Source organism: Pseudomonas sp. KH_040, from assembly GCF_057839305.1.
The window spans coordinates 400,034-515,376 of the sequence record NZ_CM174487.1 but is presented as its reverse complement, the minus strand read 5'-3'; the positions used below and the strand labels follow the sequence as shown (position 1 = coordinate 515,376).

98 protein-coding genes and 3 pseudogenes (2 of these 101 running past the window's edge) are annotated in these 115,343 nt (G+C 60.3%); 55 read left to right on the top strand and 46 right to left on the bottom strand.

What is annotated here, in order from left to right:
- Positions 1-948, bottom strand: the 5' portion of a protein-coding gene (putP, locus tag AC3IUF_RS02290) for a sodium/proline symporter PutP (protein ID WP_007909537.1). Its footprint begins 537 nt before the window's first position; the window shows 948 of its 1,485 coding nt (coding positions 1-948); the start codon lies at positions 946-948; its stop codon lies beyond the left edge, outside the window.
- A 458-nt stretch (positions 949-1,406) separates the two neighbouring features.
- Between putP and putA the strand changes: the two genes are divergently transcribed.
- On the top strand, positions 1,407-5,360 hold the full coding sequence (gene putA / locus AC3IUF_RS02285; protein WP_489280249.1) for a trifunctional transcriptional regulator/proline dehydrogenase/L-glutamate gamma-semialdehyde dehydrogenase: 3,954 nt from the start codon (positions 1,407-1,409) through the stop codon (positions 5,358-5,360).
- Positions 5,361-5,659: 299 nt separating this feature from the next.
- A complete protein-coding gene (locus AC3IUF_RS02280) occupies positions 5,660-7,462 on the top strand; it encodes an acyl-CoA dehydrogenase (RefSeq protein WP_489280248.1) in 1,803 nt (600 codons plus the stop codon).
- 216 nt (positions 7,463-7,678) lie between these two features.
- Here the strand turns inward: AC3IUF_RS02280 and AC3IUF_RS02275 are convergent, their stop codons facing one another.
- The 3 genes from AC3IUF_RS02275 to AC3IUF_RS02265 form a co-directional block, all read right to left on the bottom strand.
- Complete coding sequence (locus AC3IUF_RS02275) at positions 7,679-9,616, bottom strand: methyl-accepting chemotaxis protein (protein WP_489280246.1); 1,938 nt, start codon at positions 9,614-9,616, stop codon at positions 7,679-7,681.
- A 99-nt stretch (positions 9,617-9,715) separates the two neighbouring features.
- Positions 9,716-10,018, bottom strand: coding sequence for a cell division protein ZapA (locus AC3IUF_RS02270; protein WP_007909527.1), 303 nt, complete (start codon positions 10,016-10,018; stop codon positions 9,716-9,718).
- Complete coding sequence (locus tag AC3IUF_RS02265) at positions 10,015-10,245, bottom strand: hypothetical protein (RefSeq protein ID WP_007909525.1); 231 nt, start codon at positions 10,243-10,245, stop codon at positions 10,015-10,017. Before AC3IUF_RS02265 ends, AC3IUF_RS02270 begins: the two co-directional genes overlap by 4 nt.
- 210 nt (positions 10,246-10,455) lie before the next feature.
- Here AC3IUF_RS02265 and AC3IUF_RS02260 point away from each other — a divergent pair.
- From AC3IUF_RS02260 to selO, 5 genes and pseudogenes are all read left to right on the top strand, one after another.
- Positions 10,456-11,247, top strand: a pseudogene (locus tag AC3IUF_RS02260) (MCP four helix bundle domain-containing protein); the annotation flags it as partial.
- 30 nt (positions 11,248-11,277) lie between these two features.
- Positions 11,278-12,150 (top strand): methyl-accepting chemotaxis protein, encoded by an 873-nt coding sequence (locus AC3IUF_RS02255; protein ID WP_489281593.1) that lies wholly within the window; start codon positions 11,278-11,280, stop codon positions 12,148-12,150.
- 432 nt (positions 12,151-12,582) lie between these two features.
- A complete protein-coding gene (locus AC3IUF_RS02250; protein WP_007909521.1) occupies positions 12,583-14,325 on the top strand; it encodes a potassium/proton antiporter in 1,743 nt (580 codons plus the stop codon).
- A gap of 34 nt (positions 14,326-14,359) precedes the next feature.
- On the top strand, positions 14,360-17,713 hold the full coding sequence (mscK, locus tag AC3IUF_RS02245) for a mechanosensitive channel MscK (protein WP_489280244.1): 3,354 nt from the start codon (positions 14,360-14,362) through the stop codon (positions 17,711-17,713).
- 48 nt (positions 17,714-17,761) lie between these two features.
- The gene (gene selO, locus AC3IUF_RS02240; RefSeq protein ID WP_489280242.1) at positions 17,762-19,225 is read left to right on the top strand and encodes a protein adenylyltransferase SelO; all 1,464 of its coding nucleotides are present in this window, start codon (positions 17,762-17,764) and stop codon (positions 19,223-19,225) included.
- A 6-nt stretch (positions 19,226-19,231) separates the two neighbouring features.
- Here the strand turns inward: selO and AC3IUF_RS02235 are convergent, their stop codons facing one another.
- Positions 19,232-19,624 carry a helix-turn-helix domain-containing protein gene (locus tag AC3IUF_RS02235; protein WP_489281591.1) on the bottom strand — a complete coding sequence of 131 codons (393 nt, stop codon included), beginning with the start codon at positions 19,622-19,624 and terminating at the stop codon, positions 19,232-19,234.
- Between the two features lie 317 nt (positions 19,625-19,941).
- On the opposite strand from AC3IUF_RS02235, the gene trxC reads away from it, so the two are divergent.
- Positions 19,942-20,376 (top strand): thioredoxin TrxC, encoded by a 435-nt coding sequence (gene trxC, locus AC3IUF_RS02230; RefSeq protein ID WP_123375571.1) that lies wholly within the window; start codon positions 19,942-19,944, stop codon positions 20,374-20,376.
- Positions 20,377-20,495: 119 nt separating this feature from the next.
- Here trxC and AC3IUF_RS02225 read toward each other — a convergent pair whose 3' ends face one another.
- Positions 20,496-21,269, bottom strand: a complete 774-nt coding sequence (locus tag AC3IUF_RS02225; protein WP_007909511.1) for a ParA family protein — start codon at positions 21,267-21,269, stop codon at positions 20,496-20,498.
- A gap of 356 nt (positions 21,270-21,625) precedes the next feature.
- On the opposite strand from AC3IUF_RS02225, the gene AC3IUF_RS02220 reads away from it, so the two are divergent.
- From AC3IUF_RS02220 to AC3IUF_RS02120, 21 genes are all read left to right on the top strand, one after another.
- Positions 21,626-22,351 carry a beta-ketoacyl synthase chain length factor gene (locus tag AC3IUF_RS02220; protein ID WP_007909510.1) on the top strand — a complete coding sequence of 242 codons (726 nt, stop codon included), beginning with the start codon at positions 21,626-21,628 and terminating at the stop codon, positions 22,349-22,351.
- A complete protein-coding gene (locus tag AC3IUF_RS02215) occupies positions 22,327-23,136 on the top strand; it encodes a lysophospholipid acyltransferase family protein (protein WP_489280240.1) in 810 nt (269 codons plus the stop codon). Before AC3IUF_RS02220 ends, AC3IUF_RS02215 begins: the two co-directional genes overlap by 25 nt.
- Entirely contained in the window at positions 23,117-23,377 is a 261-nt protein-coding gene (locus AC3IUF_RS02210; RefSeq protein WP_007909506.1) for a phosphopantetheine-binding protein, read from the top strand. Before AC3IUF_RS02215 ends, AC3IUF_RS02210 begins: the two co-directional genes overlap by 20 nt.
- Positions 23,378-23,386: 9 nt before the next feature.
- Positions 23,387-23,641 carry an acyl carrier protein gene (locus AC3IUF_RS02205; protein ID WP_007909503.1) on the top strand — a complete coding sequence of 85 codons (255 nt, stop codon included), beginning with the start codon at positions 23,387-23,389 and terminating at the stop codon, positions 23,639-23,641.
- Positions 23,638-24,183, top strand: coding sequence for a COG4648 family protein (locus AC3IUF_RS02200; protein WP_095120698.1), 546 nt, complete (start codon positions 23,638-23,640; stop codon positions 24,181-24,183). The genes AC3IUF_RS02205 and AC3IUF_RS02200 overlap by 4 nt, the downstream gene beginning before the upstream one ends.
- Positions 24,180-25,859 carry an ApeI family dehydratase gene (locus AC3IUF_RS02195; RefSeq protein ID WP_489280237.1) on the top strand — a complete coding sequence of 560 codons (1,680 nt, stop codon included), beginning with the start codon at positions 24,180-24,182 and terminating at the stop codon, positions 25,857-25,859. Before AC3IUF_RS02200 ends, AC3IUF_RS02195 begins: the two co-directional genes overlap by 4 nt.
- A 77-nt stretch (positions 25,860-25,936) precedes the next feature.
- Positions 25,937-26,671: a glycosyltransferase family 2 protein gene (locus AC3IUF_RS02190; protein WP_007909487.1), complete on the top strand. Its 735-nt coding sequence runs from the start codon at positions 25,937-25,939 to the stop codon at positions 26,669-26,671.
- On the top strand, positions 26,668-27,615 hold the full coding sequence (locus AC3IUF_RS02185; protein ID WP_007909486.1) for a lysophospholipid acyltransferase family protein: 948 nt from the start codon (positions 26,668-26,670) through the stop codon (positions 27,613-27,615). The genes AC3IUF_RS02190 and AC3IUF_RS02185 overlap by 4 nt, the downstream gene beginning before the upstream one ends.
- The gene (locus AC3IUF_RS02180) at positions 27,596-29,140 is read left to right on the top strand and encodes an HAL/PAL/TAL family ammonia-lyase (protein ID WP_077570462.1); all 1,545 of its coding nucleotides are present in this window, start codon (positions 27,596-27,598) and stop codon (positions 29,138-29,140) included. Before AC3IUF_RS02185 ends, AC3IUF_RS02180 begins: the two co-directional genes overlap by 20 nt.
- Positions 29,133-29,558 carry an acyl-CoA thioesterase gene (locus AC3IUF_RS02175; RefSeq protein ID WP_007909482.1) on the top strand — a complete coding sequence of 142 codons (426 nt, stop codon included), beginning with the start codon at positions 29,133-29,135 and terminating at the stop codon, positions 29,556-29,558. Before AC3IUF_RS02180 ends, AC3IUF_RS02175 begins: the two co-directional genes overlap by 8 nt.
- Positions 29,555-30,157, top strand: coding sequence for an outer membrane lipoprotein carrier protein LolA (locus tag AC3IUF_RS02170; protein WP_489280235.1), 603 nt, complete (start codon positions 29,555-29,557; stop codon positions 30,155-30,157). Before AC3IUF_RS02175 ends, AC3IUF_RS02170 begins: the two co-directional genes overlap by 4 nt.
- Positions 30,141-32,480: an MMPL family transporter gene (locus AC3IUF_RS02165; RefSeq protein WP_489280233.1), complete on the top strand. Its 2,340-nt coding sequence runs from the start codon at positions 30,141-30,143 to the stop codon at positions 32,478-32,480. The genes AC3IUF_RS02170 and AC3IUF_RS02165 overlap by 17 nt, the downstream gene beginning before the upstream one ends.
- Positions 32,477-33,640, top strand: coding sequence for a cation:proton antiporter (locus tag AC3IUF_RS02160; protein WP_489280231.1), 1,164 nt, complete (start codon positions 32,477-32,479; stop codon positions 33,638-33,640). The genes AC3IUF_RS02165 and AC3IUF_RS02160 overlap by 4 nt, the downstream gene beginning before the upstream one ends.
- The gene (locus tag AC3IUF_RS02155; protein WP_489280229.1) at positions 33,627-34,874 is read left to right on the top strand and encodes an NAD(P)/FAD-dependent oxidoreductase; all 1,248 of its coding nucleotides are present in this window, start codon (positions 33,627-33,629) and stop codon (positions 34,872-34,874) included. The genes AC3IUF_RS02160 and AC3IUF_RS02155 overlap by 14 nt, the downstream gene beginning before the upstream one ends.
- The gene (locus AC3IUF_RS02150; RefSeq protein WP_007909457.1) at positions 34,871-35,596 is read left to right on the top strand and encodes a class I SAM-dependent methyltransferase; all 726 of its coding nucleotides are present in this window, start codon (positions 34,871-34,873) and stop codon (positions 35,594-35,596) included. Before AC3IUF_RS02155 ends, AC3IUF_RS02150 begins: the two co-directional genes overlap by 4 nt.
- Before the next feature lie 140 nt (positions 35,597-35,736).
- Positions 35,737-36,204: a hypothetical protein gene (locus tag AC3IUF_RS02145; RefSeq protein ID WP_042704942.1), complete on the top strand. Its 468-nt coding sequence runs from the start codon at positions 35,737-35,739 to the stop codon at positions 36,202-36,204.
- Entirely contained in the window at positions 36,201-37,397 is a 1,197-nt protein-coding gene (locus AC3IUF_RS02140) for a beta-ketoacyl-[acyl-carrier-protein] synthase family protein (protein ID WP_414895032.1), read from the top strand. Before AC3IUF_RS02145 ends, AC3IUF_RS02140 begins: the two co-directional genes overlap by 4 nt.
- Positions 37,394-37,858, top strand: coding sequence for a hotdog family protein (locus AC3IUF_RS02135; protein ID WP_095113442.1), 465 nt, complete (start codon positions 37,394-37,396; stop codon positions 37,856-37,858). Before AC3IUF_RS02140 ends, AC3IUF_RS02135 begins: the two co-directional genes overlap by 4 nt.
- On the top strand, positions 37,851-38,579 hold the full coding sequence (gene fabG, locus AC3IUF_RS02130) for a 3-oxoacyl-ACP reductase FabG (protein ID WP_007909450.1): 729 nt from the start codon (positions 37,851-37,853) through the stop codon (positions 38,577-38,579). The genes AC3IUF_RS02135 and fabG overlap by 8 nt, the downstream gene beginning before the upstream one ends.
- On the top strand, positions 38,579-39,805 hold the full coding sequence (locus AC3IUF_RS02125; protein WP_414916693.1) for a beta-ketoacyl-ACP synthase: 1,227 nt from the start codon (positions 38,579-38,581) through the stop codon (positions 39,803-39,805). Before fabG ends, AC3IUF_RS02125 begins: the two co-directional genes overlap by 1 nt.
- Before the next feature lie 25 nt (positions 39,806-39,830).
- Complete coding sequence (locus AC3IUF_RS02120) at positions 39,831-40,634, top strand: hypothetical protein (protein ID WP_007909448.1); 804 nt, start codon at positions 39,831-39,833, stop codon at positions 40,632-40,634.
- Between the two features lie 213 nt (positions 40,635-40,847).
- Here the strand turns inward: AC3IUF_RS02120 and AC3IUF_RS02115 are convergent, their stop codons facing one another.
- Positions 40,848-41,231, bottom strand: coding sequence for a type II toxin-antitoxin system PemK/MazF family toxin (locus AC3IUF_RS02115; protein WP_042704943.1), 384 nt, complete (start codon positions 41,229-41,231; stop codon positions 40,848-40,850).
- A gap of 216 nt (positions 41,232-41,447) precedes the next feature.
- Between AC3IUF_RS02115 and AC3IUF_RS02110 the strand changes: the two genes are divergently transcribed.
- Positions 41,448-41,885 (top strand): hypothetical protein, encoded by a 438-nt coding sequence (locus AC3IUF_RS02110; RefSeq protein ID WP_007909447.1) that lies wholly within the window; start codon positions 41,448-41,450, stop codon positions 41,883-41,885.
- Positions 41,886-41,988: 103 nt separating this feature from the next.
- Here the strand turns inward: AC3IUF_RS02110 and AC3IUF_RS02105 are convergent, their stop codons facing one another.
- Positions 41,989-42,891, bottom strand: a complete 903-nt coding sequence (locus AC3IUF_RS02105; RefSeq protein ID WP_007909445.1) for a LysR family transcriptional regulator — start codon at positions 42,889-42,891, stop codon at positions 41,989-41,991.
- A 118-nt stretch (positions 42,892-43,009) separates the two neighbouring features.
- Between AC3IUF_RS02105 and AC3IUF_RS02100 the strand changes: the two genes are divergently transcribed.
- Positions 43,010-44,284, top strand: coding sequence for an MFS transporter (locus AC3IUF_RS02100; protein WP_489280224.1), 1,275 nt, complete (start codon positions 43,010-43,012; stop codon positions 44,282-44,284).
- Positions 44,285-44,462: 178 nt separating this feature from the next.
- Here the strand turns inward: AC3IUF_RS02100 and hemE are convergent, their stop codons facing one another.
- From hemE to AC3IUF_RS02045, 11 genes are all read right to left on the bottom strand, one after another.
- Entirely contained in the window at positions 44,463-45,530 is a 1,068-nt protein-coding gene (gene hemE, locus AC3IUF_RS02095) for a uroporphyrinogen decarboxylase (protein WP_008077242.1), read from the bottom strand.
- Between the two features lie 248 nt (positions 45,531-45,778).
- Positions 45,779-47,197, bottom strand: coding sequence for an FAD-dependent oxidoreductase (locus tag AC3IUF_RS02090; protein ID WP_007909438.1), 1,419 nt, complete (start codon positions 47,195-47,197; stop codon positions 45,779-45,781).
- Between the two features lie 33 nt (positions 47,198-47,230).
- Positions 47,231-51,676 (bottom strand): glutamate synthase large subunit, encoded by a 4,446-nt coding sequence (gene gltB, locus AC3IUF_RS02085; RefSeq protein ID WP_007909434.1) that lies wholly within the window; start codon positions 51,674-51,676, stop codon positions 47,231-47,233.
- Positions 51,677-52,026: 350 nt separating this feature from the next.
- Entirely contained in the window at positions 52,027-53,619 is a 1,593-nt protein-coding gene (locus tag AC3IUF_RS02080) for an AAA family ATPase (protein WP_123375582.1), read from the bottom strand.
- Between the two features lie 10 nt (positions 53,620-53,629).
- Complete coding sequence (gene aroB / locus AC3IUF_RS02075; protein ID WP_007909430.1) at positions 53,630-54,730, bottom strand: 3-dehydroquinate synthase; 1,101 nt, start codon at positions 54,728-54,730, stop codon at positions 53,630-53,632.
- Positions 54,731-54,882: 152 nt separating this feature from the next.
- The gene (gene aroK / locus AC3IUF_RS02070; protein WP_025110261.1) at positions 54,883-55,401 is read right to left on the bottom strand and encodes a shikimate kinase AroK; all 519 of its coding nucleotides are present in this window, start codon (positions 55,399-55,401) and stop codon (positions 54,883-54,885) included.
- A gap of 4 nt (positions 55,402-55,405) precedes the next feature.
- Entirely contained in the window at positions 55,406-57,484 is a 2,079-nt protein-coding gene (locus AC3IUF_RS02065) for a type IV pilus secretin PilQ (protein WP_489280221.1), read from the bottom strand.
- Between the two features lie 13 nt (positions 57,485-57,497).
- Positions 57,498-58,025: a pilus assembly protein PilP gene (locus tag AC3IUF_RS02060; protein WP_007909420.1), complete on the bottom strand. Its 528-nt coding sequence runs from the start codon at positions 58,023-58,025 to the stop codon at positions 57,498-57,500.
- The gene (pilO, locus tag AC3IUF_RS02055) at positions 58,022-58,645 is read right to left on the bottom strand and encodes a type 4a pilus biogenesis protein PilO (RefSeq protein WP_007909415.1); all 624 of its coding nucleotides are present in this window, start codon (positions 58,643-58,645) and stop codon (positions 58,022-58,024) included. Before pilO ends, AC3IUF_RS02060 begins: the two co-directional genes overlap by 4 nt.
- The gene (locus AC3IUF_RS02050) at positions 58,642-59,208 is read right to left on the bottom strand and encodes a PilN domain-containing protein (RefSeq protein WP_489280220.1); all 567 of its coding nucleotides are present in this window, start codon (positions 59,206-59,208) and stop codon (positions 58,642-58,644) included. Before AC3IUF_RS02050 ends, pilO begins: the two co-directional genes overlap by 4 nt.
- Entirely contained in the window at positions 59,208-60,272 is a 1,065-nt protein-coding gene (locus AC3IUF_RS02045; protein ID WP_095113433.1) for a pilus assembly protein PilM, read from the bottom strand. Before AC3IUF_RS02045 ends, AC3IUF_RS02050 begins: the two co-directional genes overlap by 1 nt.
- A gap of 219 nt (positions 60,273-60,491) precedes the next feature.
- On the opposite strand from AC3IUF_RS02045, the gene AC3IUF_RS02040 reads away from it, so the two are divergent.
- A complete protein-coding gene (locus AC3IUF_RS02040; RefSeq protein ID WP_371857969.1) occupies positions 60,492-62,936 on the top strand; it encodes a penicillin-binding protein 1A in 2,445 nt (814 codons plus the stop codon).
- A gap of 321 nt (positions 62,937-63,257) precedes the next feature.
- Here the strand turns inward: AC3IUF_RS02040 and AC3IUF_RS02035 are convergent, their stop codons facing one another.
- The 3 genes from AC3IUF_RS02035 to rpmE all read right to left on the bottom strand — a co-directional run bounded on the left by AC3IUF_RS02035 (position 63,258) and on the right by rpmE (position 65,752).
- Positions 63,258-64,526, bottom strand: coding sequence for a malic enzyme-like NAD(P)-binding protein (locus tag AC3IUF_RS02035; protein ID WP_007909407.1), 1,269 nt, complete (start codon positions 64,524-64,526; stop codon positions 63,258-63,260).
- Positions 64,527-64,709: 183 nt separating this feature from the next.
- Positions 64,710-65,510 carry a thermonuclease family protein gene (locus AC3IUF_RS02030; protein ID WP_489280218.1) on the bottom strand — a complete coding sequence of 267 codons (801 nt, stop codon included), beginning with the start codon at positions 65,508-65,510 and terminating at the stop codon, positions 64,710-64,712.
- A 14-nt stretch (positions 65,511-65,524) separates the two neighbouring features.
- Complete coding sequence (gene rpmE / locus AC3IUF_RS02025; RefSeq protein ID WP_007909403.1) at positions 65,525-65,752, bottom strand: 50S ribosomal protein L31; 228 nt, start codon at positions 65,750-65,752, stop codon at positions 65,525-65,527.
- A gap of 288 nt (positions 65,753-66,040) precedes the next feature.
- On the opposite strand from rpmE, the gene AC3IUF_RS02020 reads away from it, so the two are divergent.
- Positions 66,041-68,260 carry a primosomal protein N' gene (locus AC3IUF_RS02020; RefSeq protein ID WP_095113431.1) on the top strand — a complete coding sequence of 740 codons (2,220 nt, stop codon included), beginning with the start codon at positions 66,041-66,043 and terminating at the stop codon, positions 68,258-68,260.
- Between the two features lie 92 nt (positions 68,261-68,352).
- On the opposite strand, the gene AC3IUF_RS02015 is transcribed toward AC3IUF_RS02020, so the two are convergent.
- Positions 68,353-68,475, bottom strand: a complete 123-nt coding sequence (locus AC3IUF_RS02015) for a hypothetical protein (RefSeq protein ID WP_256579857.1) — start codon at positions 68,473-68,475, stop codon at positions 68,353-68,355.
- Here AC3IUF_RS02015 and argS point away from each other — a divergent pair.
- The 9 genes from argS to AC3IUF_RS01970 all read left to right on the top strand — a co-directional run bounded on the left by argS (position 68,474) and on the right by AC3IUF_RS01970 (position 78,938).
- A complete protein-coding gene (gene argS / locus AC3IUF_RS02010; RefSeq protein ID WP_095113430.1) occupies positions 68,474-70,210 on the top strand; it encodes an arginine--tRNA ligase in 1,737 nt (578 codons plus the stop codon). The two genes, AC3IUF_RS02015 and argS, sit on opposite strands and share 2 nt — an antisense overlap.
- Position 70,211: 1 nt before the next feature.
- Entirely contained in the window at positions 70,212-70,928 is a 717-nt protein-coding gene (locus tag AC3IUF_RS02005; protein WP_007909385.1) for an SPOR domain-containing protein, read from the top strand.
- Positions 70,929-71,160: 232 nt separating this feature from the next.
- Positions 71,161-71,691, top strand: coding sequence for an ATP-dependent protease subunit HslV (gene hslV / locus AC3IUF_RS02000; RefSeq protein ID WP_003186641.1), 531 nt, complete (start codon positions 71,161-71,163; stop codon positions 71,689-71,691).
- 54 nt (positions 71,692-71,745) lie between these two features.
- Positions 71,746-73,083 (top strand): ATP-dependent protease ATPase subunit HslU, encoded by a 1,338-nt coding sequence (gene hslU / locus AC3IUF_RS01995; protein WP_007909384.1) that lies wholly within the window; start codon positions 71,746-71,748, stop codon positions 73,081-73,083.
- A gap of 126 nt (positions 73,084-73,209) precedes the next feature.
- Positions 73,210-73,587: a gamma-butyrobetaine hydroxylase family protein gene (locus tag AC3IUF_RS01990; protein ID WP_007909382.1), complete on the top strand. Its 378-nt coding sequence runs from the start codon at positions 73,210-73,212 to the stop codon at positions 73,585-73,587.
- 258 nt (positions 73,588-73,845) lie between these two features.
- The gene (gene phaC, locus AC3IUF_RS01985) at positions 73,846-75,525 is read left to right on the top strand and encodes a class II poly(R)-hydroxyalkanoic acid synthase (protein WP_447783259.1); all 1,680 of its coding nucleotides are present in this window, start codon (positions 73,846-73,848) and stop codon (positions 75,523-75,525) included.
- Between the two features lie 85 nt (positions 75,526-75,610).
- Positions 75,611-76,465 (top strand): poly(3-hydroxyalkanoate) depolymerase, encoded by an 855-nt coding sequence (gene phaZ / locus AC3IUF_RS01980; RefSeq protein ID WP_007909378.1) that lies wholly within the window; start codon positions 75,611-75,613, stop codon positions 76,463-76,465.
- Positions 76,466-76,604: 139 nt separating this feature from the next.
- Positions 76,605-78,287, top strand: coding sequence for a class II poly(R)-hydroxyalkanoic acid synthase (gene phaC / locus AC3IUF_RS01975; protein WP_123375585.1), 1,683 nt, complete (start codon positions 76,605-76,607; stop codon positions 78,285-78,287).
- 30 nt (positions 78,288-78,317) lie between these two features.
- Positions 78,318-78,938, top strand: coding sequence for a TetR/AcrR family transcriptional regulator (locus tag AC3IUF_RS01970; protein ID WP_007909369.1), 621 nt, complete (start codon positions 78,318-78,320; stop codon positions 78,936-78,938).
- A gap of 283 nt (positions 78,939-79,221) precedes the next feature.
- Here the strand turns inward: AC3IUF_RS01970 and AC3IUF_RS01965 are convergent, their stop codons facing one another.
- The 3 genes from AC3IUF_RS01965 to AC3IUF_RS01955 form a co-directional block, all read right to left on the bottom strand.
- The gene (locus AC3IUF_RS01965; protein WP_489280215.1) at positions 79,222-80,106 is read right to left on the bottom strand and encodes a phasin family protein; all 885 of its coding nucleotides are present in this window, start codon (positions 80,104-80,106) and stop codon (positions 79,222-79,224) included.
- A gap of 10 nt (positions 80,107-80,116) precedes the next feature.
- A complete protein-coding gene (locus AC3IUF_RS01960; RefSeq protein ID WP_095113427.1) occupies positions 80,117-80,539 on the bottom strand; it encodes a phasin family protein in 423 nt (140 codons plus the stop codon).
- Positions 80,540-80,744: 205 nt separating this feature from the next.
- Entirely contained in the window at positions 80,745-81,020 is a 276-nt protein-coding gene (locus tag AC3IUF_RS01955; RefSeq protein ID WP_007909364.1) for a polyhydroxyalkanoic acid system family protein, read from the bottom strand.
- Positions 81,021-81,186: 166 nt separating this feature from the next.
- Between AC3IUF_RS01955 and ubiE the strand changes: the two genes are divergently transcribed.
- From ubiE to AC3IUF_RS01900, 11 genes and pseudogenes are all read left to right on the top strand, one after another.
- Positions 81,187-81,957 (top strand): bifunctional demethylmenaquinone methyltransferase/2-methoxy-6-polyprenyl-1,4-benzoquinol methylase UbiE, encoded by a 771-nt coding sequence (gene ubiE, locus AC3IUF_RS01950; protein WP_008080626.1) that lies wholly within the window; start codon positions 81,187-81,189, stop codon positions 81,955-81,957.
- A complete protein-coding gene (locus AC3IUF_RS01945; protein ID WP_007909360.1) occupies positions 81,957-82,580 on the top strand; it encodes a ubiquinone biosynthesis accessory factor UbiJ in 624 nt (207 codons plus the stop codon). Before ubiE ends, AC3IUF_RS01945 begins: the two co-directional genes overlap by 1 nt.
- Complete coding sequence (gene ubiB / locus AC3IUF_RS01940) at positions 82,577-84,181, top strand: ubiquinone biosynthesis regulatory protein kinase UbiB (RefSeq protein ID WP_007909358.1); 1,605 nt, start codon at positions 82,577-82,579, stop codon at positions 84,179-84,181. The genes AC3IUF_RS01945 and ubiB overlap by 4 nt, the downstream gene beginning before the upstream one ends.
- Before the next feature lie 81 nt (positions 84,182-84,262).
- Positions 84,263-84,664, top strand: coding sequence for a phosphoribosyl-AMP cyclohydrolase (hisI, locus tag AC3IUF_RS01935; protein WP_007909357.1), 402 nt, complete (start codon positions 84,263-84,265; stop codon positions 84,662-84,664).
- Positions 84,657-84,989 carry a phosphoribosyl-ATP diphosphatase gene (locus tag AC3IUF_RS01930; RefSeq protein WP_007909355.1) on the top strand — a complete coding sequence of 111 codons (333 nt, stop codon included), beginning with the start codon at positions 84,657-84,659 and terminating at the stop codon, positions 84,987-84,989. Before hisI ends, AC3IUF_RS01930 begins: the two co-directional genes overlap by 8 nt.
- Before the next feature lie 25 nt (positions 84,990-85,014).
- A complete protein-coding gene (locus tag AC3IUF_RS01925; RefSeq protein WP_003220847.1) occupies positions 85,015-85,296 on the top strand; it encodes a twin-arginine translocase TatA/TatE family subunit in 282 nt (93 codons plus the stop codon).
- A 10-nt stretch (positions 85,297-85,306) separates the two neighbouring features.
- Entirely contained in the window at positions 85,307-85,765 is a 459-nt protein-coding gene (gene tatB / locus AC3IUF_RS01920) for a Sec-independent protein translocase protein TatB (protein ID WP_414895019.1), read from the top strand.
- Positions 85,762-86,553: a twin-arginine translocase subunit TatC gene (gene tatC, locus AC3IUF_RS01915; protein WP_007909342.1), complete on the top strand. Its 792-nt coding sequence runs from the start codon at positions 85,762-85,764 to the stop codon at positions 86,551-86,553. Before tatB ends, tatC begins: the two co-directional genes overlap by 4 nt.
- Complete coding sequence (locus AC3IUF_RS01910) at positions 86,550-87,257, top strand: 16S rRNA (uracil(1498)-N(3))-methyltransferase (RefSeq protein ID WP_007909339.1); 708 nt, start codon at positions 86,550-86,552, stop codon at positions 87,255-87,257. Before tatC ends, AC3IUF_RS01910 begins: the two co-directional genes overlap by 4 nt.
- 202 nt (positions 87,258-87,459) lie before the next feature.
- A pseudogene (locus tag AC3IUF_RS01905) lies at positions 87,460-88,521 on the top strand (methyl-accepting chemotaxis protein); the annotation flags it as partial.
- Entirely contained in the window at positions 88,504-89,376 is an 873-nt protein-coding gene (locus tag AC3IUF_RS01900; RefSeq protein ID WP_371857741.1) for a methyl-accepting chemotaxis protein, read from the top strand. The pseudogene AC3IUF_RS01905 and the gene AC3IUF_RS01900, both read left to right, overlap by 18 nt.
- A 155-nt stretch (positions 89,377-89,531) precedes the next feature.
- Here AC3IUF_RS01900 and AC3IUF_RS01895 read toward each other — a convergent pair whose 3' ends face one another.
- From AC3IUF_RS01895 to hutC, 18 genes are all read right to left on the bottom strand, one after another.
- The gene (locus AC3IUF_RS01895) at positions 89,532-90,266 is read right to left on the bottom strand and encodes an amino acid ABC transporter ATP-binding protein (protein WP_007909337.1); all 735 of its coding nucleotides are present in this window, start codon (positions 90,264-90,266) and stop codon (positions 89,532-89,534) included.
- Positions 90,259-91,218: an amino acid ABC transporter permease gene (locus tag AC3IUF_RS01890; protein WP_134178401.1), complete on the bottom strand. Its 960-nt coding sequence runs from the start codon at positions 91,216-91,218 to the stop codon at positions 90,259-90,261. The genes AC3IUF_RS01895 and AC3IUF_RS01890 overlap by 8 nt, the downstream gene beginning before the upstream one ends.
- A gap of 153 nt (positions 91,219-91,371) precedes the next feature.
- Positions 91,372-92,169, bottom strand: a complete 798-nt coding sequence (locus AC3IUF_RS01885; RefSeq protein WP_007909335.1) for a transporter substrate-binding domain-containing protein — start codon at positions 92,167-92,169, stop codon at positions 91,372-91,374.
- Positions 92,170-92,542: 373 nt separating this feature from the next.
- Positions 92,543-95,113, bottom strand: a complete 2,571-nt coding sequence (gene mdoH, locus AC3IUF_RS01880; RefSeq protein WP_095113983.1) for a glucans biosynthesis glucosyltransferase MdoH — start codon at positions 95,111-95,113, stop codon at positions 92,543-92,545.
- Positions 95,106-96,917: a glucan biosynthesis protein G gene (locus AC3IUF_RS01875; RefSeq protein WP_007909332.1), complete on the bottom strand. Its 1,812-nt coding sequence runs from the start codon at positions 96,915-96,917 to the stop codon at positions 95,106-95,108. Before AC3IUF_RS01875 ends, mdoH begins: the two co-directional genes overlap by 8 nt.
- 274 nt (positions 96,918-97,191) lie before the next feature.
- Positions 97,192-97,629: a D-aminoacyl-tRNA deacylase gene (gene dtd, locus AC3IUF_RS01870; RefSeq protein ID WP_007909321.1), complete on the bottom strand. Its 438-nt coding sequence runs from the start codon at positions 97,627-97,629 to the stop codon at positions 97,192-97,194.
- A complete protein-coding gene (gene pip / locus AC3IUF_RS01865; RefSeq protein ID WP_008080611.1) occupies positions 97,626-98,597 on the bottom strand; it encodes a prolyl aminopeptidase in 972 nt (323 codons plus the stop codon). The genes dtd and pip overlap by 4 nt, the downstream gene beginning before the upstream one ends.
- 171 nt (positions 98,598-98,768) lie before the next feature.
- Positions 98,769-99,572: an N-formylglutamate deformylase gene (gene hutG / locus AC3IUF_RS01860; RefSeq protein ID WP_095113981.1), complete on the bottom strand. Its 804-nt coding sequence runs from the start codon at positions 99,570-99,572 to the stop codon at positions 98,769-98,771.
- A 10-nt stretch (positions 99,573-99,582) separates the two neighbouring features.
- Positions 99,583-100,788: an imidazolonepropionase gene (gene hutI, locus AC3IUF_RS01855; protein WP_095113980.1), complete on the bottom strand. Its 1,206-nt coding sequence runs from the start codon at positions 100,786-100,788 to the stop codon at positions 99,583-99,585.
- Between the two features lie 356 nt (positions 100,789-101,144).
- On the bottom strand, positions 101,145-102,677 hold the full coding sequence (gene hutH, locus AC3IUF_RS01850) for a histidine ammonia-lyase (protein ID WP_123375592.1): 1,533 nt from the start codon (positions 102,675-102,677) through the stop codon (positions 101,145-101,147).
- 116 nt (positions 102,678-102,793) lie between these two features.
- Entirely contained in the window at positions 102,794-104,317 is a 1,524-nt protein-coding gene (hutH, locus tag AC3IUF_RS01845) for a histidine ammonia-lyase (protein WP_489280208.1), read from the bottom strand.
- A gap of 188 nt (positions 104,318-104,505) precedes the next feature.
- Positions 104,506-105,336, bottom strand: coding sequence for a quaternary amine ABC transporter ATP-binding protein (locus AC3IUF_RS01840; protein WP_007909304.1), 831 nt, complete (start codon positions 105,334-105,336; stop codon positions 104,506-104,508).
- Positions 105,333-106,184, bottom strand: a complete 852-nt coding sequence (locus tag AC3IUF_RS01835; protein ID WP_007949591.1) for an ABC transporter permease — start codon at positions 106,182-106,184, stop codon at positions 105,333-105,335. The genes AC3IUF_RS01840 and AC3IUF_RS01835 overlap by 4 nt, the downstream gene beginning before the upstream one ends.
- A gap of 83 nt (positions 106,185-106,267) precedes the next feature.
- Positions 106,268-107,236, bottom strand: coding sequence for an ABC transporter substrate-binding protein (locus AC3IUF_RS01830; RefSeq protein WP_414895014.1), 969 nt, complete (start codon positions 107,234-107,236; stop codon positions 106,268-106,270).
- Positions 107,237-107,306: 70 nt separating this feature from the next.
- Entirely contained in the window at positions 107,307-108,779 is a 1,473-nt protein-coding gene (locus AC3IUF_RS01825; RefSeq protein WP_007909289.1) for a purine-cytosine permease family protein, read from the bottom strand.
- Positions 108,780-108,901: 122 nt separating this feature from the next.
- A complete protein-coding gene (gene hutU / locus AC3IUF_RS01820) occupies positions 108,902-110,584 on the bottom strand; it encodes a urocanate hydratase (RefSeq protein WP_123375596.1) in 1,683 nt (560 codons plus the stop codon).
- Between the two features lie 450 nt (positions 110,585-111,034).
- On the bottom strand, positions 111,035-111,604 hold the full coding sequence (locus AC3IUF_RS01815; protein ID WP_414916171.1) for a HutD/Ves family protein: 570 nt from the start codon (positions 111,602-111,604) through the stop codon (positions 111,035-111,037).
- Between the two features lie 9 nt (positions 111,605-111,613).
- On the bottom strand, positions 111,614-112,324 hold the full coding sequence (gene hutC, locus AC3IUF_RS01810; RefSeq protein ID WP_163013658.1) for a histidine utilization transcriptional repressor HutC: 711 nt from the start codon (positions 112,322-112,324) through the stop codon (positions 111,614-111,616).
- Between the two features lie 146 nt (positions 112,325-112,470).
- On the opposite strand from hutC, the gene AC3IUF_RS01805 reads away from it, so the two are divergent.
- Positions 112,471-113,835 carry a formimidoylglutamate deiminase gene (locus AC3IUF_RS01805; protein ID WP_095113973.1) on the top strand — a complete coding sequence of 455 codons (1,365 nt, stop codon included), beginning with the start codon at positions 112,471-112,473 and terminating at the stop codon, positions 113,833-113,835.
- A gap of 120 nt (positions 113,836-113,955) precedes the next feature.
- On the opposite strand, the gene AC3IUF_RS01800 is transcribed toward AC3IUF_RS01805, so the two are convergent.
- Entirely contained in the window at positions 113,956-114,525 is a 570-nt protein-coding gene (locus AC3IUF_RS01800) for a lipocalin family protein (RefSeq protein ID WP_095113972.1), read from the bottom strand.
- Positions 114,526-114,555: 30 nt separating this feature from the next.
- Positions 114,556-114,810 carry a hypothetical protein gene (locus tag AC3IUF_RS01795; RefSeq protein WP_003220802.1) on the bottom strand — a complete coding sequence of 85 codons (255 nt, stop codon included), beginning with the start codon at positions 114,808-114,810 and terminating at the stop codon, positions 114,556-114,558.
- 281 nt (positions 114,811-115,091) lie between these two features.
- Between AC3IUF_RS01795 and AC3IUF_RS01790 the strand changes: the two are divergent.
- Positions 115,092-115,343 (top strand): annotated as a pseudogene (locus AC3IUF_RS01790) (HAMP domain-containing protein); its annotated part runs 783 nt beyond the window's last position; the annotation flags it as partial.

Here is a 115,343-nt window from a genome sequence, read left to right as displayed (position 1 = left end):
TTCGATGAACACGCGTTCGTGGTTCTCGGTCACGGGACCGGCAACTTCCGGGTGCGCCGAGAAGTACGCGATACCGAAGAAGCCCACCGCCACAGTGCCGCCCAGGCACAGGATCATCCAGGTCATGGAAATGCGACGCGCCTTGGCGATCGACTTAACCGAATCCGCCGCCATGAAACGCGCGAGGATGTGCGGCTGACCGAAGTAGCCCAGACCCCAGCCCATCAGCGAGATAATGCCGATGAAGGTGGTGCCTTTGAGCATGTCGAAGTTGCTCGGATCTTGCGCCTCGATCGCCAGGAACGTGGTATCGACGCCACCAGTAGCCAGCAGGACGATGATCGGCGTGAGGATCAGCGCGAAAATCATCAGCGTGGCTTGTACGGTGTCGGTCCAGCTCACCGCGAGGAAACCACCAATAAAGGTGTAAGCAATCGTCGCCGCAGCACCGGCCCACAGCGCCGTCTCGTAGGACATGCCGAAGGTGCTTTCGAACAGACGGGCACCGGCCACGATGCCGGAAGCGCAGTAGATGGTGAAGAACACCAGAATCACGATCGCCGAAATGATCCGCAGCAGACCGCTTTTATCTTCAAAACGGCTGGCGAAGTAATCCGGCAGGGTCAGGGCGTCGCCGTTGTGCTCGGTCTGCACGCGCAGACGACCGGCAACGAACAGCCAGTTCAGGTAGGCACCGATGACCAGACCGATGGCGATCCAGCTTTCGGACAGACCGGACATATAGATGGCGCCCGGCAGGCCCATCAACAACCAGCCACTCATGTCGGACGCACCGGCGGACAGCGCGGTGACGACGCTGCCGAGGCTGCGACCGCCGAGAATATAGTCAGAAAGGTTGTTGGTGGAGCGATAGGCCATCAAGCCGATCAGCACCATTGCTGCGATGTAGATCACGAACGTGATCAGGGTTGGATTGCTTACGCTCATTGAGTTACGCCCTGGCTTTGTTTTTATGTAGCGGCGGTGGTGAACCGCACGCAAACGACGACGTTTGGCAGACGATCCGGGATCCCGCGCATTTAGGACTGATGTTTCCCCAGGAAAGCCATCAGCCGGTACACCGGGCAAATCCCGGTTGCACCTTGGGCGCGAATGCTATGCAACAAATCAAATAAGGTGCAACCAGTTTCGTGAGAATTAGTTGCACCTAGTCGGATTTATCGACGATCACCCCGTTTTTGCTCCCTTTTGTGGCAGTCATGGCCCTTTGCTAGAAGCAAAAGCACCAAGCAGGAGCAGCACTTTCGTACCAGAAAATAATTCCTGACGAGCTGCCTATTATTCCGACAAAAAAAGGGTTGCACCCGGTTGCACCTCTTTCAGCGCACGGCTAATCTTGCGGCCAGCTGATGCCACGCAACTGTGGCAACCATGAGGATAAAAATATGGCTACCACCACCCTTGGGGTCAAACTTGATGACCCGACCCGCGAGCGCCTGAAGGCCGCCGCGACCTCGATTGATCGCACACCGCACTGGCTGATCAAGCAGGCAATTTTCAATTACCTGGAGAAACTCGAGGGTGGTGCAACCCTGACCGAGCTGAACGGTTTGACCGCCAAGGACGCCGATGAGGCGGGCGAAGTCCACACCGATCACGCCCATCAGTGCTTCCTCGAATTCGCCGAAAGCATCCTGCCGCAGTCGGTACTGCGCGCATCGATCACCGCCGCTTACCGCCGCCCTGAGCCGGAAGTGGTGCCGATGCTTATTGAGCAGGCTCGCCTGCCGGTCGCCATGGCTGAAGCCACTAACAAGCTCGCCGCTTCTATCGCGGAAAAACTGCGTAACCAGAAAAGTGCCGGCGGTCGTGCAGGCATTGTTCAGGGTCTGCTGCAGGAATTTTCCCTGTCGTCCCAGGAAGGCGTAGCACTGATGTGCCTGGCCGAAGCGCTGCTGCGTATCCCGGACAAAGGCACCCGCGACGCACTGATCCGCGACAAGATCAGCACCGGCAACTGGCATCCGCACCTGGGCAACAGCCCTTCGCTGTTCGTCAACGCGGCCACTTGGGGCCTGCTGCTGACCGGCAAACTGGTCTCGACGCACAACGAAGCCGGCCTGACGTCGTCGCTGAGCCGCATCATCGGCAAGAGCGGCGAGCCGATGATCCGCAAGGGCGTCGACATGGCCATGCGCCTGATGGGCGAGCAGTTCGTCACCGGCGAAACCATCGCCGAAGCGCTGGCCAACGCGAGCAAGTTCGAAGCCAAGGGCTTCCGCTACTCCTACGACATGCTCGGTGAAGCGGCACTGACCGAGCACGACGCGCAGAAGTACCTGGCGTCGTACGAACAAGCCATTCACTCGATCGGCAAAGCCTCCCACGGCCGTGGGATTTATGAAGGCCCGGGCATTTCCATCAAGCTCTCGGCACTGCACCCGCGTTACAGCCGCGCGCAGTACGAGCGTGTGATGGACGAGCTGTACCCGCGCCTGCTGTCGCTGACCCTGCTGGCCAAGCAATACGACATCGGCCTGAACATCGACGCCGAAGAAGCCGACCGTCTCGAACTGTCGCTGGATCTGCTTGAGCGCCTGTGCTTCGAGCCGCAGCTGACTGGCTGGAACGGCATCGGTTTCGTTATCCAGGCGTACCAGAAGCGTTGCCCGTACGTGATCGACTACGTGATCGACCTGGCTCGCCGCAGCCGTCATCGCCTGATGATCCGCCTGGTGAAAGGCGCGTACTGGGACAGCGAAATCAAGCGCGCCCAGGTCGAAGGCCTGGAAGGCTATCCGGTCTATACCCGCAAGGTGTACACCGACGTTTCCTACATCGCTTGCGCACGCAAACTGCTGTCGGTGCCGGAAGTCATCTACCCGCAGTTCGCCACGCACAACGCCCACACCCTGTCGGCCATCTACCACATCGCTGGTCAGAACTATTACCCGGGCCAGTACGAATTCCAATGCCTGCACGGCATGGGCGAACCGCTCTACGAGCAGGTTGTAGGCAAAGTTTCCGAAGGCAAGCTGAACCGTCCGTGCCGCGTGTATGCACCGGTCGGCACTCACGAAACCCTGTTGGCGTATCTGGTACGTCGACTGCTGGAAAACGGCGCGAACACTTCGTTCGTCAACCGCATCGCCGACCAGTCGATTTCGATTCAGGAATTGGTGGCCGATCCGGTGGCGCAGATCGAGCAGATGGCAACCGTGGAAGGTGGTTTCGGCCTGCCGCACCCGCGCATTCCGCTGCCGCGTGATCTGTATGGTTCCGAACGCGCCAACTCCAGCGGCATCGACATGGCCAACGAACATCGTCTGGCTTCGCTGTCCTGCGCCTTGCTCGCCACCGCACACAACGACTGGAAAGCCGCGCCGATGCTCGGTTGCGCCTCCAGCAACGAAACGCCGGCAGCCGTTCTGAACCCGGCCGATCACCGTGATGTGGTCGGTCATGTTCAAGAAGCCACCGTCGAAGACGTCGACAACGCCATTCAATGCGCACTGAACGCCGCACCGATCTGGCAGGCCACCCCGCCGGCCGAACGCGCGGCGATTCTGGAACGTGCCGCTGACTTGATGGAAGGCGAGATTCAGCCGCTGATGGGCCTGCTGGCTCGCGAAGCCGGCAAGACCTTCGCCAACGCCATCGCCGAAGTCCGCGAAGCCGTCGACTTCCTGCGTTATTACGCAGTGCAGGCGCGCAACGATTTCAGCAATGACGCCCATCGCCCACTGGGTCCGGTGGTGTGCATCAGCCCGTGGAACTTCCCGCTGGCGATTTTCAGCGGTCAGGTTGCTGCGGCACTGGCTGCCGGTAACCCGGTACTGGCCAAGCCTGCCGAACAAACTCCGCTGGTCGCGGCTCAAGCCGTACGCTTGCTGCTCGAAGCCGGGATCCCGGAAGGCGTGCTGCAACTGCTGCCGGGGCGCGGTGAAACCGTCGGCGCCGGTCTGGTTGGCGATGAACGCGTCAAAGGCGTGATGTTCACCGGTTCCACCGAAGTCGCGCGCCTGCTGCAACGCAACATTGCTGGCCGTCTCGACAGCCAGGGCCGTCCGATTCCGCTGATCGCCGAAACCGGCGGCCAGAACGCAATGATCGTCGACTCTTCGGCACTGACCGAGCAAGTTGTGATCGACGTGGTGTCGTCGGCGTTCGACAGCGCCGGTCAACGTTGCTCGGCACTGCGGGTCCTGTGCCTGCAGGAAGATTCCGCCGATCGCGTCATCGAAATGCTCAAAGGGGCCATGGCGGAAAGCCGTCTCGGCAACCCGGAGCGCCTGTCCGTGGACATCGGCCCGGTGATCGACGCCGAAGCCAAGGCTGGCATCGACAAGCACATCCAGGGCATGCGCGACAAAGGTCGCAATGTGTACCAGGTGGCGATTGCCGATACCGAAGAAGTCAAACGCGGCACCTTCGTCATGCCGACGCTGATCGAGCTGGAAAGCTTCGACGAGCTGCAACGCGAGATCTTCGGCCCGGTGCTGCATGTGGTGCGCTACAAGCGCAAAGAAATCGATCAACTGATCGGCCAGATCAACGCTTCCGGTTATGGTCTGACGCTGGGCGTGCACACGCGCATCGACGAGACCATCGCCAAGGTGATCGACAACGTCAACGCCGGTAACGTCTACGTAAACCGTAACATCGTCGGTGCCGTGGTCGGCGTGCAGCCATTCGGCGGCGAAGGCCTGTCGGGTACCGGTCCGAAAGCCGGTGGCCCGCTGTACCTGTACCGTTTGCTGGCGACGCGTCCTACGGATGCCATCGAACAATCCTTCGCTCGCGGTGATGCCGTTATCGCCCCGGACGTTCGACTGCGCGACGCCATGAGCAAACCGCTGAACGCCCTGAAAGCCTGGGCCGACAGCAACAAGTTCGCTGATCTGAGCACCCTGTGCGTGCAATACGCTGCGCAATCGCAAAGCGGCATCACCCGTGTGCTGGCCGGCCCGACTGGCGAGAAGAACAGCTACGCGATCCTGCCGCGTGAGCACGTGTTGTGCCTGGCGGAGGTTGAAGGTGATCTGCTGACGCAACTGGCGGCGGTGCTGGCGGTAGGCGGTTCGGCGGTATGGCCGGAGTCCGACATCAGCAAGGCCTTGTTCGCACGCCTGCCGAAGGAGATTCAGGCGCGGATCAAGCTGGTTGCCGACTGGAACAAAGACGAGGTGGTGTTCGATGCGGTTCTGCATCACGGCCATTCCGACCAGTTGCGCGGCGTTTGCCAGCAGATCGCCAAGCGTGCCGGCGCGATTGTTGGGGTTCAGGGCCTGTCCCAGGGCGAGACCAACATTGCCCTGGAGCGCCTGGTGATTGAGCGGGCGTTGAGTGTTAACACTGCGGCGGCGGGTGGTAATGCCAGCCTGATGACGATCGGCTAAAGTGCTGTAACTCCAGGCGACCGCAACGGTCGCCTGGAATGACATCCCCTGTAGGAGTGAGCCTGCTCGCGATAGCGATCTATCAGACACATTTGTTTGACTGACAGACCGCTATCGCGAGCAGGCTCACTCCTACAAAAGATCAAAAGATCGCAGCCTTCGGCAGCTCCTACAGGAATTGGTGTAGGAGCTGCCGCAGGCTGCGATCTTTTGCTTCTGTATCACGCCCATCAATCATCCTGTTCAGCCTTTATCAGCACGCCTAGACTCGGCCCAACCCCAATTTCAGGTAGGCTGCCATGTCCGAGACGCTGCTCAGTTCCCGCAATCTGGCTTTCGAGCTTTATGAAGTCCTTGATGCCGAGGGCCTGACCCGGCGTGAGCGCTTTGCCGAGCACAACCGCGAGACCTTCGACGCCGCCATCGGCACCGCACGCAGCATCGCCGAGAAGTACTTCGCCCCGCACAACCGCAAGGGCGACGAGAACGAACCGCGCTACGAGGACGGTCAGGCGATTCTGATTCCTGAAGTGAAACCGGCGGTGGATGCCTTCCTCGAGGCCGGATTCCTCAACGCCGCGCGAAGTTTCGAAGCGGGCGGCATGCAGCTTCCTACACTGCTGTCGCAAGCCTGCTTCGCGCATTTCCAGTCAGCCAACGCGGCTTCAACGTCCTACCCGTTCCTGACCATGGGCGCGGCGAACCTGATTGAGAGCTTTGGCACGGACGAACAGAAACAACGCTTTCTGCAACCGATGATCGATGGCCGCTTCTTCGGCACCATGGCCCTGACCGAGCCCCACGCAGGATCATCGCTGTCGGATATTCGTACGCGCGCCGAGCCGGCGTCCGACGGCACCTATCGCCTCAAGGGCAACAAGATCTTCATTTCCGGCGGCGATCACCCGCTGTCGGAAAACATCGTGCACATGGTCCTGGCCAAGCTGCCCGACGCACCTGCGGGCGTTAAAGGTATCTCGCTGTTCATCGTGCCGAAGTTTCTGGTCAACGATGACGGCAGCCTCGGCCAGCGTAACGATGTGCTGCTGGCCGGGCTGTTTCACAAGATGGGCTGGCGCGGCACCACCTCCACAGCGCTGAACTTCGGCGATAACGGTGAGTGTGTTGGTTATTTGGTGGGAAAACCGCACCACGGCTTGAGCTACATGTTCCAGATGATGAACGAGGCACGGATCGGCGTCGGCATGGGCGCGGTGATGCTCGGTTATGCCGGTTACCTGTACTCGCTGGAGTACGCCCGCGAGCGGCCACAGGGTCGCGTGCCGGACAGTAAGGATCCGACCACAGCACCGGTGGCGATCATTCAGCACGCCGATGTCAGACGTATGCTGTTGACGCAAAAGTCCTACGTCGAAGGGGCATTTGACCTCGGCCTCTATGCAGCGCGGCTATTCGATGACACCACGACGCTTGAATCCGAAGCCGAGCGCAAGCAGGCGCATGAGTTGCTGGATCTGCTGACACCGATCGTCAAATCCTGGCCGTCGGAGTTCTGCCTCAAGGCCAACGAACTGGCGATCCAGATTCTTGGCGGTCACGGTTACACCCGCGAATATCCGGTGGAGCAGTATTACCGCGATAACCGCTTGAACCCGATTCATGAAGGCACCCATGGCATTCAATCGCTGGACTTGCTCGGGCGTAAATTGGCGCAGAACGGTGGCGCGGGACTGAAGCAATTGATTCGTCTGATCGCCACCACGGCAGAGCGCGCAACTGCTTACGAATCGCTGACCGCGTTGCGTGAGCCGTTAGAGAAACTGGTCGCGCGCCTGCAAACGGTGACCATCGGTTTGTTGACCGATCTGGCACAGGGCAAGGTCAATAGCAGCCTGGCGAATTCGGCGTTGTACCTGAAGGTCTTCGGCCACACGGTTATTGGCTGGCGCTGGCTGGAGCAGGCGATTCGTGCCGAGGAAGGGTTGGCCAAGGGTAATGCGGCGGATGCTGACTTCTATAAGGGCAAGCTGCAGGCGGCGCGGTATTTTCTGACGTGGGAAGTGCCGGGATGCCACCATGAACTGACGTTGCTGGAGGCGCGGGATGATACGTGTCTGGCGATGCAGGATGCGTGGTTCTAAAAGCCAACCCTCACCCCAGCCCTCTCCCAAAGGGAGAGGGGGCCGACCGAGGTGTCTGACGCTATACATCGACCTGAAAAACCGCATCGACTATGGATTCAGTACAGTACTTTCAGGTCGGCGTACCTCCTGAATTTTCCACGGTCAGTCCCCTCTCCCTCTGGGCGGTCCGACGTTTCGGGAGGGCTAGGGTGAGGGGCTTTTCTGGCTCAACACTCAACTCAACTTGAACCCACCCATCTGCCGCGCCAGATCATCCGCCAGCCTCTGCAACATCTGACAATCCTCACGACAGGCCCGAACCTCGCCCGCCGTCGCCCGCGCCAGATCGGAAATCCCCTGCACATTGCGGTTTATCTCCTCAGTCACCGCCGACTGCTCTTCCGTCGCCGTCGCGACCTGATGGTTCATGTCACTGATGCGCTCGACCTGCCCGGTAATCGCTGTCAGCGATGCCCCGGTGCGCTGGCTCGATTCAACCCCGGTGCCAGTTGCCGCCTGCCCCATGCGCATCGACGACACGGCGTTTTCCGCGCCTTGCTTGAGGCTGCCGATCATCTGCTGGATTTCGTCGGTGGAGGCCTGCGTCCTGCGCGCCAAAGTGCGCACTTCGTCAGCAACAACCGCGAAGCCGCGCCCCATATCACCGGCGCGCGCCGCTTCGATGGCGGCATTGAGCGCCAACAGATTGGTCTGCTCGGACACCCCGCGAATTACCGCCAATACAGAATCGATCGACGCCACTTGGTGCGCCAATTCACCCACCGCGCCAGCCGCGACGCCAATCTCATCGGACATGCTTTCAATATGCCGAATCGAGCCGCCGACCACTTCCCGCGCCTGCATCGCTTCATCCCGTGCGGTTTGCGAGGCCAACGCAGCATTACCAGCGTTCTGCGCAATCTCCTGCACGGTCAGGCCCATCTCGTGAACGGCGGTCGCGACCATGTCGGTCATTTCCTGCTGGCGGCCCGAGCGCTCGGCGGTATTTTCCACCACTTTCGCCACTTGCCCCACAGCAGTGCGCAAACGCTCGCTGGTGGTCAGTACCTCAGCGATCATCCCGCGCTGGCTGTCGAGGAAACGATTGAAGCCTCGGGCGAGATCGCCCAGCTCGTCGGCGCGACTGGAATCTAACCGGTGGGTCAAATCTCCACCGCCGCTACCGATTGCTACCAGCGCCGCTGTTACCTGACGAATCGGCCGCACCAGCCCTTGCGCCAGCCACACCACCAAAGCAAGGCACACCAGCGCTACGGCCAGACCGATACCGCCGCTCATCCACATCGCTTTTCGGGCTTCGGCATAGATCTGCGAATGCGGCACTTCGGCCACGAGAGTCCAGCCCAAATCGCGCAAGGGCAGGCTGAAGGCGAGGAAGTCTTCGCCATCCCTCTGGAAGCTGCTGCTGATCGCCGTTTTCTGGCCCATGACGGCCTGCGCCGCATTGGCGCCGATCTGCTCGCTCAAGGTGCGTTTGCCGCTGAACTGCGCTTCGGGATGCACCTGGATCAAACCGTCGGAGCGCACGAGATAGACCTTGCCGCGCTCACCAAAGCTGAAGTTGTGAATCAGCTCCGACAGCTCTTTCATACTCAAGCCTAGCCCGGCAACGCCGACCACTTTGCCGGCCTGCTCGACCTTCAGATCGATGAACAGCGCCAATTCCCCGGTGGCGCCGTCGTTGTCGATATTGAGGGTGCGCGGCTGATTGCTGTCGAGGAAGGAATAGAACCACGCGTCAGCCGGTTTGGAGCGACTGAGGGTGCGATCCAGGCCTTTTTCGGTGATGTAATGACTGGATTCGGTGCCGATGATCAAAGCGGTGAAAGCTTTATGTTCGGCGCGGATGCCTTCCAGATACTGCGCGAAGCCAGCCGTTTTGCTGCTGTCTTCGCCTGAGGCGAGCCAGTCACGGACCATCGTATTACTAGCAATATCCTTGGCCGCTGTCAGCGGTTGCACAAGGATCCGTTCGATATCGTTGCGCGTCGCTTCGATGCTCGACGGCAGAGCTTGTTCGACCAGATAACTCTGGGCGAGGCGGTTGACCACCAGGGTATAAATGCCAACCACGATCAGGATACTGACCAGCAGGGCGGTGCCCATGCTGAGAATCAGCTGCCATTGAATACTGCGTCGCCACAACTGCATGGAGCACCCCCAAAGAATAAGTGGCCGAGACAATGCAACAGCCGTGCCGATTGTATACAACCCAGTCGACAATCTATTCTTTGGTTGTGCGCAGCTCCATCAACCCTGGTTGATGGTCTTGGCAATAGTGTCGACCGTGGCGCTGACTTGCTCTTGGTAACGGTCGAGTTCTTCCTGGTGTTGCTTCTTCATTTCGATCTGCTGCGAGCACAGATTCATCGCCGCCAGCACCAGCAAGCGGTCACCGATCAGCGTCGGGTATTTGCGTTTGGTGTCGGCCAAAGCGGCCTTGAGCATCAGTGCCGCGTCCAGCAGGGTCTGTTCTTCCCCGGCCGGTGCCTTGATCGAATAGTCCTCCCCGAGAATGGAGACGACTTTTACCCCTGCTGTGTGGTGGTTCATGCGCTGACCGGACCTGCGTTGACGCGATCAACCAGGGCTTGAATGCGGGCGGCGGTGGCGCCGTGCTTTTCTTCCTGCTCCATCAGGTTCAGTTGCAGGCTTTCGTTTTCATCCTTGGCCTGGGCCAGTTCCGTGGACAGGGTCTGGTTGGTTTGCGCGAGGGTCTGGTTCTGTTGCACCAGGTCGCTGACGAGCTGTTCCAATTGGCTGAGGGATGCTTCCAACATTTTGATCTTCCAAGCGTTTTTCAAAGGGCGCGTACGATAAAGAAAAGTCATCACGGATGCCAGGGTTAAACCGGCGCAAAGCCTTGATTTTCCTGGCGGCCGACCGTTCTCGCGAGTTTTAAAGACTGTGATCTGCCGATCTGGTTCCTGCACTTCGTCGCCCAAGCCCTTCTGCGACAAATACGCACAGCACCTCAAGACTTTAGTCGCATGACCGATAAGTCATCCATACAGCAGTCTCAGCCCGCATGGACGCGGCCCTCTCTTGGTATCCGCCCCATGTCCCTTCGCAATATGAATATCGCCCCACGGGCGTTTACCGGCTTCGCCCTGATCGGCGGCCTGATGCTGGTTCTCGGCGTGTTTGCGCTTAATCAGATGAGCAAAATCCGCGCAGCAGGCGAAGACATCGCCACGGCCAGTGTGCCTTCGATCAAGGCCCTCGACGAGTTCACCCAACTGACCCTGCGCCTGCGTGTTTTGTCGTATCGGTTGCTGATCAACCGTGAACCGGACGTTCAACAAAAGACTGTCGAACTGTTCGAGTTGCGCAACAAGCAGATCGCCGACGCCCAGCGCGCCTACGAGCCGTTGATCGACGGCCCGCAAGAACGCGCGGCTTATGATCAATACATACAGTTGCTCGCGCAGTACCGCCAGCTCGAAGACCGGATGAAAACCCTGTCGCGCAACAATCAGATCGATGAACTGCGGCAGATGCTCAACTCGGACTTGCTGAGCAACTCGGAAGCGGTGAACACCGCCCTCGCGCGTTTGCTGGAGATCAACACTCAGCAAATCGCCGAGACGGATAAAGGCGCGAGCGATCAGTTTTCGATGTCTTTCAACCTTGTGGTCACGCTGTTGGTGATCGCCACTGGCCTGACATTTCTCTTCGCCTGGCTGCTGACCGTCAGCATCACCAAGCCGATCTCCAAAGCATTGGAAGCTGCGGAAACCATCGCCGAAGGCAACCTGACCCAGCCGATCCACGTCGACGGTGAAGACGAAGCTGGCCGCCTGCTGGCAGCCATGGCGAAGATGCAATCGAAGCTACGTGACACCCTGCAGCGTATTTCCGGCTCGGCGACTCAGTTGGCTTCGGCAGCGGAAGAACTGAACAGCGTCACCGACGAAAGCGCGCGTGGCCTGACTCAGCAGAACAACGAAATCGAACAGGCGGCCACTGCTGTCAATGAAATGACCAGCGCTGTGGAAGAAGTCGCGCGCAACGCAGTGAGCACTTCGGAAGCCTCGAAGAATGCCACCACCTCGGCCGGTGATGGTCGTGATCTGGTCCAGGAAACGGTCAGCGCCATCGAACGCATGAGCGCCGATGTGCAAAGCACTGCGTCGTTGATCGGCGATCTGGCCAATGAGTCCCGCGACATCGGCAAAGTGCTGGATGTGATTCGTGGTCTGGCCGATCAGACCAACCTGCTGGCACTGAACGCAGCGATTGAAGCGGCACGCGCCGGTGAAGCCGGCCGTGGTTTTGCGGTGGTGGCGGATGAAGTACGTGCCTTGGCGCATCGCACTCAGCAGTCGACCAGCGAAATCGAGCGGATGATCAGCAGCATTCAGAGCGGCACCGAACACGCCGTGGATTCGATGCGCAACAGCACCGAGCGTGCCGAGTCGACCCTGAACATCGCCCGTGGTGCCGGCATGTCGCTGGACACCATCAACACCGCCATCGTCGAGATCAACGAGCGCAACCTGGTGATCGCCAGCGCCGCTGAAGAGCAGGCACAAGTGGCGCGGGAAGTGGATCGCAATCTGGTGAATATTCGTGATTTGTCGGTGCAATCGGCGACTGGCGCGAATCAGACCAGTGCGGCGAGCAATGAGCTGTCGCGGTTGGCGCTGGATTTGAACAACATGGTTGGGCGGTTCAGCCTGTAAATTTTGAGATTAAGGTCAAAAGCCCCTCACCCCAGCCCTCTCCCAGAGGGAGAGGGGGAAAGGGAGCAGATCTTCATACATTTCAAAGTCTGAGTTCGACTCGAAATTTCAGGTCGATGTAGCTCGCACAAACACCTCGATCAGTTCCCTCTCCCAGGGGGAGAGGGGGAAAGGGAGCAGATCTTCATGCTTTTCAAAGTCTGAGTTCGACTCGGAAGTTCAGGTCGGCGTACCTCGCAAAAACACCTCGATCAGTTCCCTCTCCCTCCGGGAGAGGGTTAGGGTGAGGGCAGCAATCGCCCGCCGAACACAAAACCTGATGCCACACTGAAAAACCTTTTTGACAGCATCACATTTCAACAGGTTAGAATCGCTGGCACGCAGACTGCATGGTCAGTTTGTGCCCGTCTTTACGCTTCTGGAGTACTGCCTTTGAATGCGACGACCATCAACAGCCTGTTCTTGATCGGCGCGTTGCTGGTAGGCGCAAGCATTCTCGTCAGCTCCCTCTCCTCCCGTCTCGGCATCCCGATTCTGGTCATTATTCTTGCAGTCGGCATGGCTGCCGGGGTCGATGGCGGCGGGATCATTTTCGATAACTACCCGACGGCCTATCTGGTCGGCAACCTCGCACTGGCGGTGATCCTCCTCGACGGCGGTTTGCGCACGAGGGTGTCGAGTTTCCGCGTGGCGCTATGGCCGGCGTTATCGCTGGCCACGGTCGGGGTGTTGATTACCACTGGCCTGACCGGCATGGCAGCGGCATGGCTGTTCGACCTCAATCTGATTCAAGGCCTGCTGATCGGCGCCATCGTTGGCTCAACCGACGCCGCAGCGGTGTTCTCGTTGCTTGGTGGCAAAGGCCTGAACGAACGGGTGACGGCCAGCCTGGAAATCGAATCCGGCAGCAACGACCCGATGGCGGTGTTTCTCACCGTGACCTTGATCGACATGCTCGCCAGCGGCCAGACCGGCCTGCACTGGAGCCTGTTGACCCATCTGATCCGCGAGTTCGGCATCGGCGGCGTGATCGGTCTCGGTGGCGGCTGGCTGATGCTGCAACTGGTCAACCGGATCAATCTGGCCGCCGGCCTGTATCCGATTCTGGTGATCGCTGGCGGTCTGGTGGTGTTCGCCCTGACCAACGCCCTGCACGGCAGCGGCTTCCTCGCCGTTTATCTGTGCGGTCTGGTCATCGGCAACCGCCCGGTGCGCAGCCGCCACGGCATTCTGCATATGCTCGACGGCATGGCCTGGCTGGCGCAAATCGGCATGTTCCTGGTGCTCGGCCTGCTGGTGACGCCGCACGATTTGCTGCCGATCGCCCTGCCCGCTCTCGGTCTGGCGCTGTGGATGATTCTGTTTGCGCGGCCGCTGTCGGTGATGGTCGGCCTGCTACCGTTCAAGGCCTTCCACGGTCGCGAAAAAGCCTTTATTTCCTGGGTTGGCCTGCGCGGCGCGGTACCGATCATTCTCGCGGTGTTCCCGCTGATGGCCGGGCTGCCGAATGCGCAGCTGTACTTCAACCTCGCGTTCTTTATCGTGCTGGTGTCGCTGCTGGTGCAGGGCACGAGCCTGCCGTGGGTCGCCAAGCTGCTGAAAGTCACGGTACCGCCGGAGCCTGCGCCGATTTCCCGGGCGGCGCTGGAAGTCCACGTCACCAGCGAATGGGAGCTGTTCGTTTACAAGCTCGGTGCGGAGAAATGGTGCATCGGTTCGCCCCTGCGCGAACTGAAAATGCCCGAAGGCACACGTATCGCCGCCCTGTTTCGTGGCCAGCAACTGCTCCATCCGTCGGGTAGTACGGTGTTGGAAGTCGATGATTTACTGTGTGTTATCGGCCATGAACACAACCTCGGCGCGCTCGGAAAACTGTTCAGCCAAGCGCCGCAGCGCGGTCTCGATCTGCGCTTCTTCGGTGATTTCGTGCTTGAAGGAGACGCCCAGCTTAAAGCGGTTGCCGCACTCTATGGCCTGCCGGCCGAGGGTATTGATCCGGACATGACCCTGGGCGCCTTCATCGCCCACAAAGTCGGTGGCGCACCCATCGTCGGCGACCAGGTGGAGTGGAACAACACCCACTGGACGGTTGCGGTCATGGACGGGAACAAGATCGGCAAAGTGGGCGTCAGATTCCCCGAAGGAAGTCGCCCGGGCCCCGGGCTCTTCCTCTAAACTGCGTCCACTCTCACTTGCTTGACCGGTCTCTATGCCTACCCTGCGCTCCTTTTTCGCCGCGGCCCTGCTGGGCCTGAGTCTCTCTGTCGGCCCGCTGTACGCCGCCGAACCACCGTCCAGCGACGCCGTGCAGGCCAGTCTCGACAAGCTGGCCGACAGCAAACTGCCAGATGCCGATAAAAAGGCCCTGCAAACCACCTTGCAGAGCACGCTGACTCAACTGAACAATCAGCGTGATTACGCACAAAAGCTGATCGACCTCAAACAGCAGCTAGCCACGGCGCCGAAGCAGACGATCGAAAACACTCGCGAACTGACGCGCCTAAAGGCCACGGCGGTCGTGCCGGTGGCACAGCGTTTTCCCAAGGAGTCGATCCAACAGCTGGAGCAGATCCTGACGGATCGCTCGACCCAGCAAAGCGATCTGCAAAAAGCGCTGGCCGACGCCAACAGTCTGATCATCACTGCCCAGACCCGTCCCGAGCGCGCCCAGGCGGAAATTTCCGCCAGCCAGACGCGCATCCAGCAGATCAACAACATCCTCAAGTCCGGCAAGGACGCCGGCAAGACCGTCAGCAGCGAGCAACGTGATCAGTTGAACGCGGAACTCGCAGCGCTGAACGCGCTGATCCCTTTACGCCGCCAGGAGCTGGCCGGCAACAGCCAGTTGCAGGATCTGGGCAACGCCCAGCATGACCTGCTCTCGGAGAAATCCGACCGCCTCGACCGCGAGATCCAGGAACTGCAGACGCTGATCAATCAGAAACGTCTGGCGCAGTCGCAGGAAACCGTGACCCAGCAGTCGATCGAAGCGCAAAAGGCCGGCAGCAGCAGCTTGCTCGCCACTGAGAGCTCAGCCAACCTCAAGCTCTCCGACTATCTGCTCAAAAGCACCGACCGCCTCAACGAAGTCACCCAGCAGAACCTGCAGACCAAGCAGCAACTCGACTCCCTGACCCAGAGCGATGCGGCCCTCGATGAGCAGATCAACGTGCTCAAGGGCAGCCTGTTGCTGTCGAAGATTCTCTACAAACAGAAACAAGCCCTGCCACGACTCAAGGTCGATCGTGATCTGGCGGATCAGATCGCCGACATTCGCCTGTATCAGTTCGACGTCAGCCAGCAGCGTGAACTGTTGAGCAATCCGGCGTCCTATGTCGACAGCCTGCTGGCCACTCAGCCGCCGGAACAAGTCACCCCGCAGTTGCGTAAAAGCCTGCTGGATCTGGCCAACACCCGCGTCGATCTGCTGGAGCGCCTGAACCGCGAACTGAGCTCGATGCTCAACGAATCGATCACCCTGCAACTCAACCAGAAACAACTGCTGAGCACCGCGCAGAGCCTGCGTGCGACCCTCGATGAGCAAATGTTCTGGATTCCCAGCAACAAGCCGCTGGATCTGGAGTGGATGCGGGGTGTACCGGAGCGGTTGAAACGTCAGGTTGACACACTGCCGTGGGCCTCCAGCCTGAGCGAGCTGACCGACGGCCTGACCCAGCGACCACTGCTGTTTCTGCCTCTGGCATTACTGATCGGCGCACTGCTGTGGCGCCGCAAAAGTCTCTACGGTCGCCTGAACAAGGTTCACCAGGACATCGGCCATTTCAAACGCGACAGCCAGTGGCACACACCGCAGGCCATTCTGATCAATATTCTGCTGGCGATGCCGGTGGCGCTGGGCCTCGCCTTGTGCGGACTGGCCTTGCAGATCGACGCGCGCGGCCAGAACGCCAACATGGGCGCAGCGCTCCTGCAGATGGGTCAGGCGTGGCTGGTGTTCTACACCGCCTATCGAATCCTTGCGCCCGGCGGTGTGGCCGAATTGCACTTTCGCTGGGAAAAACCCCAGGTCGAATTCCTTCAGGGCTGGGTACGCCGGCTCGGGCTGGTGGTCATGGCGCTGGTGGCCGTGGTGGCGGTCGCCGAATTGCAACCGGCGGCGCTCGCCGACGATGTACTCGGCATGCCAGTGGTGCTGACCTGCTACGCGTTGATGGCATGGCTGCTCAGTCGCTTGCTGATCAGCAGCCCGGCCCACGAAAACGCCTCGCTGTTCCGCAAAGCCGTCGGCGTGATGTTCACCCTGCTGCCGATCGCGCTTTTTGTCGCTGTATGTTTCGGCTACTACTACACCGCCCTGAAACTCAGTGACCGACTGATCAACACCCTGTACCTGCTGATGTTCTGGCTGGTGATCGAAGCCACCTTCGTCCGTGGCCTGAGCGTTGCAGCGCGGCGCCTGGCCTACCAGCGCGCCCTGGCTAAACGTCAGGCGGCGAAAGAAGCCGGCGATGGCGAAGCGGTGATCGAAGAGCCAACGCTGGATATCGAAAAGGTCAACGAACAGTCCTTGCGCCTGATCCGCCTGGCCCTGCTCGGCGGCTTCATCGCCGCACTGTACTGGGTCTGGTCGGACCTGATCTCGGTGTTCTCGTACCTCGACAACATCACCCTCTACGAATACACCAGCGGCACCGGCGCCAACATGAGCATGGTGCCGATCAGCATCGGCGACATGCTTGGTGCGCTGATCATCATCGGCATCACCTTTGCTCTGGCGCGCAACTTGCCGGGCCTGCTCGAAGTGTTCGTGCTGTCCAAGCTCAATCTCGCGCAGGGCAGTGCCTATGCGACCACGACGCTGCTGTCGTATGTGATTGCCGGCGTTGGCTTCGTCTCGACCCTGTCGACGCTGGGCGTGAGTTGGGACAAGTTGCAATGGCTGGTGGCGGCGCTGTCGGTCGGCCTCGGTTTCGGCATGCAGGAGATTTTTGCAAACTTCATCTCCGGCATCATGATCCTCTTCGAACGCCCGGTGCGGATCGGTGACACCATCACCATCGGCAACCTCTCAGGCACGGTGAGCAAGATCCGCATCCGCGCCACGACCATCACCGACTTCGACCGCAAGGACATCATTGTCCCGAACAAGACGTTCATCACCGGGCAATTGATCAACTGGTCGCTGACCGACACCATCACCCGCGTCACGCTGAAACTCGGCGTCGACTACGGCTCCGATCTCGATCTGGTCAAGGAACTGCTGCTCAAGGCTGCCCGCGAGAACCCGCGCGTGCTCAAGGAACCCGAGCCGCATGTGTACTTCCTCAACTTCGGTGAAAGCACCCTCGACCACGAGTTGCGCATGCACGTGCGCGACCTCGGTGACCGCAACCCGGTGCTCGATGAGGTCAACCGCTTTATCAACCGCGAGTTCAAGAAGCAGCACATCAACATCTCGTTCCGCCAGATGGAGGTTTATCTGAAGAACCTGCACGGACAGGAATACAAGATGGTGCCGATCGAGCCGGAAACGAAAACCATCGTGCCGATTGCCGACGATCAGAAACCGTTGCAAGAGCCGCCGCCGGCCAAACTCGACTAACCGGTCTAATCCCAGCAGAATGCTCGGACATTCTGCTGGAGCCGGCCCTTGAAAGCCCTCGACGAACTGACCTTCGACAATCGCTTCGCCCGCCTGGGCGATGCGTTCTCCGCCCACGTGCTGCCCGAGCCGATCGACAATCCGCGTCTGGTCGTGGCGAGCCCGGCGGCCCTGGCATTGCTCGATCTCGATCCGACGACCGCCGAAACCAACGAATTTGCCGAACTGTTTGGCGGCCACAAGCTATGGGCCGATGCCGAGCCGCGGGCGATGATCTATTCCGGGCATCAGTTCGGCGGTTACACGCCACAACTCGGCGATGGTCGCGGGCTGCTGCTCGGGGAGGTCTACAACACTGCCGGCGAGCATTGGGATTTGCACCTGAAGGGTGCCGGGCAGACGCCGTTTTCGCGCATGGGCGATGGCCGTGCGGTGCTGCGTTCGTCGATCCGCGAGTTCCTTGCCTCCGAAGCCTTGTTCGCGTTGAACATTCCTTCGTTGCGCGCGGCTTGTGTGATCGGCTCCGACACCCCGGTCTGGCGCGAAAAGCAGGAACGCGCAGCGATGGTCCTGCGTCTGGCGCCGAGCCACATCCGCTTCGGCCACTTCGAATACTTCTATTACACCAAGCGCCCCGAGCAGCAGAAGCAGCTCGGCGAACACGTGTTGGCGATGCACTTCCCCGAATGCCGGGAACAACCTGAACCGTATCTGGCGATGTTCCGCGAAATCGTCGAACGCAACGCCGAACTGATTGCCAAATGGCAGGCCTACGGTTTCTGCCACGGCGTGATGAACACCGACAACATGTCGATCCTCGGCATCACTTTCGACTTCGGGCCGTTCGCCTTCCTCGACGATTTCGACGCCAACTTCATCTGCAACCATTCCGATGATCAGGGCCGCTACTCGTTCAGCAATCAGGTGCCGGTCGGCCAGTGGAACCTAAGTGCATTGGCTCAAGCGTTGACGCCGTTCATCAGCATCGAAGCCCTGCGTGAAACCCTCGGCTTGTATTTGCCACTGTTCCAGGCGCACTACCTCGACCTGATGCGCCGCCGCTTCGGATTCACCACCGCCGAGGAAGACGACCAGAAGTTGCTGGAAGACCTGCTGCAACTGATGCAGAACAGCGGCGTCGACTACACGCTGTTCTTCCGCCGACTCGGTGAAGAATCCGCCGAACAGGCCGTTTCCCGCCTACGTGATGACTTCGTCGACATCAAGGGTTTCGACGCCTGGGGCGAGCGCTACGTCGCCCGGGTTGCCCGCGATGGCAATGCTGATCAGGAACAGCGCCGCGCGCGGATGCATGCAGTCAATCCGCTGTACATTCTGCGCAATTACCTGGCGCAAAAGGCTATCGATGCGGCAGAGCAAGGGGATTACTCGGAGGTACGCCGACTGCATACGGTGTTGAGCAAACCGTTTGAGCAGCAGCCGGGGATGGAGGCTTATGCAGAGCGACCGCCGGAGTGGGGCAAGCATTTGGAGATCAGTTGTTCTTCCTGAGCAAGGTCAGGTGAACACGTCGATCGGCACATTGAAACGTTCGGCCAACCAGCGAATTTGGCGCAAGTTGAGCTTGCGCTTACCGCTCAAAATCTCCGAGACCACCGATTGAGTACCAACGCCCGGTAAATCGCCCTGGGTCAGGCCGTGCTCACGCATCATGTAACCGAGAACCTCTTCGCCACTTGCCTGGGCCATGGGGTGATGGATGGGATCCCATTCTTCGATCCAGTCACCGATGATGTCGACCAGCCTCATCAACGGGTGCGACTCATCATCGCCGGTAATTTCCAGCAGTTCGTCGACTGCCAATACCAAGGCATCGTAGTCGTCTTCGTTTTCTGGCCGATGCAGCGAGCGAGGAAAGAGACCCGAATTTTGGTCCGCGCCGGAATCAATCCAAACATTCTCAAATCCAACAGAGCCCCCGGCGAGAGAAAAAACCGTTTGGGCATTTAAGAATTTTAGATATTCAGAGCCCTTCAAAAGCTCCGAGAGTGGAAGGCGTTTAACTGTCTTGGCGGTCATAGGAATGGTATTTCGCTCAGGTCTGCACAAGATGACCGATTAGATAAAATACAGATAGTCAGCCTCCGCGCAGACGTGCGTAGTCCCTTTCCTCAACTGAGGAAGGTAATGACCTACAGATCAATTCCTTGATAATCGCGACTTTGCCTCCAGATCAGTCTCATAGACTTCCTGCCTGAGAGCCCATCATGTCCGAACCACTCCTCATCCCCTGCCCCTCCTGCAACGGCCTCAACCGCATCCCCGCCGAGCGCCTCGCGGATCAGCCAAAATGCGGCCGCTGCAAATCCGCCGTATTGCTGAGCAAGCCGTTCGAACTCAAGCAAGGCGATTACGCCAGCCAGATCAAGGGGGATCTGCCGCTGTTGGTGGATGTCTGGGCGCAGTGGTGTGGGCCGTGCAAGTCGTTTGCGCCGGTGTTCGAGCAGGCGGCGGCGCAGTTGGCGGGCAAGTGCCGCTTGGCCAAGCTTGATAGCGAGGCGAATCAGCAGTTGTCGGCGCAGTTGGGGATTCGTTCGATTCCGAGTTTGATTCTGTTCAAGAACGGGAAAGAGGTGGCGCGGCAGAGTGGCGCATTTCCGTTGCCGCAGTTGATCGCGTGGCTGCGTAGTCAGGGTATCTGACACACCGTCAAACAATGTAGGAGTGAGCCTGCTCGCGATAGCGTCCTGTCAGCCAACACTTGAGTGACTGAAAGGAAGCTATCGCGAGCAGGCTCACTCCTACAGGGGATCTGCGTAGCTCAAGAGTGATCTTCGAGCAAATTGTGCAGTTCGACGAATTGCTGGGTCAGCTTGTGCCGGGGATCGAGGTGGATCAGCGGCATGCTGGCCTGGTGTGATTCGCGCATGCGCACCGAACTGGTCAGATACACCGGCAGTACCGGCAAACCTTCGGCAATCAGCTCATCGAGAATCTGCTGCGGCAGGCTGGCCCGGGCCTGAAACTGGTTGACCACGATGCCTTCGACTTCCAGACCTTCGTTGTGGTCGTCCTTCAACTCTTCGATTTCCGCGATCAGGCCGTACAGGGCCTGACGGGAGAAGCTGTCGCAATCAAAAGGAATCAACACGCGATCAGCGGCAATCAGCGCCGATACCGCGTAGAAATTCAGCGCTGGCGGCGTATCGAGGTAAATCCGGTCGTAATCCTCGGACAACTCGTCGAGCAACTTACGCAGCTTGTTGATCTTGTGCTTGGCCTCAAGCTTGGGCTGCAGGTCGGCCAATTCGGCAGTCGCGGTGATGATGTGCAGGTTGTCGAACGGGGTTTCGTAGATGTCCGCCTGATTCTTTTTCGAGAACGGGCCGGAAGACAGGGTCTGTTTGAAGAAGTCGGCAATACCCATCGGGATGTCGTCGCCGGTGAGCCCGGTCAGATACTGAGTGGAGTTGGCCTGGGCATCGAGATCGACCAACAGCGTGCGATAACCCTCGCTGGCGCTGACCGCCGCCAGATTGCAGGCAATGCTCGACTTGCCTACGCCACCTTTCTGATTGAACACCACGCGCCGCATGACCAAACCTCCGTGTATCAAAGAATGACCGAGTGTAGATGTGCGCGACGTTGCTTCGCTACCTTCATGGACGCGGACTACAGAGTCAGGAGCAAAAATCCACGGACAGCTAGGGTAAAAACCGCCATTGATCGCCGAGATACCCGACAGACAAGCCGCCGACAACCTGGATAATGGCCAAGTGACAGTTTTCTTGCGAACCATTCGGTACATTTCATTGCGCAAAATGTAACCAGCATTTGCTACACACTCCTCTCACCGGGATAATGCGCGCCACTCGGCGCCCTGCGCCACGTCAAGCCTGCCGCGGCTTGGGCGACTCAATGCGTCAACAAAAGCCCGCAGGGGCGGGATGAATGTCCGTGATCAACTTCAACATCGCCCAATGGCGCGCGTGGGCCCCAGGCCTCGACGGCGTGGACGCCTGGCAGGCCTGGAGCCGACAACCGGTCGTGCTCCAGCGCAGTGATGCCGCGCCCGATGTGTCGTTTTTGCCGGCCATGCAGCGCCGTCGCCTCAGCCGACTGGCACGCATGGCGTTCAGCGTTGGCTGGCCCCTCGCCGACGGACGGGAGAATCTGCCGCTGGTGTTTGTTTCGCGTCACGGCGAAACCCCGCGTACCTACGAGATCCTCAGCGATCTGGCCAACGAACAGCCGCTGTCACCGACGCAGTTCAGCCTGTCGGTGCACAACGCGATCATCGGCCTGTGGTCGATCATGCGCGGTGAAACCAGCGAAATGACCGCCCTCGCTGCTGCTGGCGACGGCCTTGAGCACGGCATGCTGGAAGCCGCTGCCCTGCTCAACGAAGGCGCTCCGGCAGTGCTGCTGGTGATCACCGAAGAACAACCGCCCGAAGCCTATTCGGCGTGGATCGATGATGTGCCGTTTCCCTACGCACTCGGTCTTTTGCTCACCCCCGGTACCGACTGGCGGCTGACCCTGAACAGCGCCACAGAAACACGGTCAAAAGCGCACTGGCCTCACGCGCTTAATCTGTTGCGCACCCTGCTCGGCCAGCAACCCCTTTGCCAACATGCCTGGAAAAATCGTGTATGGACCTGGCAACGCAACCCGTGACCGAAAAAAACCGCGATGCCTATTACTGGCGCCTGCTGGCCACCGCCGCAAGCTTTGCCCTGTTCGGGCTAGGCGGGCTGTGCCTGCGTGTGCTGGTGTTTCCGTTGTTGGGTTGCCTGCCCGGTGACGCCGTCTCGCATCGCCAACGCGCGAGGGAGACCGTCAGTCGGCTGTTCTGGTTCTTCGTGCGGTTCATGGCCCGCACCGGCGTGCTGACCTATGACATTCAGGGCGCCGAACGTCTCGGCCGAACCGGGCAGATGATCATTGCCAACCATCCTTCGCTGATCGACGTGGTGTTCCTGATCGGTCTGGTACGCCAGGCCAATTGCGTGGTGAAGAAAAGCCTGTGGGAAAACCCTTTCACCCGTGGCCCGTTGCGCAGCACTGAATACATCAGCAACGACGGCAGCATGGACATGCTCGATGCGGCCGCCCAATCCTTGCAAAACGGCCAGACCCTGATCATTTTCCCGGAAGGCACGCGCACCCAGCCGGGGCAGGCGCCAGCCTTCCATCGGGGCGCTGCGGCAATTGCCCTGCGCGGTGCGAAAATCCTCACGCCGGTGGTCATCAAGGTCAGCCCGACCACACTGACCAAAGCCGAACCCTGGTATCGGATCCCCAGTCGCCGCGTGCACTTCAGTTTTCGCGTCGGGGCCGATATAGACCCACAGACTTTCGCCGCGCAGGGACCCGCACCGCAAGCCTCGCGCAAGCTCAACGATTATTTGCACACCTATTTCATTAAGGAGCTCGCCGAAGATGAGCGATCTGCACCGTGACATCAAACTGCTGATCATCGATGCCCTCGGCCTCGAAGACATCAGCGTCGACGACATTGGCGACGAGCAGACGCTGTTCGGCGAAGGCCTAGGCCTGGATTCCGTCGACGCGCTGGAACTGGGCCTGGCCATCCAGAAGAAATACGGCATCAAGATCGACGCCGACGCCAAAGACACCCGTAACCATTTCACCAACGTGGCCAGCCTTGCGGCGTTCGTCACGGCAAAACAGGCAGCTTGAGACCGGACCATGCAAACTCGTGACGATATTTTCAACACCCTGCGCGATGCCTTGGTCGAGCTGTTCGAACTGGATCCTGCCCGTGTGAGCCTGGAGTCCAATCTGTATCAGGATCTGGAAATCGACAGCATCGACGCGGTCGATCTGATCGATCACATCAAGCGCCAGACCGGCAAGAAAATTGCCGCCGAAGAATTCAAATCGGTACGCACGGTCGGTGACGTGGTCGAGGCGGTCTACCGTCTGGTTCAACCGGCCGCATGAGCCGACTGATCGGCCTCGGCCTGCTGCTGGCCGGTCTGCTGTATCCCTTTGCGGTGTATTTCGGCATGGAGCATTTTGCTCCGTGGCAGTTCGGCCTGCTGTTGGGCAGTCTCTGGCTGGCACGGGCGCTGACCGGCGAGCGCAAGCCCGGCAGCCTGTGGATGGCTGGCGTGGCCATTGTGTTCTGCCTGCTGCTGGCGCTGTTCGACAGCCCGCTGTTGCTGCGCTGGTATCCGGTGCTGATCAGCGGCTTCATGCTGGTGCTGTTCAGCCTGAGCCTGAAATACGGCCCGCCGATGGTCGAGCGTTTGGCACGGTTGCGTGAACCAGAACTACCGGACATCGCGATCCGCTATACGCGCAAGGTCACGGTGGCCTGGAGCGTGTTTTTCTTCTGCAACGGTTTGTGCGCTGCCCTGCTGACCCTGTGGGCGCCGCTGAATTGGTGGATGTTGTACACCGGCCTGATCTCCTATGGATTGATCGGCCTGATGTTTGCCATTGAATGGCTGATACGACAACGGGTAAGAGGCCGTACATGAACTGGATAAAACTTGAGCAGCTGTTGCTCAAGCCTGTGCCGGCGCGGGCAATCAGCCACGCACCGGCCCTCGAACACACGCAACTGTGCGAGCAGGCGCTGAGCGTTGCCGCCGGCCTCCAAGTTCAGGGCGTGAAGCGCATGGCTGTGCATCTGGAAGATGCCGCCGAACTGGCCATCGCCTTGCTGGGCGCATGGCGTGCCGGCGTCAGCGTTCTGCTGCCTTCGGATTTGCAGCCACAAACCCGCCAGCGCTGGTCCGCTGAAGTCGATCTGTGGCTGACGGATCAAGCCGATGACGCGCAACTGAGCGACTTTAAACATCAGCCGTTGCCCGGCGCCGAACTGGATCTCGACCAGTGCCGTCTGAGCCTGTGCACGTCTGGCTCCAGCGGCGAGCCCAAGCGCATTGACAAGACCCTGCGCCAACTGGTCAATGAAGTCGAAGCCCTAGAGCAGTTGTGGGGCACGGACCTCGGCGAGGCCTGCATCGTCGGCAGCGTCGCCACCCAGCATATTTACGGTCTGCTGTTTCGCGTGCTGTGGCCGCTGTGCGCCGGGCGCTCGTTCGTGCGCAGGCAACTGGCCTTTCCAGAAGACTTGCAGCGGGCCAGCCGCGAACATCCCGCCTTCGCCTGGATCGCCAGCCCGGCACTGCTCAAACGCATGGGCGACAACCTTGACTGGCCAGCCCTGAGCGCTGTGCGCCGGGTATTTTCCTCCGGTGGCGCGTTACCGCTCGAAGCGGCGCAGAGTCTGCAACAACGCTTGCAACAATGGCCGACCGAAATCCTCGGCAGCTCGGAAACCGGCGGAATCGCCTGGCGTCAGGGCGAACACCTGTGGCAACCGTTCGCCGGTGTCGAACTGAGCCAGGACAGCGACGGCGCCCTGCTGATCGCCTCTCCCTACCTGCCTGCCGGGCACATCGAGCACACCGCTGATGCCGCGCGTATCGCTGCCGATGGACGCTTCGAACTGCTCGGACGGTTGGACCGGATCGTCAAACTCGAAGAAAAACGCATTTCTCTGCCCATGCTCGAACAAGCGCTGGTGACCCATGACTGGGTCGCCGAAGCACGTCTGGGCGTGGTCCAGGAAAACCGCGCCTCTCTCGGTGCACTGCTGGTGCTCAGCGAGGCAGGCTTGTTTGCTTTGCGTGAACACGGTCGTCGCAACCTGACCGAAACCCTGCGCCAGCATTTGCGCCAACACTGCGAAGCGCTGGCCTTGCCTCGACGTTGGCGGCTGGTGCGGCAATTGCCGTTGAACAGCCAAGGCAAACTGCCGCAGGCCGATGTTGCAGCGCTGCTGATGGCCGCGCGACCGAAAGCGCCCGAGGTGCTGGAGCAAGTCGAAAGCGCTGGCGAGTGGAGCCTGCAACTGAGCGTGCCACCGGATCTGGCCTACTTCAGCGGCCACTTCCCCAAGGCGCCGGTATTGCCCGGCGTGGTGCAGGTGGAATGGGCGTTGAACCTGGGTCGCCAATTGCTCAACCTGACCGGCCCGTTTGCCGGTATGGAAGTGCTGAAATTCCAGCAATTGGTGCGGCCTGGGGATGAAATTCAACTGCATCTGCGGTTTGATCTGGAGCGCAGCAAGTTGTATTTCGCTTATCGCAATGACACGGCGACCTGTTCCAGTGGGCGAATTCTTTTGGGTATTGAGCATGGTTGACCTTGGTGAGTGCTGCGCACTCAATCGCGAGCAGGCTCACTCCTACAGGGATCGCGGTCTTCCAGTGGAGAAACGGCATGCATAATCCTTGTGCAGTGATCCCGGTTTATAACCACGAAACCGCGATCGGCACCGTGGTCGACGCCCTGCTCGCGCAAGGCCTGCCGTGCATTCTGGTGGATGACGCCAGCACCCAGTCCTGCGCCAAGGTGCTCGACGGTTTGGCGGAACGCGACAACGTGCACCTGGTGCGCCTGACCGCCAATCAGGGCAAGGGTGGCGCGGTCATGACCGGTTTGCGCGAAGCCTCGCTATTGGGTTTCAGCCATGCGCTGCAGGTCGATGCCGACGGTCAGCACGACTTGCACGATGTTGCCCGTTTCGTCGACGAGTCCCGCGCACATCCCGAGGCGATGATCTGCGGTTATCCGCTGTTCGACGAGAGTGTGCCGAAAGGCCGTTTGTATGCGCGCTATCTGACCCACGTCATGGTCTGGATCAACACGCTGTCGCTGCAGATCCGCGATTCGATGTGCGGTTTTCGCGTCTATCCGCTGGCCCCGACGCTGGCGGTGATCGACTCGGCAAAAGTCGGTAAGCGCATGGATTTCGACTCAGACATTCTCGTGCGCCTGTCGTGGCGCAATCAGCCGATGCGCTGGCTGCAAACCAGCGTGCACTACCCGCTGGACGGTGTGTCGCACTTCCGCTTGTTCCACGACAACGCGCTGATTTCCAGCATGCACACACGGCTGTTTCTCGGCATGTTGCTGCGCTTCCCGGTGATCCTCTGGCGGCGGTGGCGAACATGACCGGCGAAGCCGACAAAAAACACTGGGCTGACCGCGAAGAGCGCGGCAGCTTCCTGCTGATGAAATTCACCGCGTTCGCCGCCAAGGTCTTGGGACGACGCCTGCTCAGCCCGTTGCTGTACGGCATCGTCCTGTACTTTTTCCTGTTTGGCCGCACCGCGCGACACAGCGCCTGGCAATACCAGCGGCGCCTGGCCGCATGGAGTCAGCGCGACGCGTTGCGCCCTACTCATTGGCGGGTGTTCGGTCAGTTCATGGCGTTCGCCGATTCGATGCTCGACAAGCTCGACGTATGGAACGGCAAACTGCGTATCGAACAAATCGAAATCATCGACCCGGCGCTACTGCGCAATCAGTTGCGCGGCAGTCGCGGGCAACTGCTGGTCGGCGCGCACCTGGGCAATCTGGAAGTGTGCCGCGCACTGGCGGAGATCGGCGAAAAGGTCACCATGAACGTGCTGGTACACACCAAGCACGCCGAGCAATTCAACCGCCTGCTCGGTGAAGCCGGGGCGACCAATCTGCGCCTGATTCAGGTCAGCGAACTCGACCCGGTAATCATGCTGCAACTGCACGAACGCCTGGAGCGCGGCGAGTGGCTGGCGATTGCCGGCGACCGCGTGCCGCTGCATGGCGGGCGCAGCGTCATCGTGGACTTTCTCGGCCATCCGGCGCCGTTCCCGCAAGGGCCGTGGCTGCTCGCCGGTCTGCTGAAATGCCCGGTCAACCTGCTGATGTGCCTCAAGCAACCGGACGGTCACTATCGCCTGACCCTCGAGCCCTTCGCCGACGCCGTGGTATGGAAGCGCAGCGAGCGCGAGCAGGTCATTCATCAGTGGGCCACCCGCTATGCGCAGCGCCTGAGTCACTATTGCCTCGAAGCGCCGCAACAATGGTTCAACTTTTACCCTTTCTGGAAGACCGATGACCACGCCAACCCATGAGCCGGTAACCTTCGGCGAACGCCCTTTGCGCATCGAAGACGTGCTGGCCTTGGCCAACCGTCAGGCACCCGTGCAGTTGCAGAGCGACGCCGACTATCGCGAACGCATCGCCAAGGGCGCGCGGTTCCTCGATTCGCTGCTGGACAAGGAAGGCGTGATCTACGGCGTCACCACCGGTTACGGCGACTCCTGCGTGGTCGCGGTGCCGTTGCATCACGTCGAAGCGTTGCCGCGTCACCTCTACACCTTCCACGGCTGCGGTTTAGGCAAACTGCTCGATGCCCAAGCCACACGCGCGGTGCTCGCGGCACGGTTGCAGTCGCTGTGTCACGGCGTCTCCGGGGTGCGTGTGGAACTGCTGGAGCGTCTGCACGCGTTTCTCGAATACGACATCCTCCCACTGATTCCCGAAGAAGGTTCGGTCGGCGCCAGCGGCGATCTGACGCCGCTGTCCTACGTTGCCGCAACACTGTCCGGCGAGCGTGAAGTGATGTTCCGTGGCGAGCGCCGTCAGGCGGCCGATGTGCATCGCGAACTGGGCTGGACACCTTTGGTGCTGCGCCCGAAAGAAGCACTGGCACTGATGAACGGCACTGCGGTGATGACCGGTCTTGCCTGCCTCGCTTTCGCCCGCGCCGACTATCTGCTGCAACTGGCCACGCGCATCACCGCGCTCAACGTGGTCGCGCTGCAAGGCAACCCGGAGCACTTTGACGAGCGCCTGTTCGCCGCCAAACCGCATCCGGGGCAAATGCAGGTCGCCGCATGGCTGCGCAAGGATCTGGCGATCGACGCGCCGACCGCGCCGCTGCATCGATTGCAGGATCGCTATTCGCTGCGTTGCGCCCCGCATGTGCTCGGGGTGTTGGCCGACAGCCTGAACTGGCTGCGTTCGTTCATCGAAACCGAACTGAACAGCGCCAACGATAACCCGATCATCGACGCCGAAGCCGAGCGCGTGTTGCACGGTGGGCACTTCTACGGCGGGCATATCGCGTTCGCCATGGACAGCCTGAAAAACCTCGTGGCCAACGTTGCTGACCTGCTGGACCGGCAACTCGCCTTGCTGGTCGACGAACGTTACAACCACGGTCTGCCGAGCAATCTCTCCGGCGCCCCGGCGGATCGCGCGATGATCAACCATGGCTTCAAAGCCGTGCAGATCGGCACCAGCGCCTGGACCGCCGAAGCGCTGAAAAACACCATGCCCGCCAGCGTCTTCTCGCGCTCCACCGAGTGTCACAACCAAGACAAAGTGAGCATGGGCACCATCGCCGCCCGCGATGCGATCCGCGTGCTGGAGCTGACCGAACAGGTCGCCGCCGCCACCCTGCTCGCCGCCAATCAAGGCGTGTGGCTGCGCGCTCAGGCCGAAGACGCGCGACCGTTGCCGCCGTCGCTGGCGGCGATGCACGAGGAACTGGCCAAGGACTTCCCGCCAGTCATCGAAGACCGCGCACTGGAAGGCGAATTGCGCCTGTGCCTGCAACGCATTGCCGCGCAACACTGGAGGCTGCATGCGTAGCGCCGGAGTGCTTCACGCCGATACTGAAATCCTCGTGCCGTTTTTCGACGTCGACACCATGCACGTGGTTTGGCATGGCCATTACGTCAAATACCTCGAAGTGGCGCGTTGCGCGCTGCTGGACAAGATCGGCCACAACTACACGCAGATGGTCGAGTCGGGTTACGCCTGGCCAATCATCGACCTGCAACTGCGCTATGTGCGCGGCGCGGTGTTTGGTCAGCGCCTGAATGTACGCGCCAGCCTGGTTGAGTGGGAAAACCGTCTGAAGATCAATTATCTGATCACTGACCTGCACAGCGGCGAACGCCTGACCCGCGCCAGCTCGGTGCAAGTCGCCGTCGAAGTCAGCAGTCGCGAGATGCAGCTGGCCTCACCGAAGGTCTTCACCGACGCCGTAGAAAGGATGCTGCGATGAATGTTTGGGTTAAAAGCCTGAGCGTATTGGCGCTGCTGACGCTGTCAGCGCTGGCCAATGCTTTCGACCTGCAACAACTGAGCGAACAACTGGCGAAGCCGGACGTGATCCACGGCCAGTTCATTCAGGAAAAACACCTGCGCGCCCTGCCCCAGCCGCTGATCAGCAAGGGCAGCTTCGTTCTGGCAAAAAACCACGGCCTGCTCTGGTTGCTGAAAACCCCGCTGCAGCAGGACTACCGCATCAGCGCCAAAGGCATCGCCCGACGTGATGGCAATGGCTGGCAGTTGCTGCCGAACAAGAGCGCCGGTGCCGAGCAGAACCGCTTGTTTCTCGCCGTGCTGCAAGGCGACAGCAGTGGCCTGCAACGCGACTTCGAACTGGCGCTGAGCGGCGATGCACAGCAGTGGAAACTCACGCTGACCCCGCGCTCGCTGCTGCTCAAGCAGGTGTTCAACCAGATCAACATCGACGGCGGCGCGCTGGTGCAGACCATCGAATTGCTGGAAACCCAAGGCGACAGCACCGTGCTGCGCATGCTGGACAGCAACGCCAGCCAACCGTTGAGCGACGCGGAGCAACATGACTTTGCCGAGTGAACGCAGGCTGCCCTGGCTGTTTCTGATCCTGCTGCTGGCCGTTGTCGCGCTGGCCGGTTGGCAATGGCGCGACGGTGCGCCGCTGTCGGCGAACCTGATGGAACTGGTGCCCGGCACTCACCCGGACGCCCTTGAACAGCGCGCCGAGCAGCGCATGCAAGAACCGCTTAACCGCGAGATGCTGGTGCTGGTCGGCCACGCCGATCGCCAGCAAGCCGTCACCATGGCGCAAACCCTGGGTGAGCAATGGCAGGCCAGCGGGTTGTTCGAAAAGGTGCAGTGGAACCTGCAAGCAGACCTGCCAGCGCTGCGCACACAACTGCTGCAAGGGCGACTGGCGATGCTCTCGGCGGATGATCGGCAATTGCTGATCGAACACCCCGACGCCTTCATTCAGCAACGCGTACAAGCCCTGTTCGACCCGTTCAGCGGTTTCAGTCTGGTGCCGAGTCAGGATGACTGGCTGGGCCTGACCGGGCGCATTCAGAACAGCCAGCCGCAGCACGGTGCAGTGCAACTGGACATCGGCAGCGGCGCGCTGATCGCCGATGCCGACGGCAAGAGCTGGGTGCTGCTGCGGGCACGCACCACCGGCAACGCGTTCGACATGAACCTGCCGCTGCAAGTAGCCGCGCTGCTGCAACATAGCCGTGAACAGGCGGCGAAATCCGACGTGCAACTGCTCGCCGCCAGCGGTTTGCTGTACGCGGCTAACGGTCAGCAGCAAGCCACTCGCGAAATGACCTGGGTCGGCGGCGGTGCCACGATCGGTATTCTGTTGCTGCTGTTGCTCGCTTTCCGTCGCTGGCGCGTGCTGCTGGCGTTCGTGCCGGTGCTGGTCGGCATGTTGTTCGGGGCGGTGGCTTGTGTCGCGCTGTTCGGCCATATGCATGTGATGACATTGGTGCTCGGCTCCAGCCTGATCGGCGTGGCCGTGGATTATCCGCTGCACTATCTGTCGAAGAGCTGGAGCCTGAAGCCGTGGCGCAGCTGGCCGGCGTTGCGTTTGACGCTGTCCGGGCTGACTCTGAGCCTGGTCACCAGTGCCATCGGATACTTGGCGCTGGCGTGGACGCCGTTCCCGGCGCTGACGCAAATCGCGGTGTTCTCTGCCGCCGGCTTGCTCGGTGCCTATCTGTCGGCGGTGTGCCTGTTGCCGGCGTTGCTGAAAAACGTCGAACTGCGCCCCGCGCAATGGCCGCTGCATCTGGCCGAGCGCATGGTTGCGCTGCGCGAAAAACTCCTCGAACGCGTGCGCACGCCGGTGTTGCTGGCGTTGCTGCTCGCCTTCTGTGTGGGCGGTCTGGTGCAGTTGCAAAGCAAGAATGACATTCGCCAGTGGGTCGGCGCGCCGCAACGCCTGACCGACGAAGCGCAGACCATCGCACGCATCACCGGCTATCAGCCGACCAGCCAGTTTTTCCTCGTGCGCGCCGACAATCAGCAGCAATTGCTCGAACGTCAGGCCGCGTTGAGCGAACGTCTGGAGCAACTGGTCAACCTCGACAAGCTGCAAGGCTATCTGGCCCTCGATCAACTGGTGAGCCCGCCGAACCAGCAAGAGCAAGTGCGCCAGGCGCTGAACAAACTGCCGCAATACTGGCAGCCACTGCTCGACCTCGGCGTGCCGCTCGCCGCGTTGCAAACCGAACTACAGCAATTGCAGACCGTGCCTGCCGAGGACATCGACGCGGCATTGGCCGGCCCGCTCGGCGAGCCTTATCGCACGCTCTGGCTCGGTCCGACGGAAGACGGCGTAGCGGCGATGACCAGCCTGCAAGGCTTGAATAACCCGGCGCTGCTGCGGGTACAGGCACTCGATTTGCCAGGGGTGGTGTTGGTCGATCGCCTCGGGGAATTGAACGAAGTTTTTGCCGCGACGCAAATCAGCGCTGCCGAACTGAAACTCGCCTCCTGCGCGCTGATCGTGCTGGTGCTGATGCTGCCGTTCGGTCTCGGCGGCGCGCTGCGCATCGTCGCTCTGCCGTTGCTCGCCGCTTTATGCAGTCTGGCCAGCCTTGGCTGGCTCGGTCAGCCGCTGACCCTGTTCAGCCTGTTCGGCCTGTTGCTGGTGACGGCCATCAGCGTCGACTACGCGATTCTTATGCGCGAGCAAGTCGGTGGTGCGGCGGTGAGTTTGCTCGGCACCTTGCTGGCGGCTGTGACGACGTGGCTGTCGTTTGGTTTGCTGGCGGTTTCCAGCACGCCGGCGGTGAGCAACTTCGGTCTGTCGGTGAGCCTCGGTCTGGCGTTCAGCTTCATGCTGGCACCGTGGGCCGGGCGCCACGAACACACGGCAGCCGTCGCGGAGCCAGCGGCATGATGGTCGTCGTTTTCTGGCTGCTGGCCATGGCGCTGTTCGCCGTGGCCACTCGTATTGGCCGCCATTTCGGCCTGATCCCGATTGTCAGCCAGTTGCTGCTGGCGAGCTTTGGCTTGCCGCTGCTGATGTACTTCTGGATCGAACCGGGCTGGCAGCTCAGTGGCGCCGAACTGATCGCGCCAGACTGGCTGAAAAACCTCTACAGCCTGAGTTTTGCCCTGCTGCTCGGACACATTCTCAGTGATGTGATCGATCTGAAACTGGATCGGCAGAGCGTGAAAATCGCCGTGCCGAGTTTCCTCGTGCCGTTCGCCTGTGGTCTTGCCGCTGCGTATTGGCTGCTGCCGACGCAACCGTGGCTCAACTCGCTGGCCATCGGTCTGGTGTTCGCGATTACCGCGATCCCGGTGCTGTACCTGTATCTGCGCCACATCGAATATCCGCCGGCCGCCACTCGCCGGTTGGTGCAGACCGCGATCCTCATTGATCTGACCTGCTGGACATTGTTCGGGCTCGCCCAAGGCAGACTGCACCTGAGCAGTCTGTTGTTGCCGCTGGGCCTGGCCTGTGTGCCGTTGTTGTTGCGCGTCATCGGCGTACGCCGACCACTGACCTACAGCCTCGGTTTCTTCGCGTTGCTGGTGATGGCCGAGCATTACAAACTCAACGCGCTGATCTTCGGCATTGGCTATTTGCTGTGCATGGCCGCGCTGAAAGTGCCGCTGGTGCTGCCGTTGCCGGCGCGCTGGATGAACCGTTTGCAGACGTGGCTGGCGATCCCGCTGATTCTGACGTTCGGCATCGTCCAGATCGACGTGCACAGTGCCCTCGCCAGCCTTGGTCCGCTGCAATGGGCGGCGCTGCTGCTGTTGCCGATTGCCAGTAAACTGCTTGGCAACTGGCTCGGCCTCGGCTGGGCCGGCGCTTCGTTCGAAGGCGCCAGCCGTTGGCGCGAAAGCGTGCTGCTGAACATTCGCGGCCTGAGCGAAATCGTCTTTCTCAATTTGCTCTTGCAACAACAACTCATCACCCCGGCGCTGTACTTCGCGCTGATGCTGATGGGCCTGATCGCGACGCTGCTACCGGCCCTTATCGGCCTGCATCGCGCGCCGCTGGATATCAAATCCCACCTGCCCCGGAGTTCACGTGCCAATCGTTGAAATGGAATCCCGTCAGGTCGTGATCATCGGTGCCGGCCCGTCCGGCGCCATCGCCGCTGCGCTGCTCAAGCGCAAGGGCCACGATGTGCTGGTGATCGAGCGCCAGCATTTTCCGCGCTTTTCGATCGGCGAAAGCCTGCTCAGCCATTGCCTGGATTTCGTCGAAGAGGCGGGCATGCTCGACGCCGTCAACGCCGCCGGATTCCAGCGCAAGACCGGCGCCGCATTCGCCTGGGGCGAGCGTTACAGCGCCTTCGATTTCGGTGACACCTTTACCGGCGGCAAACCGACCACGTTTCAGGTGCAACGCGCCGATTTCGACAAACTGCTGGCCGATCAAGCGGCGCTGCAAGGCGCGGAAATCCGCTACGGCGATGCCATCGTCAGCGTCGATTTCGACCGGGCGAAACCGCAACTGCATGTGCGCCGCGAAGACAGCAGTGAATACCGCCTCGAAGCGGATTTCGTCCTCGATGCCAGTGGTTACGGCCGCGTGCTGTCACGTCTGCTGGACCTGGAAGCACCGTCTAATTTCCCGGTGCGTCAGGCGGTGTTCACCCACGTTGAAGATCACATCGACAACCCGGCATTCGACCGCGAGAAAATCCTCGTCACCACGCATCCGGAACATCGCGATGTCTGGTTCTGGACGATCCCGTTCAGCAACGGACGCTGCTCGGTGGGTGTGGTCGCGGCGCAAGAGCATTTCAAGGGCCGCGACAGCGATCTGGATGCCTGCCTGCGCAGCTTCATCGCCGAAACCCCAAGCCTTGCCGGCGTACTCGACAAGGCTGTGTGGGACACCCCGGCGCGCACCCTCGGCGGTTACGCCGCCAATGTGAAAACCCTGCACGGAGCGGGCTTCGCCCTGCTCGGCAACGCGGCAGAATTTCTCGACCCGGTGTTCTCCTCCGGCGTGACCATCGCCATGCGCTCGGCGAGCATGGCCGCCGCCGTGCTGCACCGTCAGTTACAAGGTGAAACGGTCGACTGGCAAAGCGAATTCGCCGAGCCGCTCAAGCGCGGCGTCGACACCTTCCGCTGCTACGTCGAGGGCTGGTATGCCGGCACGTTTCAAGACGTGATTTTTTATGAAGACAGTCAGGCGGAAATCCGTCGGATGATTTGCTCGATCCTCGCCGGCTACGCCTGGGATGAGCGCAACCCGTTCGTCAGCGAAGCGCGCCGTCGCTTGAAGATGATTTCCGAACTTTGTGCAAAGGACGCCACATGAACTACTTGAGCGACAGCTACGTCGAGGAAACCCGCTTTGGTTTCTGGTTCCTGCGCAGCCACACCTGGCAGCACCACGTGTTGCGTGTCGCGATCAATGACTTGCGCGGGCTGTTCAGTGAAGCGCTGCCGGAACATCCTGTGTTGCTGGATGCCGGTTGCGGTCAGGGCAAGTCCTTCGGCCATCTGCGCCAGACCTTTGCGCCGCAGCGCTTGATCGGCGTTGATGCCGACCCGCACAGCCTTGAGTTGAGTGGCGAAGAAGCGGCGCGCCTGGATCTGCACGTAGAGCTGATCGGCAGTGACTGCGCGACGCTCAATGTGCCGGACGCCAGCGTTGATCTGCTGTTCTGCCACCAGACCTTTCATCATCTGGTCGAGCAGGAAAAGGCTTTGGCCGAGTTTTACCGGGTGCTGAAACCGGGTGGCTATCTGCTGTTCGCCGAGTCCACCGAGGCTTACATTGATACTTGGGTGATCCGCTGGTTGTTCCGCCATCCGATGCACGTGCAAAAGAGTGCGGCGCAGTATCTGCAGATGATTCGCGGGCAGGGTTTCGAGTTTGCCGAGAAGAATGTCTCGTACCCGTATCTGTGGTGGAGCCGGTCGAAGGATTTTGGCTTGCTGGAACGGTTTGGCTTACGCAAACCGAAACCGTTTGGGCAGCGTGAGGAAACGCTGGTCAACGTGGTAGCGCGCAAGCCGCTGCAAGGTACTTTCTGATGCACAGCTATCGACCTGCACACCCGAAACCCTGTGGGAGCTGGCTTGCCAGCGATAGCGGTGTGTCAGTCAACAAAAATGCTCGATGTGCCAGCGCCATCGCTGGCAAGCCAGCTCCCACAAGGTTTGTGGTGTGGCTAATGTTGGTGGTATTTGTCCTCCTGAGTGCCTGCGCCAGCCAGGCCCCGCTGCCTGCGAGCAACCCGACATTGCCCCTGCCGCTGCAATTGCACATTGAACGCAATCAAGCCGAACAACGCCAGGACTGGCTGCTGGTGATCCAGCGCGAAGGCCCGGGCATCCGCTGGTCGATGATGGATCCGCTGGGTATTCCGCAAGCGCGTCAGCAACTGATCGACGGCCACTGGCAGGCCGATGGGCTGTTGCCGCCGAACCCGGAAGCCCGCGAATTGTTTGCTGCGCTGTTATTCGCCCTGACCCCGTCCGGCGAACTGCTGCGAAATTACCCCGCCGCGCAACAACAGGGACAGCAACGCGCTCTGCCGGCGCGCTGGGATATCCGTTATTCACAACCGTTGAGCTTCGAATTGAACCTGCCCCAAGGCCCGCACTACCGCGTTTCTCCGCTGGGTGAACCGACACCATGACCGCTTACCTGAATGCCCTCGGCGTGATTTGCGCACTGGGCCGCGACAAACATGCCGTCGCGCGCAACCTGTTCGCCGGCGACTGCTCAGGCATGCGCCGCGAGTCCGGCTGGGTGGCGGAGCGTGAGTTGCCGGTCGCTGCCGTCCAGGGTGAACTGGCGCCGATCCCGGCAGAACTCGCCGATCAGCGCAGCCGAAATAACCAGCTGTTGCTGGAAGCGGCATTGCAGATTCGCAATGAGATCAACCAGGCGATCCAGACTTATGGCCGCGAGCGCATCGGCGTGGTCCTCGGCACCAGCACTTCGGGCATCGACGAGGCCAGCCGTGGTTTGGCGCACTACATCCGCGAGCAGCGTTTCCCGGCGGAATACGACTACCGCCAACAGGAGCTCGGCGCCCCGGCCAATTTCCTCGCCGACTGGCTGCAACTGAGCGGCCCGGCCTATGTGATTTCCACGGCGTGCACCTCCAGCGCCCGCGCATTGATGAGCGCTCAGCGTCTGCTCGATCTGGGCCTGTGCGACGCGGTGCTGTGTGGCGGCGTCGACAGCCTGTGCAAACTGACCCTCAACGGTTTCTCGTCACTCGAAGCGATATCCGACGAGCGCTGCAATCCGTTCTCGGCCAACCGCAGCGGCATCAATATCGGCGAAGCAGCTGTGCTGTTCGTCATGAGCAAACAACAGGGCGAAGGCCCGGCCATTGCCTTGCTCGGCGCCGGTGCCAGTTCCGACGCCCATCACATTTCCGCCCCCGAGCCGACCGGGCGCGGTGCCCTGCAAGCAATGCAGAAAGCCTTGAGCCGCGCTCATCTGCAAGCAGCGCAGATCAGCTACCTGAACCTGCACGGCACCGCCACCCAACACAACGACGCGATGGAAAGTCTGGCGGTTGCGACGCTGTTCCCTGAGGGCGTCGCCTGCTCCTCGACCAAACCGATGACCGGCCATACCCTCGGCGCGGCCGGTGCGCTGGAAGCGGCGTTCTGCTGGCTGAGCCTGAGCGCCGACAACCCCGCTCACGCCTTGCCGCCGCACGTCTGGGATGCGCAGGCCGATCCCGCGCTGCCGTCGCTGCAGTGGGTGACCGCGAGCGAGCGCCTGACGTCCATTGCACCCCGCTACCTGATGAGCAACTCGTTTGCCTTCGGCGGCAACAACGTCAGCCTGATTATCGGAGACGCCCCATGACTGATTGGCCGCTCGCCGAACTGCTGCCCCATGCGGGCGACATGATTCTGATCGACAGCATCTCAAGCTTTGACGATGAGCAGATTTTCACCTGCCTCACGGTCAAGCCCGATGGCTTGTTCAATCTGCCCGACGGCAGCCTGCCAGCCTGGGTCGGCATCGAGCTGATGGCGCAAAGCGTCGCAGCATTTGCCGGTTGCCACGCAAAGCAGAAAGGCAATCCGGTGGAGTTGGGCTTTCTGCTCGGCACACGCAAGTTCGAGTGCAACGTCGAAGCGTTTCCCGCCGGCACCGATCTGACCATTCATGGTCTGCGCTCGCTGGAAGACGACAACGGCATGGGTGTCTTCGAATGCCATATCAATGGCGATGGCATTCATGCCAGCGCGCGCCTGAATGTGTTCCGTCCGCCTCAGGTCAATCAATATCTGCAACAGACACAGGAGTCGAACGATGACTGAATCCGTACTGGTCACCGGCTCCAGCCGTGGCATCGGCCGGGCCATTGCCTTGCGTCTGGCGCAGGCCGGGCACGATATCGTCCTGCATTGCCGCAGCGGCGTGACTGAGGCGCAAGGCGTTCAGGCGCAAATCGAAGCGCTGGGGCGCAAGGCGCGGATTCTGCAATTCGACGTTGCCGACCGGGAAACCTGCAAGGCCATCCTTGAAGCTGACGTGGAAACTCACGGCGCCTATTACGGCGTGGTGTTGAACGCCGGGCTGACCCGCGACGGCGCGTTTCCAGCGCTGAGCGATGACGATTGGGACGTCGTCCTGCGCACTAACCTCGACGGTTTCTACAACGTTCTGCACCCGGTGATGATGCCGATGATCCGCCGCCGCGCCGCCGGGCGCATTGTCTGCATCACCTCGGTGTCGGGGCTGATCGGCAACCGTGGCCAGGTCAACTACAGCGCCTCCAAGGCCGGCGTGATCGGCGCGGCAAAGGCGTTGGCGATCGAGCTGGGCAAGCGCAAAATCACGGTTAACTGCGTCGCACCGGGCCTGATCGACACGGCGATGCTCGACGAAAACGTGCCGGTGGAAGAATTGATGAAGATGATCCCCGCGCAACGCATGGGTACCCCGGAAGAGGTCGCCAGTGCAGTGAATTTCCTGATGTCGGCGGAAGCCTCGTACATCACCCGCCAGGTGCTGGCGGTCAACGGAGGCTTGTGCTGATGAAGCGCGTCGTCGTCACCGGCATGGCCGGCATCACCTCGCTGGGCAGCGACTGGGAGACCATCGCCGGCAACTTCGCGGCCAATCGCAGCGGCATTCGCCGCATGGACGAGTGGGATCGCTTCAGCGAACTCAACACGCGCCTGGCCGGCCCGATCGATGACTTCGAAGTACCTGCGCACTGGACCCGCAAGCAATTGCGCAGCATGGGCCGGGTGTCGCGGCTGGCGGTTCGTGCGGCGGAAAACGCCTTGGCTGACGCCGGTTTGCTCGGTGACGAATCGATCAAGGATGGGCGCATGGGCGTGGCTTGTGGTTCGTCCACTGGCAGCACCGACGAGATCAAAGCGTTCGGCAACATGCTGCTCAACTCGGTGGCCGAAGGCCTCAACGCCAACTCCTATGTGCGGATGATGCCGCACACCACCGCCGCCAATATCAGCATTTTCTTTGGCCTCACCGGGCGTTTGATCCCGACGTCCAGCGCCTGCACCAGCGGCAGCCAGGGCATCGGTTACGCCTACGAGGCGATCAAGTTCGGCCGCCTGCCGCTGATGCTCGCCGGCGGCGCCGAAGAGCTGTGCCCGACCGAAGCCATGGTCTTCGACGCACTCTACGCCACCAGCCTGAAAAACGATGCGCCGCAAACCAGCCCACGCCCGTACGACAAGGGCCGCGATGGCTTGGTAATCGGTGAAGGTGGCGGCATGCTGGTGCTTGAAGAGCTGGAACATGCTTTGGCGCGCGGTGCGCACATCCACGCCGAGATTGTCGGTTTCGGCAGCAACGCCGACGGCCAGCACACCACGCGCCCGGAGCAAGTAACCATGCGCCGCGCCATGGAACTGGCGCTGGAAGACGCCGGACTCGCGACGGAAGCCATCGGTTATGTAAATGGCCACGGCACCGCTACAGAACAGGGCGACATTGCCGAAACACTGGCGACCAGCAGTTTGTTCGGTGAACACATGCCGATCAGTTCGCAGAAGAGCTTCCTCGGCCACACCCTCGGCGCCTGCGGTGCGCTGGAGTCATGGTTCAGCATCGAGATGATGAACCGCGACCTGTACGTGCACACGTTCAACCTCGACGAGGTCGATCCGCACTGCGGCAAGCTCGATTACCTGCGCGGTGAATTCCGCCAGATGCATCACGACTACGTGATGAACAACAATTTCGCTTTTGGTGGGGTCAACACCTCGTTGATTTTCCGCCGCTGGCACTGACCGCAACACCTTTGGAGTGAAGGGAATGACTCAGTTTCACCGCATCGCCGCTCTGTTGGCACTGTTTTTTGTGCTCGGCGGTTGCACCAGCAAACCGGTTTACAACGCCAGGGAAGAGTTCTCGCCCAACCTCGGCTTCACCCAGCAACAGATGAGCCGCGCGATCGTCACCGCGCTCAATGACCGCCAGTGGGTCGTGCAGTCGGTACGTCCGGGCATGATCAAAGCGGCAATCACTGTACGCGGTCGCCATCACGCCGAAGTCGACATCCCGTTCACCCCGACTTCGTTCGAAATCGACTACCGCAGCAGCTACGGCCTCGACGCCAAGGACGGCAAGATCCACGGTAACTACAACCGCTGGGTCAACCGCCTGCGCGACAACGTGCTCAAAGAGCTGTCGATCAACCCCGACATCGAGTTCGTCAACGATCTGGGCATCGTTAAACAGGGCGCCGACGAGCCGACCTACCTGAGCTTCCGCGAAGGCGTCAAACGCGCCACCGACGCCGGCCTGCTCGACGGCAGCGTGAAGTTCTACCTGGCCGGCGAAACCCTGCCCAAGCAAGTGCGCAAACTCGACACCGTGAGCAGCAGCCGCAAGACCAACGGCTCGAACAAATCCGACGAAGACGCCTGCTTCTGGGCGCTGCAATCGGCGCTGGCCACCCTGCAGAACGCTGCGAAAAAAGCCGACGCCAACGCCGTGATCAACATCGCCAGCGTCGACCAGCGCGATCTGTACAAAGACACCGAGAAATTCCAGTGCCGTGCCGGGCTGGTGGTGTCGAGCGTAGCGCTGCGCGGGGATTTGGCGCACGTGGATTGATGGGATTGTAGAAACGACAAAGGGCGCCATTCGGCGCCCTTTCACAAACAGGTTGGCTTGTCATCGCCGATCACCTGTCCGGCTCTGCGATGGCTGGTCGCCCAGGATCCTCAGAGTCTCACAAGCCCCTTGCGGGAACGCTCGCAGTATTGCCCGAATCATTAATCAGGACAACGGCTGGCGTTTGGCCTCACTGCGCCACTTCTGTTGCCATTACAGCCCAAGCGCCCGCCTGACTGCGGCTTTAACGGCGCAGAACTCTTCTGTTTCAAGGTGTGAGATCAAATAGACGCGCCGTCCTTCACGATCTCTGCTTTTGATCCGGTCCAGTCGGGAAAGGCTGACAGTGGCCACCATATCGCACTTCGCCCAACAGATCGGGCTGGCGCCTTGAAGATGGCTGGAGAGTTCGAAATGGTGATCAAGTAAACAATCCGGTGCAGTGGTACTGAGCGGTACGACCGTCACCAACATACTGTTGGTTCTGTGTTTTCGTATCACGACAACGGGTCTGACCTTGACCATCTCAGGTACTTCATAACCTCTGAAGTCGCAGATCAGAACACTACCTTCCTTGGGCTGGTATCGAAGTGGCATCCATGGCACTCACTTAAAGAAATCGATTCTGCGCAAGAAAACAAACGCTCGCTAAAACAGTTCGTAACCGCAAATGTGGTGAACACGGCTCCACAAGCTGAACACTCGCCACACAGCATCTACACTCGCTCATGCAGGCCATCGATACGCCTGTCAGAACGGCGGGCCCGGTCGGTCGAGCACTCGCGGTTCTCTTTCACCGTCAAGGAGATGACCATGCAAGTGAAAGCCCTGATCGCCGCTGCGCTTTTCGCGCTACTGCCCAGCGCCAGCCACGCCACCAACCTGATGTACATGCCCTTCGAAACCGTGCTGTCGGACGCGATTCGCGCCGGGCGGCTGGATGGCAGTGTGAAGTTCTATCTGCTCGGCAATGGGCCGCAGGGCACGCAGCAGTTGTTGCGGCGTGGGGTGGTCAGTGATCTGAAAACCAACGGTTTCAACAAGAGTGACCACGATTCCTGCGAGTGGGTGTTGCAGTCAAATCTGATTAAGTTACAGGCTGATGCCAAGCGGGTCGGGGCGAATGCGGTAGTGAATATCGTCAGTTACTACGACCAGCATGTGCGCAAGGATTTGAATACGTACGAGTGCCGGGCGGGGATATTTGTCACGCGGGTGGCGCTGAAGGGGGATTTGGTGCGGTTGCCCTGAAAGGTTGGGGGCTTGGACTGACGTCTTCGCGAGAAGGCTCGCTGCCACCTTGGAATGCGTTCCCTGTGGGAGCGAGCCTGCTCGCGATTTGATTGCGCAGCAATCACACCTTTGATGGTTCAACCTTGCGTGTGAGCAGCTCGACAAACGCCTTGGCCATCGGTGACTTCTGATCCTTGCGCTGCACCAGCCACACCGCAGACACCGCTTCCGGATCGAGCAACGGTCGGTAGACCACGCCGTCGATGCGCATCCGCTGATAGGACGCCGGCAGCACCGAAACCCCCAGCCCCGCTGCGACCAGACCGATAATGGTCATCGCCTCGCCCGCCTCTTGGGCGAAGTGCGGGCTGAACCCGGCATCACGCGCCAGACTCAGCAATTGCGCATACAGCCCGCTGCCGTAGCTGCGCGGAAAGAACACGAACGGCTCCAGCGCCAGCGCCGAGAGGAACAGCCCTTCTTCACTGCCCTGCGCCAGTGGATGCTTGGAACCAAGCACCGCGACCAGCGGCTCACGCATCAACTCCACCACGCTGAGCGAATCCGGCAAACCCAGCGGGCGCATGATACCGACCTCGATCGACTCATCCACCAAACCCTCGGCGACTTGCGTGCTACTCATCTCGCGAAGGTTGAGATGCACCGCCGGAAAACGCTGACGGAAGGAAAAGATCGCCTGTGGAATCGTCGAGTTGAACGGCGCCGACGAGGTGAAACCAATCTTCAACTCGCCCAGTTCACCGAGTTGCGCACGCCGGGCGACATCCGCCGCCTTATCGACCTGCGCCAGCACCAGCCGCGCCTCCTCCAGAAACAATCGCCCGGCCTCACTCAGCTCGACCCGGCGATTGGTGCGTTCGAACAGCCGCGCGCCGACCTCTTGCTCCAGCGCCTGAATCTGCTGGCTCAGCGGCGGCTGGGAGATGCCAAGCACCTGTGCGGCGCGGCCGAAGTGCAGTTCTTCGGCAACGGCGATGAAGTAGCGCAGATGACGCAATTCCATGGAAACCCCATTAGGTCGTTAAAGCTATCAAACAGGTCGAACAATATATTGGATAGAAACATTAGCCAGCTATATGATTTTTTCATTGCCTGCCTGGCCGTGCCCTCCGAGGTCTGAAGTGAAAACTGCTGTCGCGCCCCTAGCCCATGAAGTCCCGCCTGCCACAGCGGACGATGTCGTCGCCGAGCTGCAAGAGATCTACATCGAAAAAGGCACGCCGATGTTCATGCGCACGGTGCTGGCGCTGTTCAGCGGCGGCTTCGCGACGTTTGCCCTGCTCTATTGCGTGCAGCCGATGATGCCGCTGTTGTCCCACGAGTACGGAATCAACGCCGCGCAGAGCAGCCTGATTCTCTCGGTGGCCACCGGCATGCTCGCCATCGGCCTGCTGATCACCGGGCCGATCTCTGATCGGATCGGGCGCAAACCGGTGATGGTGACTGCGCTGTTCGCAGCGGCGCTGTGCACCATGGCCAGCGCAATGATGCCGAGCTGGGAAGGCGTGCTGATCATGCGTGCGCTGATCGGGCTGTCGTTGAGCGGTCTGGCAGCGGTGGCGATGACCTATCTGAGTGAAGAAATTCACCCGCAACACATTGGCCTGGCGATGGGTTTGTACATCGGCGGCAACGCGATTGGCGGGATGAGCGGGCGCTTGATCACCGGCGTGTTGATCGACTTTGTCAGCTGGCACACGGCGATGCTGGTGATCGGCGGTCTGGCGATGATTGCCGCAGCGGTGTTCTGGAAGATCCTCCCCGAATCGCGCAACTTCCGCTCACGCTCACTGCACCCGCGCAGTCTGCTCGATGGTTTCACCATGCATTTTCGCGATGCCGGTCTGCCGTTGCTGTTTCTTGAAGCGTTCCTGTTGATGGGCGCGTTTGTCACGCTGTTCAACTACATCGGTTATCGCTTGCTGGCCGCGCCGTACAACCTCGATCAGGTGTTCGTTGGCTTGCTGTCGGTGGTGTACCTGTCGGGGATCTACAGCTCGGCGAAGATTGGTTCGCTGGCGGATAAGCTGGGGCGACGCAAAGTGCTGTGGGCGACCATTGCGCTGATGTTTGCCGGCCTTGCCTTGACGATGTTTACGCCGCTGTTGCTGGTGATTGTCGGCATGTTGATTTTCACCTTTGGCTTCTTTGGCGCGCATTCGGTGGCGAGCAGTTGGATCGGTCGACGCGCGACGAAGGCCAAGGGGCAGGCCTCATCGTTGTATCTGTTCAGTTATTACGCCGGGTCGAGCATTGCCGGGACGGCGGGCGGGGTGTTCTGGCATCTCGGCGGGTGGAACGGGATTGGCCTGTTTATCGGCTCGTTGTTGCTGATCGCGCTGCTGGTAGCGTTGAAACTGGCGAAGTTGCCGCCGTTGCAGGGTGTTAAGGCCTGACACAAAACCCCTGTAGGAGTGAGCCTGCTCGCGATAGCGGTGTGTCAGCCAACACATCGGTCGACTGACACACCGCTATCGCGAGCAGGCTCACTCCTACAATTGATCTGTGTCCGACGTTGGATCGCGGAAAAAAAAACGCCCGGCATTTAGCCGGGCGTTTTTTATTGTGTGGCGATCACTCGTGATACTGCGCCGACAGTTCATGCACCGCACGCAGGAACGCACCCGCATGCTCCGGATCAACCTCAGGGGTGATGCCATGGCCGAGGTTGAACACGTGGCCGCTGCCCTTGCCATAGCTGGCCAGAATGCGCCCGACTTCAGTGCGGATCGCTTCCGGTTTGGCGTAAAGCACGGTCGGGTCCATGTTGCCTTGCAGGGCAACTTTGTCGCCAACGCGGGCGCGGGCGTTGCCGATGTCGCAGGTCCAGTCCAGGCCCAATGCGTCGGCGCCAGCCTCGGCGATGCTTTCCAGCCACAGGCCGCCGTTTTTGGTGAAGAGGATCACCGGCACTTTGCGACCGTCGTGCTCGCGGATCAGGCCGCTGACGATTTTCTTCATGTAGGCCAGCGAGAACTCCTGATACGCCGCCGCCGACAGGTTGCCGCCCCAGGTATCGAAGATCTGCACCGCTTGCGCGCCGGCCATGATCTGGCCGTTGAGGTACGAGGTCACCGACTGCGCCAGCTTATCCAGCAGCAGGTGCATGGCTTGCGGGTTGTCGTAGAGCATCGCCTTGGTCTTGCGGAAGTCCTTCGACGAGCCGCCTTCAACCATGTAGGTGGCCAGTGTCCACGGGCTGCCGGAGAAACCGATCAGCGGCACGCGACCGTTCAGTTCGCGACGGATGGTGCTGACCGCGTCCATCACGTAACCGAGGTCTTTGTGCGGATCAGGGATCGGCAACGCTTCGATATCAGCGAGGGTGCTGACGACTTTTTTGAAGCGCGGACCTTCACCGGTCTCGAAGTACAGGCCCTGGCCCATGGCATCGGGGATGGTGAGGATGTCGGAAAACAGGATCGCCGCGTCCAGTTGTGGATAGCGGTCGAGCGGTTGCATGGTGACTTCGCAGGCGAATTCCGGATTCATGCACAGGCTCATGAAATCACCGGCCTGGGCGCGGCTGGCGCGGTATTCCGGCAGATAGCGACCGGCCTGACGCATCATCCACACAGGGGTGACGTCTACGGGTTGCTTGAGCAGGGCGCGGAGGAAACGGTCGTTCTTCAGGGCAGTCATGTCGGCATCCGGAAAAAAAGTGCGGGCATTTTCTCAGAGCGCGACGCAAAAGGCACGGATGCAGGTCAGCCTTTTGTCTATCGGGTCAATTTATTGCGTTGGAATGCAGATTTTTGCAGCAACGCAAAGCACTGTGGGAGCTGGCTTGCGAGCGATGCAGACACCTCGTTTTGTCAGATTGACCGAGGTGATGCTATCGCTGGCAAGCCAGCTCCCACAGGTATTGCATTGCAGTCAACTAGACGGGTTTAGACGCCCAAGTAATCGAGGATCCCTTCGGCAGCATTGCGGCCTTCGAAGATCGCCGTCACCACCAGGTCGGAACCGCGCACCATATCGCCACCGGCAAAGATCTTCGGATTGCTGGTCTGGTGCTTGTACTGACCTTGCTCAGGCGCAACAACGCGGCCCTGGCTGTCGGTCTGGATCTCGAACTGCTCGAACCACGGCGCCGGGCTCGGGCGGAAGCCGAAAGCGATAACCACGGCATCGGCCGGGATAATCTCTTCGGAACCCGGGATCGGCTCGGGGCTGCGACGGCCACGGGCGTCCGGTTCGCCGAGACGGGTCTCGACCACTTTGACGCCTTCGACCTTGTCCTCACCGACGATAGCGATCGGCTGGCGGTTGTAGAGGAATTTCACGCCTTCTTCCTTGGCGTTCTTCACCTCTTTGCGCGAGCCGGGCATGTTCGCTTCGTCACGACGATAAGCGCAGGTCACCGACTTGGCGCCCTGACGGATCGACGTGCGGTTGCAGTCCATCGCCGTGTCACCGCCGCCCAGCACCACAACCTTCTTGCCTTTCATGTCGACGAAATCTTCCGGCGACTTTTCAAAGCCCAGGTTGCGATTGACGTTGGCAATGAGGAAGTCCAGCGCGTCATACACGCCCGGCAGATCCTCACCGGCAAAACCGCCCTTCATGTAGGTGTAGGTGCCCATGCCCATGAACACCGCATCGTATTCGGCGAGCAGTTGTTCCATGGTCACGTCTTTGCCGACTTCGGTATTCAGACGGAACTCGATGCCCATGCCAGTGAAGACTTCGCGACGATTGCTCAGCACGGTCTTTTCCAGCTTGAACTCGGGGATGCCGAAGGTCAGCAAACCACCGATTTCCGGGTTCTTGTCGAACACCACCGGGGTCACGCCGCCGCGTACCAGCACGTCGGCACAACCCAGGCCCGCCGGGCCCGCACCGATGATCGCGACACGTTTGCCGGTCGGTTTGACCTTGGACATGTCCGGGCGCCAGCCCATGGCGAACGCGGTGTCGGTGATGTACTTCTCGACCGATCCGATGGTCACCGCGCCGAAGCCGTCGTTAAGGGTGCAGGCACCCTCGCACAGACGATCCTGCGGGCACACCCGGCCGCAGACTTCCGGCAGGGTGTTGGTCTGGTGCGACAGCTCGGCGGCCTGAAGGATGTTGCCCTCGGCCACCAGCTTCAACCAGTTGGGAATGAAGTTGTGCACCGGGCACTTCCATTCGCAATACGGGTTGCCGCAACCCAGGCAGCGGTGAGCCTGATCGGCCGACTGCTGGGGTTTGAACGGTTCGTAGATTTCGACGAACTCTTTCTTGCGTTGACGCAACAGTTTCTTCTTCGGATCTTTGCGCCCGACATCGATGAACTGGAAGTCGTTATTCAGACGTTCAGCCATTGTTAAAACCTCATCAAACTCTTCAGGCGCATATCACTGCGGGTTGGCACGAGTGCTGGAAAGCAACGATTTCAGGTTGGCAGCCTTGGGCTTGACCAGCCAGAAACGGCGCAGGTAGTCATCGAGGTTTTCGGCGAGTTCACGACCCCACTCGCTATCGGTTTCCGCGACGTACTCGTTCAGCACGTTTTGCAGGTGGCTGCGATAGGCTTCCATCGCCTCGCCGCTGATCCGCTGGATTTCCACCAGTTCGTGGTTGACCCGGTCAACGAAGGTGTTGTCCTGATCGAGCACGTAGGCGAAACCACCGGTCATGCCAGAGCCGAAGTTGTAACCGGTCTTGCCCAGCACGCAGACGAAACCACCGGTCATGTACTCACAGCAGTGATCGCCAGTGCCTTCCACAACCGTGTGGGCACCGGAGTTACGCACGGCGAAACGCTCGCCTGCGGTGCCGGCGGCGAACAACTTGCCGCCGGTCGCGCCATACAGGCAGGTGTTGCCGATGATGGCGCTTTCCTGAGTTTTGTAAACGCTGCCCTTCGGCGGCACGATGGTCAGCTTGCCACCGGTCATGCCTTTGCCGACGTAGTCGTTGGCATCGCCTTCGAGGTACATGTTCAGACCGCCGGCGTTCCACACGCCGAAGCTCTGACCGGCAGTGCCTTTGAAGCGGAAGGTGATCGGCGCTTTCGCCATCCCTTGGTTGCCATGCTTGCGGGCGATTTCGCCGGAGATCCGCGCGCCGATCGAACGGTCGCAGTTGCAGATATCCAGATCGAACTCGGCGCCGCTCATGTCGTTGATCGCCGACGAAGCCATCTCGACCATTTTCTCGGCCAGCAGGCCCTGGTCGAACGGCGGGTTACGCTCAACGCCGCAGAACTGTGGCTTGTCCGCCGGGATGTGATCGCTGCCCAACAGCGGCGTCAGATCCAGGTGGTTTTGCTTGGCGGTCTGGCCTTCGAGGATTTCCAGCAGATCGGTACGACCGATCAGCTCTTCGAGGGAGCGCACGCCGAGCTTGGCCAGCCACTCACGGGTTTCTTCGGCGACGTAGGTGAAGAAGTTCACCACCATATCGACGGTACCGATGTAGTGATCCTTGCGCAGCTTCTCGTTCTGCGTCGCGACGCCGGTGGCGCAGTTGTTCAGGTGGCAGATACGCAGGTATTTGCAGCCCAGCGCGATCATTGGCGCAGTACCGAAGCCGAAGCTTTCAGCGCCGAGAATCGCTGCCTTGATCACGTCGAGGCCGGTTTTCAGGCCGCCGTCAGTCTGCACCCGGACTTTGCCGCGCAGGTCGTTGCCGCGCAGGGTCTGGTGGGTTTCAGCGAGGCCGAGTTCCCACGGTGCGCCAGCGTATTTGATCGAAGTCAGCGGCGAAGCACCGGTGCCACCGTCGTAGCCGGAGATGGTGATCAAGTCCGCGTAGGCCTTGGCCACACCGGCGGCGATGGTGCCGACGCCTGCTTCTGCAACCAGTTTCACCGAAACCAGCGCCTTCGGGTTGACCTGTTTCAAGTCGAAAATCAGCTGCGACAAGTCTTCGATCGAATAGATGTCGTGGTGCGGCGGTGGCGAAATCAGCGTCACGCCCGGCACTGCGTAACGCAGCTTGGCGATCAGCCCGTTGACTTTACCGCCCGGCAGTTGCCCGCCCTCGCCCGGCTTGGCGCCCTGTGCGACCTTGATCTGCAGCACTTCAGCGTTGACCAGGTATTCCGGGGTTACGCCGAAACGGCCAGTCGCGACCTGCTTGATTTTCGAGCTCTTGATCGTGCCGTAACGCGCCGGATCTTCACCACCTTCGCCGGAGTTGGAACGCGCACCGAGGCGGTTCATGGCTTCAGCCAGGGCTTCGTGAGCTTCCGGCGACAGTGCGCCCAGCGAGATACCGGCGGAGTCGAAGCGCTTGAGCACCGATTCCAGCGGCTCGATTTCACTGATGTCCAGCGGCGTATCGAGGGTCTTGACCTTGAACAGGTCGCGGATCATCGACACCGGACGGTTGTCCACCAGTGAGGTGTATTCCTTGAACTTGGCGTAGTCGCCCTGCTGCACAGCGGCTTGCAAGGTGTTGACCACGTCCGGGTTGTAAGCGTGATATTCGCCACCGTGGACGAACTTCAGCAGACCGCCCTGCTGGATCGGCTTGCGCGGACTCCAGGCTTCGCTGGCGAGTGCTTTCTGCTCGGCTTCGATGTCGACGAAACGCGCCCCCTTGATGCGGCTCGGCACACCACGGAAGCTCAGGTCGCAGACTTCTTCGGACAGGCCGATGGCTTCGAACAACTGAGCGCCACGGTACGAAGCGATGGTCGAGATGCCCATCTTCGACAGAATCTTCAGCAGACCTTTGGTGATGCCTTTGCGGTAGTTCTTGAACACCTCATAGAGGTCGCCCAGCACTTCACCGGTACGGATCAGGTCGCCCAGCACTTCGTAAGCCAGGAACGGATAGACCGCCGAGGCGCCGAAACCGATCAGCACCGCAAAGTGATGCGGGTCACGGGCGGTAGCGGTTTCAACAAGGATGTTGGAATCGCAGCGCAGGCCTTTTTCGGTCAGCCGGTGGTGCACGGCACCGGTCGCCAGCGAGGCGTGGATCGGCAGCTTGCCTGGGGCGATATGACGGTCGCTCAGAACGATCTGGGTACGACCGGCGCGCACGGCTTCTTCAGCCTGATCGGCAACGTTGCGGATGGCCGCTTCGAGGCCAACGCTTTCGTCGTAGTTGAGATCGATGATCTGCCGTTCGAAACCCGGGCGGTCGAGGTTCATCAGCGAGCGCCACTTGGCCGGCGAGATCACTGGCGAGCTGAGGATCACGCGCGAGGCGTGTTCCGGCGACTCCTGGAAAATGTTGCGCTCGGCACCGAGGCAGATTTCCAGCGACATCACGATCGCTTCACGCAGCGGGTCGATCGGCGGGTTGGTGACCTGCGCGAACTGCTGACGGAAATAGTCGTACGGCGTGCGCACACGCTGGGACAGCACGGCCATCGGCGTGTCGTCGCCCATCGAGCCAACGGCTTCGTAGCCTTGCTCGCCAAGCGGACGCAGGACCTGATCGCGCTCTTCGAACGTGACCTGATACATCTTCATGTATTGCTTGAGCTGATCGACGTCGTAAAACGCCGAACCGTGGTCGTTGTCTTCCATGGTCGCCTGAATGCGCAGGGCATTCTTGCGCAGCCATTGCTTGTACGGATGACGGGATTTCAGACGGTTGTCGATCGCATCGGTGTCGAGGATCTGCCCGGTTTCGGTGTCCACCGCGAAGATCTGCCCAGGGCCGACACGGCCTTTGGCAATCACATCTTCCGGCTTGTAATCCCACACGCCGATTTCCGACGCGAGGGTAATGAAACCGTTGGTGGTGGTGACCCAGCGCGCCGGGCGCAGACCGTTACGGTCGAGCAGGCACACCGCGTAGCGACCATCGGTCATGACCACGCCGGCAGGGCCGTCCCACGGTTCCATGTGCATCGAGTTGTACTCATAGAACGCACGCAGATCCGGGTCCATGGTTTCGACGTTCTGCCACGCCGGCGGAATGATCATCCGCACGCCACGGAACAGGTCGATACCACCGGTGACCATCAGCTCGAGCATGTTGTCCATGCTCGAGGAGTCGGAACCGACACGGTTGACCAGCGGGCCGAGTTCTTCCAGATCCATCAGATCGTTGCTGAACTTGGTCCGACGGGCCTGCGCCCAGTTACGGTTACCGGTGATGGTATTGATCTCGCCGTTGTGGGCGAGGAAGCGGAATGGCTGCGCCAGCGGCCATTTCGGCAGGGTGTTGGTGGAGAAGCGCTGGTGGAACACGCAGATCGCGGTTTGCAGGCGCTCGTCACTCAGGTCCGGATAAAACGCGGCCAGATCGGCCGGCATCATCAGGCCTTTATAGATGATGGTTTTGTGCGAAAAGCTGCAGATGTAGTGGTCGGAGTCGACGGCGTTGGATACCGACGAACGGCGACGGGCACTGAACAGCTTCACGGCCATGTCCTGATCGCTCAGGCCTTCGCCGCCGATGTACACCTGCTCGATCTGCGGCAGGCGCTCGAGAGCGAGGCGGCCGAGGACGCTGGTGTCGATTGGCACTTTACGCCAGCCGATCAGTTGCAGGCCTTCAGCGAGGATCTCGCGGTTCATGTTCTCGCGAGCGGCTTCGGCCTTGACCGGATCCTGGTTGAAGAAAACCATGCCCACCGCGTATTGCTTGGGCAACTCGACGCTGAAGGTTTCCTGGGCAATGGCTCGCAGGAACGCGTCAGGTTTTTGAATCAGCAGACCGCAACCGTCACCGGTCTTGCCGTCGGCATTAATCCCACCGCGGTGGGTCATGCAGGTCAGGGCCTCGATGGCCGTTTGCAAAAGGGTATGACTGGGCTCGCCCTGCATATGGGCTATCAGGCCGAAACCGCAGTTATCCTTGAATTCATCTGGTTGGTACAGACCTGCTTTCATAGACACTTTCTCACCAGGCTGCCTCTTTTCGAGGCAAATTTCTTTTCAATTCAACCACTTGCGTCCTGCGCCGAACGTACGCCGGCTTGGCGGGGGCAAAAGGGTGGTCATTGTACACAGCGACACAGAGGCTCACAAATTTGACGACGAAATGTCGCAAATTCATGTCGCATTTGTGAAAGGTTTAAAGCGATCTGCTGTGCTAGTCAAAACTTTTTTAATTTTGACCGCAACGACTCAAAGACTACTGTAACGCAGACACCACAAGGCACGCGGTCTGTAGAGACGGCGCGCACTTGCAGAAATTTTGAGGTGCTTGGAGAGGCGGCCTGGGTAAGGCCGCCGAATCTTCAGCGAGTTGTTGCCAGTTCCTGTTGGACGCTGGCGACAGTGCGAGGCCAAGGTTTACCAGCCTGAACCTTCGCTGGCAAGGCCTTGATGGCAGAAACGGCTGCATCACGATTGGCGAAGTTGCCGTAGGTGATCACATAGAGAGGCTTGCCGTTGAGCACTTTCTTGAAATAACGGTACTCGCCGCCCTGCTCTTTGACGAAGTTTTGCGCCGCCGCTTCAGAGCTGGTGCCGAGGATCTGCACCACGTAGTTGCCGGTCGGCTGACCGGCGTACCAGCTGCCACCGGCGGCTTTGGCAACGGTCACCGGCTTCTCGGCCGGTTTGGCAGCGGCGACTGGCTTGGCTGGCGCTGGAGCCGGTTTGGCGACTGGCGCGGCTGGAGCAGGCTTGGCGGTGGCAACTTGCGTCGGCGCCGGGGTGGGCTTGGCGGCTGGCAACGGAACCGGTGTCGGCGCGGGACCGGCCGGAACGCCCGCAGGCGGTGCGGAAGTGGTTACGGTCGGCGGGGTATTGCTGGAACCTTCCAGTGGCACACCATCGTCGCCTTCGGTAATACCGCCGGCCGCTTCGGCCAACGGGCCGCGCATGACCGGTTGCGAGTTGCCGACCAGCGGCAACGGCATCGGCTGTGTATTACCGGCGAACTCGACGTTCGGCGCGCCGCCATTGGCTGCGCCCTGGCCCAATGGCAACTGTGCCTGCTCATTGGCCGGTGCACCGGTGGTCGGCGCCTTGTTGCGACCCGGCATCAGCCAGGCGGCAGCGACCGCGACCACAACGACGGCGGAAATGGCCAATACGTGTTTCTTCGGCATGTTGAACCCCATACTTGGACGCTTGACCGCTGAGCGGCTGGCAATCATGACTTCGATCAGAGCATCGCGAGCGACCTGGTTGATGTTGCCCGGCCAACCCTCGGCACTTTCGTGAATATCAGAGATCTGATCTGCGGTGAAAAGTTCGACACCCCGGCCGGCACCTTCGAGCCGTTGGTCGAGATATTCGCGAGTCTCTTCTTCGGTGTAAGGCTGCAACTCGATGACGTGAAAGCGCTCTTCCTCAAGATGCAAAGCCTCAAGCTGAGCGATCAGCGACGACTCACCGAACAAGAACACGTGCGGGCGACCTTCCGGTGCGCCGGCACCCAGCGCCATCAGCGCTTCGAGGGCGGATTCATCGAGCTGCTCGGCGTCATCCACCAACAGATAGACTTCCTGACCGGTCAACGCAAGTTGCACCACTTGTTCCAGAATCGCGCCAACATCGGCCTGAGCGACGTTCAGTGCCTGCGCCACTTGGCGCAGCACGCCAGCGGCATCACCGGCGCCACGGGCGGAAACCACCACGCTCTGCACCGACTGCTTGTTGGTGCTGGCGACCAGCGCCTGGCGCAGCAGCGTCTTGCCACTGCCTTGCGGGCCAGTGACCACCAGTAGCAACTGGCTGTAACGCGCCAGATGATGCAACTGCCCCAGCACCGGTTTGCGCTGGGCCGGGAAGAACTTGAAGCCCGGCACGCGTGGCGCGAACGGGTCGTGACTTAACTGGAAATGGCCGAGGAACGCCTCGTCGGCATGCAAACTAGTCATCGGAATCTTATTAACCTTTAAGCTGAGCCAGGGCGCGGTAATCCGCTCCCAGCGTGGCCTGTAGAACCTCTTTCGGATAATCGTCGGTCACTACCGCTTCGCCCATCCGGCGCAGCAGCACCAGGCGCAGACGACCGTCGATCACTTTTTTGTCGATTGCCATGTGTTGAAGAAAATCGGCCTCGGTCATTTCAGTCGGTGGCACCACCGGCAGACCGGCGCGCTGGAACAGGCGGATACCGCGATCGCGTTCCTCATCACTGATCCAGCCCAGACGCGCAGACATCTCCAGCGCCATCACCGTGCCAGCTGCGACCGCTTCCCCATGCAACCAGACACCATAGCCCATGTGGGTCTCGATGGCGTGACCAAAGGTGTGGCCAAGGTTGAGCGTGGCGCGCACACCGGTTTCCTTCTCATCGGCGCCGACCACCGCAGCCTTGGCTGCGCAGGAGCGCTCAATGGCGTAAGTCAGGGCTTTCTGGTCCAGCGCGCGCAGGGCGTCGACGTTGTCTTCGAGCCAGGTCAGGAACGGCTCGTCGCAGATCAGCCCGTACTTGATGACTTCCGCCAGGCCGGCAGACAGTTCGCGCTCTGGCAGGGTTTTCAGGGACGCCGTATCGATCAGCACCACGTTCGGCTGATAGAACGCGCCGACCATGTTCTTGCCCAGCGGATGGTTGATACCGGTCTTGCCGCCCACCGATGAATCGACCTGAGAAAGCAAAGTGGTTGGAATCTGGATGAAGTCGACGCCGCGCTGATAGCAGGATGCGGCGAAACCGGCCATGTCGCCGATCACACCGCCGCCCAAGGCGATCACGGTGGTGCGGCGATCATGACGGGCGGTCAGCAGACCGTCGAAGATCAGTTGCAGGGTTTCCCAGTTCTTGAAGGCTTCGCCGTCCGGCAGCACCACGGAGATCACCGAGAACTGCGCGAGGCTGCGGGTCAGACGTTCAAGATAGAGCGGCGCAACGGTCTCGTTGGAGATGATTGCCACTTGCCGCCCATGGATGTGCGGAGCCAGCAACTCGGGCTGATCCAACAAACCTTCGCCAATATGAATCGGGTAGCTGCGCTCGCCTAGATCGACCTTGAGTGTCTGCATGTGTCCCCACAGTGAAGATGGAAGCAGGCGTCCTGCCCTGAATTATTGGTTGTCTGCGGCCTACAGCGGGTATGACGCCGCTCGCACGCCATCCGCCACAACCTCGACGGGCTGTGACAGGACGCCGAGGATAGCGCATTTCGAACGATGCTTTAACGGGGTGGAAGCTGCGCCAGACGATCAAGAATGTCGAGCACCACCATGCGTGGCGGCCGTTCGTCGGTTTCCACCACCAGATCGGCGATTTCCCGATAGAGCGGATCGCGGATCGCCAGCAGGTCGCGCAGGGTTTTCTCCGGATTGGCGGTGCGCAGCAACGGCCGATTGCGGTCGCGCGCCGTGCGGCCGACTTGCTGTTCGACGGAGGCGTGCAGATACACCACTCGCCCCCCCTCATGCAGGGCCTTGCGATTGGCATCGCGCATGACGGCGCCACCGCCGGTCGCCAAGACCACGCCGTCGAACGCGCACAGCTCGGCAATCATCGCCTGCTCACGGTCACGAAAGCCGGGCTCGCCTTCCTTGTCGAAGATCCACGGGATATTGGCGCCCGTGCGCAGTTCAATTTCCTTGTCGGAATCTTTGAACGGCAGGCGCAGCTCTTTGGCCAGCAACCGGCCGATGGTGCTTTTGCCAGCGCCCATCGGTCCTACAAGAATCAAATTTCGCACAGAATCAACGACTCACAGCAATCGCCTGGTTATTCATGATACGTGGTGTGAGAAATACCAGCAGCTCGGATTTTTTCTCCGAAACCACATCACGCCGGAAAAGGCGGCCAAGATACGGCACATCGCCAAGAAATGGCACCTTATCTACGACCTTGCTTTGAGTATTTGAGAAAACACCGCCAATCACGATGGTTTCGCCGTCGTTGACCAGCACTTTGGCGTTGACCTCGTTTTTCTTGATTGGCGGCACATCCTGCACTTTGTTCAGGTAATCCGGTTCGTCCTTGGTGACCTTGACCTCCATGATAATGCGGTTGTCGGGGGTGATCTGCGGCGTCACTTCCAGCGATAGCGAGGCTTCCTTGAACGACACCGAAGTCGCACCACTGGAGCTGGCTTCCTGATACGGAATTTCAGTGCCTTTGAGGATTTTGGCGGTTTCCTTGTCGGAGGTGACCACTTTCGGTTGCGAGACGATTTCACCGTTGCCGGTCTTCTCCATCGCTGTCAGCTCAAGATCGAGCAGGACATTGTCAGTGATGAAGGCAATGCCAATCCCTGAAGTATTGCCCACGGTACCCATGTCGACGAACGGTGAGTTGGTGCTGGTGCTGCCGGGTGTACCAATGGTGGTCGACGAACCGTTGACTCCGGAGGCGTTCCAGTTGCCCTTGTTCTGAATCGACCCGCCCCAGCGCACACCCAGACTTTTATCGTAATCGACGTTGGCCTCGACAATTCGCGCCTCGATCATTACCTGACGCACCGGGATATCCAGCTGTGCCACGATTCGCCGCAGTTCGTCGAGGCGATCCTGGGTCTGGTAGGCGATGATGTTGTTGGTCCGCTCATCGACGGTAATCGAACCGCGTTCATCGATTTTCGCTTCGGCACTGGTCACCGACTGGAACAACTTGGCGATGTCTGCTGCCTTGGCGTAGTTCACTTGCAGCAGCTCACGGCGCAACGGCGCCAGTTCGGCGATCTGTTTCTGCGACTCCAGTTCCTGGCGCTCGCGTGCTGCGATTTCATCGGCTGGAGCGACCAGCAGCACGTTACCGATCTTGCGTTTATCCAGGCCTTTGGTTTTCAACACCAGATCCAGCGCCTGATCCCACGGCACGTTTTGCAGGCGCAAGGTGATGCCACCCTGCACCGTGTCGCTGGCGACCAGATTGAGATTGGTGAAGTCGGCGATCAGTTGCAGCACCGAGCGCACATCAATGTCCTGGAAGTTCAGCGAAAGCTTTTCACCGACGTACGCCTGACGGTCAGCGTTGCGTTTTTGCAGGTCATCGACCGTCATTGGGCGGATGCTGACGGTCAGTTTGTTGTCGGTCTGGAAGGTGGAGTACTCGTAGGTGCCGCTGGGCTCGACGGTAATAACCGTGCGATCAGCGGTCACTGCGGCATTGACGAACTGCACCGGGGTGGCGAAATCCTTGACGTCGAGGCGCACCCGCAGCTTCTCCGGCAACTGCGTGCGGGCGAAACTGAGAATGATCTTGCCGTCATGCTCCTGGATATCCGGGGCGATGGTCGGATCGGAAAGGTCGATGACGACATTGCCTTCGCCTGCTGTTCCACGCTGGAAATCCACACCGCGAATCGCCCGGCTTTTCGGTACAAATGCCTTGGTGGGCGCAATAGCTTTTGCAGTAGCACGAGGCGCAACGACAGCAGGACGCGGCGCAGTTGCCGGTGCGCCCTGACCGACGACCACGAACAGGTTATTGCCCTCGACCCGCGTGGTGTAAGGCGCCAGCTGCGTCAGGCTGACAATCAGCCGCGTGCGCTCCTTGGCTTCGACCACCGTGGCCGTTCGCGCATTGCCACTACCCAGATCGAGGTTCTTGCTGGCCAACTGACTGGCAACACCGGGCAGATCCAGCGCAATCCGCGCCGGTGATTCAGTGGTGTAGCCCTTGGGCTGCGGCGGCGGGCCGTCGAACGACAACTTCAGCTCGACGCGATCACCCGGCAACGCCGCGACATCCAGCGTCTTCAGATTGGCCGCGAGTACCATCGGCGACATCAGCGCTATCCATAGCGAAAAACCGAGGGTGGAGAAAATCCTGTTCATTGTTCGACTTCCACTATGAGTGCTCTTTCAAAGGAATGGTGCGCGGACGCTCCAGCCAGGCGCCTTCGCCGTCGGGCACGATCTCGACCACATCGACCTGGGTGGCGCTGATGGCGACGATGCGACCGTCGTTGCGCCCCAGGTAATCGCCGACTTTCAGCCGGTGCACCGCGCCCGCTCCGCGCAACAATGCGAAGGAGCCGGAAGCATTGGCAATCGTGCCGACCATCTCGAACTGCTCGATGTTGAAACCTTCGAGGTATTGCTTGACCCGGTTGGGGTCGGGTTTGACGTTGCGTGAGCCATGTTTCTGCCCGGCCAGATCGACCCGCACCTGGCGCGAGAACGGACTGCGCAGGTTGGCCGCGCTGTAAGTGAATGTGGGGTAAGACCGGAATGTCGGGGTTGGTTCAATCTTGCCTGCCGGGCGCAGGCGCACTTCGTTCAGGTAGGCATCGAGATCGCTGAAGTCATCGCTGCCACCACAACCGTTCAGCGCGAGCAGCGCCATCGACAACGCGATGTAACGAATCGGGCTCATTTCTGCAGCCCCTTGTCGTTATAGCGATAGGTCTTGGCAAGGATGCTCATGCGCAGCTTCGGCCCGCCCTCTTTATCGGCAGGAGCGAGTTCGAAATCATGCAAGGTGACAATGCGCGGCAGCCCGGCCACGCCACTGACGAAAGTGGCCAGGTCGTGATAGGCGCCGGTGACGGTGATCTGGATCGGTAGCTCGATGTAAAACTGCTGAGTGACCTCCGGCAGCAGTTTGATCTCTTCGAACTCCAGGCCACTGCCCAGGCCAGTACGGGTGATGTCTTCGAGCAGGCCCGGCACTTCGGTGTCACTGGGCAATTGCCGCAGCAGCACGCCGAAGGTATTTTCCATTTCCTTCATTTGCTGGGTGTACAGCTCGAGATTGGCTGACAGGCGCGCCTTGCTGGCGAACTGTTCCTTGAGCGCGACTTCTTCTTCGCGCTTGGCCTCCAGCTGGTTTTCCAGATCGCTGATGAAAAAGTTATAGCCAAGCGCCAACACCAGCACCATCAACAGCGCTCCGGCCATGGCTTTCACGGCGGCCGGCCAGGAACCGATGTTGCTGGTGTCGAGATCGTTGAAATCAATGTCGCGCAGACTTTCCAGCCATTCGGACGGCTTCATTGCTCGTCCTCCACGGTGCGGGGTTGGGTCTGCCGTACCGTCAGTTCAAAGGTGTTGGCCTGATCCACCTGGCCTGCAGTCGTTGCCTTCACCTCATTGAGGCTCGGTGCGTCGAACCAGTCGGAGGCCTCCAGATTGCGCATCAGGTCTGAGACCCGATTGTTCGATTCGGCAGCACCACTGATCGACAGGGTTTTGCCGACCATCTTCACATCGGTGAAATACACGCCGTCCGGCAGCGTACGCGCCAGCTGATCGAAGATTCGCCCGCTGATCTGCCGGTTGCCCTGCAAATCCTGAATGATGCGCATGCGTTCGACCAATTGCTGACGGCGCGCCTTGAGTTCGCTGATCTGCTTGATTCGTTCGTCGACCACGGCGATCTGCTTGCCGATGTAGTCGTTGCGCGCCACTTGCCGCTCAATGGCCGCGCTGATCACCTGATCGACAATCAGCACCGCTCCGACCGAGCCGACCACCACTCCGATCAAGGCCAGCAGAAAGCGTTTGCGCCGTTCTTCGCGACGCTCTTCGCGCCACGGCAGGAGGTTGATCCGCGCCATCAGTCGAAACTCCTGAGCGCGAGCCCGCAGGCGATCATCAGCGCCGGCGCATCGCTGGCCAATGCTCCAGCGTTAACCTTGCTGCTCAAGGCCATGCTGGCAAAGGGATTGGCTACTTGCGTCGGCGTATTCAGGCGCTGCTCGATCAAACGGTCCAGCCCTGGCACCGACGCCGTGCCGCCGGCCAACAGAATGTGATCGACCGCGTTGTATTGGCCGGAGGCGAAGAAGAATTGCAGCGAGCGCGACACTTGCTGCACCAGCGCCTCGCGAAACGGCTGCAAGACCTCGCTGATGTAATCATCGGGCAGACCACCCTGCTTTTTCGCCAGCCCGGCCTGCTCGAGGGTCAGGCCATAGCGGCGCTGGATTTCCTCGGTCAGTTGCCGGCCACCGAACAATTGCTCGCGGGTATAGATGATCTTGCCGTTGTGCAGGACGCTGAGGGTGGTCATGGTCGCGCCGATGTCGACCACCGCGACGGTCAGACGCTCCTGCGAGGCCGCCAGTTGCGTCGCAAGCAGGCCGAATGAACGCTCCAGCGCATAGGCCTCGACATCGACCACCCGCGCCGTCAGGCCAGCGAGGGCAAGCGCCGCTTCACGGACTTCGACGTTTTCCTTGCGACAGGCGGCGAGCAACACGTTGACCCGCTCGGGATTGCGCGGCGATACACCCTGGACTTCGAAATCGATGGCGACTTCGTCCAGCGGGTAGGGAATATATTGGTCGGCTTCGATCTTGAGCTGGTTTTCCAGCTCGTCGTCGGACAGCCCGGCGTCCATTTCGATGACTTTGGTGATCACCGCAGAACCGGCCACCGCGACCGCCACGCTCTTGAGCCCGGTGCGCGCCTTGACCAGCACACGGCTCAGGGCCTGACCGACGCCTTCAAGTTCGGCGATGTTTTTTTCGACCACGGCGTTGACCGGCAACGGCTCTACCGCATACGCCTCGACCCGGTAGCGATCACCCTGACGGCTCAGTTCCAGCAGCTTCACTGACGTGGAACTGATGTCGATCCCCAGTAACGTATTGGCCTTTTTATTGAAGAGTCCCAGCACTACCAATTCCCTATGACTTTCCGTGAGTTACGGACTCTGTAATACGCATTGCGTTCCTTCACCCCGTCTTGACAGAAGCGCAAATGACGCCCCCAGCAGAAAAGTGCTTATAATGCCCAGCGTTTTTTTCCGCTTTTTACTGCAAGCGCGGATGGTTCTGTGTGTAGCCGGAGCCCCGTCGCCAAATTCATTCTTTGCCCTGGATGTCCAAAAGCCTTGATTCGTCTGCTGAAATTTTTCGGTTGGTCCATCGTCGCCGTTTTCTGCGGACTGCTTTTAGGTCTCAGCGGCGCGTTTCTTTACCTTAGTCCGGGTTTGCCGTCTGTGGAGGCTCTGCGAAGCATTCAGTTGCAGATTCCGTTGCGGGTCTACAGCAGCGACAACAAGTTGATCGCAGAATTTGGCGAAATGCGCCGTACACCGATCCGTTTCGCCGACATTCCCCCCAATTTCATTAATGCGTTACTAAGTGCTGAAGACGACAATTTCGCCAACCACTATGGCGTCGATCCGAGCAGCCTGATGCGCGCCGCGACCCAACTGGTCAAGAGCGGACACATTCAGTCCGGTGGCAGCACCATCACCATGCAGGTGGCGAAGAACTTCTTCCTGACCAGCGAACGCAGTTTCTCGCGCAAAACCACCGAAATCCTTCTGGCCCTGCAGATCGAGCGGCAGCTGACCAAGGATGAAATCCTTGAGCTGTACGTGAACAAGATCTATCTGGGCAACCGCGCTTATGGCATCGAAGCGGCGGCGCAGGTGTATTACGGCAAGTCGATCCGTGATGTCAGCCTGGCGCAGATGGCGATGATCGCCGGCCTGCCGAAAGCGCCTTCGCGCTTCAACCCGCTGGCCAACCCGGCACGCAGCAAAGAACGCCGCGACTGGATCCTCGGGCGCATGTACAAGCTCGGCAAGATCAGCGAAGCGGACTACACCGCCGCGATCAACGAGCCGCTGAACGCCAGCTATCACGTGCCAACCCCGGAAGTGAACGCGCCGTACATCGCCGAGATGGCCCGCGCCGAAATGGTCGGCCGCTATGGCAGCGACGCTTACACCGAAGGTTTCCGCGTCACCACCACGGTGCCGAGCAACCTCCAGGAAATGGCTAACACCGCGCTGCACGAAGGCCTGATGACCTACGACCAGCGTCACGGCTACCGTGGCCCCGAGTCGCGCCTGCCGGGCAAGACCCGTGAGGCATGGGCCAGCGAACTGACCAAACAACGCACGATCAGCAGCCTCGAACCGGCCATCGTCACCCAGGTCGACAAGAACGGCCTGCAAGTGCTGACGCGCACCGGCGAAGAGCACGTCGCCTGGGACACCATGAAATGGGCACGACCGTTCCTCAACACCAACAGCATGGGCGCCAATCCGCGTCAGCCGTCGGATGTGGCGCAGGTCGGCGATCTGGTTCGCGTGCAGCGCCAGAAAGACAATTCGCTGAAATTCAGCCAGATCCCGCAGGCACAAGGTGCACTGGTGTCGCTGGACCCGCAGAACGGTGCGATTCGCTCGCTGGTCGGCGGTTTCGCCTTCGAGCAGAGCAACTACAACCGCGCCATGCAGGCCAAGCGTCAGCCGGGCTCGAGCTTCAAGCCGTTCGTCTACAGCGCTGCGCTGGACAGCGGCTATACCGCTGCCACGCTGGTCAACGACGCGCCGATCGTGTTCGTCGACGAGTACCTGGACAAGGTCTGGCGTCCGAAGAACGACACCAACACCTTCCTCGGCCCGATCCGTTTGCGTGAAGCGCTGTACAAGTCGCGCAACCTCGTGTCGATCCGCCTGCTGCAAGCCATGGGCGTGGGCAAAACCATCGACTACATCACCCGTTTCGGCTTCAACAAGCAGGATCTGCCGCCAAACCTGTCGCTGGCGCTGGGCACTGCAACGCTGACGCCGATGGAGATTGCCACCGGTTGGAGTACGTTCGCCAACGGCGGCTACAAGATCACTCCGTACATCATCGACAAGATTGAAAGCCGCAATGGCGACACGCTGTTCGTCGCCAACCCGCCGACCGTGCCTCAGGGTGGTTCGGCGACGGACGGTATCGCAGCGCCGCACACCGATTCGTTTACGGTCAACGCCACACCGGTTGCGGGCGAAGTGCCGGGCAGCGCGGCCGTGCCGCAAGCACCGGCAGTGGCTGAGCGGATTGTCGATGGTCGCACCACGTACATCCTCAACAGCATGTTGCAGGACGTGATCAAGCTCGGCACCGGCCGTCGCGCACTGGCCATGGGCCGCAGCGATATCGCCGGTAAAACCGGCACCACCAACGAATCGAAAGACGCGTGGTTCTCCGGGTACAACGCCGACTACGTGACCACGGTGTGGACCGGCTTCGATCAGCCGGAAAGCCTCGGACGCCGTGAGTTCGGCGGTACTGTGGCGCTGCCGATCTGGATGAACTACATGTCGGCTGCGCTCAAGGACAAACCGCCGCATGTGCAGCCTGAGCCGGAAGGTTTGCTGAGCTTGCGTGTGGACCCGGTCAGTGGCCGTGCGGCGACGCCGAGCACACCCGGCGCGTACTTCGAGCTGTTCAAGTCTGAAGACACGCCACCGTCGGTGAATGAACTGGGCAATGGCGCCGTACCGGGCAGCCCGCTGCCAGCAGATGAGCAGGCGCCGATCGACTTGTTCTGATCCAACGGTATTGAAAAGCCCCGCCTTCGTGAGAAGTGCGGGGCTTTTTTATGGCTGAAGATCAAGAGCCCCTCACCCTAGCCCTCTCCCGGAGGGAGAGGGGACTGATTGGGGGATGCTGGTGAGGGATGCCGACCTGAACGTGCTGTGCTGAATCCATAGGCGCTAATGCACTTTCAGGTCGGTGTATCTCGCGAATCTTCCACGGTCAGTCCCCTCTCCCTCAGGGAGAGGGTTAGGGTGAGGGGGCTCTTGATCTTCAGGCAATAAAAAACCCCGACTCTCACGAGCCGGGGCTTCTGTTTGAAGTGCTACAACGAATTAACCGTTGAACACGTCATCCACGCTTTTCAGCGGGTAGTTCTTCGGATACGGCAGGGTCGCTACACCGGTCTCGATCGCAGCTTTGGCCACAGCGTCGGAGATCAGGGTGATCAGGCGCTTGTCCATTGGCTTCGGAATGATGTACTCACGGCCGAATTCCAGCGGAGCACCGCCGTAGGCATCGCACACGTCCTGTGGAACCGGCAGCTTGGCCAGCTCACGCAGGGCGTTGGCCGCAGCCACTTTCATTTCTTCGTTGATGCGCTTGGCGCGAACGTCCAGGGCACCACGGAAGATGAACGGGAAGCCCAGTACGTTGTTGACCTGGTTCGGGTAGTCCGAACGGCCGGTGGCCATGATCACGTCGCTACGGGTGGCGTGCGCCAGCTCCGGGGAGATTTCCGGATCCGGGTTCGAGCAGGCGAACACGATCGGATTGGCCGCCATCGACAGCAGGCCTTCAGCGCTCAGCAGGTTCGGGCCGGACAGACCGACGAACACGTCAGCGCCTGCCAGTGCGTCAGCCAGAGTGCGCTTGTCGGTGGCGTGAGCGAACACGGCTTTGTACTGGTTCAGGTCGTCACGGCCGGAGTGGATCACGCCGGTACGGTCAACCATGAAGATGTTTTCGATGCGTGCGCCCATGCTCACCAGCAGTTTCATGCAGGAGATGGCGGCAGCACCGGCGCCCAGGCAGACGATTTTCGCGTCCGGCAGGGTTTTGCCAGCGATTTCCAGAGCGTTGATCATGCCCGCAGCGGTCACGATCGCGGTGCCGTGCTGGTCATCGTGGAATACCGGAATGTCGCACTGCTCGATCAGAGCACGTTCGATCTCAAAGCACTCTGGCGCCTTGATGTCTTCCAGGTTGATGCCACCGAAGGTGATGGAGATGCGTTTTACGGTGTCGATGAAGGCTTGCGGGCTTTCGGAGTCGACTTCGATGTCGAAAACGTCGATGCCGGCGAAGCGCTTGAACAGTACGCCTTTACCTTCCATCACTGGCTTGGAAGCCAATGGGCCGAGGTTGCCCAGGCCGAGAATCGCGGTGCCATCGGAAATGACTGCAACCAGGTTGCCCTTGCCGGTGTATTTGTAGGCCAGTTCAGGATCGCGAGCGATCTCACGCACTGGTTCAGCTACGCCGGGGCTGTAGGCCAGCGACAAGTCGCGAGCGGTAGCAGTGGCCTTGGTGAGCTCGACACTCAGCTTCCCTGGACGAGGATTGGCATGATATTCGAGAGCGGCAGTTTTCAGATCAGACATTTTGGCATTCCGCTTTTTACTGTTGGACAGACTGGTCAGCGAGGATACGCGCCTCGCAAAGTCCCCACAAGACTGAGCGGTCACCCCTGTCAAGCGCCCTGCCCTACGACTTTGGGCCAAGAGCCACGGCGCACAAGGGCTTGACTGTTCACAATCGACAGAAAAAATGTCTACAATTTTTCTTCAGTGCGGCGTTTGCAACATTGAAGGATCCGTCAGCGGAAGCAACCAACGTGACTGACCGGATTGCAGCTCAGCGCGCCGCGAACGATCGACGATCCAGCCGCGAGCCTCAATTTGCTTGCCTTTGAGCGCCAGCAAACGGGCATTGTCGAATTGTCCGACCAGATTGGGTGCAACGCGCAACACAAGCGCGTCCTGCAACTCGATCCAAATTCCACCGCGATTGCGCTGAACCTTGCTCACACGCCCACTGATCACGGCGAAACCCGAGCGTTGAATCTGCGCCGCTTTCAGTACAGGTGACTGCCGCCAGAGGCCCAGCCCGGCCTTTCGCGCACTGCGTTCGGCGGCTTGCTGACAGGCAACAAGATCGACATTCGGCGCAACGGCGACCTGATAACCGAGGCCATCGGCGAGCATTTGCGCTTCGAGATTGGCGCCGCTGGCACTGTAAATATGCGCGAGCGTACGCCCATAGTGGTCTTTGGCTTGCGTGCCGGGGAGCAAGCCGACACGTCCGCCGCTGGCATCGACCAGCGCTTGCAGGCGCTTGCGTGCCGCCACCGCGAAAGGTTCATCGCTGCGGCCCTGCTTGCCCAGCTCAGGCGTGTTGAGGCCGATCATCCGCACGCTGCGGCCGTCGCTCAAACGCAAGGTGTCGCCATCGACCACGCGCTGCACCGTAACGCTGGTCAATCCAGTCGGCGCCGGGCAATAGGCTTGCGCGCCGGACAGCCAAATCGCGGACACAAAAAAGGCGCCCGCGAGGGACGCCTTTTTCAGCAACGAGGAAAAGCCCACCGGGCCCTTCAACCTTACTCTGCAGCAGCAGGTTTCTTGCCGAAAGCACCGAAACGGTCTGCGAACTTCTGAACGCGACCACCGGTGTCCAGAGTCTTCTGCTTACCGGTGTAGAACGGGTGGCATTCGTTGCACACGTCGATTGGCAGAGCTTTGCCGAAAGTCGAACGGGTTTCGAACTTGTTGCCACAGCTGCAGGTAACAGCGATGACTGGGTAATTCGGGTGAATATCAGCTTTCATGGTGTCTTCCTCAGCTAGCGTGCCGCCACCCAACACTATTGTTGAATACCGCACGTAATTAGGCCGCGGATTCTACCAGACCTTTTCAAACACGCAAGCTGTCACCGAGACCGACCGTCTGCTAGGCTCCCGGCCCATTGCACTACCGCTGTGGGAGCGAGCCTGCTCGCGAAGACGATCTATCTGCCAGCATCTTCGTCGCCTGACACACTGCTTTCGCGAGCAGGCTCGCTCCCACAGGTTATGTAAGCAGTCCTTTTAATCGCCTGTTGATCGAGATCCCCCCGCGTGCCCGATGCCATTCTGCGCCTCGCCCTGCCTTCGCCCTTGCGCCGCCTGTTCGATTACCGGGCGCCGGCCGGCGTGCTGCGCGAGCAATTGCAGCCGGGCATGCGCTTGCGGGTGCCGTTCGGTCGGCGCGAGATGATCGGGATTCTGGTCGAGGTCACCGACACCAGCGAAGTGCCGGTGGAGAAACTCAAACCGGCGCTGGCCCTGCTCGATGCCACCGCGCCGCTGCCACCGGCGCTGTTCAAGCTGTGCCTGTGGACATCACAGTATTATCAGCACAGCCTCGGCGACACCCTGAGCTGGGCACTGCCGGTACTGCTGCGCCAGGGTGAGCTGGCCGAGGCCCGGCAGGAGCGTTTCTGGTCGATCGTGCCCGGCGCCAGCCTTGATGATCCGCGCATCGCCCGCGCACCGCGCCAGCGTGAAGCACTGGCGACGCTGGCCCAGCACCCCCACGGCGTCGCCCATCAGTTGCTGAGCAAACTGATGCTGAGCAAGGACAGCCTTGATCTGCTGCTGGCGAAAAACCTGGTGCAAGTGGAAATTCGCCGCCATGCACCCGGCGTGCGCCATGAGCATTGGCTGGCGCAACCGGAATTGCCGCTGAACACCGAGCAGCGCGCCGCGTATGAAGCAATTCGCGCCGGTTTCGACAGTTATCACGCCTTTCTGCTCGCTGGGGTCACCGGCAGCGGCAAGACCGAAGTCTATTTGCAACTGATCCGTGAAACCCTCGAAGCCGGCAAACAGGCGCTGGTGCTGATCCCGGAGATCAACCTCGGCCCGCAGACCCTGGCGCGCTTCGAGCAGCGTTTCAATGCGCGCATCGCCCTGCTGCACTCGGCAGTCAATGACCGCGAGCGCCTCGAAGCCTGGCTCGCAGCGCGCGATGGCGAGGCCGACATTATTATCGGCACGCGTTCGGCGCTGTTCACGCCGATGAAAAACCCCGGGCTGATCATCATCGACGAAGAGCACGACGGCTCTTATAAACAGCAGGAAGGTTTGCGTTACCACGCCCGCGATCTGGCGCTGGTGCGCGCACGGCAGGAAAACATCCCGATCGTGCTCGGTTCAGCCACGCCATCGCTGGAAAGTCTGCACAACGCCTACACCGGCCGTTACGGCCTCCTACGCCTGAATGAACGTGCAGGCGGTGCCAAGCAGCCGCGTTTCCTCCGTCTGGATGTAAAAAGCCGTCCACTGGACAGCGGTATTTCCGGGCCGATGCAGCAAGCCATCGGCCAGACGCTCGCCAACGGCCAACAAGTACTGGTGTTCCTCAACCGTCGCGGTTTCGCGCCGACGCTGCTCTGCCACGACTGCGGCTGGATGTCCGAGTGTTCGCGCTGCGATGCGCGGATGACCGTGCACCAACGCTACGGCGAACTGCGCTGCCACCACTGTGGCTACGTCGAACGCACCCCGCGCCAGTGCCCGAAGTGCAACAAGGTCGATCTGCGCCCGGTCGGCGCCGGCACCGAGCGTGCCGAGGAACGTCTGGCGATTCTGTTTCCCGATTACCCGGTACTGCGCGTCGACCGTGACAGCACGTCGCGCAAGGACGCGATGAATCAACTGTTCGCAACCATTCAGAAGGGTCAGCCGTGCATTCTGGTCGGCACGCAGATGTTGGCCAAGGGGCACCATTTTCCACGGGTGACGCTGGTGTCGATTCTGGATGCTGACGGCGGCCTGTTCTCCGGCGACTTCCGCGCCAGCGAACGGATGGCGCAGTTGATCGTGCAAGTCGCCGGCCGTGCCGGGCGAGCCGAAGAGCCGGGCAAGGTGATCATCCAGACCCACCTCGCCGACCATCCTTTATTAGTACAACTTACCGAACAGGGTTATTTCGCCTTCGCCGAACAGGCTCTGAGCGAGCGTCGCGCCGCCGGCCTGCCGCCGTTTGCGCATCTGGCGTTGTTGCGCGCCGAAGCGCACAAGCCGGGGCAGGCGGAGGGCTTTCTCGATGAGGCGTGCAGCGAGGCCGAGCGTTTGCTGGCTGAGCAAAATTTGACCGGCATCGAACTGCTCGGGCCGGTGCCGGCGCCGATGGAACGCCGCGCCGGACGTTATCGCGCGCAGTTGTTGTTGCAGGCGACAGCGCGGGCACCGTTGCATCGGTTGCTGGCCAGTTGGCTGCTGGTGCTGGAGCAGATGCCGAGCGGGCGCGCGGTGCGCTGGTCGCTGGATGTCGACCCCGTCGATTTGTATTGAAGATCAAAAGATCGCAGCCTGCGCAGCTCCTACAGGAAAATGCGTATCGCCGTGTAGGAGCTGCCGCAGGCTGCGATCTTTTGATCTGAATGTCACCACATATCCATAAGCTGCCTGCTAAGGTTGGCAAGCCCGTCTTCGCAACGGATAATGCCCAGTTTTTCCACCCGCGCATCGATGCGCCCGCCGCGCTTGCGGTCGAAAGAGAAGACCATGAAAGACACCATTCGCCAGCTGATCCAACAAGCCCTCACCCAACTCGTCAACGAAGGTGTGTTGCCTGAAGGCCTGTCGCCGGCGATCCAGGTGGAGAACGCCCGCGACAAGACCCACGGCGACTTCGCCAGCAACATCGCCATGATGCTGGCCAAGCCTGCGGGCATGAAGCCGCGCGATCTGGCGGAAAAAATCATCGCCGCACTGCCGGCTGACGAGAACGTCACCAAGGCCGAAATCGCCGGCCCGGGCTTCATCAATTTCTTCCAGAACACTCAGGCGCTGGCCTCGCGTCTCGACGCTGCCTTGGCTGATGCCCATGTTGGCGTGCGCAAGGCTGGCCCGGCGCAGCGCACTGTAGTCGACCTGTCGGCACCGAACCTGGCCAAAGAGATGCACGTCGGCCATTTGCGTTCGACCATCATTGGCGACGGCGTGGCCCGCGTACTCGAATTCCTCGGCGACGAAGTGATCCGTCAGAACCACGTTGGTGACTGGGGCACCCAGTTCGGCATGCTGATGGCGTATCTGCAGGAAAACCCGATCACTAGCGACGAGCTGTCTGACCTGGAAAACTTCTACCGCGCGGCCAAGCAGCGTTTCGACGAATCCGCAGAATTCGCCGACCGCGCCCGTGGTCTGGTGGTCAAGTTGCAGGCCGGCGACGCCGAGTGCCTGGCCCTGTGGACCAAGTTCAAGGACATCTCGCTGTCGCACTGCCAGAAGATCTACGAACTGCTCAACGTCAAACTGACCATGGCCGACGTGATGGGCGAAAGCGCCTACAACGACGACCTGATCAACGTGGTCAACGACCTGAAAGCGGCCGGCATGCTGGTCGAGAGCAACGGCGCCCAGTGTGTGTTCCTCGACGAGTTCAAGAATGCCGACGGCGACCCGCTGCCAGTGATCATCGTCAAGGCTGATGGCGGCTACCTGTACGCCACCACTGACCTGGCAGCCGTGCGCTACCGCAGCGGCAAGCTGAAAGCCGATCGCGCGCTGTACTTCGTCGACCAGCGTCAGGCCCTGCACTTCCAGCAAGTGTTCGCCGTGGCGCGCAAGGCCGGTTTCGTCACCCATCCGATGGAAATGGAACACATGGGCTTCGGCACCATGAATGGCGCCGATGGCCGTCCGTTCAAGACCCGTGACGGCGGCACCGTGAAGCTGATCGACCTGCTGACCGAAGCACAGGAACGTGCCTACAGCCTGGTGAAAGAGAAGAACCCGGAGCTGGCCGAAGACGAACTGCGCAACATCGCCAAAGTCGTCGGCATCGGCGCGGTGAAGTACGCCGACCTGTCGAAGCACCGCACCAGCGACTACAGCTTCAACTTCGACCTGATGCTCAACTTCGAAGGCAACACCGCGCCGTATCTGCTCTATGCCTACACCCGCGTCGCGGGCGTGTTCCGCAAACTGGGCAAGGACTTCAGCGAAGTCGATGGCCAGATCGTGCTGGAAGCCGCACATGAGCAAGAGCTGGCGGCGAAACTGGCGCAGTTCGGCGAAGTGCTGAACAACGTGTCCGAGAAAGGCACGCCGCACATTCTCTGCACTTATCTGTACGACGTTGCCGGTCTGTTCTCCAGCTTCTACGAGAACTGCCCGATCCTCGCTGCCGAAACCCCGGCCCAGATGCAGAGCCGTCTGCGCCTGGCCGCGCTGACCGGTCGCACCCTCAAGCAAGGCCTGGAGCTGTTGGGTCTGGAAACTCTGGAGCGTATGTAAGTTGGCTGCCAAGAAAAAACCTGCACCCAAGCGTGGCGCCAGCCGTTACCAAGCTCCTGCGAAGCAACCGATTCCGGGCTGGCTGTGGATGGCCATCGGCCTCACGGTCGGCGCGTTCATCGTGTTCCTGATGAAGCTCGAGCCGGGCAAGGGTAGCGACACGGTCAAGCGTGAGAAGGTCGAACAGGCGCAACAGCAGAAAGCGTCGAAGATCGCCGAGGCCAACAAGACTCCGCCGAGTCCGACTCAGCCAGTGAAGCCGAAGTACGACTTCTACACCCTGTTGCCGGAATCGGAAGTGATCGTGCCGCCGGACGCGGTGCCGGAGAAGACTCTACCGACGCCACAAGTGCCGGCCATCCCGACCACGCCAGTGACCCCGGCGGAAGCGGCGAAGATCGACACCGCGCGCGCTCAGGCAGCGTTGGCCGGGATTACCCCGCCGCCCGCGCCACCAGTGAGCAAAGCGGCGCCGGTGACCAAGTTCTTCCTGCAGGCCGGTTCGTTCCGCAAGGAAACCGATGCCGACAAGGTTCGCGCGCAGATCATTCTGCTCGGTCAGGCGGTGGCGGTTGAGTCCGGCACGGTGAAAGATGAAACCTGGTATCGCGTATTGGTCGGCCCGTTCAGCAACCGTGAACAGCTGACCACCGCACAGAAACAACTGGCCGGCGCCGGCTTCAGCAACCTGTTGTTACAACAACGCCAAAGCCGCTGACCCTCGGCCGATCATTCCCACGCTCTGCGTGGGAATGCCTCAAGGGACGCTCCGCGTCCCAGCGGTGAAGGGACGCAGAGCGTCCCGGGCTGCTTTCCCACGCAGAGCGTGGGAACGATCAAATACAAGACACCGCTCGTCCCCTCTCCTACGCTACGGTTGAAATCCTCTCCAGCACCCCCATATGAATGGGCATAAGGCACTTTCGCCCCGCTGTGTGGAGACTCTTCCCTTGACCACCATCGTTTCAGTCCGCCGTCACGGCAAAGTCGTCATGGGCGGCGACGGCCAGGTTTCTCTCGGCAATACCGTGATGAAAGGCAACGCGAAAAAAGTCCGTCGCCTGTACCACGGCCAGGTCATCGCCGGTTTTGCCGGTGCCACCGCTGACGCCTTTACCCTCTTCGAACGTTTCGAAGGCCAGCTCGAGAAACATCAGGGCCACCTGGTACGCGCCGCTGTCGAACTCGCCAAAGAATGGCGCACCGACCGCTCCCTGAGCCGCCTCGAAGCCATGCTCGCGGTGGCCAACAAAGACGCTTCGCTGATCATCACCGGCAACGGTGACGTGGTTGAACCCGAAGATGGCCTGATCGCCATGGGTTCCGGCGGCGCCTACGCGCAAGCCGCCGCCAGCGCGCTGCTGAAAAAGACCGACCTGTCGGCCCGTGAAATCGTCGAAACCGCCCTCGGCATCGCCGGCGACATCTGTGTATTCACCAACCACACTCAGACCATTGAGGAGCAGGATCTCGCTGAATAAGCCTGACGCGGCCCTGTGCCACGGCTTGTTTCTGCTTGAGGACCGTCAATTATTATGTCCATGACTCCCCGCGAAATCGTCCACGAACTCAACCGCCACATCATCGGCCAGGACGATGCCAAGCGCGCCGTCGCGATTGCCCTGCGCAACCGCTGGCGCCGCATGCAGCTGCCTGAAGAGCTGCGTGTTGAAGTGACCCCGAAGAACATCCTGATGATCGGCCCGACCGGCGTCGGTAAAACCGAGATCGCCCGTCGTCTGGCGAAACTGGCCAACGCGCCGTTCATCAAGGTCGAAGCGACCAAGTTCACCGAAGTCGGCTACGTTGGCCGTGACGTCGAATCGATCATCCGTGATCTGGCCGACGCCGCGATCAAGATGCTCCGCGAGCAGGAAATGACCCGCGTGCGCCATCGCGCCGAAGACGCTGCCGAGGATCGTATCCTCGACGCACTGCTGCCGCCGGCACGCATGGGCTTCAGCAATGAAGAAACCCCAAGCAGCGATTCCAACACCCGTCAGCTGTTCCGCAAGCGTCTGCGCGAAGGTCAGTTGGATGACAAGGAAATCGAAATCGAAGTCGCCGAAGTGGCAGGCATCGAGATCGCCACGCCGCCAGGCATGGAAGAGATGACCAACCAGTTGCAGTCCTTGTTTGCCAACATGGGCAAGGGCAAAAAGAAAGCGCGCAAGCTCAAGGTCAAAGAAGCGCTGAAGCTGGTGCGCGACGAAGAAGCCGGGCGTCTGGTCAATGAAGAAGAGCTGAAAGCCAAAGCGCTGGAAGCGGTTGAACAGCACGGCATCGTGTTCATCGACGAGATCGACAAAGTCGCCAAGCGTGGCAACGTTGGCGGCGCCGATGTGTCCCGTGAAGGCGTGCAGCGCGACCTGCTGCCGCTGATCGAAGGCTGCACCGTCAACACCAAACTGGGCATGGTCAAAACCGACCACATCCTGTTCATCGCCTCTGGTGCTTTCCACTTGAGCAAGCCGAGCGATCTGGTGCCTGAGCTGCAAGGTCGTCTGCCGATCCGCGTCGAACTCAAGGCCCTGAGCCCGTCGGACTTCGAACGTATCCTCAGCGAACCGCATGCCTCGCTCACCGAGCAATATTGCGCACTGCTGAAAACCGAAGGCCTGAACATTCAGTTCGAGCCCGAAGGCATCAAGCGTCTGGCGGAGATCGCCTGGCAGGTCAACGAGAAGACCGAGAACATCGGTGCCCGTCGTCTGCACACACTGCTTGAGCGTCTGCTTGAAGAGGTGTCGTTCAGCGCCGGCGATCTGGCCAGCACCCACGATGAGAAGCCGATTCTGATCGACGCCGAATACGTCAACAGCCACCTCGGCGAATTGGCGCAGAACGAAGACCTGTCCCGTTATATCCTGTAGGTCACCGTCCCTGTAGGAGCTGCCGCAGGCTGCGATCTTTTGATCTTTGATTTTTAAAAGACAAGATCAAAAGATCGCAGCCTGCGGCAGCTCCTACAGGGTGTTCCTCTAGTCGGATGACCTGCAATGACTACTATCCCCACCGACATCAAACTGCACAAAGCCTCGAAAACCCTGACGCTCACCTACGCGTCCGGCGAGGAATACACCCTGCCCGCCGAATTCCTGCGCGTGCATTCCCCCTCCGCCGAGGTCCAGGGCCACGGCAAACCGATCCTGCAATTCGGCAAGCTCAACGTCGGCCTGAGCAAACTGGAACCGGCCGGTCACTACGCACTGAAACTGACCTTCGACGACGGTCACGACAGCGGCTTGTTCACCTGGGATTATCTCTACGAGCTGGGGCGACGTTATGACGCACTCTGGGCCGATTATCTGGCCGAGCTCAAAGCGGCGGGCAAGACCCGCGATCCGAACGAGTCAGTCGTCAAGCTGATGCTCTAGCTCGTGCCTTGCGCTCATTAGAGGGCATTTTCTAAATTCATCTGTTTGAATGCTCTGCTGTGTGGCCGAGGATCGGCCCGCTTGCGAAAAAAATTAAACTCGGGTAACCAATGGAGCTGGCAAGTTCTCTGCAGTGCTCTACGACTGTAAAGCAGCTATGCAGAATTAACGGTCACCCGAGCAGTAGTACCTGGCATTGGCTGTGGAACTGCACAGCAGAAAACCGGGTACTCGTCTCAGGACAATGGAGCGTCGTAGATGAGTAACAAGAATAACGATGACCTGAAGTACCAAGCCTCGGAAAACACCCTGGGGCTTAATCCCGTCGTTGGGCTACGCGGAAAGGATCTGCTGGCCTCTGCTCGTATGGTGCTGAAACAGGCCATCAGACAACCGATCCATAGCGTCAGGCACGTTACCCATTTCGGCCTCGAACTGAAGAACGTGCTGTTTGGTAAATCCGAACTGCAACCGGCTGGCGATGACCGTCGCTTCGCCGATCCTGCGTGGAGCCAGAACCCGCTCTACAAACGTTATCTGCAAACTTACCTGGCGTGGCGCAAGGAACTCCATGCCTGGATCGATGACAGCAGCCTGTCACCCAAAGACATCGCCCGCGGCCACTTCGTCATCAACCTGATGACCGAAGCCATGGCCCCGACCAACTCGGCGGCCAACCCCGCAGCGGTCAAACGCTTCTTCGAAACCGGTGGCAAGAGCCTGCTCGATGGCCTCTCGCATCTGGCCAAGGATCTGGTCCACAACGGCGGCATGCCGAGCCAGGTCAACATGGGCGCGTTCGAGGTCGGCAAGAGCCTCGGCGTCACCGAAGGCGCGGTGGTGTTTCGCAACGACGTGCTGGAGCTGATCCAGTACAAGCCGATCACCGAGCAGGTCCACGAGCGTCCACTGCTGGTGGTGCCGCCACAGATCAACAAGTTCTACGTATTCGATTTGAGCCCGGACAAGAGTCTGGCGCGCTTCTGCCTGCGCAATAACGTGCAGACGTTTATCGTCAGCTGGCGCAACCCGACCAAGGCACAGCGCGAGTGGGGCCTCTCGACGTATATCGATGCGCTGAAAGAAGCGGTCGACGTGGTCACCGCGATCACCGGCAGCAAAGACGTAAACATGCTCGGCGCCTGCTCCGGCGGCATCACCTGCACCGCCCTGCTCGGCCACTACGCGGCGATCGGCGAGAAGAAGGTCAATGCCCTCACGCTGCTGGTCAGCGTGCTCGACACGACACTGGACAGCGACGTCGCCCTGTTCGTCGACGAGCAGACCCTGGAGACCGCCAAGCGCCACTCGTACCAGGCCGGCGTGCTCGAAGGCAAAGACATGGCCAAGGTCTTCGCGTGGATGCGTCCCAACGACCTGATCTGGAACTACTGGGTCAACAACTACCTGCTCGGCAACGAGCCGCCGGTGTTCGACATCCTGTTCTGGAACAACGACACCACACGGTTGCCCGCCGCATTCCATGGCGACCTGATCGAGATGTTCAAAAACAATCCACTGATTCGCCCGAATGCACTGGAAGTGTGCGGCACGCCGATCGACCTCAAGCAGGTCACCGCTGACATCTTCTCGCTGGCCGGCACCAACGACCACATCACACCGTGGAAGTCCTGCTACAAGTCGGCGCAGTTGTTTGGTGGCAAGGTCGAGTTCGTGTTGTCGAGCAGCGGGCATATCCAGAGCATTCTGAACCCGCCAGGCAACCCGAAATCGCGTTACATGACTGGCGAAGAAATGGCGGCCAATGCCGATGAGTGGCAAGAGAACTCGACCAAGCACACCGATTCCTGGTGGCTGTACTGGCAGGCGTGGCAGGCCGAGCGCTCGGGCAACCTGAAAAAGGCCCCGCTGAAACTGGGCAACAAGGCGTATCCGGCGGGTGAAGCATCGCCGGGCACTTACGTTCACGAGCGGTAACTGACACCACCACACCCCGTGTAGGAGCAGCCTTCGGCAGCTCCTACACGGGGTGTGGTGAATTTAAATCCACAGGGCCTGACGCATGCCGCAACCGTTCATATTCCGTACCGTCGATCTGGATGGCCAGACCCTCCGCACGGCGGTACGCCCCGGCAAGCCTCACTTGACGCCCTTGCTGATTTTCAACGGCATCGGCGCCAACCTGGAGCTGGTTTTTCCGTTTGTCGCGGCGCTGGACCCGGATCTGGAAGTGATCGCCTTCGACGTGCCCGGTGTCGGCGGTTCCTCGACGCCGAACCGACCGTATCGCTTTCCCGGGCTGGCCAAGCTGACGGCGCGGATGCTCGATTACCTCGACTACGGTCAGGTCAACGTCATCGGCGTGTCGTGGGGCGGTGCGCTCGCGCAGCAGTTCGCCTACGACTACCCCGAGCGTTGCAAGAAACTGGTGCTGGCGGCGACCGCGGCCGGTGCGGTGATGGTGCCGGGCAAACCGAAAGTGCTGTGGATGATGGCCAGTCCGCGGCGCTACATTCAGCCTTCCCATGTGATCCGCATCGCCCCGCTGATCTACGGCGGCTCGTTCCGTCGTGACCCGACGCTGGCGGCCAGCCACGCCGCGAAAGTGCGTTCGGCGGGCAAGCTCGGTTATTACTGGCAACTGTTCGCAGGCCTCGGCTGGACCAGCATTCACTGGCTGCACAAGATCCACCAGCCGACGCTGGTGCTGGCCGGCGATGACGATCCGCTGATCCCGCTGATCAACATGCGCATGCTCGCCTGGCGCATTCCCAACGCCCAACTGCACATCATCGACGACGGTCATCTGTTCCTGATTACCCGTGCTGAAGCGGTGGCGCCAATCATCATGAAATTCCTCCAGGAGGAACGTCAGCGCGCGGTGATGCACCCGCATCCGACACCGCTGGGCGGTTAACCCCGGCGGCAGGCTTTATGCAGGCCTTTGGCAAAGAGTGCGCGGCAGGACGCCGCGCAGGCAGCAACCCGCAACAGCGTCTATGGTGTTCTGGTTCGGTGAGTTTGTTTTTGGCCTGAAGACGAAGGAGTGTTGAGTCATGCGCGACAAACCAGCGACGGGCGGAGTGCCCAGCCCCGCCGTGTTCATCAACGCACAAAGTGCGATCACCGGCCTGCGTGGCCGGGACCTGATCTCGACCTTGCGCAGCGTCGCCGCCCATGGCCTGCGCAATCCGATTCACAGTGCGAAGCACGCGTTGAAACTAGGCGGTCAATTGGGCCGCGTGCTGCTCGGCGAAACCCTGCACCCGACCAATCCGAACGACAGCCGCTTCGCCGATCCGGCGTGGAGCCTCAACCCGTTTTACCGGCGCAGCCTGCAGGCCTATCTGGCCTGGCAAAAACAGGTCAAAAGCTGGATCGATGAAAGCAACATGAGCCCGGACGATCGCGCTCGTGCACACTTCGCCTTCACCCTGCTCAACGACGCCGTGGCGCCGTCGAACACCTTGCTCAATCCGCTGGCGGTCAAGGAGCTGTTCAACTCCGGCGGGCACAGTCTGGTGCGCGGCCTCAGTCACCTGTTCGATGACTTGCTGCACAACGACGGCCTGCCACGTCAGGTGACCAAACAAGCCTTTGAGGTCGGCAAGACCGTCGCCACCACCACCGGCTCGGTGGTGTTTCGCAACGAAATGCTGGAGCTGATCCAGTACAAACCGATGAGCGAAAAGCAGTACGCCAAGCCGCTGCTGGTAGTGCCGCCGCAAATCAACAAGTACTACATTTTCGACCTGAGCCCACACAACAGCTTCGTCCAGTACGCACTGAAGAATGGCCTGCAAACGTTCATGATCAGTTGGCGCAATCCGGATGTACGTCATCGCGAATGGGGCCTGTCGACCTACGTCGAAGCGGTGGAAGAAGCGATGAACATCTGTCGGGCGATCACCGGCGCCCGCGAGGTCAACCTGATGGGCGCCTGCGCCGGCGGGCTGACCATCGCCGCCCTGCAAGGCCATTTGCAGGCCAAGCGGCAACTGCGACGGGTCTCCAGCGCGACCTATCTGGTCAGTTTGCTCGACAGTGAAATCGAAACCTCAGCCACGCTGTTTGCCGATGAACAAACCCTCGAAGCCGCCAAGCGCCGCTCCTACCAGAAAGGCGTACTCGACGGTCGCGACATGGCCAAGGTCTTCGCCTGGATGCGCCCCAACGATTTGATCTGGAGCTACTTCGTCAACAACTACCTGTTGGGCAAAGAACCGCCGGCCTTCGACATCCTCTACTGGAACAACGACAACACGCGCTTGCCCGCCGCATTTCACGGTGACCTGCTGGACTTCTTCAAGCACAACCCGTTGACCCATCCGGGCGGTCTCGAGGTGTGCGGCACACCGATCGATTTGCAGAAAGTCACCGTCGACAGCTTCAGCGTAGCTGGCATGAACGACCACATCACCCCGTGGGACGCGGTGTATCGCTCGACCCTGTTGCTCGGCGGCGAGCGACGTTTCGTGCTGTCCAACAGCGGTCATGTGCAGAGCATCCTCAACCCGCCGAGCAACCCGAAAGCCGCCTATGTCGAGAACGCCAAGATGAGCAGCGACCCGCGCGCCTGGTACTACGACGGCAAGCACGTCGACGGCAGTTGGTGGCCGCAGTGGCTGGAATGGATTCAACAGCGCTCCGGGGCGCAGCACGAAACCTCGTTCACCCTTGGCAACCCGAACTATCCACCGATGGAGGCAGCGCCCGGTACTTACGTGCGTGTGCGCTGACGCTTAACCGAACTTTTCTAAGAAGACTGGATGAAAACCCGCGACCGGATTCTCGAATGTGCTTTGCAACTGTTCAACGAAAAGGGCGAGCCGAATGTCTCCACCATGGAGGTGGCCAATGAAATGGGGATCAGCCCGGGCAACCTCTACTACCACTTCCACGGCAAGGAACCGCTGATTCTCGGGTTGTTCGAACGCTTCCAGAATGAACTGGCGCCACTGCTCGATCCACCGGCGGATGTGGAGCTGGCGCCGGAGGATTACTGGCTGTTTTTGCATTTGATTGTCGAGCGGCTGGCGCAATATCGGTTTTTGTTTCAGGACCTGTCGAACTTGGCCGGACGCTTGCCGAAGCTGGCCAAGGGCATTCGTCATCTGCTCAATGCGTTGAAGCGCACGCTGGCGTCGTTGTTGGCGCGATTGAAGGCGGCGGGGCAACTGGTCAGTGATACGCAGGCGTTGGGGCAACTGGTGGAGCAGATCACCATGACGTTGCTGTTCTCGCTGGATTATCAGCGGATTCTGGATCGTGAGGGGGAAGTGAGGCTGGTGGTTTATCAGATCATGATGCTGGTGGCGCCGCATTTGCTGCCGCCGGTTAAGGTCGCCACGGAGCGGATGGCTCTTCAGTATCTTGAAGACCATGACTAAATCAAAAGCCCCTCACCCTAGCCCTCCCGAAACGTCGGACCGCCCGTAGGGAGAGGGGACTGACCTTATCGTCTTACGCTATACGGCGACCTGAAAAATCGAGTCGATTATGGATTCAATACGACACTTTCAGGTCAGTGTAAGACTGAAGCATCCGCGTATCGGTCCCCTCTCCCTATGGGCGGTCCGACGTTTCGGGAGGGCTAGGGTGAGGGGCTGTTGGAATTCAGATACAAAAACGCCCGACCTTCACAGGCCGGGCGTTTTGTTTTGCCCTGAAGAATCAGGACTGACTGGTTGGCGTCGACGGCGTCGATGCAGCAGTCGGGGTGGCCGCCGGAGTCGGTGCTGCGGCGGAGTTCGACGCACTTACCGGAGCTGCCGGAGTGGCCGGTTTGGCTGTAGCAGGTGCGGCCGGTTTCGGCGCGGCGGCTTTCGCTGCGGCCGGTTTTTTCACGGCAGGCTTCTTCGCCGCAGCGGGTTTGGCCGCAGGCTTGGCAGCCGGTTTGGCGGCAGCGGTTTTCGCGGCTGGCTTGGCGGCTGGTTTCGCTGCCGTTTTGGCCGCAGGTTTTGCTGCCGGTTTGGCGGCGGCTTTGGCAGCAACCGGTTTGGCTGCAGCTTTAGCAGCTGGCTTGGCCGCTGCGGTTTTTGCTGCAGGCTTGGCCGCTGCTTTTGCCAGTGGCTTGGCAGCGGATTTTGCCGCTGGTTTGGCCGCCGCAGTTTTCGCTGCCGGTTTTGCCGCCACAGGTTGAGCCTTCAGACCGGTGAGTTTTTCGATCTGTTTGGTCAGTGTGTCGACCTTGCTGTTAAGTGCCTTGACCTCATTGCGGCTCGGTACACCCAGGCGCGAAATCGCGCTGTTCAGGCGCTTGTCGAAAGCCCCTTCCAGCTCGTCCCACTTGCCCAGTGCGCGATCTTTCACGCCGCTGATGCGCGACTTGGCCGAAGAAGCAGAGTCCTTGGCGGCATCGACTTTTTTGCCGACTGCGGACTTGGTGAGCTTCTCGGCTTTCTCGCCGTCTTTGACCAATGTATCGAAGAGCTTGCTGCCGTCAGTGTCGATCTTCGAGTACACGCCTAAACCAGCCAGCCAGATTTTGCGGGAGTAGTCTTCGACTTTCCCGATCCACGAGCTGCCTTCTTTATCGGTGTTCTTTTTACCAGCCATCCCGTTCTCCTTAAGATTTACGCGCGACGCGTTCGAGCAATGCCGTCAGCTCATCGAGCTTAGCAGAGAGTGTCTCAACGTCATGTTTAGACGGAATGCCGATACGATTCAAGGCGCTTGCTACACGGGAGTCGAACGCCTTCTCGACCTTGTCGAGCTGAACTTCGACACGACCTTTGAAAGAACTCACTTCGCTCTTGGCTTCATCGATCTCGGCGTTGGCCGCTTCGAGTTTTTCGGTGACGGCTTTTTTGCCTTTCTTTTCAACAGTTTGACCAGCCTTGATCAACTCTTGAAAGTAGTCGCTGCCCTCTTGGCCGACCTTGGCGTAGGCACCCAGGCCTGCCAGCCAGATCTTGCGGGCATAGGATTTGACGTCGCTCAGAGCAGAAGTCGAAACGTCGATTTTTTTCTTCAAAATAACTTTGGCCATGGTGCACCTCACGCGCAGAAGGTTTGAGGAACTGCCCGGGAAAGTGTCGGGCTCAGGCACAAAGTAGGCAGAAAAATTAGAAACGGCACCCTAACAACTGACATGAATCGGTGGTGCCTGAATGAAAAGATCGCAGCCTTCGGCAGCTCCTACAGGGGAATGTGTACGTCTGTAGGAGCTGCCGAAGGCTGCGATCTTTTGATGTTCAAACCAAAGCTTTGTCGAGGGCTTTTTCGATTTCGGCTTTGATCATGCCGCTCATGGCCGACATCATCAGGCCCAGCTCAACGTCGACCTTGATCGAATCGTCCGCCACATGCACCGCGCCTTTCACGCCCGAGCGCTTGAGGTTCAGGGTGTCGCCGGACCATTGCGGCTCCAGGCCATATTGCTCGGAGAGTTTTTGCGCCAGCTTGTCGGCCTTCTCGCGGGCGGCTTCCTTACCCAGATTGTGGGCACGCTCAACAGTGATTTTGGCCATTGATTGACTCCTGTTTTTTGAATGGGGCGAAAAAGATGTGTCGGTAAATCTTGACCGCCGCTGCGGCAAATCGTCCCGAGGGTTGCCCATCTTACCTTTAGCCATTCCAAGACAAAGCATGGCTTGGGGATTAGAATGTCGCGCATTCTCTTTTGGTGACAGCGATATGACTGATCAGCGCAAAGGCAGCGATGCCGAACCCACCACTCACTTCGGCTTCAAAAACGTTCCGGAAAGCCAGAAAGCGGAAAAAGTCGCTGAGGTTTTCCACTCGGTAGCCGCCAAGTACGACCTGATGAACGACCTTCTGTCGGGCGGCATGCACCGTCTGTGGAAGCGTTTCGCGATCGAACTGTCGGGCGTGCGCAGCGGTAACCGCGTGCTGGACATCGCCGGCGGTACCGGTGACCTGACCAAAAAGTTCTCGCACCTGGTCGGCCCGACCGGTCAAGTGGTGTTGGCCGATATCAACGAATCGATGCTCAAGGTCGGTCGTGACCGCCTGCTCGATCTGGGTGTCGCCGGCAACGTCGAATTCGTTCAGGCGGACGCGGAAAAACTGCCGTTCCCGGACAATCATTTCGACTGTGTGACCATCGCCTTCGGCCTGCGCAACGTGACGCACAAAGAAGACGCCCTGCGCTCGATGCTGCGCGTACTCAAGCCGGGCGGTCGTCTGCTGGTGCTGGAGTTCTCCAAGCCGACCAATGCGCTGATGTCGAAAGCCTACGACGCCTATTCGTTCGCCTTCATGCCACTGATGGGCAAGCTGATCACCAACGACTCGGAAAGCTATCGCTACCTGGCCGAATCGATCCGCATGCACCCGAATCAGGAAACCCTGAAGTCGATGATGGTCGACGCCGGTTTCGACCGCGTGACCTATCACAACATGACCGCAGGCATCGTCGCCCTGCACCGCGGCATCAAGCCCTGATGTTGCTCACCGGGCTGCTCGCCAGCGTTGAACTCGGCCTCAACCGGGTGCTGCGTCTCGACAGCACGGCGCTGCCGCGGCTGGCGCATTTGACCGGCAAGGTGATTGCCGTCGACTGCCGCAGCCCGGCGCTGCAACTGTTCATTCTGCCGAGCGACGAAGGTTTGATGCTGGCCTCGCACTGGGAAACCGGTGTCGACTGCACCCTGCGCGCGCCGGCCTCCAGCCTGATCAAACTGGCCGTGAGCAAAGACAAGACCGCGGTGTTGCACGCCCCGGAAGTCGAGCTCGATGGCGACAGCGGCGTGCTGCTGGAGCTGGCCGGTGTCCTGCAAGACCTTGAGCTGGACTGGGAGTACGAACTCTCGCGCTGGCTCGGCCCGGTCGCCACGCAACTGGTCGGTGGCCATCTGCGCAGCCGCGCGCGCTGGTATCAACAAGGATTTGCCAGCCTCAACCAGAACCTCGCCGAATACCTCGCCGAAGAATCGCGCACCCTAGTCGGGCAGCGCGAAGCCGAAGCGCGGTTCAGCGAACTGGACCGGATCAAACTTGATCTGGAACGTCTCGAGGCGCGTTTCGAGCGCCTTTCCCGATCCCTCGACCCAAGCGATAACGCATGAAGCTGCTCGCCGTCCGCCGTCTGTTGCGCATCCAGTCTGTCGTGATCCGCTACCGCCTCGATGACCTGCTGTTCGATCTGCCGCTGCCCTGGTTCCTCCTGGCGCTGCGCTATGTGCTGCCGTGGCGCTGGTTCCCGCGCAAGCCGCTGGACCTGAGCCGTGGCGCGCGTCTGCGTCTGGCGTTGCAGGATCTGGGGCCGATTTTCATCAAGTTCGGGCAGATTCTCTCGACCCGCCGCGACCTGCTGCCGGAAGACATCGCCGATGAGCTGATGCTGTTGCAGGACCGCGTGCCGCCGTTTGACTCGCAACTGTCGATCAAGCTGATCGAAGAACAACTGGGCAAGAAAATCAGCGACGTGTTCAGCCGTTTCGACGTCGAGCCGCTGGCCTCAGCCTCGGTTGCGCAGGTGCATGCCGCGCAGCTGAAAACCGGCGAAGAAGTCGTGGTCAAAGTGATCCGCCCGGGCCTGAAGCCGATCATCGCGCAAGATCTGGCGTGGCTGTTCATCCTCGCCCGCGCCGCCGAAAAACTCTCGGCCGACGCGCGTCTGCTGCACCCGGTCGACGTGGTCCAGGACTACGAAAAAACCATCTACGACGAACTCGACCTGCTGCGCGAGGCGGCCAACGCCAGCCAGTTGAAGCGCAACTTCGAAGGTTCGCCGCTGCTCTATGTACCGCAAGTGTATTGGGACTGGTGCCGGCCGAAAGTGCTGGTGATGGAGCGCATCTACGGCATTCAGGTCACCGATCTGGCGACCCTCGCCGATCAGCGCACCGACATGAAAATGCTCGCCGAACGCGGTGTGGAGATTTTCTTCACCCAAGTGTTCCGCGACAGTTTCTTCCACGCCGACATGCACCCGGGCAACATCTTCGTCAGCACCGTCAACCCGTGGAGCCCGCAGTACATCGCGATCGACTGCGGCATCGTCGGCAGCCTGACCCCGGAAGATCAGGATTATCTGGCGCGCAACCTGTTCGCCTTCTTCAAGCGTGACTACCGTCGTGTGGCGCAACTGCACATCGACTCGGGCTGGGTGCCGGCGGAAACCAAACTCAACGAATTCGAAGCGGCGATCCGCACCGTGTGCGAACCGATCTTCGAAAAACCGTTAAAAGATATTTCATTTGGCCAAGTGCTGATGCGCCTGTTCCAGACTGCACGGCGCTTCAACATGGAAGTGCAACCGCAACTGGTGCTGCTGCAAAAGACCCTGCTGAACATCGAAGGCCTCGGCCGTCAGTTGTATCCGGATCTGGATCTGTGGAACACCGCGCAGCCATTCCTCGAACGCTGGATGCGCGAGCGCGTCAGCCCCAAAGCCTTGCTGGGCAACGTGCAGAGCCAGTTCGAACAACTGCCGCATCTGGCCAACATGGCCCGCGACCTGCTCGAACGCATGTCGCAACCGCACGCCTACGATCCACCGCCGCCATGGCATAAACGCAAGGACGACTGGTTCCTGCGCTTGCTCGGTTGCGCGCATCTGGCCGGCGGGGTGATCCTCGCTATCGGTGGCCCGCTTAACGAGTTGGGGCATTGGCCTGCGGGAATCATGGTGGCAGTCGGCTTGTATCTGGTCGTTCGCCGATAGCCAGTTTCGTGATCGGCTGGCACACTGTTTCAATGCCTGAACCCGACTATTGAAGTGTGGGGTTCGCTGTCGGAGTCGAAGATGAAAAACTGGCTGGACGAGATCAAGTGGGACGCTGATGGCCTGGTGCCGGCGATTGCCCAGGATCACAAGACCGGACGCGTGCTGATGATGGCCTGGATGAACCGCGAAGCGCTGGAACTGACCGCCGCGGAAAACCGTGCAATCTACTGGTCACGTTCCCGTGGCAAGCTGTGGCGCAAGGGCGAGGAGTCAGGGCATGTGCAGACGCTGCATGAGATGCGTCTGGACTGTGACGCCGACGTGATCATCCTGATGGTTGAACAGATCGGCGACATCGCTTGCCATACCGGCCGTCAAAGCTGCTTTTACCGTGTCTTCGAGAACGGCGACTGGAAAACCGTCGACCCGGTCCTGAAAGACCCGCACGCTATCTATTCCGCAGGACACAAACATGAGTGACACCCTGACCCGCCTGGCCGAAGTGCTCGAAGAGCGCAAAGGCGCAGCCGCCGACAGCTCCTATGTGGCCAGTCTGTATCACAAGGGTTTGAACAAGATTCTGGAGAAAGTCGGCGAAGAGTCGGTCGAAACCATTATTGCCGCCAAGGACGCCGCGATCAGTGGCGACTGCAGCGACGTGATCTACGAGACCGCCGACCTGTGGTTCCACAGCATGGTCATGCTCGCCCAACTGGGGCAGCATCCGCAGGCCGTGCTGGATGAACTGGACCGTCGCTTCGGCCTGTCCGGACACGTCGAGAAAGCCTCGCGTCCGTCCGCCTGAACAACTTTTAGAGAGGAACAGCAACATGGGCATTTTTGACTGGAAACACTGGATCGTCATTCTGGTTGTCGTGGTGCTGGTGTTCGGCACCAAGAAACTGAAAAACCTCGGCACCGACGTTGGCGAGTCGATCAAGGGCTTCCGCAAAGCCATGAACGACGATGAAAAACCGGCTGCCGATCCAACCGTGACGCCTGCGCAGCCGGTGCCACCGGTGCAGCCGCAAGCCACCGCTCAGGCCAACCCGCCGCACACCATCGATGTGCAGGCGCAGAAAGTCGAAGAGCCGATCCGCAAAGACGTGTGAGCACTGACTAATGTTTGGTATCAGCTTCTCTGAACTGCTGCTCGTCGGCCTCGTCGCCCTGCTGGTGCTGGGCCCCGAGCGTCTGCCGGGCGCTGCACGCACCGCCGGCCTGTGGGTCGGTCGGCTGAAGCGCAGCTTCAACGCGATCAAACAGGAAGTTGAACGTGAAATCGGTGCCGACGAGATTCGTCGGCAACTGCACAACGAGCACATTCTGTCGCTGGAGCAGGAGGCGCGGAAGATTTTCTCGCCGGTTCAGCAGGAGCCGACGCCGGTTGAGCATGTGGGTCAGCAGACGATTCATGCGCCGACTGCACCCGTCGCGCCTGCTCCGACACCTGCACCTGCTGCCGTTGTAGCGCCGGCAGAACCAGCGCCTGCACAAACCTCGGTTGAACACGTAGCCCCAACCGCCGCGCCGATTACACCCGCGCCTCACGACCCAACATTGCCGCCGCGAGCCCCATGAGCGATCTCCCCGAAAACGACCAGCACATGCCGCTGGTTTCGCACCTCACCGAGTTGCGCACCCGCCTGCTGCGTTGTGTGGCGGCGATCTTCATCATCTTCGCCGGGCTGTTTGCGTTCACCCAGCAGATCTACACCTTCGTCTCGACGCCGCTGCGCCAGTACCTGCCGGTCGGCGCGACGATGATCGCCACCGACGTGTCGTCGCCGTTCCTGACGCCGCTGAAGCTGACGATGATGGTCTCGCTGTTTCTCGCGATCCCGGTGATCCTGCATCAGATCTGGGGCTTTATCGCGCCGGGCCTGTACAAGCATGAGAAACGCATCGCGGTGCCGCTGCTGGTGTCGAGCATTCTGCTGTTCTATACCGGCATGGCGTTCGCCTATTACTTCGTGTTCCCGCTGATCTTCAAATTCTTCGCTGCGGCCACCCCGGCCGGCGTGGAAATGATGACCGACATCGCCAGTTACCTCGATTTCGTCATGACGCTGTTCTTCGCCTTCGGCGTGGCGTTCGAGATTCCGGTGGCCGTGGTGCTGCTGGTGTGGATCGGTGTAGTCGACGTCGCCTACCTGAAGAAAATCCGCCCGTACGTGATCATCGGCTGCTTCGTGGTCGGCATGATCCTGACGCCGCCGGACATCTTCTCGCAAACCCTGCTGGCCGTGCCGATGTGGATGCTGTTTGAAATCGGCATTCTGTTCGGTGGCCTGATCAGCAAGCGCGAACGCCCGGACGAGAACCCGGCCGACGACCACAACGACCAGCCACCAGCGACCCAGGCATGAACCTGCTGTTGCTCGAAGAGGCCGATTTCATTGCGGCCGACCGCGTGGTGCTGCGTGATCGCCGCTTGACGCACATGCAGGAAGTTCATCGTTCGGAAGTCGGTGACAGCCTGCGCGTCGGGCGCATCAACGGGCTGATGGGTTCGGCTGAACTGCTGCGTCTGGAACCGGGTGAAGCGGAGCTGCGTGTCAGCCTCGATCAGCCGCCACCGGCCAAGCTGCCACTGACGCTGGTGCTGGCCCTTCCGCGCCCGAAGATGCTCCGCCGGGTGTTTCAGACCGTGGCGACCATGGGCGTGTCGAAGGTGATCCTGGTCAACAGCTACCGGGTCGAGAAGAGTTTCTGGCAGACGCCGTTTCTTGAGCCGGAAGCGATTCGCGAAAATTTGATCCTCGGCCTCGAACAGGCCCGCGACACCGTGCTGCCGGAAATCATCATCGAGAAGCGCTTCAAGCCATTCGTTGAAGACCGGCTGCCGGCGATTACCGAAGGCACCCTCGGGCTGGTCGGCCATCCCGGCAACTACCCACCGTGCCCGCGCGCGCTCAGCGAACCGGTGACGCTGGCCATCGGCCCTGAAGGCGGCTGGATTCCTTACGAAATCGATCTGCTGGCCAAATCGGGCCTGCAACCGGTGCAACTCGGCGAGCGCATCCTGCGCGTCGAAACCGCCGTCACCGCCCTGCTCGCCCGTCTCTTCTAACCAAACACAGCTCCCCTGTGAGCTGCCGCAGGCTGCGATCTTTTGATGTTGTTTTTTAGAAGCAAGATCAAAAGATCGCAGCCTACGGCAGCTCCTACATTGATACCGTGCGGCTCCGGTGGATAAATGGCGTTACAGATTGCCATCATTCGGCCGATACCTTCTCCATAAGTCCAATTAGTGGTCCGAAGGGAGTGGTCGCATGTACCGTTGGTTAGCCGAGAGTCTTGGAAACGTCAGCGTCAAACGCAAGCTGGGCATCGGTTTCGGCCTGGTGCTGTTGCTGACACTGTTGATCACCTTCACCGGCTGGACCGGCATGAGCGGCATCATCAGCCGCGGTGACAAACTCGGCTTTATCTCCAGCCTCAATGAGCTGACCAAGGACCTGCGCCTGGCGCGTCTGGACTACGAAGCACGCCGTGGCGAACAAGGGCCGGGCGCGGTCACCGATCTGCTCAACAAACTCGACAGCGGCCTGCAAACCGCACGCAGTCTGATTGAACAGCCGTCCGACGCGGCGATGGTCGATCAACAACTGGCCGCCGTTGCTGAATACAAACGCGCTTTTGCCGACATGACCCAAGCCACCGTGCAGCGTGAAGACGCCCGCAGCAAACTCGGCGCCAGTGCCGACAATGCCGTGGCGAAAGTCGCGGAAGTGGAAAAATCCATGCTGGCGGGTGACAGCGTCGCGCAATTCAACAGCGTGATAGACCTGAGCAAACTGCTGCAACAGGCGCGCTATCAGGTGCGCGGCTACACCTACAGCGGCAAGGCCGAAGCCGAGCAACCGGCGCTCGACGCCATCGACAACGCCCTGAAAAACCTCGACAGCCTGCCGGCAAAACTGCCGGAACAGCACATTGCCAACCTGCAACAGGCCACCGACTCGATCAAAGCCTATCGCGCGGCAGTTGCACAGTTCCGCGACTCCCAGGTCAACAACGCCAAGGCCGCCGCGCGCATGTCGACTCAGGGCGACATCCTCATTGACGTCAGCAAGAAACTCACTGAATCGCAGACCGTGGTGCGCGATACCGATGCCGCGCACGCCAAGAACATGTTGATCATCGCCACTCTGCTGGCCGTGGCGTTCGGTCTGCTGGCCGCTTGGGCGATCACCCGCCAGATCATCATCCCGCTGAACCAGACCCTCAAAGTCGCCGAGCGCGTAGCTGCCGGTGATCTGACCCACAACCTCGTTTCCCTGCGTCGCGACGAACTCGGCCAACTGCAACGCTCGATGCAGAGCATGACCCAAGGCCTGCGTGAACTGGTGGGCGGCATCAGCGATGGCGTCACTCAGATTGCCAGCGCTGCCGAAGAACTCTCAGCGGTGACCGAGCAAACCAGCGCCGGGGTCAATAATCAGAAAATCGAGACCGATCAGGTCGCCACCGCCATGAATGAAATGGCCGCCACCGTGCAGGAAGTCGCGCGTAACGCCGAGGAAGCCTCCGAAGCCGCCGTGGCTGCTGACCAGCAGGCCCGCGAAGGGGACAAGGTCGTCGGCGAAGCGATCGCGCAGATCGAGCGTCTGGCGGTTGAGGTTGGTCATTCCACCGAAGCCATGGGCGAACTCAAACGCGAAAGCGACAAGATCGGCAGCGTCCTCGACGTGATCAAGTCGGTGGCGCAGCAAACCAACCTGCTGGCCCTCAACGCGGCCATCGAGGCGGCGCGTGCCGGTGAAGCCGGGCGTGGGTTTGCCGTGGTGGCCGATGAAGTGCGCAGCCTCGCGCAGCGCACGCAGAAGTCCACCGAAGAAATCGAAGAGCTGATCGTCGGCCTGCAGAACGGCACCCAACAAGTGGCAACGATCATGGACAACAGCCGTACCCTGACCGACAGCAGCGTTGAGCTGACCCGTCGCGCGGGCGGGTCGCTGGAAAGCATCACCCGCACGGTTTCGGCGATTCAGGCGATGAACCAGCAGATTGCCGCAGCGGCCGAGCAGCAGAGCGCGGTGGCGGAAGAGATCAACCGTAGCGTGCTGAATGTGCGGGATGTGTCGGATCAGACGTCGGCGGCGAGTGAAGAGACCGCGGCGTCCAGCGTTGAGCTGGCGCGCCTGGGTACTCACTTGCAGATGCTGGTGGGGCGCTTCAAGGTTTGAGGTGATTCATCCACCTCGGTTCGCTCTGAACCGAGGTGATGCTATCGCTGGCAAGCCAGCTCCCACAGTGAATGGGTTGAACACAAACTTTGTGATCGACTACAAACCCTGTGGGAGCTGGCTTGCCAGCGATGGCGGCCGAGAGAACGCCGCAGTTACAGAACCTGACGCAGGAAGGCCTGCGCACGCGGATCCTTCGGTGTATCAAAGAATTCGGCAGGCGCGGCATCTTCCAACAGCTTGCCGTGATCGAAGAACAACACCCGATCCGCCACTTCCCGGGCAAAGCCCATTTCGTGGGTAACGCAAACCATGGTCATGCCTTCCACGGCCAGGTTCTTCATCACGTCCAGCACCTCACCGACCATCTCCGGGTCGAGGGCTGAGGTCGGCTCATCGAACAACATCACCTTCGGCTCCATCGCCAGCGCCCGGGCGATCGCCACGCGCTGTTGCTGACCGCCGGACAGACGTGACGGAAACTCGTTGGCCTTCTGTGCAATCCCGACCTTTTTCAGCAACTCCATAGCCTTGGCTTCGCGCTCTTTCTTGCCGCGCTTGCGCACGACTTTCTGCGCCAGACAGAGGTTTTCCAGCACGGTCATGTGCGGGAACAGGTTGAAATGCTGAAAGACCATGCCGACTTCGCGGCGATAGGCGTTGACGTCGGTTTTCGGGTCGGCCAGTTGCAGGCCGTCGATGCTCACCGAGCCGGAATCGAACTCTTCCAGGCCATTGAGGCAACGCAGGAAGGTCGACTTGCCGGAACCCGACGGGCCGATCACTACCAGCACTTCGCCCTTGGCGACTGTGGTGCTGACGTTATCCACCGCACGCACCACTTGCCCACGGGTGTCGAAGACTTTTACCAGATCGCGGACTTCAATCACTTTGCGCGAGCCTCCGCTCAAGCCGGCTGGCGATTTTCGACAGCGGCAGGTTGATCAACAGGTACAGACCGGCGACGCAGAACAGAATCTCGAACGGCGAGAACGAGGTGGTGATGACTTCACGGCCGCTTTTCAGCAGCTCGGTGATGGCAATCACCGACACCAGCGAGGTGTCCTTGACCAGACTGATGAACTGCCCGGCCAGCGGCGGCAGCACGCGTTTGAATGCTTGCGGCAGCACCACGTGACGCATCGATTGACCGGCACTCAGACCGAGCGAACGCGCCGCTTCGTTCTGGCCACGGGCAATCGATTGCACGCCGGAACGGATGATCTCCGCCACGTAGGCACCGGTGAACAGCGACAGCGCGGCGATCCCGGCAAATTCGCGGGACAGGTTCATCACCGTGCCGATGAAGAAATAGAAAATGAAAATCTGCACCAGCAGCGGCGTACCGCGCACCAGTTCGACGTAAATGGTCGAGAGGTCGCGCAGGGTCGGGTTGCTCGACAGACGGCACAGGCCGGTAACCAGACCAATCAACAGACCGAGTACCCCAGAGACCACTGACAGCCAAAGCGTCGTCCACAGGCCCCACAACAGCGGTCCTGCCGCCCAATGCCGGGTCACGCCCACGACGTCGCCTTCGGCCACATCGTCGCCCTGAGCGAATTGCAGGCTGTTCTCGTCGACGGTCAGGTGCTGCTCGTCACCGGCGTCATTGCGCAGGGTGACTTGCGCGCTGCTGCCCTTGCGCACGAGTTCGGTGACGGTGGAAATGTCAGTGGCACGCTGGGTTTCTTCGGCCTGATAGGCGAAGTACTGCGGCACGCGGTTCCAGCGCCATTCGTAGGACATCAGCGACGTCGCGTAATACAACGCGCCCGCCAGGCCGACCAGCACCAGCACGGTGAGTACGTGCCAGGGCCATTGGGCTTTTTTCTGTTTCATTGCAGGTTCTCGGATGATCGTTCCCACGCTCTGCGTGGGAATGCCGCTCGGGACGCTCTGCGTCCCTGCCTGTTCGTGACGCGGAGCGTCACAGGATGCGTTCCCACGCGGACGGTTCGACGCCTCGACGTGGAAACGATCAGCGGATGCGCGTTATTCCATGTCCTTGAGCCACTCGGTGCTCTTGAACCACTTGTCATGGATGCGATCGTAGGTGCCGTCTTCGTGGATCTGGTGCAGGAAGTTGTTGATGAAATTGATGCTGTCGTAATCACCCTTCTTCAGTCCGAAGGCCAAAGGCTCGTAGGTGAACGGCTTGTCGAGGAACACCAGTTTGCCGGCACCAACCTTGGTCACCGCGACGACGTTGTACGGCGCGTCATAGATGAAGGCATCAGCCTTGCCGTTGACCACGTCGAGCACCGCTTCCTGCTCATTGTCGTAGCCGTGGTACTTGGCCTTGGAGATGAGCTTCTTGGCGACCATTTCGCCGGTGGTGCCGAGCTTGGAGGTGATGCGGTAGTCGGCGGTGTTCAGGTCTTTGTACGACTTGATAGTGCCTTCCAGCTCCTTGCGGATCAGCAGGGTCTGGCCGACCACGATGAACGGTTCGCTGAAATTCAGGCGCAGGTTGCGCTCCTGAGTCAAGGTCATGCCGCTGCCGATCATGTCGAACTTGTCGGTCATCAGCGCCGGGATGATGCCGTCGTAACCGGTCGAAACCAGCTCCAGTTTGACGCCCATGGCCTTGGACATGGCTTTGAGGATGTCGACTTCGAAACCGATGATTTCGCCGCGCTTGTTGGTCATTTCGAACGGCATGTAGGTCGGATCCATACCGACTTTCAACGTGCCGCGCTTGACCGCGTCATCGATTGCGCCAGCCTGCGCCGCATTGACTGCAACCAGTGCCGTGACGCCGACCAGCAGCATCGACAGATACTTCTTCATCTTCAAGTCCCCAAAACCATTGCGTGTGCGGCGCGAAAACCAACAGTGACAGGCAAAAAAGCCCGGGTGCGCCAATTCGGGGACGGATGCTAACGCACTCGTTTTTTTGCACAAGGTTTAATGGACGATTTGTTTAACAATCAAGAGCTACCCCCTCACCCCAACCCTCTCCCCCAAGGGGGCGAGGGGGAAAGGGAGCAGATCTTCATGCTGTTCAAATCCGAGCTCGACTGGATATTTCAGGTCGGTGTAACTCGAATATTCAACGCGGTCGGTCCCCTCTCCCTCTGGGAGAGGGGTAGGCGGGCGGCGTTCCGATGAGGGGCTTTTCAGCAGACCAAAAAAAACCCCGCAACATCGCGGGGTTTCTTTATCAGGCCGGTTGCGCCTGCATACTCACCGGTCGCAGCGGCAGCAACGGCGCATGGGGATCGGCTTTCACCGAAGCCCGCCATGCATCCAGCCACTCAGCGTGACCTTCGGCCCAGACCTGCTCATGCAAACGCGCCAAGGCAACAGGGTCGCTCAGCAGTTGCAAGCGATCATGATTATTCAGCCCGGCCGGGCCAACCTTGATCGCGTGACGCACACGCTCCTGACGCAGCCATTCGATCGGCTCGGCCTGACCGTGACGCGAGGTCGCCAGCGAACACGCCAAAGCGTTCTGCTGCGGATCGACCACCGCGCGGACAAAGCCGTCGTTGAGGGCGTGGTAACGGTTTTCGTGGGTGTACTGGTCGGTCGCCAGCAGCGCCTGTGGCGGATTGTATTCCTCAGGAATGAGGAACAGGCTCTCGTCACGGGACTTCAGGCCCAGACCAACGCGGCTGGAAATCACCGACACCGGGATCGACAGCATCAGCGAACCGACGATCGGCACCAGCCACCAGAGGAAGCTCGGGTTCAGCCAGATCACCAGCAGCGCCCAGCAGAAGCCCAACAGGGTCTGAGGACCGTGGCGTTTGACCGCTTCGCTCCAAGGCGTCGAGTCGTCGTCACGCTGCGGCGAGTTCCAGGTCGCGGCCCAGCCGAGGAACGCGGCGAGGACGAAACGCGTGTGGAAAATCATCCGCACCGGCGCCAGCAGCATGGAGAACAGCATCTCCAGCAGCATCGACAGGGTCACCTTGAACTTGCCGCCGAACTCTTTCGCGCCCTTGGCCCAGATCAGGATGATGCTCAACAGTTTCGGCAGGAACAGCAGCACGATGGTCGTCGAGAACAGCGCGATCGCCTTGTCCGGGTGCCATTGTGGCCACAGCGGATAGAGTTGGCGCGGTTCGAGGAAGTACTGCGGCTCCATCAGCGTGTTCACCGCCAGCAGCGCGGTCGATAACACCAGGAAGAAGAACCACAACGGCGCCGACAGGTACGACATCACGCCGGTGAGGAACACCGCGCGGTGCACCGGGTGCATGCCTTTGACCAGGAACAGACGGAAGTTCATCAGGTTGCCGTGGCACCAGCGACGGTCACGCTTGAGTTCGTCGAGCAGGTTCGGCGGCAGTTCTTCGTAGCTGCCCGGCAAGTCGTAGGCAATCCACACGCCCCAACCGGCACGGCGCATCAACGCGGCTTCAACGAAGTCGTGGGACAGAATCGCACCCGAGAACGCGCCTTTACCCGGCAACGGCGCCAAGGCGCAGTGGTCGATAAACGGCTTCATGCGGATGATCGCGTTGTGACCCCAGTAGTGGGATTCACCCAACTGCCAGAAGTGCAGACCGGCGGTAAACAGCGGGCCGTACACGCGGGTCGCAAACTGCTGCATGCGCGCATAGAGAGTGTCCATGCCCGACGCACGCGGCGCGGTCTGGATGATCCCGGCGTCCGGCGTGGCTTCCATCAAGCGCACCAGACTGGTCAGGCACTCGCCGCTCATCACCGAGTCAGCGTCGAGCACGACCATATATTTATAGTCACCGCCCCAACGACGGCAGAAGTCGTCGAGGTTGCCGCTCTTGCGCTTCACACGACGGCGACGGCGACGGTAGAAGATCTTGCCGAAACCTTTGGCTTCGCGGCAGACATCCAGCCAGGCCTGTTGTTCGGCGACGCAGATGTCGGTGTCATTACTGTCGCTGAGCACGAAGAAGTCAAAGCGGTCCAGATCACCAGTGGCAGCAACCGATTCGAACGTTGCCCGCAAACCGGCGAATACACGCGGTACGTCTTCGTTGCAGATCGGCATCACCAGCGCGGTACGCGCGTCTTTGGCAATCGGCTCGTTGCCGGCGCTTTTGCCGGAGATACGGTATTTATCGTGACCGGTGAGCAACTCGAGGAAGCCCATCAGCGCCGTCCAGAAACCAGCCGACACCCAGCAGAACAGAATCCCGAACAGAATCAGAATGCTGGTTTGCAGCGCATACGGCAGCACTTGCGTGGCGGTTTGCAGCAGCGGTTGATGCAGGACTTCTTCCAGATCGACGAACGACCAGCCCTGGTACGGCATGATGCCTTTCATGTACCAGCCGGCGACGATGGTCTGACCGAGCATCAGCAGCAACAGAATGTAGCGGCGGATCGAGCCGACGGTGCGCCAGCGCGCGGCCGGCAAGACGTTTTCGTCCTTCGGCGGCTGCGGCGGGTTGGTACGACCGGTCATACGGCGCCAGCCACGCACCAGAATATTGGTGCGCCACGGCTCCGGCACGACCTTGGTCCGACGGATCGGCGGCGTCGCCTTCATGCTGACGCGACCGCTGGCGTCGAGCACCAGCATCTCCGCGTCTTCAAGTTCTTCGGCGGTGCTCAGGGTCAGGCGCTTGCCCACCGAAGCCTGGGCGGCCTCGGCAGGAGCGTCGAACGTTGAAGACGACAGGCGTTCATGCAGCTCGCTGAACGACTGGCAGCCCGCGAGTTCCGCGCGCTGCTCGTCGGTCATCGGCAGATGCGCCAGATACTCGGACAGAGTCTCTGGCTGTACTTGAGAGTTACTCATCGGCAGGCAACTGATAGCTCCAGGTCTCGGTCAGGACTTCTTCAGTCGGTGCCGATTCCGGTGTGGCTGGGGCCGCGTCCGCAGCCGCTGGCTGCTTGGCGTCTTTGTTGGCCTTGTCCTTGGCATCTGCAGCTGGCTTGGCGTCGGCCTGTTTGGCCTCGGCGGCCTTGGCTTCCTTGTCGAGTTTCTCTTGTTGCTTGGCGGCAACCTTGTCGGCCTTGGCAACGGACGAGTTGGACGCCGGCACCGATTTCGCCAGATCAGCAGTCACGACTGGCTGAACCAGGGCGGCACGCATCTCGGTCGACTTGCTCGCGTCCTTGATCTTCATGCGCAGGGTCAAGCGCCAGCCTTTGGTTTCCGGGTTGTAGCGCACGCTGTTTTCAACCAGCTCGGCGTTGTCACCAACACTGACCTGACTGCGCACGTCGGCATCCGGGGTCAGCGCGGCCAGCGATGGACCTTCGAAGTCGACCAAGTAGGCAACGCTGCCATCCGGCTGACGGATCAGGTTCGATTGCTTGACGTCACCGGTCGAACGCAGAGTCTGCGAAACCCAGGCGCTGTCCGGCGCATGAATCGCCGCTTCGTCCATGGTCCAGTGCATGCGGTAGGCGAATTCCAGCGGCTGACCCGGCTCCGGCATTTTTTCCGGGCTCCAGAACGCAACGATGTTGTCGTTGGTTTCGTCGGCGGTCGGAATTTCTACCAGATCAACGGTGCCCTTGCCCCACTCGCCCTTCGGCTCGATCCAGGCGCTTGGGCGCTTGTCGTAGCGGTCGTCGAGGTCTTCGTAGTGGCTGAAGTCGCGGCCACGTTGCAGCAGACCGAAACCACGCGGGTTCTCGATGCTGAAGTTGCTCACGGCCAGGTGTTTCGGGTTGTTCAGTGGACGCCAGATCCACTCGCCGTTACCGGCATGGATCGACAGACCGCTGGAGTCGTGCAGTTCACGACGGTAGTTGAGGACTTTCGACGGCTGGTTGGCGCCGAACAGGAACATACTGGTCAGTGGCGCGATGCCCAGTTTGCCGACCTTGTCACGCAGGAACATCTGCGCTTTGACGTCGACAATGGTGTCGCTGCCCGGACGCAGGATCAGACGGTAGGCACCGGTGGCACGCGGCGAATCCAGCAGGGCGAAGATCACCAGATGCTTGTCGCCCGGCTTCGGCTGTTGAATCCAGAACTCGCGGAAACGCGGGAATTCCTCACCCGACGGCAGCGCGGTATCAATCGCCAGACCACGCGCCGAGAGGCCGTAGGTGTGGCCCTTGCCGACAACGCGGAAGTAACTCGCGCCGAGCATGGTCATGATTTCGTCTTGCTTGTCGGCCTTGTTGATCGGGTACAGCACACGGAAACCGGCATAACCAAGTTGTTCGGTGGCTTTCGGATCGAATTTCAGGTCGCCGAAATCGAAGCGCGTCGGATCGTATTTGATCTCTTCGACGGTGTTCGCTGTGATTTCGTTGATTTTCACCGGTGTATCGAAGTGCATACCCTGGTGATAGAAGGACAGTTTGAACGGGGTTTTCTGATCAGCCCACTCAGCCTTTTCGGTGAGGAAGCGGATTTTCTGATAGTCCGCGAACTTCATGTCGCGGAATTCGTTCGGCAGATTGCTGCGCGGGGCTTCGAACTTCTGCCCGGCCAGTTCTTTCGCCTTCGCCGATACATCGTCAAGATTGAACGCCCAAAGCTGGCCGGCGCTGAGCAGGCACAGGAGCGCCGAACCCGCTACCAGGGCACTTCGCATGCGTTTGGCAGACATTTTTGCTGCATTACAGGGACTAACAATCACGAGCAACCCTCGCCGAAAACAGATCAAAAAACCAACGGCCAGCTATCTATATGCCAGGTTGGCGAGCATTGTTCCGACTCCGCTGGGGCAAAATGATTCCCCAATCGGATCCGGACAAGTCTCTACCTAAGTGAAAATGGATCAGCGAACGCTGATCCCAGTGCGCGCGATTATCTAGTAGCCCGCATGACAACGCATCAGGGGTAACAAAGTATTTATCGCGAAAACACCCTAAAAACGGTCGAAATTTCCCAAAAAGGTGTTTCAAGCGCTTTCAGGTCTGTAACAAAAAGGTAACCGGGCCATCGTTGACCAAATGCACCTGCATATCGGCGCCGAATCTACCTGATGCCACAGTGCCATGCACCTGTTTCGCACTGCTTAATAGATAGTCGAACAATTCCTCGCCCAACGCCGGTGGCGCGGCTGTCGAAAAGCTCGGGCGCAACCCGCTTTTGGTGTCGGCCGCAAGGGTGAACTGCGAGACCAGCAGCAACCCGCCACCGACATCGGCGAGGGACAAGTTCATCTTGCCCTCCGCATCACTGAATACCCGATAGTTAAGCAGCTTATGCAGAAGTTTGTCGGCGCTGGTACGCGTGTCGTCGGGTTCGACCGCCACCAGCACCAGCAAACCGTGATCGACCGCCCCGACTACCTCACCCGCGACTTCAACCCGCGCACCGCGTACCCGCTGTAAAAGCCCCTTCATGCTTCTTCGGGCGGCAGGTCGAGCAGGCGCCGAGCCATATTGCCCGCGGCGCGCACCAGTGCATCGGTGATGCCCGGTTCGGATGCGGCGTGGCCGGCATCACGGATCACCTGCAGTTCGCTGTTCGGCCAGGCTTGATGCAGTTCCCAGGCGTTGTCGAGCGGGCAGATCACGTCATAGCGACCGTGAATGATCACGCCGGGCAGATGGGCGATCTTGCCCATGTCACGAATCAGCTGGTTCGGCTCAAGGAAGGCGTTGTTGGTGAAGTAATGGCATTCGATCCGCGCAATCGACAGCGCGCGCTGCGGCTCGGAGAAGCGATCGACCACCAGCGGGTTCGGCCGCAGGGTCGCGGTGCGCCCTTCCCACGTCGACCAAGCCTTGGCCGCGTGCATCTGGGCGATCTGGTCGTTGCCGGTCAGGCGCTTGTGGAATGCGCTAAGCAGATCGTCGCGCTCGTCCAGCGGGATTGGCGCAATGTAATCCTGCCAATAATCGGGGAACAGACGACTGGCACCGGCCTGATAGAACCACTCGATTTCCTGCGGACGGCAGAGAAAGATCCCACGCAGGATCAGACCGTGAACACGCTCAGGGTGGGTTTGCGCATAGGCCAGCGCCAGGGTCGAACCCCACGAGCCGCCGAACAGCACCCATTTGTCGATGCCCAGGTGTTTGCGGATGCGCTCAAGGTCGGCAACCAGATCCCAGGTGGTGTTGTTTTCCAGGCTGGCGTGCGGCGTGGAGCGCCCGCAACCGCGCTGGTCGAAGGTTACAATGCGATACAGGTTCGGATCGAAATAGCGACGGCTCTGCGCGTCGCAACCGGCGCCGGGGCCGCCATGAATGAACACAACCGGCAAACCCTCCGGTGAACCGCTTTCGTCGACGTACAGCGTATGGGTGTCATCGACAGCCAGATCGTGCCGGGCGTGAGGTTTGATCTGCGGAAACAAAGTCTGCATTGCGCGCTCCGTAAGGGGTCGAGGTCATCCCTGGGGGGACTTCTATTATTCTGCCGTTGGGCATCATAAACCCGATTTACGTCAATGAGCATGCTCCGGGGCCTGATCGTTCTCACGCTCTGCGTGGGAACGATCAAGATCGCAGCCTTCGGCAGCTCCTACAGGGGTGAGTCAGCCGCGGTAGTGTTTTTCGCCCCAGGCCAGATAGCCCTGCAGCAATTCCTTTAGTACCACCCGCGTTGGCTCGGCGAGGTCAGGGCGATAGCGGAACGGTTCGAACTCTTCCATGTAGGTGCTCTGGCACAACTCCAGTTGCACCGCGTGGATGTTCTCGGCCGGGTTGCCGTAATGACGGGTGATGTGGCCGCCCTTGAAGCGTCCGTTCAGAACATGACTGTAGTTGCTATGACCAGCGCAGATCGCTTCCAGTTGCGCAGCCAATTGCGGATCACAACTGGCGCCATTGAAGGTGCCGAGGTTGAAGTCCGGTAGTTTGCCGTCGAACAGGTGCGGGATGATTGAGCGGATCGAGTGCGCGTCGAACAGCAGCGCGTAACCGAATTCGGCCTTCAGCCGTGCCAGCTCTTCCTGAAGCGTACGGTGATACGGCGTCCAGATCTGCTCCAGATAAGTCGCGCGTTCTTCTTTCGACGGCTCGTGGCCTTCGCGGAACAACGGAATGCCGTCGAACAGCGTCGCCGGGTAGAGCCCGGTGGTAGCGCCCGCATACAACGGTTTGTCGTCGGACGGCCGGTTCAAATCGATGACGAATCGCGAGTACTCGGCAGCCAACGTACTGGCGCCGAGTTCTTCAGCAAAATCGTAAAGCTGCGGGATGTGCCAGTCAGTGTCCGGCAGGCTTTTCGCATCGGCGATCAACCCGGCTTCCACCGCTGGGGTCAGGCGCACACCGGCGTGAGGCATGCTGATCAGCAGCGGCACGCGTCCTTGTTTGAAGTTCAGAACCTTATCCACAACCGCCCTCCTACAGATTTGATTCGACGCCGTGACGCACGACGCGTTTGTCCAGATCACCGCCGAGCCAATAGGCCAGATCCGCCGGACGATCAATGTGCCAGGCAACGAAATCCGCGACCTTGCCGACTTCCAGCGAACCGTGGGTGTCGGCCATGCCCAGCGCTTGCGCGGCATGAATCGTCGCACCGGCCAAGGCTTCCTCCGGAGTCATGCGGAAGCAGGTGCAGGCCATGTTCAGCATCAGCCGCAACGACAGCGCGGGCGAAGTGCCGGGGTTGAGGTCGCTGGCGATGGCGATTTTCACCTTATGCTTGCGCAGGGCGTCCATTGGCGGCAATTGGGTTTCACGCAGGAAGTAGAACGCGCCCGGCAGCAGCACCGCGACGGTGTCGGACTCGGCCATGGCGATGGCGTCGGCTTCGTCCATGAATTCCAGGTGATCGGCGGACAACGCCTTGTAACGCGCGGCGAGGCTGGAGCCATGCAGCGACGACAATTGTTCGGCGTGCAGTTTCACCGGCAGACCGAGTTTTTGCGCGGCGATGAACACGCGCTCGACTTGCTCTGGCGAGAACGCCAGGTATTCGCAGAACGCATCCACGGCATCGACCAGTCCTTCGGCAGCCAGAGCGGGCAGCATCTCGCTGCAGATCAGATCGATGTAGTCGTCGGCACGATCTTTGTATTCCGGTGGCAACGCGTGGGCGGCCAGGCAGGTGCTGCGTACGCTGATCGGCAGCTCTTTTTCCAGGCGACGGATGACACGAAGGATTTTGCGTTCGTTGACCAGATCGAGGCCGTAACCGGACTTCATTTCAACCGTGGTCACGCCGTCACGCATAAGGCTTTTCAGGCGCTTGGCGGCGCTGGCGAACAGCTCGTCTTCAGTGGCCTCGCGAGTCGCGCGCACGGTGCTGGCGATGCCTCCGCCGGATGCCGCGATTTCGGCGTAGCTGACACCTTGCAGACGTTTTTCGAATTCGCCGCTGCGGTTGCCGCCGAACACCGTGTGGGTGTGGCAGTCGATCAGGCCGGGCGTGACCCACGCGCCTTGCAGGTCATTGACCGCCGGGTATTCGCCGGATGGCAGTTGATTACGCGGGCCGATCCACTCGATGAGCGCACCGGACGTCACGATGGCCGCATCCTCGATGATCGAGTAGACGCCCTGCGCCATGGTTGCGACGTGGCAGTGTTGCCAGAGGGTTTTCACTGTTGGCCTCCGTTGTGTTTGGTTTGGTGGGTAGCCTCTGAAAAGCCCCTCACCCTAGCCCTCTCCCGGAGGGAGAGGGGACTGACCGGGTTGTTCTATCGAGGTACACCGACCTGAAAGTCTTGAGCCGAACTCAGGTTCTGAAAACCATAAAGATCGGCTCCCTGCTCTCGCCAGGAAGAAGCAGGACTGACCGGGTTGCTCTGTCGAGGTACATCGACCTGGAAATCTTGAGCCGAACTCAGGCTTTGAAAACCACGAAGATCGGCTCCCTTCCCCCTCTCCCCCCTTGGGGGAGAGGGCTGGGGTGAGGGGGATCGATGTCAGTAACAACAAAGCTCTCCCTGAAAAAACACTTACAAACTAGGCAAAAGTTTCGCTGGAATCAGCTCGGTCAGGCACCGCGAAGCCAACAATTCAGTCGCCGCATTGATATCCGGCGCAAAGAACCGATCTTTCTCATAGAACGGCACTTCCTTACGCAGAATCGCCCGGGCCTGCTCCAGCTTCGCCGAGGTCTTCAGACCGTTACGCAGGTCCAGTCCTTGCACCGCCGCGAGCCATTCCACCGCGAGAATCCCGCGGGTGTTTTCAGCCATTTCCCACAGCCGCTTGCCAGCCGCCGGGGCCATCGATACGTGGTCTTCCTGGTTAGCCGAGGTCGGCAGACTGTCCACTGAATGCGGATGCGACAAGGCCTTGTTCTCGCTGGCCAGCGCCGCTGCTGTCACCTGAGCGATCATGAAACCGGAATTCACGCCGCCATTGGCAACGAGGAACGGCGGCAGCTGCGACATGTGCTTGTCCATCATCAGCGAGATGCGGCGTTCGCTCAGCGAGCCGATCTCGGCGATGGCCAGGGCCATGTTGTCAGCAGCCATGGCCACCGGTTCGGCGTGGAAGTTGCCGCCGGAAATCACATCGCCTTCAGCAGCAAATACCAATGGGTTATCGGAAACCGCGTTGGCTTCAACGGCCAGCACTTCAGCGGCTTGACGGAACTGGGTCAGACACGCGCCCATGACTTGCGGCTGGCAACGCAGCGAGTACGGGTCCTGAACCTTTTCGCAGTTCTGGTGCGAGTCGGAGACTTCGCTGCGCTCGCCGAGCAGATCACGGTACGCAGCGGCAGCATCGATCTGACCTTTCTGGCCACGAGCCGCATGGATACGCACGTCGAACGGCGAACGCGAACCCAATACCGCTTCAACCGTCAGACCACCCAGCGCCAGCGCGCCCGCGAACAAATCTTCACCTTCAAACAGACCACGCAGCGCGAACGCCGTGGAAACCTGAGTACCGTTAAGCAGCGCCAGACCTTCTTTCGCCGCCAGCGTCAGCGGCGTCAGGCCAGCCACTTTCAGCGCTTCGGTGGCTTCCATCCACTCACCCTTGTAGCGCGCCTTGCCCTCGCCCAGCAGCACTAGCGACATGTGCGCCAACGGTGCCAGATCGCCCGAAGCGCCCACCGAACCTTTCAGCGGAATATGCGGATAAACCTCGGCATTGATCAGCGCGATCAGCGCATCGATCACCACGCGGCGAATACCGGAGAAACCACGGCTGAGGCTGTTGACCTTAAGCACCATGATCAGCCGCACCAGCTCATCACTGATCGGCTGGCCAACACCGGCGGCGTGGGACAACACCAGCGAGCGCTGGAGGTTTTCCAGGTCTTCGCTGGCAATGCGCGTCGAGGCCAGCAGGCCGAAACCGGTGTTGATGCCGTACGCAGTGCGGTTCTCCGCGAGGATCTGTTCGACGCAGGCGACGCTGGCTTCGATCTGCTGCGATGCGCTGTTGTCGAGCGTCAGCTTGACCGGGTTCTGGTAGACGTCACGCAGTTGGGCCAGGCTCAGTTGGCCGGGAATCAGGTTCAGCGCAGTCATTTTGTGCTCCTTTTGAGAGTTTGTTATTAACTCGCCAGACGCTCCGGAGATGTCCGTTGTCCGTCGCGTCTCGCCTTTTGGGGAGTCGCGCCTTGGCACGCTGGCGTGGGTATTTTTCAGTGCAAATTCGGTAAAACGTTGCCCAGCACATTCGGGGCTTTCAACACGCTCGCGGCGGCGGCGATATCCGGCGCCAGCCAGCGATCCTGATCGTAGGCCGGGACCGTTTCGCGCAGCAGTCGCCACGCGCGGTCAGTGCCCGCGCCGAAGCGCTGTTCCTTGAGAAATTCAAAGGCCTGCGCCGCCAGCAGATATTCGATGGCGAGAATCTGCGTGCAGTTTTCCAGCGCACGATGCAGCTTGAGCGCAGCGTTGGTGCCCATGCTCAAATGGTCTTCCTGCAGGCCCGAAGTGATGTAGTTGTCGAGCACCGCCGGTTGCGCCAATTGGCGGTTTTCCGCACACAGTGACGCAGCGACGTACTGGACGATCATCATCCCGGAGTTCACCCCCGGATTGGCCACCAGAAATGCCGGCAGACCGCTGACGTGCGGATTCACCAGACGATCCAGACGACGTTCGGCAATCGAGCCGATTTCGGCCATGGCAATCGCCAGCAGATCCGCCGCCATCGCTACCGATTGGCCGTGCGGGTTGGCTTGCGACATCACCCGGAAGTTGTCCGGCGTGCCTAGCAACAATGGGTTATCAGTGCAGCCGTTGAGTTCGGCCTCGACCTGCTTGATTGCATGATCGAGCTGATCGCGCGCGGCGCCGTGAACTTGCGGGATCGAACGGATGCTCAGCGCATCCTGAGTGCGAATGCCTTTGCTCGACGCAATCACTTCGCTGCCATCGAGCAAGGCGCGCAGATTGACGCCAACCTGCTGCATGCCCGGATGCGGTTTCAGCGCGATGATTTCAGCGTCGAACGCATCGATCTGGCCGCGCTGGGCTTCAAAACTCATCGCGCCGATGACGTCGGCCCATTGCACCAGACGCGTCGCGTCGGCAATCGCCAGACAGCTGAGGCCGGTCATGCACGGTGTGCCGTTGACCAGGCACAAACCGTCTTTTGCGCCGAGTTGCACGGGTTGCAGGCCTTCTTCGGCCAGCGCCTGCTGCGCCGAGGTGATCTGCCCGCGATAGCTGACATTGCCGACGCCGAGCAACGCGATGCCGATGTGCGCCATGTGCGTCAGGTAGCCCACCGAACCTTGCGACGGCACTTGCGGGGTGATGCCGCGATTGAGCAGCGCCAGCAGGGCTTCGACGACCCGGCGATGCAGGCCGGATTTGCCGTGGCTGTAGTTGTGAATGGCGGCGCAGATGATCGCGCGAGTCTGCTCGTCGGCGAGCACCGGGCCGACGCCACAGGCGTGGCTGAGCAAGGTGTTGCGCGAGAGCTGGCTGAGTTGTTCGTCCTGCAGCGAGACGTTGGACAAACCGCCCAGGCCGGTATTGACGCCATAGGCGCGCTCGCCGCTTGCGACGATGCGCTGGACGATGCCTTGGGCGTTTTCGATGCGCGCCCAAGTGTCGCTGGACAGCTCCAGAAGCGCGCCATGACGGGCAACGGCGACCAAGTCCTGCCAGCGCAGAGGGGCGCCGGTGATAACGATTTTTTCAGCCTGAGACATCTAAAACCTCAACCGTAATATTGATGCAGCTTTACCGGCCTCATCGCTGGCAAGCCAGCTCCCACAGGATCTCCAGTGTTCACACAATCTCTGTAGGAACTGGGCCTGCGAGCCCTCATTGTTCACACAACCCCTGTGGGAGCTGGCTTGCCAGCGATAGGGCCAGTCAGTGCACTGCATAATTCAGATCAAACCACTGCCGCCCGCCGCTGCACGAACCGGTCAACATACTCATCCGCCGGCGAATGCAGAATCTCGCGCGGCGTACCGACCTGAATCAGGCGACCATCCTTGAGAATCGCAATGCGGTTGCCGATACGCACTGCCTCATCAAGGTCATGGGTGATGAAGACGATGGTCTTGTGCAGGGTCTTTTGCAGCTCCAGCAACTGGTCCTGCATCTCGGCGCGGATCAGCGGATCCAGCGCACTGAACGCTTCGTCCATGAGGATGATGTCGGTGTCCGCCGCCAAGGCGCGCGCCAGGCCGACACGCTGGCGCATGCCGCCGGAGAGCTGGTGCGGGTATTTGTTTTCGTAGCCTTTGAGGCCGACGGTGTTGATCCAGTGCAGCGCGCGTTCCGAGCACATTTGCTTGCTCTCGCCACGGACTTTCAGGCCGTAGGCGACGTTGTCGAGCACAGTCTTGTGCGGCAACAGGCCGAAGCTCTGGAACACCATGCTGATCTTGTGCCGGCGAAATTCGCGCAGAGCATCCATGTCGTATTGCAGGATATCGACGCCATCGACGAGGATCGCGCCGCTGGTCGGGTCGATCAACCGGTTGAAGTGGCGCACCAGTGTCGATTTTCCGGAACCGGACAGGCCCATGATCACAAAGATCTCGCCAGTGCCGATGCTCAGCGACAGGTCGTTAACGCCGACCACGCAACCGGTTTCACTCAGCACCTGATCCTTGGTCTTGCCCTGACCGACCATGGCCAGCGCATCCTTGGCGCGGTTGCCGAAAATCTTGAAGACGTTTTTGACTTCGATCTTGCTCACGGTTGCGTTGCTCATTTGCTCACCTCATGCCGTGGCCGACCGTACGCCTGAGTAATGCGGTCGATGACCACTGCGAGAATCACGATCGCCAGACCGGCTTCGAGGCCGCGTCCGACGTTGAGGGTCTGAATCCCCACCAGCACATCTTCACCCAGGCCACGGGCACCGATCATCGAGGCGATCACCACCATCGACAGGGCCATCATGGTGGTCTGGTTGATCCCGGCCATGATGCTTGGCAGCGCCAGCGGCAGTTGCACGCCGAACAGCTGCTGCCAGCGGTTGGCACCGAAGGCGTTGATCGCTTCCATCACTTCGCCGTCGACCTGGCGAATGCCCAGATCAGTCAGGCGAATCAGCGGCGGTGCGGCGTAGATCACCGTGGCGAAAATCGCCGGGACCTTGCCCAGACCGAACAGCATCAGCACCGGGATCAGGTACACGAAACTCGGCATGGTTTGCATGATGTCGAGCAGCGGCATCAGCACCGAACGCAAGCGATTGCTGCGCGCCGAAAGAATCCCCAGCGGAATGCCGATCAGCACCGAAATGATCGTCGCGACCATCATCAACGCCAGGGTCTGCATGAGCTTGTCCCACAAGCCAACGGCGCCGACGAGGAACAGCAGACCGACGATGACTGCTGTGGTCACGACTTTACGCGTGGCATGCCAGGCAACCACACCAACGATCGCCAGCATCAACCACCACGGCGCTGCGCGCAGCAAGCCTTCGAGGTTGACGATGGCCCAGAGCAGTGTGTCGGAGATGTGGCGGAACACATCACCGTAGTTGGTGACCAGCGAATCGACCCAACCGTTGACCCAGTCGGCGATGGAAAAGGTAAAGCTTTCGGGAAACATAAGCGGCTCTCAATCAGAAATCTCAATCAAGCGTTTACGGCATATCCCCCGGCCAGCCTCACGGTTGACCGGGAGGTATCGACCTACAGCGCCGCGTCGATTTTCTTGGCTGCGTCTTCACTCACCCACGCATGCCAGACCTCAGGATGTTCCTTGAGGAAGATTTTCGCCAGTTTCGGCGACTCGATACGCTCCTTGGCCATACGGCCCAGGTTCTGGTTCAGCAGGTCGATCGGCAGGTTGACCTTTTCCAGCACGGCGACCAGTTCCGGGGCCTCGTCGTGGAAGGTTTTCGACAGGCCGACCTTGATGCTCACGGTCTTGTCGACGCCCGGTTTTTCTTCCAGTTTGACCAGATCCACCTGACCCATCAGCGGGGTTGGCGACCAGTAGTAAAACAGGATCGGCTCGCCACGCTTGTAGCTCGACAACACTGCTGCATCCAGCGCAGGACCGGTGCCCGGGCGGAAGTTGGTGTAACTGCTTTCGAGGCCGTAGCTTTTCAGCATTTCGCTGTTGTCGAGTTCGCAGGTCCAGCCGGCCGGGCAGTTGTAGAAACGGCCCTTGGACGGCTCTTCGGCGTCCTTGAACACGGCGGCGTATTTGCCCAGGTCAGCGATGTTTTTCAGGTCCGGGGCTTTCGGTTCAAGCTTGCGCTTGGCGTCGCCTTCGATCACGTAACGCGGCACGTACCAGCCTTCCACCGCGCCGACGACCGGAGCGCCGACACCGACAACCTTGCCGGCCTTCTCGGCCTTGTTCCAGACCTCGCTGCGACCGACCCACTCTTCGGCAAACACTTGAATATCGTTACTGCTCAGGGCGTTTTCCATGGTGATGGAGTTGCCCGGCAGGCTGTCGGTCTTGCAGTCGTAACCTTTCTCCAGCACCACTTGCAGCACGTCGGTCAGCAGCATGCCGCTTTCCCAGTTCAGCCCGGCGAACTTCACCGGTTTGCCCGATTCGCACCAGCCCGCGGCTTGGGACGCACCGGCACTGGCCAGCAGGCCCATGGACAGCAATGTGGTCAGCAGGGTCTTGTTCGATTTCATTGTTGTGACGCTCCTAATCATGAATTGGCTTACGGCAGTCAAGAGGCATCCAGCCCTGTCCACGTCCAAATCAGGCCTGCGCCGCAGCGCGACCGGCCCCGCTTGTTTTAGGTTGTACAACGCTGTTCTGCTCGACCGGCAGAATCAGTTGATCGGGTACCGCGCTGTGCCATTTTTTTGCGCACACGTAGTAGACGGCAGCCGGCAGCACGAGGCCGATGATCCAGGAAATATCCACATCACCGAGGGCGGCCACCAGCGGACCGGTATAGAACTTGGTGGAGATGAACGGCAACTGCACCAGCACACCGAACACATAGACGCTGATGCCGAGCAGGTTCCAGCGACCGTAGCGGCCATTCGGGTCGGCCAGCGCCGGCACGTCGTAGCGCTCACGGGTGATGCAGTAGTAGTCGACCAGGTTGATCGCGCTCCACGGGGTGAAGAAGGCGAGCAGGAACAGGATGAAAGACTTGAACGCACCGAGGAACGAGTGCTGACCGAGCAGCGCAATCAGGGTCGCTGCGCCAACGATCACCAGCACAAACACCAGACGCTGCATGCGCGTAACGGTCAGGTGCCCCTTGAAACCACTGATGATGGTCGCGATGCACATGAAGCTGCCGTAGGAGTTAAGCGTCGAGATGGTCACCTTGCCGAACGCGATGCTGAAGTACAGCAGCGCCGCGGTGGCGCCGGTGCCGCCCAGACCGACGATGTAGGCGACTTCGTGACCGGCGAACTGACCGCTGGAGGAAGCCGCGGCGAACACGCCGAGGATCATCGCCACTTGTGCGCCAACCACAGAGCCGGCACCGGCGGCGAAGAAGGTTTTGACCGCCGAGGTATTGCTCGGCAGGTAACGGGAATAGTCAGCCACGTACGGGCCGAAAGCGATCTGCCAGGAGGCCGCGAGCGACACCGCGAGGAGGAAACTGCTCCAGCTGAAATGACGGATTTGCAGAAGTGCGCCGACGTCGGTCTGGCTCATCAAACGCCAGAACAGGAAGACGAAAGCGATCACGCCAATGACGCTGGCAACACGGCCGATCCAGTGGATCACCCGATAACCGAGCACCGTCACCAGCACGATGACGCTGGCAAAAATCAGGATGCCGACACTGTCGCTGACGTTAAACAACTGCCCCAGCGCCTGGCCGGAAAGCACGGTGCCCGTCGCGGTGAAACCCAGGTACATCAGGCACACCAACACGATCGGGATCGCCGCGCCGTAAACGCCAAACTGCACGCGGCTGGAGATCATCTGTGGCAGGCCCAGCTTCGGGCCTTGCGCGGCATGCAGCGCCATCACTCCACCGCCCAGCAATTGACCGATCAACAGACCGATCAACGACCAGAACACATCACCGCCGAGCACCACGGCCAAGGCCCCGGTGACAATCGCGGTGATTTGCAGGTTGGCGCCCATCCACAGGGTGAACTGGCTAAACAGACGACCGTGTCTTTCCGCTTCCGGGATGTAGTCGATCGAACGCCTTTCGATCAACGGTTTGTTGCCTGCACGATCGGTGTTGACAGCCATGATTCAACCTCTGTGGATTGTTAGATTCTCTGTAGGAGCTGCCGCAGGTTGCGATCTTTTGATCTTGAAAAACCAACATCAAAAGATCGCAGCCTGCGGCAGCTCCTACAGGGGTTTTGCATTTATTTGCCGGTAATCATCGGCAGGTTCAGGCCCTGTTCCTTGGCGCAGTCGATGGCGATCTGGTAACCGGCATCGGCGTGGCGCATGACGCCGGTAGCCGGGTCGTTGTGCAGCACGCGCGCGATGCGCTCGGCCGCTTCGTCAGTACCGTCGCAAACAATCACCATGCCCGAGTGCTGCGAGAAGCCCATGCCGACGCCGCCGCCGTGGTGCAGGGAAACCCAGGTCGCCCCGCTCGCAGTGTTGAGCAATGCGTTGAGCAATGGCCAGTCGGACACGGCGTCGGAACCGTCCTGCATCGATTCGGTTTCACGGTTCGGACTGGCGACCGAGCCGGAGTCGAGGTGGTCGCGACCGATCACAATTGGCGCCGACAACTCGCCGCTGCGAACCATCTCGTTGAAGGCCAGACCGAGCTTGGCGCGCAGGCCCAGGCCAACCCAGCAGATACGTGCCGGCAGACCCTGGAAGCTGATGCGCTCGCGGGCCATGTCCAGCCAGTTGTGCAGGTGCGCGTCATCCGGGATCAGCTCTTTGACCTTGGCGTCGGTTTTGTAGATGTCTTGCGGATCACCCGACAGTGCCGCCCAGCGGAACGGGCCGATGCCACGGCAAAACAGCGGACGGATGTAGGCCGGTACGAAGCCCGGGAAATCGAACGCGTTTTCGACGCCTTCTTCCTGTGCCATCTGACGGATGTTGTTGCCGTAGTCGAAGGTCGGGATGCCTTGCTTCTGGAATTCCAGCATGGCTTTGACGTGCACAGCCATCGACTGCTTGGCGGCTTTGATCACAGCGGCCGGTTCGGTCTTGGCGCGGGCGCGGTACTCGTCCCAGGTCCAGCCGGCAGGCAGGTAGCCGTTGAGCGGATCGTGGGCACTGGTCTGGTCGGTGACCATGTCCGGGCGCACGCCGCGCTTTACCAGTTCCGGGAGAATTTCTGCGGCGTTACCCAACAGGGCGATGGAGATCGCTTTGCCTTCCTTGGTGTATTTATCGATGCGCGCCAGAGCGTCGTCGAGGTCTTTGGCTTGCTCGTCGACGTAACGGCTTTTCAGACGGAAATCGATGCTGACCTGCTGGCATTCGATGTTCAGCGAGCACGCGCCGGCCAAAGTTGCCGCCAGAGGTTGTGCGCCGCCCATGCCACCGAGGCCAGCGGTGAGAACCCACTTGCCGGTGAGGTTGTCGTTGTAGTGCTGGCGACCGGCCTCAACGAAGGTTTCGTAGGTGCCTTGGACGATGCCCTGGCTGCCGATGTAGATCCAGCTGCCGGCGGTCATCTGGCCGTACATGGCCAGGCCTTTGGCGTCGAGTTCGTTGAAGTGTTCCCAGCTCGCCCAGTGCGGTACGAGGTTGGAGTTGGCGATCAGTACACGCGGGGCATTGCTGTGAGTCTTGAACACGCCGACCGGCTTGCCGGATTGCACCAGCAGGGTCTCATCGTCATTCAGGTGGGTGAGGCTCTCGACGATCTTGTCGTAGCACTCCCAGTTACGCGCGGCGCGACCGATACCACCGTAGACCACCAGCTCTTTCGGGTTCTCGGCAACTTCGGGGTCGAGATTGTTCATCAGCATGCGCAGCGGCGCTTCGGTCAGCCAGCTCTTGGCGGTCAGCTTGTTGCCGCGGGCGGCGCGGATCTCAACGTTGCGAAACTTTGTAGGCTTATTGTCAGTCACGAAAAAGACTCCTCAGCGATCAATTCAAACCAACCCTGGCAGTGGGCAAGCAGCCTGTGCGCTTCGATGCGCGACAAGCGAATCAGTGGACGCTGCGGAGAGTCTCGAGCGACTCATACGCATACGTCTTTACTTGTACATACAAGCATATGCAATCAAGCGGCCAACTTGTTGGAGGCTCGTTCAAGAAAAATCGCCGGCAAGGCTGGAGAGCGCCTGAATCAAGGGTTCAGGCGTGGATGAAATTTTTCCTGGGGATGATTTAGGGAGGCGCGGGCTTTGTTACATGAGCGTGGTTTTGCGCCACGCTGGGGCGTTCGGTAACAAGTTGGTGCGTGGGTTGGGAACACCCCAAAAGCAAAAGATCGCAGCCTTCGGCAGCTCCTACACTGGGTTTGATGTACACCCTGTAAGAGCTGCCGAAGGCTGCGATCTTTTAAGATTTCTGAATCAGCGTCCAGTCAGTTCAATGACGCAGCAACCCGCATTGGTGGAGACTTCGGCCAGACCGCTGTTGCCGTCCAGTTGCAGGCAATCATGTCGCCCCAACTGCGAAACACTGTCACCGATCCGGACTTCCAGCAACTCACTGACACTGAACACCAACACCGTCCCCGCCGAGCTGAAGAAACGCTGCTCACCGTCCAGCCACTGCAACCGCGCGCTGTAACGCTGCGGCATATAGATCAGGTTGAAATCGCGAATCGCACCGCCGAGCAGCGTGCACAACACCTGGCTTTCACCGCTAAAGGCAAACGGGTCGAGCGGTAACAGCGGCCGCGTATCGTCGCCGTCAACGCACAAGGTCATGCCGTCACCCTGCAACACGGTGATCACCCGCTGATAACCGGCGAATGTTGAAAAACCACCGGATTCGGCGATGTCGGCAATCGACAGACGCCAGCCAAAACCGTCCAGACCTGCGCCCGCATCACGGGTGATTTCTTCAGTGCTGCCGCCGCCGTTTTTCCACGGCATGCGCGGGTAGCCTTCGGCGCGTAAAACCCTCAAACCATTCATTTATGCTCTCTATTTATGAAACCGTCCTTCCAGACGGTGACGGGAACCCGGGTGAATCAATCGTGCTGCGGTCACCGGCTGACGCCCCGACCACGTGCGGCGACGAATCAGCAGGCACGGCTCGCCCTTTTCAATCTGCAGCAACTTGCATTCGGACGGCTCAGCGAGGATCGCTTCAACCACATGCTCGCCTTCTGTCAGCGGCGCCACCTGGTTGAGATAGGCGTAAGGCGTTTGCAGAGTGAAATCCTGTTTGAGGTATTCCGGCGCGACCAGCGCGTTGACGAAACGGTCTTCGATTTGCACCGGAATGTCGTTTTCGTAATGCACGATCAGCGAGTGGAAGACCTTCTGCCCTTCACGCATGTCCAGTGCCAGCGCACGCTCGGAACCCGCGGCCTCTTCTTCCAGAGTGATGACCTGGCAGGTGTGGCGATGACCACGGGAAGCGATTTCATCGGCGATGTTGTGCACTTCGAACAGCGCGGACTGGCTCTTCGGTTCGGCGACAAACGTGCCGACGCCTTGCATGCGCACCAGCAGACCGTCCGCGGTCATCTCGCGCAGGGCACGGTTGATGGTCATGCGGCTGAAACCGAGTTGATTGACCAGCTCGCTCTCGGACGGCACGCGGTAGTGCGGCGGCCAGTTTCCGCTGTCGATCTGCTGGGTGATCATCTGTTTGACGCGGGCGTACAAGGGCGCCGGACTGTCGCCCATGTTCGCGGCCAACGGGGAGACTGGAGGCGGAGTCGGCACGGTTGATCCCTGTTCATTGGATGAAAGTGGCTAGCTTGCCGGAGTTTACCGGGCAGGCAAACGTCTGTATATGTATATACAAATAACACACGATGGGGTGCTGAACCATGTCCGCCTTCTTTGCCGAACGCGCGCTGCTGCCTAACGGATGGGCCAACAATGTACGTCTTGAGGTCAGCGCCGAGGGCTTGCTGACCCGAATCCAGGCCGATTCCACCGCAGATGGCGCTGAACGGCTGAGCGGCCCGCTGCTGCCGGGCATGCCGAATTTGCACTCCCATGCCTTCCAGCGAGCGATGGCGGGTCTGGCCGAAGTGGCCGGCAACCCCAACGACAGTTTCTGGACCTGGCGCGATCTGATGTATCGCCTCGTCGGAAAAATCAGCCCGGATCAACTCGGCGTGATTGCCCGTCAGCTGTACATCGAAATGCTCAAGGCCGGTTATACCTCCGTCGCTGAATTTCATTACGTACACCATGACAGCAATGGTCAGCCGTATGCCGATCCGGCTGAATTGGCGTTGCGCATCAGTCAGGCCGCAAGCGAAAGCGGCATTGGTCTGACCCTGTTGCCGGTGCTCTACAGCCACTCCGGTTTTGGCGGCCAGACGCCGAATGACGGCCAGCGCCGCTTCATCAACAGCACCGAAAATTACCTGAATCTGCAATCGCGTTTGCAGCCGTTACTGGCGCAGCAAAAGGCGCAGTCGCTGGGCCTGTGCTTCCACTCGTTGCGTGCGGTGACCCCGCAGCAGATCAGCGAAGTCTTGGCGGCCAGCGACAAGCAATGCCCCGTGCACATTCACATCGCCGAACAGCAGAAAGAGGTCGATGACTGCTTGAGTTGGAGCGGTCGGCGTCCGCTGCAATGGCTCTACGAAAATACCGAAGTCGATCAACGCTGGTGTCTGGTGCACGCCACCCACGCCAACCCGGAAGAAGTCACGCTGATGGCCAAAAGTCGCGCCATCGCCGGGCTGTGCCTGACCACCGAAGCGAATCTCGGCGACGGAATTTTCCCGGCGGTGGATTTCCTCGCCCAGGGTGGGCGCATGGGTATCGGTTCCGACAGCCATGTCTCGCTCAGTGTGGTCGAGGAATTGCGTTGGCTGGAATACGGCCAGCGCCTGCGTGATCAGCGGCGTAATCGCTTGTATGGCGCGGATCAGCCGATGGTTGGACGTACGTTGTATGACGCGGCGCTGGACGGTGGTGCGCAGGCGATGGGGCAGCCGGTTGGTGCGCTGGAGGTGGGCAAGCGTGCGGACTGGATTGTGCTCGATGGCAGCGATCCGTATCTGGCGACGGCCACGGGTGACGGGATTTTGAATCGCTGGTTGTTTGCCGGCGGCGATCGTCAGGTGCGCGATGTGCTGGTCAACGGCCAGTGGGTAGTGCGTGATGGTCGGCATGCAGGGGAAGAGGACAGTGCTCGTGCCTTCACCCAGGTCCTGCGCGACCTTTTAGGCTGACACACATAACCCAATGTAGGAGTGAGCCTGCTCGCGATAGCGGTGTATCAGTCACATATTTATGGCTGACACACCGCTATCGCGAGCAGGCTCACTCCTACAGGGGGTTGGCGGTGTTCTTTAGTTTGAAGTCTTGGCCATCTGTCGATCAGTCGCACGCCAGATCAGTCGCGTCGTGTCATAACCCTGCTGACGCGCCTTGCTCAGCAGCTCTTCACGCACCACACCGTTGACGGTCGGCGTGCGTGACAGCAACCACATGTACTTGCGACTCGGGTCGCCGACGATGGCGGTCTTGTAGTCATCGCTGACGTACAACACCCAGTATTCGCCTTTTGCCACACCCGGAATCAGGCGTGAGAACCAGGTATCGAATTCGACCCAGAGTTTATCGGTCTTGCCCGGCACCTGTGGATAAGCCGTGCCCTTGGCCTCTTCCCACTGCCATTGCGGCGTCAGGCAGCGATTGAGCACCGCGACATTGCCGTCAGGCTTGAGGGTGTAATGGGCTTCGGACTGCGCGCAATTGCGCTGGAAGTACATCGGCAAGCGCGCCAGCTCATACCAGGTGCCCTGATAACGCTTGAGATTGACGCTGTTGACGGTTTTCGGCGCCAACGGGTCTACGCCGGAAGTGGCGCAGCCGGCCAGTACCAGGCCGGCAAAAAGGATCAGCAATAACCGCTTCATTTTTCTTCTCCGTGGGCGCGAAGCCCCGGTTTACTTCAGGCCTTGGCCGGAAAACATCAGCACTTTGTCACCGGCATACTGCACGCTGATAAAGCTGTTCTTGTCGCCCCAGGTGCAACTGGACATGCCGAGCGCGCCCGAGCAATCGGTGGGCTTGCCGAGCAGAGTCTCGACTTCGGCCTTGGCCATACCGGCCGAAAGCTTCGAATAGTTTTCCTGATTGACCTTGCTGCATGCGGCCAACAGCACGCAAAACGTCAGAAGGGCGATAGATCGCAGCGACATGGTGTAACTCCTGGAACGAGGGGGGATGGCATGGTGCCAACCAGAAGCTTAGAAGAGAAAACCCTCATCTGGTTCCGTGGGCGGACGGCTATTTATTAGCCCGCCTGTCTGGCATTTGCCGATAAATCAGACACTTTGTAGGGCTATTGAGCATTTCGTCGCCTTTCGCCAAAGACGCCTAATCTTTGGCGCGTCGCGGTCGAAATAAGAGCAGCGCAAAGCCCCCGAGTGTGGCAAATTGCCGCCCTTTCTTGACCAGCCCCTTCGCGGTAGTTCATTCGATGACCAGAAACATGAAATTCAGCCACAAGATCTTGTTGGCTGCCGCCCTCGTGGTGGCCGTTGCGTTCGCCTGTTTCATTTTCTTCAACGACTATCGACAGCGCGAAGCCTTGGGCAGCAGCACCGAAGCCTCGATGCAGGAACTGGGCAGCCTGACCACCAGCAACATCCAGACCTGGCTGGAAAGCCGCATTCAATTGCTGCAATCGCTGTCGCAGCAAGTGGCTGTCGACGGCAACGCCCCCGCCAGC

Excerpts from the sequence above, each read along its gene's own strand:
- putA (WP_489280249.1), top strand. The coding sequence starts at position 1,407 with ATGGCTACCACCACCCTTGGGGTCAAACTTGATGACCCGACCCGCGAG.
- AC3IUF_RS02280 (WP_489280248.1), top strand. The coding sequence starts at position 5,660 with ATGTCCGAGACGCTGCTCAGTTCCCGCAATCTGGCTTTCGAGCTTTAT.
- AC3IUF_RS02275 (WP_489280246.1), bottom strand. The coding sequence starts at position 9,616 with ATGCAGTTGTGGCGACGCAGTATTCAATGGCAGCTGATTCTCAGCATG.
- AC3IUF_RS02270 (WP_007909527.1), bottom strand. The coding sequence starts at position 10,018 with ATGAACCACCACACAGCAGGGGTAAAAGTCGTCTCCATTCTCGGGGAG.
- AC3IUF_RS02265 (WP_007909525.1), bottom strand. The coding sequence starts at position 10,245 with ATGTTGGAAGCATCCCTCAGCCAATTGGAACAGCTCGTCAGCGACCTG.
- AC3IUF_RS02255 (WP_489281593.1), top strand. The coding sequence starts at position 11,278 with ATGGCGAAGATGCAATCGAAGCTACGTGACACCCTGCAGCGTATTTCC.
- mscK (WP_489280244.1), top strand. The coding sequence starts at position 14,360 with ATGCCTACCCTGCGCTCCTTTTTCGCCGCGGCCCTGCTGGGCCTGAGT.
- trxC (WP_123375571.1), top strand. The coding sequence starts at position 19,942 with ATGTCCGAACCACTCCTCATCCCCTGCCCCTCCTGCAACGGCCTCAAC.
- AC3IUF_RS02225 (WP_007909511.1), bottom strand. The coding sequence starts at position 21,269 with ATGCGGCGCGTGGTGTTCAATCAGAAAGGTGGCGTAGGCAAGTCGAGC.
- AC3IUF_RS02220 (WP_007909510.1), top strand. The coding sequence starts at position 21,626 with ATGTCCGTGATCAACTTCAACATCGCCCAATGGCGCGCGTGGGCCCCA.
- AC3IUF_RS02215 (WP_489280240.1), top strand. The coding sequence starts at position 22,327 with ATGGACCTGGCAACGCAACCCGTGACCGAAAAAAACCGCGATGCCTAT.
- AC3IUF_RS02210 (WP_007909506.1), top strand. The coding sequence starts at position 23,117 with ATGAGCGATCTGCACCGTGACATCAAACTGCTGATCATCGATGCCCTC.
- AC3IUF_RS02205 (WP_007909503.1), top strand. The coding sequence starts at position 23,387 with ATGCAAACTCGTGACGATATTTTCAACACCCTGCGCGATGCCTTGGTC.
- AC3IUF_RS02200 (WP_095120698.1), top strand. The coding sequence starts at position 23,638 with ATGAGCCGACTGATCGGCCTCGGCCTGCTGCTGGCCGGTCTGCTGTAT.
- AC3IUF_RS02195 (WP_489280237.1), top strand. The coding sequence starts at position 24,180 with ATGAACTGGATAAAACTTGAGCAGCTGTTGCTCAAGCCTGTGCCGGCG.
- AC3IUF_RS02190 (WP_007909487.1), top strand. The coding sequence starts at position 25,937 with ATGCATAATCCTTGTGCAGTGATCCCGGTTTATAACCACGAAACCGCG.
- AC3IUF_RS02185 (WP_007909486.1), top strand. The coding sequence starts at position 26,668 with ATGACCGGCGAAGCCGACAAAAAACACTGGGCTGACCGCGAAGAGCGC.
- AC3IUF_RS02180 (WP_077570462.1), top strand. The coding sequence starts at position 27,596 with ATGACCACGCCAACCCATGAGCCGGTAACCTTCGGCGAACGCCCTTTG.
- AC3IUF_RS02175 (WP_007909482.1), top strand. The coding sequence starts at position 29,133 with ATGCGTAGCGCCGGAGTGCTTCACGCCGATACTGAAATCCTCGTGCCG.
- AC3IUF_RS02170 (WP_489280235.1), top strand. The coding sequence starts at position 29,555 with ATGAATGTTTGGGTTAAAAGCCTGAGCGTATTGGCGCTGCTGACGCTG.
- AC3IUF_RS02165 (WP_489280233.1), top strand. The coding sequence starts at position 30,141 with ATGACTTTGCCGAGTGAACGCAGGCTGCCCTGGCTGTTTCTGATCCTG.
- AC3IUF_RS02160 (WP_489280231.1), top strand. The coding sequence starts at position 32,477 with ATGATGGTCGTCGTTTTCTGGCTGCTGGCCATGGCGCTGTTCGCCGTG.
- AC3IUF_RS02150 (WP_007909457.1), top strand. The coding sequence starts at position 34,871 with ATGAACTACTTGAGCGACAGCTACGTCGAGGAAACCCGCTTTGGTTTC.
- AC3IUF_RS02145 (WP_042704942.1), top strand. The coding sequence starts at position 35,737 with ATGTTGGTGGTATTTGTCCTCCTGAGTGCCTGCGCCAGCCAGGCCCCG.
- AC3IUF_RS02140 (WP_414895032.1), top strand. The coding sequence starts at position 36,201 with ATGACCGCTTACCTGAATGCCCTCGGCGTGATTTGCGCACTGGGCCGC.
- AC3IUF_RS02135 (WP_095113442.1), top strand. The coding sequence starts at position 37,394 with ATGACTGATTGGCCGCTCGCCGAACTGCTGCCCCATGCGGGCGACATG.
- fabG (WP_007909450.1), top strand. The coding sequence starts at position 37,851 with ATGACTGAATCCGTACTGGTCACCGGCTCCAGCCGTGGCATCGGCCGG.
- AC3IUF_RS02125 (WP_414916693.1), top strand. The coding sequence starts at position 38,579 with ATGAAGCGCGTCGTCGTCACCGGCATGGCCGGCATCACCTCGCTGGGC.
- AC3IUF_RS02120 (WP_007909448.1), top strand. The coding sequence starts at position 39,831 with ATGACTCAGTTTCACCGCATCGCCGCTCTGTTGGCACTGTTTTTTGTG.
- AC3IUF_RS02115 (WP_042704943.1), bottom strand. The coding sequence starts at position 41,231 with ATGCCACTTCGATACCAGCCCAAGGAAGGTAGTGTTCTGATCTGCGAC.
- AC3IUF_RS02110 (WP_007909447.1), top strand. The coding sequence starts at position 41,448 with ATGCAAGTGAAAGCCCTGATCGCCGCTGCGCTTTTCGCGCTACTGCCC.
- AC3IUF_RS02105 (WP_007909445.1), bottom strand. The coding sequence starts at position 42,891 with ATGGAATTGCGTCATCTGCGCTACTTCATCGCCGTTGCCGAAGAACTG.
- hemE (WP_008077242.1), bottom strand. The coding sequence starts at position 45,530 with ATGACTGCCCTGAAGAACGACCGTTTCCTCCGCGCCCTGCTCAAGCAA.
- AC3IUF_RS02090 (WP_007909438.1), bottom strand. The coding sequence starts at position 47,197 with ATGGCTGAACGTCTGAATAACGACTTCCAGTTCATCGATGTCGGGCGC.
- gltB (WP_007909434.1), bottom strand. The coding sequence starts at position 51,676 with ATGAAAGCAGGTCTGTACCAACCAGATGAATTCAAGGATAACTGCGGT.
- AC3IUF_RS02080 (WP_123375582.1), bottom strand. The coding sequence starts at position 53,619 with ATGACTAGTTTGCATGCCGACGAGGCGTTCCTCGGCCATTTCCAGTTA.
- aroB (WP_007909430.1), bottom strand. The coding sequence starts at position 54,730 with ATGCAGACACTCAAGGTCGATCTAGGCGAGCGCAGCTACCCGATTCAT.
- AC3IUF_RS02065 (WP_489280221.1), bottom strand. The coding sequence starts at position 57,484 with ATGAACAGGATTTTCTCCACCCTCGGTTTTTCGCTATGGATAGCGCTG.
- AC3IUF_RS02060 (WP_007909420.1), bottom strand. The coding sequence starts at position 58,025 with ATGAGCCCGATTCGTTACATCGCGTTGTCGATGGCGCTGCTCGCGCTG.
- pilO (WP_007909415.1), bottom strand. The coding sequence starts at position 58,645 with ATGAAGCCGTCCGAATGGCTGGAAAGTCTGCGCGACATTGATTTCAAC.
- AC3IUF_RS02050 (WP_489280220.1), bottom strand. The coding sequence starts at position 59,208 with ATGGCGCGGATCAACCTCCTGCCGTGGCGCGAAGAGCGTCGCGAAGAA.
- AC3IUF_RS02035 (WP_007909407.1), bottom strand. The coding sequence starts at position 64,526 with ATGTCTGATCTGAAAACTGCCGCTCTCGAATATCATGCCAATCCTCGT.
- rpmE (WP_007909403.1), bottom strand. The coding sequence starts at position 65,752 with ATGAAAGCTGATATTCACCCGAATTACCCAGTCATCGCTGTTACCTGC.
- argS (WP_095113430.1), top strand. The coding sequence starts at position 68,474 with ATGAAAGACACCATTCGCCAGCTGATCCAACAAGCCCTCACCCAACTC.
- AC3IUF_RS02015 (WP_256579857.1), bottom strand. The coding sequence starts at position 68,475 with ATGGTCTTCTCTTTCGACCGCAAGCGCGGCGGGCGCATCGATGCGCGG.
- hslU (WP_007909384.1), top strand. The coding sequence starts at position 71,746 with ATGTCCATGACTCCCCGCGAAATCGTCCACGAACTCAACCGCCACATC.
- AC3IUF_RS01990 (WP_007909382.1), top strand. The coding sequence starts at position 73,210 with ATGACTACTATCCCCACCGACATCAAACTGCACAAAGCCTCGAAAACC.
- phaC (WP_447783259.1), top strand. The coding sequence starts at position 73,846 with ATGAGTAACAAGAATAACGATGACCTGAAGTACCAAGCCTCGGAAAAC.
- phaZ (WP_007909378.1), top strand. The coding sequence starts at position 75,611 with ATGCCGCAACCGTTCATATTCCGTACCGTCGATCTGGATGGCCAGACC.
- phaC (WP_123375585.1), top strand. The coding sequence starts at position 76,605 with ATGCGCGACAAACCAGCGACGGGCGGAGTGCCCAGCCCCGCCGTGTTC.
- AC3IUF_RS01970 (WP_007909369.1), top strand. The coding sequence starts at position 78,318 with ATGAAAACCCGCGACCGGATTCTCGAATGTGCTTTGCAACTGTTCAAC.
- AC3IUF_RS01965 (WP_489280215.1), bottom strand. The coding sequence starts at position 80,106 with ATGGCTGGTAAAAAGAACACCGATAAAGAAGGCAGCTCGTGGATCGGG.
- AC3IUF_RS01960 (WP_095113427.1), bottom strand. The coding sequence starts at position 80,539 with ATGGCCAAAGTTATTTTGAAGAAAAAAATCGACGTTTCGACTTCTGCT.
- AC3IUF_RS01955 (WP_007909364.1), bottom strand. The coding sequence starts at position 81,020 with ATGGCCAAAATCACTGTTGAGCGTGCCCACAATCTGGGTAAGGAAGCC.
- ubiE (WP_008080626.1), top strand. The coding sequence starts at position 81,187 with ATGACTGATCAGCGCAAAGGCAGCGATGCCGAACCCACCACTCACTTC.
- AC3IUF_RS01945 (WP_007909360.1), top strand. The coding sequence starts at position 81,957 with ATGTTGCTCACCGGGCTGCTCGCCAGCGTTGAACTCGGCCTCAACCGG.
- ubiB (WP_007909358.1), top strand. The coding sequence starts at position 82,577 with ATGAAGCTGCTCGCCGTCCGCCGTCTGTTGCGCATCCAGTCTGTCGTG.
- hisI (WP_007909357.1), top strand. The coding sequence starts at position 84,263 with ATGAAAAACTGGCTGGACGAGATCAAGTGGGACGCTGATGGCCTGGTG.
- AC3IUF_RS01930 (WP_007909355.1), top strand. The coding sequence starts at position 84,657 with ATGAGTGACACCCTGACCCGCCTGGCCGAAGTGCTCGAAGAGCGCAAA.
- AC3IUF_RS01925 (WP_003220847.1), top strand. The coding sequence starts at position 85,015 with ATGGGCATTTTTGACTGGAAACACTGGATCGTCATTCTGGTTGTCGTG.
- tatB (WP_414895019.1), top strand. The coding sequence starts at position 85,307 with ATGTTTGGTATCAGCTTCTCTGAACTGCTGCTCGTCGGCCTCGTCGCC.
- tatC (WP_007909342.1), top strand. The coding sequence starts at position 85,762 with ATGAGCGATCTCCCCGAAAACGACCAGCACATGCCGCTGGTTTCGCAC.
- AC3IUF_RS01910 (WP_007909339.1), top strand. The coding sequence starts at position 86,550 with ATGAACCTGCTGTTGCTCGAAGAGGCCGATTTCATTGCGGCCGACCGC.
- AC3IUF_RS01900 (WP_371857741.1), top strand. The coding sequence starts at position 88,504 with ATGCAGAGCATGACCCAAGGCCTGCGTGAACTGGTGGGCGGCATCAGC.
- AC3IUF_RS01890 (WP_134178401.1), bottom strand. The coding sequence starts at position 91,218 with ATGAAACAGAAAAAAGCCCAATGGCCCTGGCACGTACTCACCGTGCTG.
- AC3IUF_RS01885 (WP_007909335.1), bottom strand. The coding sequence starts at position 92,169 with ATGAAGAAGTATCTGTCGATGCTGCTGGTCGGCGTCACGGCACTGGTT.
- mdoH (WP_095113983.1), bottom strand. The coding sequence starts at position 95,113 with ATGAGTAACTCTCAAGTACAGCCAGAGACTCTGTCCGAGTATCTGGCG.
- dtd (WP_007909321.1), bottom strand. The coding sequence starts at position 97,629 with ATGAAGGGGCTTTTACAGCGGGTACGCGGTGCGCGGGTTGAAGTCGCG.
- pip (WP_008080611.1), bottom strand. The coding sequence starts at position 98,597 with ATGCAGACTTTGTTTCCGCAGATCAAACCTCACGCCCGGCACGATCTG.
- hutH (WP_123375592.1), bottom strand. The coding sequence starts at position 102,677 with ATGACTGCGCTGAACCTGATTCCCGGCCAACTGAGCCTGGCCCAACTG.
- hutH (WP_489280208.1), bottom strand. The coding sequence starts at position 104,317 with ATGTCTCAGGCTGAAAAAATCGTTATCACCGGCGCCCCTCTGCGCTGG.
- AC3IUF_RS01840 (WP_007909304.1), bottom strand. The coding sequence starts at position 105,336 with ATGAGCAACGCAACCGTGAGCAAGATCGAAGTCAAAAACGTCTTCAAG.
- AC3IUF_RS01835 (WP_007949591.1), bottom strand. The coding sequence starts at position 106,184 with ATGTTTCCCGAAAGCTTTACCTTTTCCATCGCCGACTGGGTCAACGGT.
- AC3IUF_RS01830 (WP_414895014.1), bottom strand. The coding sequence starts at position 107,236 with ATGAAATCGAACAAGACCCTGCTGACCACATTGCTGTCCATGGGCCTG.
- AC3IUF_RS01825 (WP_007909289.1), bottom strand. The coding sequence starts at position 108,779 with ATGGCTGTCAACACCGATCGTGCAGGCAACAAACCGTTGATCGAAAGG.
- AC3IUF_RS01815 (WP_414916171.1), bottom strand. The coding sequence starts at position 111,604 with ATGAATGGTTTGAGGGTTTTACGCGCCGAAGGCTACCCGCGCATGCCG.
- hutC (WP_163013658.1), bottom strand. The coding sequence starts at position 112,324 with ATGGGCGACAGTCCGGCGCCCTTGTACGCCCGCGTCAAACAGATGATC.
- AC3IUF_RS01805 (WP_095113973.1), top strand. The coding sequence starts at position 112,471 with ATGTCCGCCTTCTTTGCCGAACGCGCGCTGCTGCCTAACGGATGGGCC.
- AC3IUF_RS01800 (WP_095113972.1), bottom strand. The coding sequence starts at position 114,525 with ATGAAGCGGTTATTGCTGATCCTTTTTGCCGGCCTGGTACTGGCCGGC.
- AC3IUF_RS01795 (WP_003220802.1), bottom strand. The coding sequence starts at position 114,810 with ATGTCGCTGCGATCTATCGCCCTTCTGACGTTTTGCGTGCTGTTGGCC.